We start from the raw sequence: 115,343 nt of genomic DNA on the forward strand, positions 1-115,343 counted from the left end.
TCGAACATGCCCTCGATGTCGACCTTCTCGGCCACCAGCAGCGTGTTGCGGCAGCCCCGCTGCCACAGGTCCGAGGAGTCGACGGCGCGCATCTCGTCGGCCGACTTGATGTAGTAGCCCGACCCGCCGAACTTGAACCGGTTGGGATCGTTGACGTTGGCCGCGGTCTGCACGCACAGCAGCACGTCGTGGGCCTCGGCCTGGCTCTGGTGCGTGTAGTGCGAGTCGTTGGTCACCACGGGCGGGATGTTGAGCCGCTTGGAGATCTCGGTGAGCCCCTCGCGGACCCGCCGCTCGATGTCCAGGCCGTGGTCCATGACCTCCAGGAAGTAGTTCTCCTTGCCGAAGATCTCCTGGTACCGCGCGGCGGCCTGCAGCGCCTCGTCGAACTGCTCCAGCCGCAGCCGGGTCTGCACCTCGCCCGACGGGCACCCGGTCGTGGCCATCAGCCCTTCGGCGTGCTCGGCGATGATCTCGGCGTCCATCCGCGGCCACTTCACGAAGTGGCCCTCGATCGACGCTCGGGAGTTGAGCCGGAACAGGTTGTGCAGGCCGGTCTTGTTGCGCGCCCAGATCGTCTTGTGCGTGTACCCGCCGGAGCCGGACACGTCGTCGTCCTTCTGGTCCGGCCGCCCCCACCGGATGCGCTGCTTGGTCAGCCGCGACTCGGGCGCGACATACGCCTCGACCCCCAGGATCGGCGTGACACCGGCCGCTTTCGCCTGCTTGTAGAAGTCGTACGCCCCGTGCATGTTGCCGTGGTCGGTGATCGCGACGGCGGGCATCCCGAGCCGCTTCGCCTCGGCGAACATCTCTTTCAGGCGTGCCGCTCCGTCAAGCATGGAGTACTCGGTGTGCACGTGGAGATGCACGAACGAGTCGGCCATGCTCAACCCCCTGGGGCTCGGTCTGACGGGTTCCGGCGGATCACACTAGTCACCTTTCGGCCCAGACGCACCGACCTTCACTGGCGTGTGGGGCGTCTCTCCCGTTTGGTTTTCGGGGGAGGCCGGGGGGAACCCGGCGGGCGCGCCCACCGACGTTCTTGGCCGGAGCCGCTCCCACCTGCGGCAATGCCGAATCGGCCGGGAATGATCGACAAAGTTGGCAAATGGGGAAAATCGGATCCCGAGAAAAGTGTCGTACCCGCCTGTTACACCAGAGTCATGGGATTGCGGACCGTACGCGGAGTGAGCGTCGAAGAGGCGCTCCGGATGGTTCTCACGCTGCCCGAGGTCGACCAGCGCCAGCACGGCAACCACATCGGCTTCCGGGTGTGGGACAAGGGGTTCGCCTACCTGTGCGCGGACGACTGGACGATGCTCGTCAAGGCGACCCGGGAGGAGCAGGCGGCGCTGGTGGAGGACGACCCGCGGGCCTACAAGAAGGCCCGCACGTCGGGCCGGATCGGCTGGCTGCAGGTGCGGCTGCGCAAGGCGCACGAGGACGAATTGTCGGACCTGATCACGGAGGCATGGCGGATGACGGCACCGAGATTGATCGTGGCGCGGGCCGACCTGCCACTCGGCTGACCCCAGTCCGACCCGATTGCATCATGCTTCCCGCGGGCGTGCTGCTTCAGGCGAGCTTCCCGCGGACGTGGTGGCTTCGTGCGGACCTGGTGGCTTCAGGCGAGCTTCGTGCGGAGGTGATGGCTTCGGGCAACGGAGACCTGGGCGGCTACGGCGGTGCGGATGAGGGCGCTGCGGTGGCGCACGTGACCGCCGGGGCCCTCGACCAGCAGGTGGGCGTGGACGAGCTGGTCGACGGCGGAGAGCACGTCGTCGATCTCCAGGCCGGCCGCGGCCGCCAGCTGTTCCACGCGCAGCGACCCGAGGGCGGCCGTTAGCCGGAGCACCTCCCAGGCGGCCGGCGGCATCCAGCGGGTGCGCTGGCGGGCCAGGTGCATGGCGACCTCGGTCGCCAGCTCCGGAGCCAGGCCGCGGTGGGCGGCGACGAGGGCCGGGATGCCGCCGCTGGCCTCGAGCTCGCCCGGGTCGAGGTCGGCGCCGGTGAGCGGGCCGAGGCGGAGGACGAGGTCGGCGTCGAGCGCGGCGAGGGGCCGTTCGGCGACGGCGGACGGGTAACGATAGGAGACCACCACGCGCAGGCCACGTTCGTGCAGCCAGCGCAGCTCGGCAACCGAGTAGGCGTCCAGGTGCTCGGCGTCGTCGATCGCGACGACCGCCCGGTCCCCGCCGCGCCGCCGGACCGCCCCGGCGATCGCGTCCAACTCGGCCGGCCGCAGGTGGCGCCGCTCGGCCATGGCAGCATCGAGCGTGCCATCGGCCGGCGCGCGCAACTGCTGCAAAACGCCCCGCAGCCACCCGAGCCGCAGCGCACCACCCGGACCGGGCCCGCGCCCCACGCCCACGCGGTCCGGGTTGAGCTCGCGCAGGCGGTTCAGCAGCGCGGACTTGCCCGCGCCCGCGGGCCCGACCACGTGGATCACGTCCGGCCCGCCGGACAGCGCCGCCAGCTCGCCGACCCGCCCCGCGAACGCCGCCCGCTCCGGCGCCGCCAACCCGCCACCCAGCCCACCACTCGACCCGCCCGCCGCGGGCAAGACGCTCAACCCACCACCCAGCCCACCACTCGACCCGCCCGCCGCGGGCAAGACGCTCAACCCACCACCCAGCCCACCACTCGACCCGCCCGCCGCGGGCAAGACGCTCAACCCACCACCCAGCCCACCACTCGACCCGCCCGCCGCGGGCAAGACGCTCAACCCACCGCTCGGCTCACCGTCTGACTCGCCCGCCGCGGGCAAGACGCTCCAACTGCCGCTCGGCTGACCCGCGGCAGGTGTTTCGCCCGCCGGGACGCCGGCCAAGCCGCCCGGCCCGGCCGGCGCCGAGACTCCGCCCGGCGGGATTCCCGCCACCGGCGTGACGCCCGGCCCACCTCCCGGCGGCGCAACATCCGCCCCACGGCCCGGCGGGACGACGGCCGGCTCGTCGCCCGGCCGGGCGAGGCCGAGCGCCCCAGCCGGGGGCGGCGGGGTCTTCACCACGGCGAGGTGGGAGCGGCGGTCGGCGCGGCGGCGATCGACGGTGGGCCGCGCGGACTCCGCCGTGGCGAGCAGCGCGTCGCGCAGGGCGGCCGTATCCGGGGACGGGGCGATGCCGAGGTCGTCGGCGAGGGCGCGGCGGCACTGGTCGTACCAGCGGAGGACCTCGTCGGTGCGGCCGGTCGCGGCGGCGGCGCGCATGGCCAGGCGGTAGCCGCGCTCGGCGTACGGTTCCAGGGACAGCGCCTCGCGGGCGTGGCGCTGGGCGCGGGGCGGGTCGGTGGGCAGGGCGTGCTCGGCCAGGTCGAGCCGGGCGGCGACCAGCACCGCCTTGACCTCGGCGCGGGCCGGTGCGGCCCAGTCGGCATACTCGTCCTCGGCGAACGGCAGGTCGCGGGCCAGCTCGACGATATACTCCCGCACGTCGATACGCCGCGGGTCGGCCTCGGCCTCGCGGGCGGCGGCGCGCAGGTCGGCCAGGTCGAGCCGGGCGCGGTCGGTGGCGAAGACATAGCCCCCGGCGCGGGTGACGATGAACGAGCCGGCGGTGGGCACCCCGGGCTCCAGCGTACGGCGCAGCACCGACACGTAGTGCTCAAGCGCCGCGGCGTGATTGCCCGGCAGGTCCTCGCCCCAGACCGCGTCGGCCAGGGCATCCTTGGACTGGACCCGATCGTGGCGGGCGGCGAGCACGCCGAGCACCTGGCGAGCCCGGCGCGGCAGGTCATCGCCGGTCACCCGGCGCCCGGCCGCCTCCCGACGATCAGCCACCTCCCGGCGCGCGACCAACTCCCCGCCGCCAGCCGACTCCCGCCGAGTCACCGACTCCCCACCGTCAGCCGACTCCCGCGGAGCGACCGACTCCCCACCGTCAGCCGACTCCCGGCGGGCGGCCGGGCCACGGTCCGCGGCCGTGGCGGTGGGGTCGATGATCTCGATCCGGCCGAGCACCCGAACGTCCACGACCGCCGCGATCGGCACCACCGTGGCGTTTCTGAGGCATGGTCCCGGTGCACTTCAGGTAGACCACAGCCGGACATCAGGGGCGGCTGCTTGGCTGCGCGGATGAAGACCCATGTCACGCCCGTGGTCCGGTTTACCTGGCGCATCCTGCTGGCCGCGGCGCTCGTGACCGCCATCGGCGCCGGGCTGGTCGCCACCATCCTGTCCGCGTTCCACTGACGCCGGCCCACTGACGCCGGCCACCGCAGCCGGCCACCGCTCCGCGGACAGATCACCACGGGCAGCCCACACGCGGCGGACTCCACCACCCCGGGCAGCCGAGCATTCCGCGGACACGGCAACCGCGGTCGAGCAACCGGCAAATACGAAATATCCGATATGTCGGGCGCGCCAGCGCCCGACATATCGGATCACGCCCCGCTGTAACTCAGCGCACACCGGCGGGAGCTGACAGGAAAACGACGTTGCGCGATGCGTGCGGTCGGGCTTATGTTCTTCTCAGTCAGAGAAATACTCGAACCGAGAAAAACTCTTTCTGAGAAGGACTCCGGCCGTGACCAATGAGGACGCCGACTTCCTCGCCAGCTACGACCCGCGGGCATATCCGCCGGTCGCCGTCACCGTCGACGTCGTCGCGTTCACCATCCGCGACGGTGTGCTGCACGTGCTGCTCGTGCGGCGGGCCTGTCCGCCCATGAAGGACATGTGGGCGCTGCCCGGCGGGTTCGTCGGCGAGTGGGAGGACCTGCCGACGGCGGCCGCGCGGGAGCTGGCCGAGGAGACCGGGGTGGCCACCGCGAACCGGCGCCTGCACCTGGAGCAGCTCGGGACCTACGGCGCGCCGGAGCGGGACCCGCGCATGCGGGTGTTCTCCGTGGCGTATCTCGCCTTCGCCCCGCACCTGCCCGACCCCGTGTCGGGCACGGACGCGCGGGAGGCGGCCTGGCTGCCGATGGACGACGTGCCGAAGGCGCTCGCCTTCGACCACGCCACCGTCCTCGCCGACGGGCTGGAGCGGGCCCGGTCCAAGCTGGAGTACTCCCCGCTCGCCACGAAGTTCGTCGGCGAGGAGTTCACGATCGCCGAGCTGCGCGCCGTCTACGAGACGGTCTGGGGCGAGCCGCTGCACGCCGGCAACTTCCACCGCAAGGTGCTGTCGGTGCCGGGGTTCGTGGAGAGCACCGGCGCCACGACCGAGCGCGGCGGGGCGCGGGGCGGCCCGCGGGCCAAGCTCTACCGCGCCGGCGACGCGCAGCTGCTCCACCCGGCCCTGCTCATGCCGAGCCGTGAGGAGACCGTGCGATGAACACGGGCACGGCCGGCCGCGCGGAGGCGGTCGCGGCGACCGTGTCACGCCGGGTCGGGCCGCGGCGGGTCGGGCCGCGGCGGAGCGAGGAACTCGCGCGCGCCGAGCCGCGCGGGGACCGTGCGGCGAGACGCGCTCCCGCCCGGCGGAGAGGGGGAGGCCGGGCGGTGAGCGTGCTGATGCGGAGCCGAGAGGAGGCGGCGCGGTGAACACCGACGAGGCGATCGCGCTGGTGCACAGTGCCACGGCCGAAGAGTTGTTCGGTGGCGGCGACGCGCACCGGCAGTACCGAATCCTCGCCAAACTGGTGCACCCGGACGCGGCGGGGCCCCGGGGCACGAAGGCGTTCGCGCGGCTGTCGGAGCTCTGGCGGCAGCACGGCACGATTCGCACGCCCCGGAGTGTGTACTCCACGGCCACCCTCGACCATCGCGGCGACCTCGCCAACCTCTACCGGGTGCCGGAGGGCCACCTCAAGCTCGTGCGCGACCCGGCGTGCAACGACCTCATGGCGCGGGAGGCCGCCGCGCTGCACCGCCTGGCGGAGCACGGCGACCCGCGCTACCTGCCCTACGTGCCCCGGCTCGTGGAGACGTTCCGCCACAAGTCCGGGGCATCGGGGAAGGCGCGGCGCGGCAACGTCGTCGCGACCTCGGCGAGCAACCTGCACAGCCTCGCCGAGGTCATGCAGCGCCGCGAGGGCGGCCTCGACCCGCGGGACGCGGCGTGGATGTGGCGCCGGCTGCTGGTCGCGCTGGGCCTGGCGCACCGGGCGGGCGTGATCCACGGCGCGGTCCTGCCCGATCACGTGCTCATCGAGCCCGACGAGCACGGCGTGGTGCTCGTCGACTGGTGCTACAGCGCGTCGGCGCCGGGCGAGCGCATCCCCGCGATCGTGCCCCGCTACCGCGACCACTACCCCGCCGAGGTCCTCGACCGCGGCACCCCCGGCCCGTACACCGACCTGGCCATGGCGGCCGGCCTCATGACCGACCTGATGGGCGAGCACGCACCGAAGGCGCTGCGTCGCTTCGCCGACGGATGCCGGCTCGCCTCGCCCCGGCAGCGCCCCGACGACGCCTGGCGTCTGCTCGAGGAGCTCGACGAGCTGCTGCACCGGCTGTACGGCCCCCGCAAGTTCCGTCCCTTCACGCTCTAGAGAGGAAGTTCCGAGATGGGCAGTGGATCCTGGTCCACCGACGTCTACGACGCCGCCGACCGTTACCGGCGCGCCACCGGCACCAGCGCCTTCGCCTACAGCGACTCGGGCGCCCGCACGGTGCACACGGCGCTCGACCCGAAGGGCATCACGGCCCGCGAGAGCCGCGACTCCGACGAGCACCCGGAGTCGGTGGCGATCGCCGTGCTCTTCGACGTGACGGGCTCGATGGGCTCCGTGCCGCGCGTGCTGCAGCAGAAGCTGCCGCAGTTGCTCGGCCTGTTGTTGCGCAAGGGGTACGTCACGGACCCGCAGATCCTCTTCGGCGCCATCGGCGACGCCACGTGCGACCGCGCGCCGCTGCAGATCGGCCAGTTCGAGTCCGACAACCGGCTCGACGAGGACCTCAGCCGCTTCGTGCTCGAGGGCGGCGGTGGCGGCCAGATGACCGAGTCCTACGAGCTGGCGATGTACTTCATGGCCCGCCACACCAGCATCGACTGCTTCGAGAAGCGGGGCCGGCGCGGCTACCTGTTCATCATCGGCGACGAGCAGGCCTACCAGCGGGTGAAGCCGCGCGAGGTGCAGGCGGTCATCGGCGACCGGCTCGGCGAGCCGATCGCGCTGCGCGCCATCGTCGACGAGGTGCGCCGAGCCTGGGACACCTACTACATCCTGCCGGCCGGCAGCTCCTACGCCGGCAACGCCGAGATCCTCGACTTCTGGCGCGACCTGCTCGGGCAGAATGTCATCGCGCTGGACGACCTCGACGCCGTGTGCGAGACCATCGCGCTCACCGTCGGCCTCGGCGAGGACAGCATCGACCTCGACGAGGGCCTCGCCGACCTGGACGACGTAGGCTCCGGCGCCGCCGGCACGGTGGGCAAGGCGCTGGCCCGCATCGGCGGCGGCCGCGCCCCGCTGGCCTCCGGCGCCACCCCGGCCGACCTGGCCGGCCCGGTCGACGTCGACCGGCTCTAGGCGCGGCGAACCGGCATGCACATCATCGTCGTCGACCTCGGGTTCGGCGACTGCGGTAAGGGCACCGTGGTCGACCACCTGTGCGCGACCCGTGAGGTACACACCGTCGTGCGGTTCAACGGCGGCGCCCAGGCGGCGCACACCGTCGTGCTCGCCGACGGGCGCAAGCACACGTTCGCCCAGTTCGGCGCCGGCACGCTGCGGCCGGGTGTGCGCACTCACCTGTCGCGGTTCATGGTGGTCGACCCGCTGGCCCTGGTGGCCGAGGCCGACCACCTGGCCGCCCTCGGCGTGACCGACGCCTGGCGGCGGCTCAGCGTCGACCGCGCCGCGCTCATCTCCACCCCCTACCACCGCGCCGCGAACCGGGCGAAGGAGCTCGCCCGGGGCGCGGACCGGCACGGCTCGTGCGGGATGGGCGTCGGCGAGACGATGGCCTACGCGCTGGCCCACCCGGCCGACGCCCCGCGGGCCGGCGACTGCGAACACCCGGCGGTCCTGCGCCGCAAGCTCGCCCTGCTGCGCGACCGGCTCGGCGTCGACGGCCCGCCGGTCGAGGCCTGCCTGCCCGCCTACGAGGGCTTCGCGGCCACGGCCCCGCTGGTCGACGGCTTCCGGGCCGACCAGGGTCCGTGCGTCTTCGAGGGTGCCCAGGGGGTACTCCTGGACGAGTGGCACGGCTTCCACCCGTACACCACCTGGAGCACGACCACGTTCGCCAACGCCGAGGCGCTGCTGGGCGGCGCACCGGCCTTCCGGCTCGGGGTGCTGCGCACCGTGACCACCCGCCACGGCGCCGGCCCCCTGCCGACCGAGGACCCGGCGCTCGGCATCACCGACCCCAACAACCCCGCCAACCCCTGGCAGGGCGCCTTCCGCGTCGGCCACTTCGACGCGGCCCTGCACCGCTACGCCTTGGCGGTCTGCGGCGGCGTCGACGGCCTGGCCCTGACCCACCTCGACCTGCCCGTCGACCGGATCAGCCGCGACTACCGGCACAACCCGCTGCGCGCGGGCGAGCCGGGCGACCTGGCCCGCCAGGCGGCGATGACCCGCGCGCTGGCCACGGCCGAGCCGGTCTACGCCCGGGTCACCGACTGGGTGCGCACCGTGGAGGACGAACTCGGCACCGAGGTGGTACTGGAAAGCCGGGGCCCGACATCGGAGGACAAGCACTCGGCCGGGCTCCTGAAATCCGACGTCAGCGGTACCACACCGCAACCACAGCCCGCCGTGTGAGGCTGTCGGTAGCAGCACCGGCCGACGGCGAAGGGAGCCGACGATGGGACAGCTGGCCCGCGACGCGCTCCGCGCCGTCACCCTCGCCGCGGCGGCCGGCCTCACCGCCGGCGCCGCCCTGGGCATCCTCGCCCCGTCGTTCGCCGAGGCCGGCCCGGCCACGACCGCCGCCCCCGCGCGGCCGGTGATCGTCACGAGCCTGGACCTCCTGGCGGGCGACCGCCTCGAGGTCACCCTGCGCTTCACCAACACGAGCCGGTCCGCCGAGCACGTCGACCCGGCCGGCATCGGCGTCGTCGCCGACGGCGCGGCGCTGGCCCACCGCCCGGACACCCGCGCGGCCACGATCGACCTGCGCCCAGGCTCGAGCGCCATGGAGACCGTCGCCTTCACCGCCCCCACCCCCACCGCGACCCTGACCCTCACCCTGCCCGGCGGCGACACCCTCCCCCTGGGCTAACCCCCAACCCGGCCACGCCGCCAACCCGCCGAGTCACGTCCGCCGGCGAGGTGTATAGATCGTGGCGATTGATGTCGGGCGACCGCGCGCGGTGGTTGATGTCAGGCGACCGGCGCGGGCTGGGCGTCGACAGCCGCCCGCGGGGCACGACCGGCCATCGGCGCCGACTCTGGGCGGCGCGGCGAGGCGGACGTTGCGGATGTCACACCCGCAGGGCGCATCACCCGATCGACGCGGCCCAGGGCGGACGAATCTCTCCGTGATCATGATGCACGCGGCGGCCGCACACCGGGTTTGCCATGATCCCGGAGACTTCAGGTACACGGGTGTACATCACCTCTCCGTGATCATGAAAAACCGTTGGTGTCAGTGCCAGTTGCGCATGATCACGGAGACTTCCAGTCGCTGCGACGTGCCGCGCGGCGCGCGGCGCGCGGCGTGCGGCGTGCGGCGTGCGGCGTGCGGCGTGCGGCGTGCGGCGTGCGGCGTGCGGCGTGCGGCGTGCGGCGTGCGGCGCGCGACGGCGGGACGCGATGCCAGCCCAGCGCGCTGAGACGCGCGGCCGGTCATCAGGGCCACCGGCGACCCCCGCCCGGCGCCGGCAGAGCGGAGCCGGGCGGCGGGTCCGAGCGGCCGCACGGTCCCGGTGGGCGGAGGCGGAGGCGGAGGCGGAGGCGGAGGCGGAGGCGGAGGCGGATCTAAGGACTGGGCGGGCGGCGCTGTGGTCAGGGATGGAGGGCCGATCGGACGGATTCCAGGTCTGGCATGCGCATCGGGGGCTGGCCGCGGCCGAAGCCGTGCCACAGCTCGGCCGGGGCGGTGGCGCGCAGCACGGCCTGCAGGTCGGTGTGCTGGGCGAACTTGGCGCGCATGGCGTCGCGCATGACGGTGTGCTTGGTCTCGTCCCAGCGGCGCAGGCGGGGCTCGTCGAGCAGGGCGATCTTGCGGTGTTTGCGGGCCGCGGCGCCGTCGCCCTGGGCCAGGTCGGCGCCGCTCTCCAGAGCGAAGCGCTCGGCGAGTGCCGGGTCGACGAGGGCGATCTTGGCGGCCTGGAAGGCGTGCTCCACGGTGCGGTAGGTGCGGTCGCCCAGGCGGAAGTCGGCCGGCCAGAAGTTGGACAGCATGCGCCGCCAGTGCCGGACGGCGGCCAGCGCGGCATAGGCACCGGGGTCGGCGACGTGCTCGTGGACGCCCTGGCCCGGCGGGGCGTCGGCGGAGCCGGAGTAGAAATACAGCCGGTCGTCGGTCATGCCCGGGAGGTTAGCGGTGGGGTACGACAGTTTTAGGCCGGCCGGGGGCGCTCCCGGCGCACGATCGGGCGGCGGCCCTTCAGGGTGGTGTGGCGCAGGGTGTCGATGACCTCGTCGACGGCGCTGTCGGGGACCTCGACCAGGGAGAAGCGGTCGGTGATCTCGATGGCGCCGATGTCGCGGCCGGTCAGGCTCGACTCCCCGGTGATGGCGCCGACCAGGTCCTGCGGGCGGATGCCGGCCGCCCGGCCCGCCCCGACGAACAGGCGGGTCATGCCGCCCGTCGCGGGCCGGCGGCCGCCGGCCTCGCGGCCGCGGCGCGGGACGTGGCCGTCAGTGTCGCGGACGCTGACCCGCCGGCCGGGGCGCTCGTCGTGGTCGCGCGGCTGGCGCAGGGTCACGTCGGGGATCTCCTCCTGGTCGCCCTCCCCCACGCCGGTCGCCTCGTGGGCCAGCTTGACCGCGGCCAGCGCGATCTCCATGATCTCGAACTCGTCGGCGAGCGACTCCACGACCACCCGGAAGCGCTCCAGGTCGATGTCGGCGATGAGGCTCTCCTGCAGCGAGGCCCGGGTCAGCTCCAGGCGGCGGGCCCGCAGGTCGGCCACCGAGGGGACCTTCTCCACGGCGATGCGCTGCTTGGTGACGCGCTCGATGGTCTTGAGCATGCGGTGCTCGCGCGGCTCGGCGAGCGTGATCGCGACGCCCTCGCGGCCGGCGCGGCCGACCCGGCCGATGCGGTGGACGTAGGACTCCGGGGCCGACGGCACGTCGTAGTTGACGACGTGGGTGAGGTGCTCGACGTCCAGGCCGCGGGCGGCGACGTCGGTGGCCACGAGCAGGTCGGCGGTGCCGTTGCGCAGGCGTGCCATCACCCGGTCGCGCTGCTCCTGGCCCATGCCGCCGTGGAGGGCCTCCGCGCGGTACCCCCGGCCGTTGAGCGTCTCGGTGAGCTGGTCGACCTCGTCGCGGGTGCGGCAGAACACGATCGCGGCGCCCGGCGCCTCGACGTCGAGGACGCGGCCCAGGGCGGCCGGCTTGTGGGCGCGGGGCACCACGTAGGCGACCTGGCGGACCAGCGGGGCCTCGCCGGCCGGGGTCGGCTCGCGGCCGATCTGGATGCGGACCGGGTCGTTGAGGTGGCTGCGGGCCAGGCCGTCGATGCGCGGCGGCATCGTGGCGGAGAAGAGCACCGTCTGACGATCTTCGGGGGTCTCGGCCAGGATCGCCTCGATGTCCTCGGCGAAGCCCATGTCGAGCATCTCGTCGGCCTCGTCGAGCACGACGACGTGCAGGTCGTGCAGGCGCAGCGTGCCGCGGCCGAGGTGGTCCAGGGCCCGGCCGGGGGTGGCGACCACCACGTCGACGCCGAGCTCGAGGGAGCGCAGCTGGCGGCCGATGGGCTGGCCGCCGTAGATGGGCAGGACGCGGACGCCCAGATCCCGGCCGTACCGATGGATGGCCTCGGAAACCTGCACCGCGAGCTCCCGCGTCGGCACCAGGACCAGCGCCGACGGGTTGTCGCCGCCGGGCGCGGGCATCCGCTGCAGCAGCGGCAGCGCGAAGGCGGCGGTCTTGCCGGTGCCGGTCGCCGCCTGGCCGAGCAGGTCGCGGCCGGCCAGCATCGGCGGGATGGCCTCGCGCTGGATCGGGGTCGGTTCCTCGTAACCGAGGCCGGTCAGTGCCTTGAGCAGCTCGTCGCGCAGCCCCAGGTCGGCGAAGCCGATAATGTCATCCTCTTCGATGCTCGCGGTCACTGGGAGCTCCTCACTTGCGCGTTTCTGGCCCCTCTAGCATCCCAAACCCGCGGTGGTGGCCTGTGACGGGTAGGGTTCGGCGATGGCGGAGGACTGGCAAACTCAGCGTGCGCGAATGGTCGCGCATCACGGCGCGGAGCTGGAGCGGCGCCGGGAGGCCGAGGCCGCGCAAGCAGCGGAGCTGATCGCCCGGTTTGTCGCCGCCGCCCGCGAGTCCGGACCGGCACCGGTGCCGTTGCGGGCCCGCTCCTACACCGGGCACACCTATCGTACGTCGCTTCGGGGGTGGTACCTCGACCCGGCCCGCACGCTCGCCGTCTCCGAGGCCGGGCAGTACTACTCGCTGCTCGTCCCCGCGTCGGCCCGGGCCTGGCTGACCGGCGCGGACCCGGTGCCGGCGCCGGCCCGGCTGATCATCGGCGAGGGCGCCCGCGACGGCGAGTCGATCCCGCTCGCGACCGTGCTGGAGCGGCTGCTCACGCGGTCCGGATGAACTCGGGCGGCACGGCATCGGTGAGCCATACCCCGTTGTCCGACCGGTAGAACGCGTGCCCGGCCCGGCCCATCTCCCCGGCGAGCACGGTGAGGATCACGATGGCGCCGCCCCGGCGGGCCCCGACCCGCCGCGCGGTGTCGGTGTCCGGCGACAGGTGCACGTGGTGGCGGCCACCCTTGTTGATCCCGGTGGCCTGGATCGAGGCGAGCACGGCCCGGCTCGTCCCGTGAAAGAGCAGCTCCGGCGGCTCCGCCTCGGCCAGGCCCAGCTCCACCGGCACCGAGTGGCCCTGATTGGCGCGGATCCGCTCCACCCCGTCGTCGCCGACGGCCACGGCGAACCGCTGCTTGTCGCTGCCGGCCACGACCGCGTCGAGGGTCTCGCGGCTCAGGCCCATCGCGGCGAGGAACTCCGGCACCGGCACCCAGCCGGCGCGGTCGAGGGTGAGCCCGACGCGCTCGGGGTCGTGGCGGAGCACCTTGGACATCCGCTTACTGATCTTGACTAACTGACTGTGTTCCATAGCGGCCTCGATTGTGCGCCCCGGAGGCCACCTGGCTCACCGCATTTTCCCGGGCCGTCCAGGAAGCAGCCCGTCCAGGATGACGCCGATCACCGTGGCGCGGGTCTCGTCCGAGGCCCACAGCGCCGCGTGCGAGGCGCCGACGAGCACCCCGAACACCTCGGCCGCGCCCACGTCGGCCCGCACCGCCCCCGCCGCCCGCGCCCGCAGCACCAGGGCGTCGACCGCCTCGTACAGCTCGTCGCGCACCTCGCCGACCGCGCCGGCCACGTCGATGCCGGCCCCGGCCAGGGCGTCGGCGAACGCGTTCTTGGCCGCGCTCTGCGCCACGACGTGCTCCAGGAACCCGAACAGGGCCCGGCCCGCGTCCTCGTCCCGCGCGGCGACGCGGGCGTGCCCGGCGAGGGCGCGCAGCCGCTCGACCAGCACCGCCTGCAGCAGTGCCTCCTTCGTCGGGAAGTGCCGGAACACGGTGCCGATGCCGACCCCGGCGCGCTTGGCGACCGCCTCGGTGGACGCGCCGACCCCCTCGGCGGCGAACACCGCCTCGGCGGCCTCCAGCACCCGGGCCCGGTTGCGCCGGGCGTCGGCGCGCAGCGGCTTGTTGACATCCGGAGTAAGCACTCCGCATGGTTCAATCGGAGTCACGAATCCGATTGTACGCATCGGAGGGATCATGTTGCTCACCGTCCTCCTCGCCTTCGTCGCCGGGTTCTTCGCCGGCAACGGGCTGCCCTACTCGGCCTGATGCAGGCCCGGACCTGGCGCGACCCGGACCCATGGCGCAAGCGCTCGCGAGCCGCTCAGGAGCGCCGCGCCTGATGCACCACGCGGTCCGGGCGCAGCACCACCGCCCGGCCGCGCAGCCAGCGGCGCAGCGCGCCGGTCGGGTCGAGCGCGGGCGTCACCCGGATCAGGCGGTGACCGCCGTCGCTCCACCGGGGCGGCGGCCCCGGGTGCAGCACCGCCCAGCCGTCGCCGAGCGCCTCGTCGAGCCGGGCCGGCCGCCCCTCCCAGACGATCGGGGGCTGGGGCGCCAGCGTGCCGGCCCGGCGGCCGCGGCCGACGCCGCGCAGCGGAGGGCTCGTCGAGCGCAGCGCCAGGCCCTTCAGCCCGGGCAGGCGCCAGATCGCGCCGAGGATCACCCGGCGCACCGCGGCCGCCCGGTCCTGCCCGCCGGTCATCGCCCAGCCCGCCACGATGGCGAGCCGGATCTGGGCGCGCACGTGCGGGGCGCGCTCGCGCTCGTAGGAGTCGAGGAGGTCGTCGGCACCGTCGGCGAGCTTCCAGGCCAGGTTGTAGGCGTCGCGCAGGCCGGCGCCGAGGCCCTGGCCGATGAAGGGCGGGGTCTGGTGCGCGGCGTCGCCCAGCAGGAAGACCCGGCCGGAGCGCCAGCGGTCGGCGATGTTCGCCCGGAAGGTGTACTCCGCCCGGCGCACGATCCGCACCCCGGTCCCCCGCAGCCACGGTGCGAGCAGCACGTCCAGGTCGGGATCGGGCTCGCCGTCGAAGAGGCGGAATTCCCAGCGGTACCGCCGCGGGCCCAGCTGCATGAAGGTCGCCGCGCGGCGCGGGTCGCACACCTGGTGCACGCCGCCCCAGGCGTCCAGGTCGGCGTCGCACACGCCGTCGACGACCAGCCAGCGCTCGGCGAAGCCCAGGTCCTCCAGGCGCGCGCCGATGAGCCCCCGCACGGTGCTGTTGGCCCCGTCGCAGCCGAGCACGGCCGAGGCCGGCACGGCGTGTTCGGTGCCGTTCTCCATCATGCGGTACCGGACGATGGACGACGAAACCGCGAAGACCTCGGCGCCGCCGACGAACTCGACCAGGGGGCCGAGCCGCGCCATCCGGGCCCGCAGCAGGCGCTCGAGGTCGGGCTGGTCGAACATGTTGGCCTGCGGGTAGCCGTGCGGCCCGGCCGCGGTGCCGCGGCGGAACTCGGCCATCACCCGGTGCCGGCCGTCGAGCAGCCGCAGGCCCAGCCCCGGCCGGCTCACCCGCAGGAACTCCTCGGCCACCCCGAGCTCCTGCAAGATGCGCACCGCCTCGTCGTCGAGGTGCACGGCCCGGGGCAACGGATACGGCTCGGCATACCGGTCGATCACCAGGCACGGCACGCCGCGCCGCGCGAGCAGGATCGCCGCGGCGACGCCGACCGGCCCGGCCCCGACCACCACGACGCGATCCACGGCCCCGAGGTTACGACAGATGACGAACCGGCCGCGCGAGACCTGCGACGCGGTGCCGGATGGTCCGCCGCCGCCCGGATGACACCCTGAGCCTCGTGGGAGATCCGGCAGCATGAAGGACGATCGCCTGCGTGCCGCGCGACGGTACGAGCACCGTGCACCGGCGACGCGGGCCGTGCACGCCGGGCAGTACCCCTCGGAACACAACGGCGCCCTGGTGGTGCCGATCTATCAGGCCGCCACGTTCGAGCGGCAGGTCGTGCTGGGCGACGGCTACGACTACTCCCGCATCGCCAATCCCACCCGGACCGCGCTCGAGGAGTGCGTCGCGGCGCTGGAGGGCGGGACGGCCGGGTTCGCGTTCGCCTCCGGGATGGCCGCGACGACCACGGCCGTGCTGGCGCTGTGCGCGACCGGCGGCCACGCGATCATCCCGGACAACGTCTACGGCGGCACGTGGGACCTGTTCAGCCGGATCACCGCCCGGTGGGGCCTGGACTACAGCGTCGTGGACATGACCGACCTCGACGCGGTCGCCGCGGCCCTGCGCCCGCAGACCGCGCTCGTGTGGGTGGAGACGCCGTCGAACCCCAGCCTGCGGGTCACCGACATCGCCGGGGTCGCCGCGCTCGCCCGCGCCAACGGCAGCCGGCTCGTGGTGGACAACACCTTCGCCTCCCCGGTGCTGCAGCAGCCGCTGGCGTTCGGGGCCGACGCCGTCATGCACTCCACGACGAAGTACCTGTCCGGGCACTCCGACGTGACCGGCGGCGTGCTGGTGACCGCGGACGCCGATGTCGCGGAGACGATCGGGTTCCACAGCGGCGCGCTGGGCACGATGGGGCAGCCGTTCGACAGCTGGCTGGTGCTGCGCGGGATCAAGACGCTGCCGATGCGGATGGCGCAGGTGTGCGGCTCGGCCCAGCGCATCGCCGAGTACCTGGCGGGACATTCCCGGGTGCGGCGGGTGCACTACCCCGGCCTGCCCGGCCATCCCGGGCACGACGTGGCGAAGACCCAGATGAGCGGCTTCGGCGGGGTGGTCTCCTTCGAGCTGGACGGCACGGCCGAGGAGGCCGCCGCGCTGTGCGCCCGGACCCGGCTGTTCACGCTGGCGGTGTCGCTCGGCAGCGTCGAGTCGCTGATCCAGAACCCGGCGAGGATGACGCACTGCACCACGGGCGGGACGCCGGTGGTCGTCCCCGACTCCCTCATCCGGCTCTCCGTGGGCCTGGAAAGCGTCGATGACCTGCTGGACGATCTGGAGCAGGCGCTGCGCGCCGGTTGACGGGAGTTTTACTGGACCGTTACGCGGCCCGCATATCGTCGGCCAATGACGGTCGAGCAGGTGCAGGAGATCGTGGACGCGCTGGCCGGCTCGTTGCGGCGCGCCGTCGCTATCGATGATCACGGATTGCGGCTCATTGCCGTCAGCGAGGACTTCGGCGACGCCGATCCGCCGCGGGTCTGGTCGCTGCTGCATCGCCGGACCAGGCCCGAGGACGTGCACTTCGAGCGGATCGTGGCCGCCGACGGCCCGCTGCGGCTTCCGGCCAACCCGGCGCTGGAGCTGGCGCCCCGGCTGGTCGTTCCGCTGCGCCACCTGGGCATGCCGGTCGGGTTCATGTGGCTCATCGAGCGCGACGCCCGCATCGGCGAGGCGGAGCTGGACGCGTGCTGCCGGGCGGCCGCGCGCATCGCCGAGCTGCTGCATCAGCGGCTCGTCGTCGCCGACCGCAACCGGGAGCTGGTCGCCCGGCTCCTGGACGAGGTCACCGGTCCCGACGCCGCGCGCGCCGCCGGCGCCGCGGAGGATCTGCGCCGCCGGGGGCTCATCGCGGACGACTCGGACGTCGGGGTCCTGCTGGTGCGGCCGCGGGCCGGTGAGGCCGAGGCGTTGAGCGACTGCTGGGCGCAGCTGTACCGGTTCGCCGGGCTGTTCCCGCCGCGGACCACGCTCGTGGACTGCTCCCCGCACCGGGCGCTGGTGCTGGTCAGCCGTCCCACGCTCAGCGCCGGCGTCCTGGCCGGCATGGCCGTCCAGCTCGGGCAGAGCGTCGGGCCGCGGTTCGCGGTCGGGGCGAGCGGCGTCGTGACCGGGCTGCGCGCCGCGCCGACGGCCTGGCGGCAGGCCTCCGTCGCCGCCGACGCGGCCGCCGCCGTCCCGCACTTCGAGGGGGTGGCCTGCTGGGAGCGGCTCGGTCCGTATGCGCTGCTGGGCCAGCTGCCGCGCGACGTGCTGACGGCGGCGATGCTGCCGGCCGGCCTCACCGCGCTGCTCGACGCGGGCACCGCCGAGCACCTCCTGACCACCGTCGAGACGTTCCTGGACTGCGGCGGTGACAAGCAGCGCGCGGCGGGGCTGCTCCACGTGCACCGGGCCACCCTGTACTACCGCCTCGAGCGGGTGGAGGCGCTCACCGGCCTGTCGCTGTCCGACGGCGCCGACCGGCTGCTCGTGCACCTGGCGATCAAGCTGCGCCGGATGCAGGGCGGCGGGCACACCGGGACGGGGACGGCCGCGCCGCTCGCCGCCTGAGCCGAGACTTCGACACCTGTCAAAGGCGCGCCGCGCACGCCTCGACGCCGTGCTGAAGACGCGCGGCGGGCGCTGCGCCAGGGTAAGGGGCGACGCGGGATCGCCCCCGCTCCGGCGCAGGACAGGAGCCGCCATGGCAACGACCGCCCGCTTCCGGCACATCGTCCTCGGGTGCGGCGCCATCGGAGCGGCCACCGCGTTCTGGCTCGCCGAGCGCTCGGGCGGCGACGTGCTGGTCCTGGAGCAGTACCAGATCGGGCACGAGCTGGGCGCCTCCGAGGACCATTCGCGCATCATCCGGTACGCGTACCACAGCACCGACTACACCTCGCTCGGCCGGGCCAGCTACGCCGCGTGGCACGAGGTCGAGCGGCGCACCGGCCGGCGCCTGATCGTGCCGACCGGAGGCCTCGACCTCGGCATCGGCGCCGACGGCGAGCGGCAGGTGGCAAGCTACGCGGCGGCGCTCGCGGCGGTCGGCATCAGCTCGACGGCGCTGGACGCGGCCGGCATCCGCGCCCGCTGGCCGCAGTGGCACATCGACGACGACGTCGTCGCGCTGTACCAGGCCGACTCCGGCATTCTCGATATCCGGCGGGCGAACGCGGCGCACGTGGCGCTGGCCCGCCAGGCGGGCGTCACCTTCGCCGACCGCACGCCGGTGCGGCGCCTGGTGTCCTTGCCGGACCGGGTCGAGGCCCACACCGACGCGGGGACGTTCGCGGCGGACTCGCTCGTGCTGGCCGCCGGCTCGTGGACCGGGCCGCTGGCGGAGAGCCTCGGCGTGCGGCTGCCGATCACGCTCACGCAGGAGCAGGTCACCTACTACGCGACGGCGAACCTGGACGAGTTCGGCCCGGAACGGTTCGGCATCTGGATCTGGCACGGCCCGGACCGGACCTACTACGGCTTCCCGGTCTACGGCGAGGCCGCGGTCAAGGCCGGGCGGGACGTCAGCGGCACGATCGTCACGCAGGAGACCCGCAGTTGGGACCCGGACCCGGCGCAGCGCGACGAGCTGACCGCGTTCCTCGCCGCGCACCTGCCCGCGGCGCTCGGCCCGGAGCTGGTCACGAAGACCTGCGTGTACGACCTGACACCGGACCGCAACTTCATCCTCGACCTGCTGCCCGGGCACCCGCGGATCGCCGTGTTCGTCGGCGCCGGGCACGCGGCGAAGTTCGCCGGCCTGGCCGGTTCGATCCTGGCGGACCTGGCCCGCGACGGCGGTACCGACCACCCCATCGCCCCGTTCGCCGCGGACCGGCCGGCCCTGACCGACCCGGCCCATCCGACCGACTTCCTGTTCACCGGCGCGGCGGCCGGGCACTGAGCCATGACGTTCTGGGAGTACCTGTCCTACCGGCGCGAGTACCTGGTCTACGAGACCGGCCAGCACGCCCTGCTGGTCTTCGCGTCGGTGCTGATGGCGGCCGTGCTGGGCGTGCTGATCGGCGCCGTCGTCTGGCGCAGCCGGCGCGCCTCGGCGATCGCGGTCGCCGTGACCAGCGGCCTGTTCACGGTGCCGTCGCTGGCTCTCATGACGCTGTTGCTGCCGCTGCTCGGCCTCGGCTGGGCCACGTCGCTGACCGCCCTGGTCATCTACTCGCTGCTGCCCATCGTGCGCAACACCGTCGCCGGGCTGCGGGCCGTCGACCCGGCCCTGATCGAGGCGGCCCGGGGCATGGGGCTCGGCGGCGTGCGGACCATGCTGCGTGTCGAGCTGCCGCTGGCCTGGCCGGTGATCCTGGCCGGCATCCGGGTCGCCACCCAGCTGGCGATGGGCATCGCGGCGATCGCCGCCTACGTGGCCGGGCCGGGGCTGGGCAACCGGATCTTCACGGGGCTGCAGCGCCTCGGCTCGGTCAACGCGCTCAACGACGCACTCGCCGGCACGCTCGGCGTGGTACTGCTCGCGCTGCTGTTCGACGCGGGCTTCGTGGTGCTGCGCCGGCTGACCACATCGAGGGGGATCCGTGCCTGATGCAACAGCGCCCGCCGGTACCACGGCGGGGGTGGACATCGCGCTCGAGGCGGTGACCAAGCGTTACCCCGGCCAGCCGGCCGCCGCCGTCGAGGACGTGACGCTGCACATCCGGGCCGGTGAGACGGTCTGCTTCCTCGGCCCGTCGGGCTGCGGCAAGACGACCACGATGAAGATGATCAACCGGTTGATCGAGCCGACGTCCGGGCGCATCACCCTGGACGGCACCGACGTGACCGCCATGGACCCGGACACGCTGCGCCGCGGCATCGGCTACGTGATCCAGCAGATCGGGCTCTTCCCGCACATGACCATCGCCGACAACATCGCGCTGGTGCCCCGGCTGCTCGGCTGGTCGCGCGGCCGGGTCCGGGCCCGGGTCGAGGAACTGCTCGAGCTGGTCGACCTCGACCCCGGCGTCTTCGCCCGCCGGTATCCCCGGCAGCTGTCCGGCGGACAGCAACAGCGCGTCGGCGTTGCCCGGGCGCTGGGCGCCGACCCGCCCGTCATGCTCATGGACGAGCCGTTCGGCGCGACCGACCCGATCACCCGCGACCGGCTGCAGCGGCAGTTCCGCACGCTGCAGCAGAGCCTCGGCAAGACCGTCGTGTTCGTCACCCACGACTTCGCCGAGGCGGTCCGCCTGGGCGACCGGATCGTGGTGCTCGCCGAGCGGTCCCGGGTCGTGCAGTACGACACCCCGGAGCGGATCCTCGCCGCGCCCGCCGACGACTACGTCGCCGGCTTCCGCGGGTCCGACGCGGCGCTGCAGCGCCTCGGACTGTCCACGGTGGACGATGCCACGCTGGAGCCGGACGACGCGGCGGCGCCGGACGACGCGCCCGAGGTCACCCCGTCGACGTCGCTGAAGGAGGCCCTCGACCGGCTGGTCGGTTCGCCGCGGCCGCACCTGCTGGTGCGCGACGAAGGGGGCGCCGTGCGCGGGCGGCTGACGTTCGACGCGATCCGTGCGGTGCTCGGCGCCGGGAGGCCCGATGAACACTGAGCGCGTCTCGTCCGCCCTGGCCGACGAGGCCCTGGCCGATCCGCTCATGGCCGACCCGACGCTGGCCCCCGCCGCGGCGCGGCGGCCCTCGATGTTCACGTCGGCCGTCCCGGAGTACCTGCGGCTGGCCGTCACGCCGATCGGCCTGGCCGTGGTCCTGCTGCTGCTGTGGTGGTGGGTCGGCGGCAGCGACCTCGACTCGATCGAGCGGCGCACGTTGAACGCGAGCTACGTCAGGACCGCGGTCGGCCAGCACCTGCTGCTCACGTTCACCGCCGCGCTGCTGGTCGTGCTCATCGCGATGCCGCTCGGGGTCGCACTCACCCGGCCCCGGGCGCGCCGGTTCACCCCGCTGGTGCTGGGGCTGGCCAACGCGGGCCAGGCCGTGCCGGCGATCGGCCTGCTGGTGCTGCTGACCATCCGCTTCGGGGTCGGGTTCCGCATCGCCATCATCGGGCTCGTCGCGTCCAGCGTCCTGCCGGTGCTGCGCAACACCATCGCCGGCGTCCAGCAGGTCGACCCGGCCCTGGTGGAGGCCGCCCGCGGCATGGGGCTGCGCCCCATGCAGGTGCTGTGGCGCGTCGAACTGCCGCTCGCCATCCCGGTGATGCTGGCCGGCCTGCGCACCGCGCTGGTCCTGTGCGTCGGCGTCGCGACCCTGGCGACGTTCGTCAACGCCGGCGGCCTCGGCGACATGATCATCAACGGCCTGAAGCTGCAACGCACCACCGTGCAGGTCACGGGTGGCCTGCTCACCTGCGCCATCGCCTTTTTCGTCGACTGGCTCGGCAACGTCGCCGAGCGAATTCTGCGCCCTCGCGGCCTGTGATCGAAGGGGGAACCCATGCGTCGCACCCCAGCCTCCGTATTGGCCGGCGTCCTGATCCTTGCCGCCGGCGCGACCTCAGCCTGCAGTCCACCCACCGACGACGTCGAGACCTCCAGCCAGTCCAGCATCTTCGCCGGGGCGACCTTCGTCGTGGGCTCCAAGGACTTCACCGAGTCGATCCTGCTCGGCCAGATCACCATGCAGATGCTGAAGGCCAACGGCGCCACGGTCGTCGACAAGACCAACATCAAGGGATCGGTGACGACGAGGGAGGCGCTCACCTCGTCGCAGATCGACCTGTACTGGGAGTACACGGGGACCGGCTGGATCAGCTACCTGAAGAACACCAAGCCGATTCCGGATCCGCAGCAGCAGTTCGACGCGGTCGCCAAGGACGACCTGGCGAAGAACCAGGTGGTCTGGTCCGACCGCGCGCCGCTGAACAACACCTACGCCATGGCGATCAGGAAGGACAAGGCCGGCAGCCTCGGCGTCAAGAGCCTGTCCGACGTCGCCCGGATCGCGAAGGAGAAGCCGGCGGAGGCGACCTTCTGCATCGAGAGCGAGTTCTCCACCCGCGACGACGGGATGCCCGGCATGCTCGCCGCCTACGGCATCGACGTACCCAAGGACAACATCAAGATGCTGGAGACCGGCGTCATCTACACGGAGACGGCGAAGGGCTCCACCTGCAACTTCGGTGAGGTCTTCGCCACCGACGGGCGGATCAGCCCGCTCAATCTGGTGGTGCTCGCCGACGACAAGAACTTCTTCCCGGTGTACAACGCCGCGCTGACCATGCGGCAGGAGACCTCGACGAAGTATCCGAAGATCGCCGAACTGCTGGCGCCGGTCGCGCAGAAGCTCACCACGGAGACCATGCAGAAGCTCAACGCCGAGGTCGACAACAAGGGCCTGGAGCCGGCGGACGTCGTCAAGCAGTGGCTGACCGACGAGAAGTTCCTGCAATGACGGCCGGTGGGTCGCTGGCGCCGACGCTGCCCGGCCACGCCTACACCGACCCGGCGGTCTTCGCCGCGGAGCAGGAGCGGATCTTCGCCCGGGAGTGGATGTACGTGGTGCGCGCCGACGAGCTGACCGGCCCCGGCCGGGCGGTCCGCCGGCAGGTCGGCCCCGACAACGTGATCGTGCTGCGCGACCGGGCGGGCACGATCCGGGCGTTCCTCAACGTGTGCCGGCACCGGGGCGCCCGGCTCTGCCTCACCGACAGCGCCGAGTTCGGCAACGCGATCCGCTGCCCCTACCACGCGTGGACCTACACGCTGGACGGCCGGCTGCTCACCGCGCCCAACTGGAGCGCCATGGCAAACCTGGACCGGGACCGCTACGGCCTGGTGCCGGTCGCCGTCGCCGAGTGGGCCGGGCTGGTCTGGGTCAACCTGGCCGAGGACCCCGAGCCGCTGGCCGCGCAGCTGGAACCGCAGCTGGGCTACCGCTTCGGCGGGCAGCCCGAGCGGATCGAGCGCTGGCGCCTGGGTGAGCTCGTCGTCGGCGCCCGCAAGACCTATGACGTGGCGGCGAACTGGAAGATCATCCAGGAGAACTTCCAGGAGTGCTACCACTGCGGCACGATCCACCCGGAGCTCATCCGGGCGATCCCCACGTTCGCCTCGTTCGACCGGCTCGGCGACGGCGAGTACCACACCGACGGCTACGGCTTCGCCGACGGGCTCGACGCGTTCTCGATCACCGGCCAGGCGCGCTTCCCGCTGCTGCCGGGGCTGGCGGCCGAGGACGAGCGCAAGTACTTCGGCATGGTGCTGCGCCCGAACTGTTTCGTCTCGCTGCTGCCCGACCACGCCATCGTGCACCGGTTCGAGCCGGTCTCCCCCGAGCGCACCGTCGTGGTGTGCGACTGGCTCTTCGACCGCGAGGTCGCCCAGGCGCCCGGGTTCGACCCGAGCGACACGGTGGAGATCTTCCACCGGATCAACGAGCAGGACTTCGCGGCGTCGCAGTGGTGCCAGCCGAACATGACGTCGCGGGCCTACCGCGCCGGCGGGGTGCTGGTGCCGCTGGAGGCGCAGATCATCGGCGGCTGGTACTACGACTGGTACCGCTCCCGGATGGGAGCGCTCTGATGGCCCGGCACACCGTGTGCCCGCTGGCGAAGCTGCCGCCCGGGGAGGTGGCGGTGCTGGACGGGCCGCAGCGGGTCGCGGTGTTCAACGTGGACGGCGAGCTGTACGCGGTCGAGGACCGGTGCACGCACCAGGACGCATGGCTCTCCGACGGCTTCGTCGAGGGCGTCGCGGTCGAGTGCCCGCTGCACGCGTCGCTGTTCGACCTGCGCACCGGCGAGCCCAGCGGCCCGCCGGCGGTCCGGCCGGTCCGCACGTTCCCGGTGCGCGTCGAGGACGGTGACGTGGTCGTGGACACATGAGCCCCCGCTCCGTGGTCGTCGTCGGCGCGTCGCTGGCCGGGCTGTCCACCGCCCGCGCGCTGCGGCAGCAGGGGTTCGACGGTCCGGTCACCATCATCGGCGCCGAGCCGTGGCGCCCCTACGACCGGCCGCCGCTGTCGAAGGCGTACCTCGCCGGCGCGGTGGACCGCGCCAGCCTGGACCTGTCCCCGCCGGAGGAGGAGCTGGAGCTGCGCTGGCGGCTCGGCGTGCCCGCGGTGGCGCTGGACCCGCCGGCCGGCGCCGTGCGCCTGGCCGACGGCAGCAAGGTCCGCGGCGACGCCGTGGTGATCGCGACGGGCGCCGCCGCGCGGAAGCTGCCCGGTGCGGCGCGGCTGCGCGGGGTCCACACCCTGCGCACGGTCGACGACGCGGAGGCGGTGCGGGCGCGGTTGCTGCCGGGCGTGCGCCTGGTGGTGGTCGGCGCCGGCTTCATCGGGGCGGAGGTGGCCTCGACGGCGGCGGCGCTCGGCGCCGAGGTGACCGTCGTGGAGCTGCAGCCGGTGCCGCTCGGCGGCGTCCTCGGCGTGCCGCTGGGCCGGGAGCTGGCCCGGCTGTACGCCGCGCACGGGGTGGCGTTGCTCACGGGCGTGGGCGTGGCCGAGGTCCGGCAGCGGGCCGGCCGGGTGGACGCGGTGGTGCTCACCGACTCGCGGGTCCTGCCGGCCGAGGTGGTCGTGGTGGGGATCGGCGCCCGTCCGGCGGTCGACTGGCTCGCCGGTTCCGGCCTGCGGATCGACGACGGGGTGCGCTGCGACGCCGCGATGCGCACGGTGCTGCCGAACGTCTTCGCCGTCGGCGACTGCGCCCGGCCGGAGCACGGGTGGACCGGCGAACCGACCCGCCTGGAGCACTGGACCGCGGCGATCGAGCAGCCCGTCGTGGCGGTCTCCGCCCTGCTGCGCGGCGATGCGGCCGGCACGCCCGAGGACGGCTACCGGGCCGTGCCGTACTTCTGGTCCGACCAGTTCGGCGTGCGCCTGCAGTTCGCCGGCCACCTGCGCGGCGGCGAACACGTCCGCGCCGTCTCCGCCGAGCCGCTCGTCGCCGTCTACGAGCGCCTCGGCGAGCCGGTCGCGGTGCTCGCCATCGACCATCCGCGGCTGTTCGGCCGCTGGCGCCGCCTGCTCGTGCCCTAGCCCCCAGTGAAGCGGTTCAGCTGCCGGTCGGCGAACCACCCTCCAGGGCGGGGCGCCACCTGGGCCGGCGGCGTGAAAGTGACGGCCCGGCGGGTAGAGCGCGTCCGGCACCACCCATGGACCCCAACCCAGGCAGGAGAAGCAGATGGCAATCGACAACCCGGCCGACCTGTTCCTCTACGAGCTGTCGGGCATGTACGACGCCGAGCGCAAGAGCAACCAACTGGTCGGTGAGATCTTGGGACAGGCGGAGCAGAGTCCGCTGGCCCAGATCCTGCGCGCCCAGCAGCAGCAGGGCCAGCAGAAGATCCAGAACATCGAGACGTGTTTCGCGATGATGGAGATGGAGCCGGACGACGTGCCGTGTATGGCGCTCGACGGCATGCGGGCGGAGTTTCAGGCCTTCACCGAGCAGCGCCCGTCGATGGAGGCGATGGAGATCTACACCGTCGACGCGGAGACGAAGCTGGCCCACTTCGGCATGGCCGCCTACCAGAGCCTCATCGACAAGGCCCTGCTCATGGGCGAGATGCAGTGCGCGCAGGTGCTGCGCACCAACCTGGTGCAGAAGCAGGAGAACGCGGGCACCTTCGAGCGCATCAGCCACGAGCTCGGCCAGCGGGTGGTGATGAGCGTCTGACCGGTCGGCCGCCGCGGCTTCACCGGCCGCGGCGGCCCACGACGACGCTGGTCTCGGTGTCCTCGTCGGTCACCGTCGCCGGGCGCAGGCCGGCCGCGCGCAGCAGCGCGTGCGCGGCCGGCAGCTGGTCCGGGCCGGCCTCGGTGAGCAGCGCCCCGCCCGGGGCCAGCCACCGCGGCGCCACCGCGGCCACGCGGCGCAGCACGTCGAGGCCGTCCGGCCCGCCGTCGAGGGCGGTGCGGCGCTCGTACACGCGGAACTCCTCGGGCAGGTAGGCGATCTCCGCGGTCGGGACGTACGGCACGTTGGCCAGCAGCACGTCGACGTGCCCGCGCAGGCCGGCCGGGAGCGGGTCGAACAGGTCGCCCTCGAACACCTCCGCGGTCACGGCGGCCAGGTTGCGCCGGGCACAGGCGACGGCGGCCGGGTCGATGTCGGCGGCGACCAGGCGCACCCGCGCGAAGCCCCGCACCGCGACCAGCCCGAGCGCGCCGGTGCCGCAGCACAGGTCGAGCACGGTGGCGCCGTCGTGCAGCAGCGCCCGGGCGGTCGCGGTCAGCAGCTCGGTGCGGTGGCGGGGCACGAAGACCCCGTCGGCGACCGCAAGGCGTACCCCCGCGAAATCGGCATAACCGAGCACGTGCTCCAGCGGCACGCCCGCGGTGCGGCGCACCAGCATGGCCTCCAGCGCCTGCTCGTCGCGGGCGGCGCCGATCAGGCGGTCCGCCTCCTCCTCAGCGAAGACGCAGCCGGCGGCACGCAGTCGCGCCACGATCGTGTCCTTCATTTGTCGAGGTACGCCAGGACGGCGAGGACGCGGCGGTTGTCGTCCTCGGACGGGGGCAGATCCAGCTTGGCGAAGATGTTGTTGATGTGCTTGCCGATCGCCTTCTCGGTGACGAAGAGCCGGGTCGCGATGGCCGCGTTGGAGCGGCCCTCCGCCATCAGGCCGAGGACCTCGCGCTCCCGCGGGGTGAGCGCCCGGGTCGGCGCGCCGGCGTTGCGGGCCAGGAGCTGCGACACCACCTCCGGGTCCATCGCCGTGCCGCCGGCCGCCACCCGGCGCACCGCGTCCACGAACTCCCCGACCCCGGCGACCCGGTCCTTGAGCAGGTAGCCGACGCCGCCGCGGCGGTCGGAGAGCAGCTCCCGCGCATACAGCTGCTCCACGTGCTGCGACAGCACCAGGATGGGCAGCCCGGGCGCGACGGCGCGGGCGGCGATGGCCGCGCGCAGTCCCTCGTCGGTGAATGTCGGCGGGAGTCGTACGTCCACGACGGCCACGTCGGGCCGGTGCTCGAGCAGCGCACCCTGCAGGTCGGTGCCGTTGTCGACGGCGGCGACGACCTCGAAGCCGTAGGCGCCGAGCAGCCGGATCAGCCCGTCGCGGAGTAGGGCGAGGTCTTCGGCGATGACAACGCGCACGGCAGCTCCATGGTCAGCACGGTCGGTCCCCCGGGCGGGCTGTCGACTCGGAGGCTGCCGTCGAAGGCGGCCAGGCGCCGCTCGACCCCGGCCAGCCCCGAGCCGGCCCGCGCGGCGGCGCCGCCCACGCCGTCGTCGCCGACGCCGAGGCAGAGGGCGTCGCCGAGGTACGACAACCTTACCCAGGCGGCCGTGGCGCCGCTGTGCTTGGCCACGTTGGCCAGGGCCTCGGCCACGGCGAAGTACGCCGCGGACTCGACCGGCGCCGCCGCCCGCCCCGGCAGCTCGCCTTCGACCTCCACCGGCAGCGGCATGGTCAGCGCGAGCGCCCGCAGCCCGCCGACCAGCCCGCGCTCGGCCAGCACCGGCGGGTGGATGCCGCGGACCAGGTGGCGCAGCTCGGCCAGCGCCAGCCCGCTGGCCTCCCGCGCCTCGGCGATCAGCGCCTGCGCCGCGGCCGGGTCGCGGATCACCATCTCCTCGGCCATGCCCAGGCTCATGCCGAGCGCCACGATCCGCGCCTGGGCCCCGTCGTGCAGGTCCCGCTCGATCCGCCGCAGCTCGGCCGCCTGGGCGTCGACCACCTGCGTGCGCGTCTCGGTGAGCCGCTCGACGCGGTTGCGCAATGCCGCGCCCCGGGCCGGCCCGAGCAGCGCGAGATCGAACCGCGCGAGCGCCCACAGCACCCACGGCCCGGCGTAGAGCGCCCCGGCGGTGATCAGCGCACCTTGCGGCGGCACGAGCAGGAAGTCGGCCGGGTCGTCGATCGGCCAGGTGACCCCGTAGCCGTACCAGTCGGCCCCCGCGGCGGCGACGACGGGCACGAGGATCAGCCCCTGCACGCCGTACCCCAGCGCCGCGAGCGTCAGCACGCCCAGCCCGAACCCGACGGGCGCCCCCGCCACCAGCCACAGCAGGTCACGCCAGGTCGCCGGGTCGCGCACCAGCCACAGCCACCGCTTGGGCGACCCGACGAACGCCCCTTTGGGCCGCACCCGATACGGGCTCGGGACGACGACCCCCGACCACTGCCCCGCCAGCCGCCGCCGCATCCCCGCATACCGCCGCACCAACAGCTGCACCAGCGGCGCGAACACCAGCCCCACCCCGAGCGCCGTCGACGCGAACGACACCACCGTCAGCACGACGAGCACGATGCCGACCGGCAGCGACACCAGCCCCACCAACGCCACCCGCCCGACGGTCACCAGCCCCCGGCGCACAAACGGCCAGACCCTCATGTCGCCATTCTGTCCGCCCGCACCCGCCGGGACAGTAGGTCTAGCCCCCCATATTTCCCTGGTGGACAGCGCGCTCCGGCCACTTACACAACAGTCGTAGGCATTCCTACATCTGTAGGCTAACGTAGGATCCGGCAGGCCGACCAACCGGAGCGACAGGAGCGTGTGCAGTGCCGGACTTCCGAGGCAAAGTCGTCGTGATCACCGGCGCCAGCGCCGGGATCGGCGCCGCGGCGGCGAGCCGCTTCGCCGAACTGGGCGCCACCGTGGCCGTGGTGGGCCGGTCACCGGAGAAGACGGCCGCGATCGCGGCCCGGGCCGGCGGCCGGCGGCATCTGGTGGACTACGGATCGCTCGACGACGTGCGCAGACTCGCCGCCGACCTGCTGGGCACCTACGAGCGGATCGACGTCCTGGCCAACAACGCGGGCGCCATGTTCGCCAGCCGCAAAGTCAGCGCCGACGGCCACGAGCTGACCTTCCAGGTCAACCATCTGGCGCCGTTCCTGCTGACCAACCTGCTGCTGGACCGGCTGGCCGCGGCCCCGGACGGGGCACGGATCATCAACACGGGCAGCGCGCAATATCGCAAGGCGCACCTCGACCTGGACGACCTGGACAGCACCCGGGGCCGCTACCGCACAATGCGGGTGTACGGCGCGTCCAAGCTGGCCACGATCCTGTTCACCCGGGAGCTCGCGCGCCGGACGCAAGGCACGGCGGTGACCACGTCGGCGTTCCACCCCGGAGCGGTCGCCACCGAGGTCGCCCGTGACAACGCCTGGCAATGGGCGCTCGTGAACAGTCCGCTGGGCAAGGCCGCCAAGGCCGCGCTGCTCACGCCCGAGCAGGGCGCCGAACCACTGCTGCGGCTCGCCACCATCGCGGATCCGCACTCGGCGAACGGCGTCTACTTCCACCGGCTCACCCGCGAGGACCCCAGGAACGAGCAGGCCACGGACCCGGACCTGGCCCAGCGGCTGTGGCAGCGCTCGGCCGACCTGACCTCGACGGCGGACTAGCGGGACCGTGGTCACGACCCGAAACACCAACCCCTCGACCGGCGACCGGCGCGTGCGGCGCACCCACGCCGCACTCCAGCGCGCGCTCATCCAGCTCGTCGAGGAACAGGACCTGTCCCAGCTCAGCGTCGCCGACGTCGCCGACCGGGCCGAAGTGAGCCGCTCGACCTTCTACGACCACTACCGCGACGTCCACGAACTGGCCGAAGCCGCCTGCACCGCCATGATCGACGACCTGGTCGAGTCCCTGACCGCCCTCGACCCCGACCCGACCCGGTCGCTGCGGGCGTTCTTCGCCAGCCTCGCCCAGCACGCCGGCCTCTACCGCAGCCTGCTGGGCCCGCACGGCAGCGCACGGGTCATCGACCACATCCGCCGCCGCACCACCACAGCCGTCCACCTCGCCACCTGCCCGGCCACGACCGACGCGGCGCCGCCTGACCTCCCGCTGGACGTGCCCGCCGCGTTCACCGCCGGCGCCCTCATCGGCGTAGCCGCCGACTGGCTGCAGCGCGGCTGCCCCGGCACACCCGACGAGATGGCCACCCAGACCTGGCCGCTCCTCACCGGCTTCACCCGGTAAAGCCGCCCCAGTCTGACGGCGCCGCCGGCGGCCCGCGCGTGCGCAAGGGAGCGCCGGCCTGACCGAGCACATCATCCGTTCCGGGGGCGGGCGCGCCGGCTGCGTGCACACGTTGCCGCCCGGCCCGATCACGGACCGAAGATGGGGCCCAGGATGCACACCACCACGATCACGAGCAGCGGGACCAAGGCGACCAGCGCGACGATCGCCCGCCGTCCCGATACCGGGCGCGGCGCGGGCCGCCGGGCTGCGGGCGGTAGGCCCGAGATGGGCTCCGGCGGCCTCTCGGCACCGGGACCGCCGGCCAGCTCGGCGAGCAGGACGCCGGCCGCCTCGGCGGTGCCGCCCCGCTCGGCCAGCAGCGTCACGACCTCGGGGTGGCCGTGCTGGATCAGCGCCACGAGCAGGTGCTCGGTGCCCACCTGCGCGGAGCCCGTCTCCCGCGCGATCACTGCGGCCGCCGTGAGCACCCGCTCGGTCGGCCCGGACAGCGAGGCCACGTCCTCGATCGGCGGGGCGGGCTCCGGCGGCGGTACCGGCGGCGCGGTCCACACCCGGACCACGTTGCCTCCGTCGTACAAGGCGAGCGCCGTGGCCAGGTCGACCGGCGTCACGTTGGCGCGTCCGGCCGCCCGGCCCAGCGCGGCGCTTTCCCGCACAACGGCGCGCGCGTCGACCGTCAGGCGTGTGTAGCTCAGGGCCGAGCCCGTCCCGCCAACGGCCCGCGGCTCCTCCGGCGGCCCTTCGGTGCCCAGCCCTCCGGCCAGCCGGGCGAGCAGCGCATCGACTGTTTCGGCCGTCGCACCCCGCGTGCCGAGCTCCGCCACGACGTCCGGCGGCCCGCTCCGGACGAGCGCGGCGAGCAGGTGCTCGGTGCCGATGTGCGGGGCCGCCTCGGCGACCGCGACACGCAATGACTGCGTCAGGACCGCTCGCGCCGCCTCATCGAACCGGTGCGGCGCCGTCGGCGCCAGGCGCCCGTCTTGGGCGCCTGCGGGTTCGGCCGGCTCAGGCGGCTCGGGCGACGTCCAGATACCGGCGGTGTTGCCGACCGGCCGGGCGGCCAGCGCGGCGGCGAGATCGGCCGGGGTCATCTCCGACCGGCCGGCGGCGATGGCGTAGTGCGGCACGAGCACCACCACCTGCCGCGCCTCGGCAGTGAACCGTTCGAACACGACGCACTTTCTACCCGACTGCGAACCGAACCGCGAGCCAGCGCCGTATCCTCGGCCCGCTCTGCGACACCGACGGTGGCCAACCACGGCGACTCGTTGCCGTGGTTGGCCACCGTCGGTGTTGATCAGATACGCGATCCGCTCGGCGGCGTTCAGCGGCCACGGCCGAGCAGCGTTGCCCGGAAGCAAGAAGATCACGTTCGCTGGTGTGGCATACGAGGCCAGCGCCTGATCGTGCTGGTTGATGTCAGCCGCCGGCGGCCGTCGCAGGCTGGGCGTTGGTGGCCGCCGGCGGCGCGGCGGGGCGGCGCGGCGGGGCGGCGCGGCGGGGCGGCGCGGCGGGGCGGCGGCGCGGCGCGGCGGGGCGGCGGCGCGGCGCGGCGGGGCGGCGGCGCGGCGGACCGGTGCGGATGTCGCGCCCGCCGGGCATAACCTCCGATGCGCGCGGCCGGGCCGGACGTATGTCTCCGTGATCATGATGCCCGCGATGTCCGCACACCGGGTTTGCCATGATCCCGGAACCTTTCGGTACACAGGGGTACATCACCACTCCGTGATCATGAAAGACCGTTGGTGTCGATGCCGGGTGGAGCATGATCACGGAGACTTCCAGCCGCTACGCCTGGCCAGCGCCGACCTTCGGCCGCGCCACGCCGCACGAGCCGGCCTGACCCGATCCGCCCGATCACCGTTGCCTGGCCGTTGCCGCGACGGCGGCGTGCGGCCGGTGAGCGCCCTCGCCGGGCCGCCGCAGGCGCTCGACTTCCGTGAATCCGGCTCGCATCAGTCGCTCGGCGAGCTCGTCCACGGGCCAGCGATAGGCGGTCACGACTTTGTGGTCGAAGGCGGCCACCTCGTCACCGTCGAACATGCCGAGCACCAGCGTTCCGGCCGGGACCATTGCTCGCCGGAACTCGGCGAGCACGCCGTCGAGCCGTTGCGGCGGTAGATGGATCAACGAGTACCAGGCCAGGATCCCGGCGATCGAGTGGTCGGCGACGTCGAGGTCTTCCATCGACCCGAGTTGGTAGCTGCCGCTCGGGTGGGCCGCCCGCGCATGGGCGATGAACTCGGGGACGATGTCGATTCCCGTCGCGTCGACGCCCAGCGAGCGGAGGTGACCGGTGATGTGGCCGGGCCCGCAGCCCAGATCGAGCACCGTGCCGGGCCGGCCCGCCAGATGCCGTCCGATGAAGGCCAGGTCGTCGGCGTGGACCTGCCGGCTCGAACCGAACAGCTCGATGTAGAGCTCCGCAACGGACGCGTATGCCTGCCGAACCCGCTCCCTGTCCACCGCGCGACTATATGACCCCCGGTCGCGCAGACCGCCTGTTTCGCCCGGGCTAGATCGGGAAGCGGCCGCGGCGCCAGTACCAGTGGCGGCCGGCCTTCAGGTGGTCGGCGATCGCGCGCTGGAGCACGGTGCGGCGCGGCAGCTGGTCGAGCGGTGTGGTCAGGGTGCGGAACGCGAACCGCAGCACCTCGACGTCGGCGTCCAGCCCTTCCGGCTCCTCGTAGGGCTCCAGCTCGAACCTCCGCTGAAACCGCACGATGTTGGAGTCCCCGGGCAGGTACTCCAGCAGCTGCGGGTCGAGCAGCCACGAGCCGCAGGCGAAGGCCGTGTAGTGCTCGTCGGGAAAGTGGCGCGGGAAGAACGCGCGGGCCTTGTCGAGCGACGCCTCGACCGCCTCCGGGGTCATCGGTCCCGACTCGGGGATGTGCAGGTCGATGGCGGTGCCGCCGCGCTGGTGCTGCAGCCGGCCCAGCTCGTAGAGGCCGCCGCGCGCGTGCAGCGTCAGCCAGCTCTGCATGACCGGCCAGCCCTCGCCGTGCATCCGCCGGTCGATCGCGAGGTTGCGGCCCAGATCCGCGAGGGTCGCCCACGACACGGCATCGGCGATGTCGTGGTCGCGGTGGTACTCCGTGACGACGTCGACGAGGGCGAGGTACGCATACACGTAGAGATGCCGCCAGGCGAGGCCCCGTTCGCGCGGCAGCTCCGGACCGGGCGACAGCCAGCCGTGGCCCCCGAGATCGGCGCGGAGCAGGGCGATCGAGCGGTCCAGCAGCCAGCGCAGCTCCGGAGTCCACAGTGGAGAGTCGGGGTCGGGCCAGCCCGCCATGATCTCGGCGGTGTCGTCCGGCCGCACCGCGAGCCGGTCGAGGATCGCGGGCGCGTCGGCCTTGGCGGGCAGCGGAGCCGACGGCCGGTCGCCGGCGAGCCGGTGCACGCGGTCGACGTCCTCGACGGGTACCCCCAGCCGGGCGGCGATGTCGTCCAGGTCCACGCGGACGACCTTACCGGCCGGTGTCGATCCGGGTGTACCCGTCGATCCCGTCGTGTCCACGCAGCGGTAGTTCCGGCTCTGGCCTACCGCGGCCGGCCCAGCAGACCGTCGAGGACGCTGTCGAGCGCGGCGGACGGTGGGGCGCCGTCGAAGTCGAACGTCACCACCGCGCAGCCGTCGCGGGTGACCCGCACCTCGCGGGTCTCCCCGACCACGTCCCGCAGCATCAGGACGTCTACCGTTGTCGGCCGGGACGAACAGTTCATGTACGGGATCTCGCCCTCGGCCGTCTTCGCCGCCGCCTCCACCGCCGTCGCGGTGTCGCGGGCGACGCCGCGGTCGGTGACCTGGCCGGTGCGGTCCCAGTCGCCGTCGGGGCCGCGCACGTACCGGCATGCGGTGACGACCGCGAGCGGCACCGGCAGATAGCGGTGGTCCTGCCCGTAGGTGTACATCCAGACGTCGGAGGCCGGATCCGGGCTGTACCTGCCGTCGGCCGGTCCGCTCGTGAGCCGCTGGACGCAGCCGGCCGCGGGCACGTCGGCCGGCCTGGCCACCGCGAGCTCCTGCGCCGTGAACCGGGCGTCGAACGCCTCCACCGCATCGCCGCCCTGATAGCGGGTGATCGCGCCGCGCCGGACGTACCCGCAGCTGCCGGCGAGTTCGACGGTCGCCTTCGCGCCGTCGCCGTACTCCAGGATGAGGTACCCGCCGCCGTCGCCGGCCAGGAAGCAGGGGTCGATGCCGGATTTGGCCGGGAGCCCATTCAGCACGGTGACCAGGCCGGCGACATCGCGGGTGAGGACGAGCCGCCGCGGCGGGCCGGGGCGCTGGACATGCAGCTCGGGCACCGGGTTGTAGCGGCACAAGACGGCACGGACCGCGCCGTGCGGCGCCAGGTCGCCGGGCGCGGTGGACGGCAGGTCCGATTTCGCGTACTCGAACCGCGGCGGCGTCGCCGGGCAGTCGCCGGCGACCGGCCGTTGCGGGCCGGCCGTCCCGTTGGTGTCCGGACGGCCGGCGGCGACCGCGACCACCCCGCCGAGCAGGACGAGGGCGACGCACGCCGCGGCCAGGACGCCGGCGCGCAGCCGCCGGCGCCGCACCCGGCGGCCGACCGCGGCCAGCCGGTCGGGCGGCGCCGCGAGCTCGGGCACCAGCGCCTCGAGGAGCCTGCCGATGTCGCGGCCGCCGTCAGGATGCGTCATGGTGCTCAACTCCTTCGCCGGTGAGCAGCGATCGCACGGCGGCGTCCGCGCGCAGCGCCTCCAGGCCCCGGAAGGCCAGCGTCTTCACGGTGCCGGCCGAGCAGCCCAGCAGCTCGGCCGTCTCGGCGACCGTGCGGTCCTCGACGTACCGCAGGACGACCACCGCCCGCTGCCGGCCGGTCAGGCGCGCCAGGGCGCGACGCAACCCGTCGCGGGCGGCCGACTCGGCGGCGAGGTCTTCGGCACCGGCCCGGTCAGGCGGCGCCGCGCTCGGCAGTTCCCCCCGCCACTGCCGCCGCCACCAGCTCATGTACGTGTTGTAGAGCACCCGCCGGACGTACCCCTCGGGATTGCCGCCCTTGGCGATCCTGTCCCAGTGCTGCCAGCTTCGGGCAAGCGCGGTCTGTAGCAGGTCCTCGGCCCGCCCGGCGTCGCCGGTCAGCAGCCACGCCGCCCGCAGCAGCACGTGGGAGCGCGCGGCCACGAACTCGGCGAAGCCTTCGGGTGGTTCGGGTGCTCGGGTCATCCGGGTCCTCCTGCCGGTACAACCGGATGGAAGCCCTCTGCGGTTGACAGCTCATGGTGGAGGAGCGGAGCGGCGGCCGAGGAGAGCGCGGGCGCTATTACCAGATCCCCCGCTTGGCGGAGGGTCCGAATCGAACGGAGTAGCAGGAAGCGCCCGCATGGCCTCGGCCGTCGCCGCTTACGCAGGGATCAGCTCGCTGAGCCGGCCCAGTGTATATGCCTCCGATCCGTCCGGCAGGTCCTCGGGTGCCTCGATGCCGATGAACGTGACCGGCTCGTCCGGCAGCCGGCCGTTCCACATCGTCACCTCGGCCCGTGTGCGCCACCGGTCGACGAGGTAGGACACGGTGAGGTAGCGCCGCTCCATCAGTGCTCGTACCCGGTCGGCGGTGTTGAACGTGTTTTCCTCCACCCGGTTGAACGACGGCATACCCCGCAGGTACAGGTGCAGCCACACGGCCTGCCAGCCATGCTCGCCCTTGGCGAACACCATCGGCAGCGCGACCCGGCCCTGGCCGCGCAGGTGCGAACGGGCCCGCACGGTCCGCGCGTCGAACGGGGCGCCGTGCTGGTCTCGGGTGCGGGTCTGGTAGCCGAACATCGCCTCGGCGACCTCATCGAACGACTCGCCCGCATAGATGTAGACCTGTGGAACCACGTAGCGCCCGCCGACCGTCAGCGGCACGTCGATGAACTCGGTCGCACCGTTCTCCGCCTCGGTGATGTCGCCGGAGTGCACCACGCCGTCGTGGTGGTAGTTCGTCCAGGACACCTGGCCCGCGCCGCGGAAGTCGTCGTCGAGCAGCAGTACCGACAGGTCGTAGTCGGTGCGACGACTGGTCTGCCGCCAGTACGTGAAGCAGCGCAGCAGCTCACCGGGGACCGATGCCCGCGAGCCCCTCGGCAGCACCGCGAACCCGCCCTCGGCCGCCTTGCCGGACAGCGGCAGTGCGACGTCGAGCACCTCCGGGTCGACCACCAGCGGCCGCTCCCACCGCGGCAGCCGGGCGGTGATTTCCGCGTCGAGCAGCGCCGACAACTCGGCCACCAGCCCGGCCGGCAGCGGTGGCCGCTCGTCCGGCCCGACCCACGCGCGCCGCGAGCGGTTCGCGTACATCCGGGCGGACGCGGGCGTCAGCCGGTTGCCGACATGCTCCCGCAGCGCGCAGAGCACCCGGCCCGACGCCGAGCCGAGCGCGCCCGTGACGGCTTCGACCACCGCGGTCCGCTCGGACGCCGGCGCCAGCCGCAGCAGCCGGTCCGCGGAGCGCAGGAGCAGACCCGGCGCGGCCGACAGCACGCCCGCGGCCGGACCGACGGCTCCGGCGCGGATCGCCTCCTCGGCGCGGCCGGCGAGGTTGCGCACCCGCCGCTCGCCACGCGCGACGGCGAACACCTCCCGCGCGTGCGGCCACCCGGTGTACTCGTGCGGGTGCAGCCGCTCGCCGAGCCGCTTCCACCGCTCCGCGTAGCGCACGACGTCACCGAGCTTGTCCGGGCTCGCTGCGACGACCTCGTTCAGCGCGGCCAGCAGTATCCGCCGCTCCCGGCGCGGGAAGGCACGAAATCGCGTGGGTGTCACCAGCGAGGCGTCCCCGCCGGAGACGTGGCAGGCAAGGCGCAGCACATCGGTCGTAGTGTCCACGGAGACCAGCGGCCGGCCGAGGACGAGCCGGACCCCGTTGAGCACGGCACGGTTCTCCCGCACCGGGATCTGCGCCGGCTGCGGGCCGTCCATGCAGGCGACCGCGAGCTCGCCGAGGATCGCGAGGTCCGCCTCGCCGTGCGGCGTCGAGCTCCCGGCCAGGGCCAGGTAGAGCCGCTCCGCCTCCACGCCGGCGGTGTCACCGAGCCGCAGCAGGGTCACCCGGTCGCCGGCCCCGGTGATCAGCGCGTCGTGCGCGGCCAGCAGCTCGGCGTAGGTGTGCTGATAGGTGCCGTAGCCCGGCAGGTCGAGCAGGTTCACCGCGCCCGAGACGACCGCGTCCCGCAGCTGCGCGTCGGTCGCCGTGCCGCCGCCGGCGAGCACGGCCGCCCGCAGCCGCTCCGTCCAGAACTCGACGGTGTCCGGCACGTCGTGCGGGAAGCCGATGAAATAGGCGTTGTGCTGAACATGGTCGCCGACCAGCTCGCGCACCGCGGACACGACCGTGGCGGCGAGATCCAGCGCCGGCCCGGGAGCCAGCGCGCCGACGTGCTCCAGCAGAGCCCGCGACGCCGAGAACCCGACATCGAGCAGCGCCGCATCCAGCTGCCGGGCCACGGGCGTGCCGTCGCCGGCCGCGCCGGTACTCGCCGGCACGCGCAGCGTCTTCTGGATGATCAGCTTCTCGAGCACCCGGTCCTCCGTTTCCGCCGGTTGTACCCATCGACACTTGCAGCAGCACAGTGGGTCGTCGGGGACTCGAACCCCGAACCCTTCGGTCCAGCTAGGAGAAGGAAGCGCCCCCATGTCCGCACAGGCGGGGGGCGGACGCGCTACTCAGCCGAATGCTCTGCCAGTTGAGCTAACGACCCACATGCGGATCATCCCACGGGCCGAATCGACGAGGCTATCGAGTTAGGCCTTCCACGCTGGTTGGTCCGCCGTCCGCAGATCCTGCCGGCCGGCCAACGCACGGTGCGCGAGCCCGTGTGCTCGGCGCGGCCCGGCGCTTGCCTGGACGCCGACCTGCGCATCACCGTACGGCCGGCCACTGCCCCTTGCTCTGGAAGTACTGCGCCGCCTCCGGCTCCTCGGTGAACTCCAGCAGCCCGCCGGTCTTCTCCTGCAGGATTTCCCGCACGGACGAGGGCGTGGCGAAGAAGAACTCGCGCCGCTCGTTGACGAAGTTCACCCGACGGTCGGCAAACGCCTTGTGCAGCTCGTGCTCCAGCGCGACGGCGTCGTCGGAGAAGTACAGCGCGTGCACGTCGTACGGGAACGGCACCGAGGCGTCGCCGAGCTCCCGGACCCGGTCGAGCGGCTCCAGCCGCCGCGTCATGCCGATCTTGACGATCCCCGGGCCGAACGCCCCGATGTTCGAGATGACGTACACGTAGCCGGCGCGGATGTTCGCGATGCGGTAGTCGTTGTCCGCGATGGCCCGGTCGATCTCGGCCAGCCGGTCCGCCAGCTCGGCCGCCTTGGCCTCGTCGCCCTTCGCCCGCATAGCGGCCATGACGCTCGCGTAGTGGGCCCGCTCCTTGTCCAGGCGCTCGCGCTCCGCGGCCAGTTCCTGCTCGGCCCGGCGCTGCTCGCGCAGCAGTTCGCGCTCCTCGCGGGCCCGCTCGCGCTCCTGCTGGACCTTGACCTGGAAGTCGGCGGTCAGCTCCAGCTCGCGAATCCGCAGCGCATGGTACTGCGGGTTGATCCGCATCTCCATGATGACGCCGAGCTTCTCGATCGCGGTGACGGCCGACTCCAAGCGCTTCTTCGCGGTCGTGATGTTGCCCGCACGCAGTGAGCGGACACAGTTGTCGGCCTCGGCGTTGTACGCCCGCAACATGAGCTTGGACAGGTCCGCGATCATCTTGCGGCCCTTGGCGAGCGAGCCGGAGAAGGTGAACATGTCCGCGGCCAGCACGGCGTGACCAGCCTTGATGATCCCGTCCATCTCGTCCTCGACGTCACGGAGCCGCTCCTTGTAGGCGGCGGCGTCCTCGAGGGGGTGGTGGTACCGGTAGATCCCCACGTCCTGCAGGACGCGACGGTCGTCGAGCTCGACGAGTTCGCCGTCCCGCGAGGTTTCCCGCGCCGCCAGCGCGGCTTCGAGTTCGGCGATGCGGGCCCGCAGCGCCTCTCGGTCGTCGTGGGGCGGGTCGGGCCGCCGCGGCGCGGGTTCCGGTCGTCGGTCTGCGGGTTCCGGGCCGGCCTCGGCCGGGTCGGGCAGCCACAGCGCCCACCCCGCCGGTGGCGGAGGCCACGCCGGGTCCGGCTTCCAGCCGGCGGGCGGCACCCAGCCGGACGGCGGCCGCGGCCATCCCGGCGGCGGGTTGAACCGCACGGTCACCGTCCCCGCACCCGCACGCCGACGCTGGAGTCGGCCGGCGCGAGGTCGAACGGCGACTTCGACAGCGCCGCCCCGAGATGCACGAGCGTGGCGTGCGGTACCACGTTGGCCAGGTCGAAGGTGGTGAAGGTGTCCCGGTCGGCGGCGACGATCACCAGGGGTACCACCTCGGGCAGCCCGGTCGCCGGCGCTATGGTCCGCGTGCTGACGGTGAGCGCGACCGACCGGATCTTCCCGGCCCGGTCGGCCTCGAAAACCTCATGGAGGGTGCGCACCGCCACCTGCCACACCGCGCCGGCGTACCGGTCCTTCTGCTGCTTCACCGGCAACGCGGTGTGCGTGATCTCGTCCGCGGCCTTGACGTACCGGTACTCCTTGACCACCGGGACGCGGCCCGGTGCCGGCACGACGGCTTCGAGCGTGAGCTCGCGGGTGCCGATGTCGAACCGGTGCTCGTAGCCGACGGGGAAGCCGTCCGGATAGACGGAGTTGGCCAACACCACCCCGACGTAGTCCTGGATGGCGGACTCGACATCGAACGACAGCTCGTTGATGAACTGCGCGATGCGCTGGTTGTGCGCCTCGGCCTCGGCCTCACGCTGCCGGCACTGCTCCCGGTACGACTCCTCGGCCGCACCCAGCCGGGCGACGCGGTCATGCTCGGCCTGACGCCGGCGTTCGAACTCCGCCGTGTGGGCGGCGTGCATCCGCCCGCAGTGCTCGTGCCAGGTCCGGTGGGTCGCCTCGTGCGCGGCCCGGGCCTGGGCGACAGCCTCCTCGTGCTTCCTGCGGCCCCCGCCGAACAGTCCCTTCGGCGCGACCGGCTCCTGGTACACCGGCTGCGGCGGATACACCAGCGGCGGCATGGGCGGCACCGGCGTGCCGAGCGGTCCCGGGTCGAACGGCGGATGCTCCACCGACGTGACCTTCAGGGACTCGAGGTCGACAAAGTCGTCGACATCCAGCGTCGACGCGAGCAGATTGTCGATGTCCTCGTACAGCTGCACCAGGTCGGCATTCATCGCGGCCGCCTCCGCCGTGCGCGCCTCGACGTGCATGCGCGCGGCGACCCGCTGCGCCTCGGCCCGCTCGGCGGCGCTGGCCCGCTCCGCCGCGGCGGCCGCCCGCTCGAAGCTCACCCGGGCCCGCTCCATCTCCCGCTGCGCGGCGGCCTGCGCGCGCATCGCCGCCGCCACCTGCTGCCGCCGGCGCCGTTCCGCCTGCTGCGCCTGGTGGTTGAGCTCCGCGAAGAAGCCACGTCGTGCCACTGCAACTCCCGGTGATCCGGTGCATCGTGGCGACATCTTCGCAGTCCGCGCCGCCTGCGGTAAGGCCAACCCGGAGCGTCAACCGGTTCGGACGACACCACGTCATCCGACGGAACGACGCATTCCGGAAGCCACCAGCGGCGGTGTCCGCGGGCCACAGCACGTCGGCGGCGCCGGGCTCGAGGAGGCTGCCGGCGCTGGAGAACTCGTTCTCGATGGCGGCCGCGTCCGCGTCCGGCACGATGCCGACCAAGCGGGCTAACCCCTGCCGCACCGCTGCGCCCACGCCACCGTCGGCGCCGCCGGCCAGGTCACGTTGGAGACGAAGGCGAGCCTCGGCAACGACGGCGCGCGAACGGTCCAGCATCGCGCCGAGGTCGTAGGCCCATCCGCGGGCGCCGGCCCAGGCGGCATCGGAACTCTCACCGAGCAACAGGTCGGGGAGCGTGGGCCGGTCGCCGAGGTCCGATATGACGAGCCGCATTCCGAGGACGGACCCGGCCCGATCAACGGTTTCGGCGATATCGGTCCCCCGCACGGCCGCGGTCAGCCCAGCGACGCCGTTGCCGTGCGCAGGTCCTGCAGGGCGGCCAGCGCATGGTGCGCGAGCCCTTGTGTGTCGTCACGATCGTCTTCGGACCACTGGGCGTAGCCCCGCTTGAAGGCAAGGACTCCCAGCTCGGCGGCGAGGTGCGCGGTCGGGTCGGGGACACCGCGGGCGAGGAGCGCGGCGGTCATGGCGGCGGCGAGACCGACGCTCTTGAGGGCGTCTCGCTCCTGAAGTTCGGTGCTGGCCGCTACGGCGGCTTTCAGGCGGGGGCCGAGTTCGCGGTTCGTCGGCCCCATGGCGCTGGACGCGCGTTCCAGACCGGCGGCGACCGCCTCGAGCGGGCTGGCGTCCGCGGGCGCCTCGGCGATCCCCTCGGCGAGCAACCGGCTCAGGGTCTCCTGGCCGGCGACCAGCAGCTCACGCTTGTCGGAGAAGTGCCGGAAGAAGGTGCTCTTGGTAACGCCGGCGCGCTCGGCGATCTGCGCCACCGTGGTGGCGTCGTACCCCTGCTCGGTAAACAGGTCGACGGCCGCGATGACGAGTCGCTGGGTCGTCTCCGGTTGCCATCGGGCCATGAACAACATCATAGGTGACGGGACAAGTGTACCGTCGGTGTGTATGGTGATGGGACAATGGTCTCGTCACTTGAGGAGCGCCTCATGCACGTTTTCGTCACCGGCGGTACCGGCACCATCGGCTCCGCCGTCGTTGCCGAACTGCTCGCCAACGGTCACACCGTTCTCGCGCTGGCCCGCTCGGACAGGTCCGCGCAGGCCCTCACCGAGGCCGGCGCCCAGGTGCTGCGCGGACAGCTGGCCGACCTCGACGTCCTGCGGGCCGGCGCCGCGCAGTCCGACGGCGTGATCAGCCTGGCGTTCGGCAGCGACTACAGCACCGGCGAGGCCGTCGCGAGGTCGATCGCCGAGGAGGGCGCCGCGCTCGCCGCGCTGGGCGAGGAACTGCTCGGCAGCGATCGTCCGATCGTCACGGTCTCGGGCACGCCCTGGGTGCCGGGCCGCCGCTCCACCGAGACCGACCCCGCGCCGACCGAGGGGCCGGTGGGCGGTCGCGGCCGTTCGGTCAACGCGCTGCTGGATCTGGCCGCGCGCGGCGTGCGCGGCACGGCCGTCCGCATGCCGCGCACGGTCCACAACGAGGGCAAGGGCGGATTCGCCGGCCTGTTGACGGATCAGGCGCGCCGCACCGGCGTGTCCGGCTACCCCGGCGACGGCACCCAGCGCTGGCCGGCCGTGCACGCGCTCGACGCGGCGGTCCTGTTCCGGCTGGCTCTCGAGTCGGCCCCCGCCGGGACGGCCTGGCACGCCGTGGCCGACGAGGGCGACGCGGTACGAGACATCGCGACCGTCATCGGCCGGCGGCTCGGCCTGCCGGTCGAGGCGGTACCGCAGGAGAACTTCGGCCCGTTCGGACCGATCTTCGCCATGGATCAGCCGGCCTCCAGCGCCCACACCCGCGAGGTCCTCGGGTGGCAGCCCACGCACCCCAGCCTCCTCGAGGACCTGGAGAACATCCAACCCGCCAAGGACGTCACAGGACGAGCATGAGCTTGCCGCCGGGCCGGCGGGACTGGCTGAGCTCGGCCGCCTCGTGGATCTGGTCGAGCGTGTAGGTGCGGGCGACCGGCACGACCAGGACGCCCTCGCCGGCCAGCCGGGCGAACTCGCCCATGTGGTCGTAGCGGATCTCGGTGGTGACCCGGGCGCCCAGCTCGGCCGCGGCGGCGAAGTCGGAGACGGTGAGCACGCGGTCGGGGTCGCCGGTCAGCCCGATCAGGGTCGGCAGTGCGCCGCCCGCCGGGCTGGCCTGGTCGGCGCGGTCGATCCGGCCGCCGGTCGGGGCCGCGTCCAGGGCGCGGTCGACGCGGCCTCCGGCCAGTGCGGTGACGCGCTCGGCCATGCCGTCGCCGTAGCCGGTGACCTGGGCGCCGATCGCTTCCAGGGCGGCGGCCCGGGTCGGCCCGGCGGTGGCGATCACCCGGACACCCCGGTGCAGCGCGAAGCGCACCGCCGCCTCGCCCACGGTGGAGCCCGCGCCGTGGACGAGCAGCAGCTCACCCGGCTGGACGCCGAGGTCGTCGAGCGCGCGCCACGCCGTCTCGGCCGCCATCGGCAGCGCGGCGGCCTGCTCGGCGGTGACGCCATCGGGAATGCGTGCCCAGGCCGCCATCAGCGCATACTCGGCGGCGCCGGCCGTCGGGCCGTCGAAGGTCGCCGGGCCGAACACACGGTCGCCGATCGCGACGCCGGTGACGCCCTCGCCGAGCGCGTCGACGGTGCCCGCGATCTCGAGGCCGAGCCCGCGCGGCAGCGGCGGCAGCCGGTCGGCGAAGAGGCCGTCGACGACCACCCAGTCGGCCGGGGTCAGGCCGCACGCCCGCACGGCGATCCGGATCTGGCCGGGTCGCGGCTCCGGCTTTCCGACGTCGCGGAGCACGATCACGTCCGGGGAGCCGAACCGGTCGAACTGAAGAGCCTTCATGGCGATCTCCCGCTTGATGACAGCATCTGTTGTCATTGACGGTACCACAACGACGACAGCCTCTGCTGTCATATCCTGGTGGGCATGCCGCGATGGGAGTCCGACGCACAGGGCCGGCTCGAGCGCGCGGCGCTCGACCTGTTCGAGGCGCAGGGGTTCGAGCGCACCTCGGTCGCGCAGATCGCGCGCACCGCCGGTCTGACCGAGCGCTCCTTCTACCGCTACTTCCCCGACAAGCGGGAAGTCCTCTTCGCCGGCAACGAGCTCGAGGCCCACCTCGTCGCCCAGGTCGAGGCGGCCGACCCGGGCCTCGCACCGATCGAGGCGCTGCTGACCGCGCTGGGGACCGCCGACGAGATCTTTCGCCCGCGCGAGTTCCTGCTGCGCCGCGTCAGGGTGATCGCCGCCAGCCCGGCCCTGGCCGAGCGCGATCTGATCAAGCTCGCCGACATCGCCGACGCGCTCGCGCGGGCGCTCGAGCGCCGCGGCGTCGAGCCCGGCAAGGCACGCTTCATCATCGACGTGGCGACCGCGATCTCCCGGCGCGCCACGTCCCGCTGGCTGGCCGAGCCGGACGCGACCCTCGCCGAGCTCGTCGCCCAGGCCGCCGCCGAGCTGCACGAGGCGGTCGCGCCGCTGGCCCCGACGGCCCGCTCATAAAGCTCTTTCAGGACAATGGCAAAAAGGAGGGCCCCCGAATCGTCGGGGGCCCTCCGGGTTCCGCGGAATCTGTCACGCCGGTTCGACGGGCAACCACAGCTCGCAGGTCGCGGTGCTGAAGTCATCCGCGCATTCCAGGACCGCGACGATCGAGGGACCTGGCCGCAGCCGCCACGGGTTGGACGGGAACCACGCGGTCGCGGTCGCGGCCCAGGTCTCCTGCAGCGCCTGCGGGTGGGGCCCGGCGGTGCGGAAGACCGCCCACGTGCCGGCCGGCACCGCGATGGCGTCGAGGTCGTCGTGGGCCGGCGTGTCCCGAGCCACAGCGACCCCGTGGAGGTAGGTCAGTTCGCTACCTTCGGTACCGTCGGGGTCGAGATCGTCGCAGACTTGCAGCAGGCCCGCGGGCTCGGTGTCGCTGAGGGTCTTCAGCCGGACATGCTCCTCCTGCGGCAATGCGGCGATGTGCCGCTGGATGTGGGGGTTGATGCCGTGGTGGATCAGCGGAACCCGGGCCGCGTGTCCGACGAGCCGGAACGCGGGCCGCTCGACAATGCGGGTGTCCATGGGCGTGCTCCCTTCGACGATCAGGCGGAACCTGACCTGTGGTTGCGTGCGAAGAGGGCCTCCGTCACGGCGTACCTCACCGGGGCCGGCGCCGTGGACCGCCCGGAAGGCACGTCCGAACGCCTCGGTTGAGCCATATCCGTGCCGGACGGCGATGCTCAGCAGATCGTCCGCGCCCCGGACGACCTCGGCAGCCGCGACGGTCATGCGGCGCCGCCGCACGTACTCCGACAGCGGCATGCCGGCCAACGACGAGAACATCCGGCGCAGGTGGTACTCGGTCGTGCCGAGCGCCCTGGCCAACCCGTGGACGTCCAGCTCCCCGGTGAGGCGCTCCTCGACAAGGTCGACGAGCCGGTTGAGTGCCGAGATCACGAGGCCCTCCTTTCACCGTCAACCCTGGCCGAACACACCCCGCCCCCGCCCGACCGCTGTGGCCCGATCCGATCGTGTGCCCGCCCATGCCTCCGACCCGTGAGAACAACGCCGATCGTCCGCTCCTTGGCGGCACGGCATAGCGACCGGAAGTCTCCGCGATCATGCCGCACTCTGCATCGGCACCAACGGTTTTTCGTGATCGTGGAGTGGTGATGTACCCCTGTGTACCGAAAGGCTCCGGGATCATGGCAAACCCGGTGTGCGGTCACCGCGAGCATCATGATCACGGAGACATCTGCCCGCCCCGACCGGGCAGATCGATGACCGCTGCGCAAGGGCGGGTTAGCATGGTCGGGTGGAGCGGTGACGGACGCAGCTGGGCGGGTGGTCGCCCGCACCGAAGAACTCGCCGCGAGGAAGGGCGGCCGGCGCGGCCGGTCGCGGCGAGCACCGATGCCAACGCCGCCTACGCGGCCGGGGTGCCGGCGATCGCGATCGGCGTGACCACCGACGCGGCTGAGCACACCGAACAGGAGTGGATCGAGCTGGCCCACCTGCCGACGGGCCTCACGGTCCTCGCGAACACGGTGTCCAATCTCGACGACGCGCAGTGGTGAACGGTACCGACGAGGGGCCGGTCAGTTCGGCTGCCAGCCGTCCGGGTCGGTGATCGCCCGGCCGTAGCCGGGGCGGTGCGACTGGTCGATGCCGTGCTCGGCCCAGGTGTACAGGTGCAGCGCGAGGCCGTCCGGGTCGTCGAAGACCAGCAGCCAGCCGATGGACGCCTCGATCACCGGCGAGTGCCGCACGCCGAGGCGGTCCAGGTGCGAGGCCCACGCCTCCAGGTCGTCGCGGGTGTGCACGGCGAAGCTGACCGGGTCGAAGCCGCGGCAGCCCTCGGCGGCGGCCGGGTTGACGCGAAACCCGACGGTGGTGGCGCCGAGGCCCGGTACGTCGCCGACGAAGCCGCGGACCACCCCGTCGGCGTCGCGGAACTCCACCGTCGGGCGCAGCCCGAACACCTGCCGGTACCAGCCCAGCGACCGGGCCAGATCGGTCACCGGGATCTTCACGTGATGCACCCCGGCCAGCTCACGGGTGGTCATGGCTACCTCCGCAGAATTTCGCTGCAGCATAACTGCTGCCAATACCTGTGTATGATGGCCGCCATGCCACCCCGCGTCAAGCGACCCGGCGAGGGACCCGACGAGCCCGCCGGCCGCCACTACCACGCGCCCCAGCGCGCCGAGGCCGCCGCCCGGACGAAGGCGCGCATCCGCGAAGCGGCGTCCGCGCTCTTCGTCGAGCGGGGCTACGTCGTCACCACCATCCGCGACATCGCCCACGCCGCGGGGGTCGGCGAGCGCACCGTCTACGCCGCCTTCCCCGGCAAGGCCGACCTCTTCCGGCACCTGCTCGACGTGGCCACCGTCGGCGACGAGCGGCCCGTCGCGGTGGCCGACCGGCCGGAGATCCGGGACGCCTTCGACGAGACCGACCCGCGCGCGGCGATCGGCCGCGCGATCGACTACACGGTGGCGCTGTTCGAGCGGGCCGGCGACCTCATCATGGTCACCGTGCAGGCCGCCGACGCCGACCCCGACATGCGCGCCGCCGCCGACGCCGGGTCGCGCGCCACCCGGCAGCTCTGGCTCACGCTGACGCAGACCCTGCACCGCGCGGGCGCGCTGCGGCCCGGCCTGAGCGCGCAGACGGCCGCGGACATCCTCTACGCCCTGGCCTCACCGCACACCCATCAGCTCTTGCGGCGGCACTGCCGGTGGAGCCCGCAGCGGTACCGCACGTGGCTGACCGGCGCCGCCACCCAGCAGCTGCTTCGGGAGAGTGCCGCTACCTAGTGGGATTGGGTAGCGCGACTCAGGTGCGCGGGGCGGTGCGGGCGAGAGAGTCCCCCTATGCCGAGCATCGATGGACTCGAGGCCGCGCGGCGGCGCGATGTGGTGTACCGCATCGTCACCCGGGGGATCGCCGTGGTGCTGGTGCCGGTGGCCTGGGTCGTGGCGCCGGGGCGGGCGCGGCACCTGGCGTGCCAGTGGGCGCTGGCGGCGCGGTTTCCCGCCGAGGACCTCGCGGGGCTGACGCCGGAAACCCGCGACGCGTTCGAGGGGGCGCGGGCCGAGGCGTTGTGGTGCGACGGTGAGCTGATCGGGCTCACTTCGGGGTACCGCGACCCGCTCGAACAGGCGCGCCTGTTCGCCGCCGCGGTGGCGCGGGACGGGTCGGTCGAGGCGGCGTGGCGGCGGGTGCTGCCGCCGCACGCGTCGCGGCACGTGGCGGGGACGGCGCTGGACGTGCGGCCGAGCGAAGGGGCGCGCTGGCTGGAGCGGCACGGCGGGCGCTATCGGCTGTACCGGCCCTACGACAACGAGTGGTGGCACTTCGAGTACCGGCCGGACGGGCCGCCGGTCCGGCTGCCGCATCCCGGCCTCGCGGGGGATCGACGGGTCTGCGCGGCCGGGGCCGATCGGCCATGATGTCCCGCATGGAGCAGGCACGGCGGATCGCCACCATCGTGGCCGGCGTGGGCGGGGCGGCGCTGCTCGTGGTCACGTCCACGCACTGGAGCCGGCCGGGCGTGTCGGTGTCGCTGTTCGACGTGCCGGAGCGGGTGCGCAGCCACGACCCGCTCGCCGCGGTCGCCATCGCGGTGCCGGTCGTCGCGATCGTCGCCGGGCTGGCGGGGCTGCGCCGGTGGCCGGTGGCGCTGCTCGCCGGCGGGGTGGCCGCCGTGCTGCAGCCGCTGGCCTTCCTCGTCGGCACGCCGTATCCGGCGTGGGTCGACGCGGTGAGCACCGGTGGGCGGCCGCTGCTGGTCGTCGGCGGCCTGACCGCGGCCCAGTCGCTGCTGCGGCAGGGCGCCGGCCGGTGGGGCGCGATCGTCGCGGGGCTGACGATCGGTGCGCCGCTGGTGACCTCGCTCCTGGAGAACCCGTGGTGGCGGCGGCCGGCGACCGCCGCGGTGCCGTGGTATCCGGCGGCCATCGCGCTGGGGCTCGCGGCGATGGTGCCGGCGGTGTGGCTGCTGCGCGGCGGCGACCCGGCCGCCCGGCCGGACACCGGACGCCGCTGGGAATGGTCGCGGCTGCGGCTCGTCCTGGCCGGCGGGCTGGCCCTGGCGATCGTCTTCTCGCTGTCGCTGCTGAGCGTCCAGCTGGTCTCCAGGCTGCTCGGCCTGCGCGAGGACACCCTGTTCCGGCACCAGATCGTCGCCGATGCGGTCGTCGGGGCCATCGGGATCGTCGTCGTGCTGTGCCTCGCCGCCATGACCGGGCCGTGGTCGGTGGGCGGCGTGCTGACGGCGGCGGCCGTGCAGGTAGGCATGGCGGCGCCGATGCTCCTGGTGGCGTACGGGATCCAGCTCACGTCGCCGGCCGTGGTCGCGGTGGTCGCCGGTCTGGTGGCGGGCGCCGTCCTCGCCGGGGGCCGCCGGCGGTTCCCGGTGGCGGCCGCGGTCGCCGGGGTGGTGGCGGTGGCGCTGTATCTCTTCCAAGCGGCGACGGGGGGCGACCCGGTCCTACCGGCTCGCCAGGGCTTCGTCCCGGGCCTCGTGATCGCGGTCCTCGTCGGCGCGGTGGTGGCCGCGGTCGTCGGCGCCTGCGCGTCGGCCCTGGCACCCGCCGGCGCCGTGCCGGCCGTCCTCGGCCCCCTCGCGGCCCTGGTGGCGGCCGGCGGGCAGCAGGTCATGGCGACCACCTACGGTTCCCGTAGCGCGCACTTCAACCTGACCACGTCGGCCGTGCTACTGCTCGCCGCGGCGGCCGCGGTCGGCGGGCTGGGCCTGGCGCAGCAGTGGGCGCACCGGCGGGCCGAGCGCCGGCACGCCGAGCAGATCCGCCAGGAGGCGGCCGAGGCCGAGCGCAACCGGCTGGCCCGCCCGATCCACGACGGCGTGCTGCAGGTGCTGGCCCTGATGCAGCGCCACGGCGGCGAGCTCGGCGGCGCCGGCCCCCGGCTGGCCGCCCTCGCCGGCGAGCAGGAGATCGCCCTGCGCAGCCTGCTCAGCGGCGGCGGCGACATCTCACCGCCGCCGGGGCGGCGCGCCGCGCAGCGGGACCTGCGGGCCGGGTTCTCCACCCTGGCCTCCGCCGCGGTCCAGGTGGCCGCGCCCGCCGAGCCGGTGCTGCTGGCCGACGCGGCGGCGGCGGAGCTGACCGCCGCGGTGCGGGCGGCGCTGGACAACGTCCGCCGCCACGCGGGCCCGGGCGCCCGGGCGTGGGTGCTGGTGGAGGACGAGGACGACGCGGTGCGGGTGACGGTCCGCGACGACGGGGTCGGCTTCGCCCCCGAGCGCCTCGCCGAGGCCGCCGACGCCGGCCGGCTGGGGGTGGCCCAGTCGATGCGCGGCCGCATCGCCGACCTGGGCGGGCGCACGGAGATCTTCAGCCGGCCGGGCCGGGGCACCGAGGTCGAGTTCTGGGTGCCCCGCGGCCAAAGCGCACCGCAACGACCGGGTCAGGCGTAGAGGCCCTGGCGGTAGTTGGACTCGTCGTAGTACGCCTCGAGCTCCTCAAGGGTCTCGGGCGTGTCCTGCACGCTCTTGACCAGCGTCGCGTGGGAAGGCAGCGCGTCGGGCGTCCAGGCCTCGGGCTTCCACAGCTTGGAGCGCATGAACGCCTTCTGGCAGTGGAAGAAGATCGTGTCGATGTCGACGACCAGGGCCAGGATCGGGCGGTGGCCCTCGACGACGAGCTCGTCGAACCACGGCGCGTCGGTCAGCAGCCGGGCGCGGCCGTTGATGCGCAGCGTCTCGCCCCGGCCGGGGATCAGGAAGACGAGCCCGACGTGCGGATTCTCGATGATGTTGTGGTACCCGTCGGCGCGGCGGTTGCCGGGCCGCTCCGGCAGCGCGATCGTGCGGTCGTCGATGACGTGGGTGAAGCCGGGCGGGTCTCCTTTGGGCGAGACGTCGCAGTTGCCCTCCGCGTCGGACGTGCCGACGAGGACGAAGGGCGACAGGCCCAGCCAGTCGCGGTCGGTCGGGCAGAGTCGGTCGCGTTCCTTGCTCACGGCCCGGGGCTTCGGCGACCCGAGCAGCTCCTCCAGCTCTCTTGCCGAGGTGATCTGCATGTACGCCAGAATAGACGCCGTAACAACCTGAAACAGAGCGGATATTGTACGGCCGGACGTGTGCCATTAGTTTCAGCTCATGACGGGACAACCCACCGACGCATATCGCGACGACCGCGCGCACGTCTTCCACTCCTGGTCGGCCCAGCGAACCCTCGATCCCGTCGTCGTCGACGGCGGCCTGGGCGCCACGTTCTGGGACGAGAGCGGCCGGCGGTACCTCGACTTCGCCTCCCAGCTGGTCAACCTCAACCTCGGCCACCAGCACCCCCGGGTCGTGGCCGCCATCCAGGAGCAGGCCGGGAAGCTCACCACGATCGCGCCGACCTTCGGCAACGCGGCCCGCGGCAAGGCCGCGCGGCTGATCGCCGAGGTCGCCCCGGGCGACCTGGAGCACGTGTTCTTCACCAACGGCGGCACGGAGGCCAACGAGCACGCGATCCGGATGGCCCGCGGCACCACCGGCCGGCACAAGATTCTGGCCGCCTACCGGTCGTACCACGGCGCCACGACCGGCTCGATCACGCTCACCGGCGATCCGCGCCGCTGGGCGAACGAGCCCGCGATGCCGGGCGTCGTGCGGTTCTTCGGGCCGTACCCGTACCGCTCCCCCTTCCACGCCGAGTCCCCCGAGCAGGAGACCGAGCGGGCGCTGGCCCACCTGGAGGAGGTGTTCACGCTGGAGGGCCCGCACACGATCGCGGCCGTCGTCCTGGAGTCGGTGGTGGGCACCAACGGCATCCTGGTTCCCCCGCCGGGCTACCTCGCCGGCGTGCGCGACCTGTGCGACCGCCACGGCGCGCTGCTCATCGCCGACGAGGTGATGAGCGGGTTCGGCCGCTGCGGCGAGTGGTTCGCGGTCGACCACTGGGGCGTGGTGCCCGACCTGATCACCTTCGCCAAGGGCGTCAATTCCGGTTATGTACCGCTGGGTGGCGTCATCCTCGGCCCGCGCGTCTACGAGACGTTCGCCGAGCGCCCGTTCCCCGGCGGCCTGACGTACTCGGGACATCCGCTCGCCTGCGCCGCCGCGGTCGCCACGATCGAGGTCATGCACGAGGAGGGGATCAACGAGCGGGTCCGCGACCTCGGCGAGCGGGTGGTCCGCCCGCGCCTGGAGAAGCTCCGCGACCGCCACCCGAGCGTCGGCGACGTGCGCGGCCTTGGCCTGTTCTGGGCGATCGAGCTGGTCCGCGACCGCGACACCAGGGAGATGCTGGTGCCGTACAACGCCGCCGGCCCGGCCGCGAAGCCGATGGCCGAGGTGATCGCCGGCTGCAAGGCCCGCGGCGTGTGGCCGTTCACCCACTTCAACCGCGTCCACGTGGTCCCGCCCCTGGTCATCACCGAGGACGAGCTCCTGCAGGGCATCGACGCCATCGACGACGCCCTGGACGCCGCCGACGCCTACGCCGCCTGACCCGGCGCCGGCGCCGGTGGACGAGCGGGCGGCCCGGCCCGCTCGTCCGCCGTCCCGGGACCCGGCCGCCTACGACACGGCCCTCGCCGCCATCGACGAAGTGCTAAGCTCGTCGCCGTCGATGCTCTGGCCGCCGCTCTCGCGATCCGCGACATCCTCTGATGCAGCCGGGCACGATCGCCCTCGTCCTGATCGCCTCCGTGGCGCACGCCGTCTGGAATACGGTGTCGAAATACAAACGCGGCGACACCGTCCTGTTCGTCTGGGCCTACACGTGCGCCTCGGCCGTCCTGTGCGTCCCGATCGGCGCCGCCGTCGCGACCTCCGAGGCGCAACCCCTGAACTGGCAGCTTGCGGTCGGCGCGGTCGTCTCGGCGGCGCTGCACCTGGCGTACTCCCTGACATTGCAGGCCGGATACGACCGCGCCGAACTCGGCGTGGTCTACCCGGTCGCCCGCGGAACCGGGCCGGTGCTGTCGATGCTCGTCGCCATCCTCATCCTTGGCGAGCGACCCAGCGGGCTGGCGATGCTCGGAGCCCTCACGGTCGTCGCCGGCGTCGTCGTGGTCACCGGCAACCCGTTCCGAAGCCGCCACCACCGCCCCATGCGCGGCCTGCTCTGGGGCGGCGTCACCGGTGCCGCTATCGCCGCCTACACCCTCTGGGACAGCTATTCGGTCACCGCCTTGCACCTGGCTCCCGTGACCTACTACGCCGGAACATTGCTCGTTCAGAGCCTGATCCTGACGCCAAGCGCGCTGCGCCGACGAGCTCGACTCCCGGCCACCGCCCGGGTCGATGCGGCCCCGGTCCTGACGATCGCAGTACTCTCGCCACTGGCCTACATCCTCGTTCTCACCGCCATACAAACCGCGCCCGTCGCGCTGGTCGCACCGCTGCGCGAGTCCTCCATCGTCATCGGATCACTCCTGGCATGGCGACTGTTCCAAGAAGACCAGCTCGCACGCCGCATCAGCGGCGCCGCCGTCGTCCTGGCCGGCATCGCAGCGATCAGTCTCTGACTTCCCGCACGTCAACGAAATCTCAGCCCGGCGACGGTGAGATCGTCACGTACCGGAGATCTCTCGCTTCCTATCGATCACCGCTGCGCCGGCAAACAATCGACCGCCCGACGACGGTTGTTGGTCACGTCCGCCGGCGCGGTGGATGAGCTTGGCGTGTCCGCCACAGACCGGCACACCCCCCTATGCGCCGCGTGCGGTCCGGTGGCGGCCGGCCCGAAGCCGCCGCGCTCACCCGCACCCCGGCGCCGGCCGGCACCGCCCGGGAACCGGCACCGCCGGCCGCCATGCCCGCCGGCGACCAAGCGGTGCCCGCCCCTGCCCGCCCCAACACGCAGGGGCGGGCGCGATCGCACCCGTCGTGCGCTACACGCCGCGCGGCACGGCGCCGCGACCGGAAGTCTCCGTGATCATGCACACCCGGGCATCGACACCAACGGTTTTTCATGATCGCGGAATGCTGATGTACCCCCGTGTACCGAAAGGCTCCGGGATCATGGCAAACCGCGGTGCGGCCACGGCGGACATCATGATCACGGAGACATACGTCCGCCCCGGCCGCGCACATCGCAGATTGCGCCCGCCTGGTGCGACATCCGCACCGCACCGCCCCGGGTCGGCGCTGACCGCTGGTGCCCCCACCGGTGGCCACCGACGCCCAGCCCGCGACGGCCGCCTGACCATCAACTAGACATGCCGCGCCATCAGGCTGATCAGGTCGTAGGTCACGTGTGACGCCGCGATCGTGGTCAGCTGCGCGTGGTCGTATGCCGGCGCCACCTCGACCACGTCGGCCCCGACGATGTTCGCGCCGTCGAGCCCCCGCAGCACGGCGAGCAGCTCCCGGCTGGTGAGACCGCCGGCCTCCGGGGTGCCGGTGCCCGGTGCGTGCGCCGGGTCGAGCACGTCGATGTCGATGGAGACGTACACCGGATGGCCGCCGACGCGCGCCCTGATCCGCTCGATCAGCTCGGGCAGCGCGCGGTGCTGGAAGTCCAGCGACGAGACGATGCCGAAGCCGAGCCGCTCGTCGTCCTCGAGGTCCCGCTTGCTGTAGAGCGGCCCGCGGATGCCCACGTGGGTGGTGTGCGCCGCGCGGAGCAGCCCCTCCTCCGTGGCCCGGCGGAACGGCGTGCCGTGCGTGTACGGCTCCCCGAAGTACGTGTCCCACGTGTCGAGGTGGGCGTCGAAGTGCAGCAGCGCCACCGGGCCGTAGTGCTTGTGCATCGCCCGCAGCAGCGGCAGCGCGATCGTGTGGTCGCCGCCCAGGGTGACCAGGCGCCGGCCGTCGCCGATCAGCCGGGTCGCGCCCTCCTCGACCTGCGCGAGTGCCTCGCCGATGTGGAACGGGTTGGCCGCGATGTCACCGGCGTCGACGACCTGCCGGGCGGCGAACGGCGAGACGTCGAGCGCCGGGTTATACGGCCGCAGGAGCCGGCTCGCCTCGCGGATCGCCGCCGGGCCGAATCGCGCGCCCGGCCGGTAGCTGACCCCCGTGTCGAACGGAACGCCGACGATCGCGACGTCGTAGGCGGAAACCTCCTCCAGCCGCGGCAGGCGCGCGAAGGTCGCGATGCCCGCCCAGCGCGGGACCACCGACGCGTCGACCGGGCCGAGCGGGATCTCCGGCTTGTCCGTCATATACGAATTCCTCCGGTGCCGTTGTCGAGGAGCGTGATGGACGGCATGCTCGCCATCGCCGACCGTATCGTGATCCTCTGACCGACCGAAGAGCGGAAAGGGCTCCCCACATGACCGCCGGCCGCAATCCGGAGATCCTCGAGATGATCGCGCGGTGAGCGACCCGCCCGTGGTCGCGGTGCTCGACCGGATCCTCAGTGCCGAGCGGGCCGCCGAGTTGATCCCGGGCGCCCGGATCGTCGCCGACCTCGGCAATCCCGGGGATGTCACGGCGATCGTCGCCGGGCCGGGCACCCGGCTGGCCGACGGGCTGATCGAGTCGATGACGGGCCTGCGGATCGTCGCGTCGACCTCCGCGGGCTACGACAACCTCCCCGTCGACCGGCTCGCCCGGCGCGGCGCGTGGGTCACCTCGGTGCCCGACTACTGCGTCGAGGAGGTCGCCGACCACGCGCTCGCGCTCGTCCTCGACCTCCTGCGCCAGGTCAGCCTCCACGACCGGGCGCTGCACTCCGGCGGCTGGCGGGTCGCGCCCGGCGCCTCGGGCACGCCGCGGCGGATCGCCGGTACCACGCTCGGCATCCTCGGCCTCGGCCGGACGGGCCGCGGGCTGGCCCGGCGCGCATCGGCGCTCGGCATGCGGGTGCTCGCCTGGGCGCCGCGGGTGCCGCCCGCCGAGCGGCCCGGCGGCGTCGAGCTGGTCGCCGACCTCGACACCCTGCTCGCCGCCGCCGACGTCGTCAGCGTCCACCTCGCCCTCACCGAGCGGACCCGCGGCCTGCTCGACCGGGAGCGGCTCGCCCGCCTCCGGCCCGGCGCGATGCTCGTCAACGTCGCTCGCGGCCCGATCGTGGACGGCGACGCGCTCGGTGAGGCGCTCGCGTCGGGCCGCCTAGCCGGCCTCGCCCTCGACGTCTACGACGTCGAGCCCCTGCCCGCCGACCACCCGCTGCGCGCCAGCCGCGCCGTGCTGACCCCGCACATCGCCTGGTGGTCGAGCGACGCCGTCCGCGAGGGCGGGGAGCGTGCGGCCGCCGCCGTCGCGGCGGTGCTGCGCGGCGAGACCCCCGCGGGGATCGTGGCGCGGCCGGCCGAACCACAAGGGAGACCATGACAGCGAACATCGAGACCGAGACCCAGACCCAGACCGAGATCGAGGCCCGCCGCGAACTGGCGGCGGTCTTCCGGCTGGTCGCGCACTTCGGCATGACCGACCTGATCTACACCCACATCTCGGCGCGCCTGCCCGGCACCGGGGACCGCTTCCTCATCAACCCCTACGGCCTGCTGTTCGAGGAGATCACGGCCTCGTCGCTGGTGGAGATCGGCGCCGACGGCCAGGCGGTCCGCGAAGGGTCGATGCGGGTGAATCCGGCCGGCTTCGTCATCCACTCCGCGATCCACCTGGCCCGGCACGACGCGAAGTGCGTGCTGCACACCCACACCAAGGCCGGTTGTGCGGTGGCCGCGCAGGCCGGCGGGCTGCTGCCGCTGAACCAGATGTCGATGGAGTTCTACAACCGCGTGGGGTACCACGACTACGAAGGCGTCGCGCTCGACCTCGACGAGCAGCAGCGCCTGGTCGCCGACATCGGCACCCACAACGCGCTGATCCTGCGCAACCACGGGCTGCTCACCGTCGGCGAGACGCCGGGGGCGGCCTTCCTGCGGATGTTCTATCTGGACCGCGCCTGCCAGATCCAGGTCGAGGCGCAGCACGGGTCGGGCGAGCTGGTCATCCCGAGCCCGGCGGTCGCGGAGCGCACGGCCCGGCAGCTCAACCTGGAGGACGTCGGCGACACGTTCGCCGACACCCAGGCCAACGACCTCGCCTGGGCGGCGATGCTGCGCCTGGTGGCGCGGGTGGCGCCCGACTACGCCGACTGAACCCCGCGCGGCGGGAGGCGTGGGGGCGGCCGGCGGCGGCCGCCCCCACGGCAGGTCAGGCGCCGCCGGCGGTCAGGGTGACCGTCTGCGGGGAGAACGAGGTGCCGTTGATGTCGACGCCGGCGGCCTTGGCGGCGTCAAGGGCCTTCTGCATGTACTCGTTGGTGTGGTCCAGGCCCTCGGGCTTCTTCTTGAGCACCGTGTCACCGGTCTGGTTCTTGGTGGTCAGGGAGATGTCGACGGTGCGCGACCAGTCACCCTCGCTGATCAGGCCGACGCCCAGCGGCGAGGGCCAGATGAGCTTGTTGACCTCGTTCATCTGCCACAGCTGGTGCGTCTTGCCGAGCTTGGAGCCCTTCGCCACGACCATGTCGCGGCACTCCTCCGGCTTGTCCCGGCAGTACGCCCAACCCTTGACGGTGGCGGTCAGGAACTTCACCGTCTGGTCCTGGTATGCCTTGTCCTTGAGCTTGTCGGTGTTGGCCCAGACGGCGTCCTGCAGCATCGAGGTGCCGACCGACTTCCAGTCGATGATGGAGAAGTCCTCGGGCTTGTAGAGCTGCCCGGTGGCCGGGTTGGTGGCCTCCAGCAGCTGCGCGTACTCGTTGTACGACATGGCCTGCGCGACGTCGATCTCCTTCTTCAGCAGCGCCTGCATGTCGAACTGCTGCTGGACCAGGGTGACGTCCTTGCCCGGGTCGAGCCCGGCCTTGGTCATGCCGGCGAAGAGCTCGAACTCGTTGCCGAAGCCCCAGTTGCCGACCTTCTTGCCCTTGAAGTCCTTGGGCTCCTTGATGCCGGAGTCGGCGAAGGCGACCTGGTAGGTGCCGGAGCGGGCGAAGATCTGCCCGACGTCGGTGATGCCGGCGCCCTGCTCGCGCGAGGCGAGGGCCTTGGGCACCCAGGCCACGGCGTAGTCGGCCTTGCCCTGCGCCAGGACGGTCTGCGGCACGATGTCCACGCCGCCTTCCAGCAGTTGTACGTCGAGGCCCTGCTCCTTGTAGAAGCCCTTGTCCACGGCGGCGATGTAGCCGGCGAACTGGGCCTGGTAGAACCACTGCAGCTGCAGCTTGACCACGGTGAGCCCGCCGCTGGTGGTGGTCGACGGGGAACCGGTGTTGTCGGCGGTACCGCAGCCGGCCAGGACGAGTCCTGCCGCCGCCACGGCGCCGATGAGGCGCACTCTTCTCATGGGGGATCCTCCGGGTTGCCGTTTAGGAACGGGTCTTCCAGGGTGTCGCGATCCGCTCCAGCAGGAGCGTGGTGAGGTAGAAGACGAGCCCGAGGACGCAGGCGCCGACCACGAATGCCCACGCGCGGGGGTATGCGGTGAACGCGGCGGCGGAGGTGATGCGCGACCCGAGCCCGTCCTGCAGCCCGCCGAAGTACTCCGCGACGACCGCAGCGATGACGGCCAGCGACGACGCCTGTCGCAGGCCGGTGAACACATACGGCAGCGCGCCCGGCAGCCGGACCAGGCGGGCGAAGGTCCACCCGCCGGCGGCGTAGCTGTCCATGAGCTCGCGGTGGGTCGGGTCGACCTCCCGCAGGCCGCGCAGCGTGTTGATGAAGACCGGGAAGAACACGATGATGCCGGCCACCAGCCGGCGCGGCACGCTGCTGGTGGTCTCGAACATGTTGTTGAGGATCGGGGCGAGGGCGATGATCGGCAGCGCGTTGAGCACGGCGGCGAAGGGCACCGAGATCTCGCTGAGCAGCCGCACCCGGCTGGTGGCCATGGCGACGAGCACGGCGACGACCGCGCCGCCGATCAGGCCGGCGAGCGCGTTGGCGCCGCTGGCCAGGGCCGCGTCGAACACGTTGCCGCGCTGCTCGACCAGCTCGGCCCAGATCGCCGACGGGGCGGGCAGGATGAACGGCGCGATCCGCCCGGCCTTGACGGTCAGTTCCCAGCCGGCGATCGCGAGGATGCCCACGAGCACGGGCGGCAGGACGGTCCGCAGGTATTTCATGCGCGCAGCGCCTTGCGCACGGCGGTGACGTGCTCGAAGTACTCCGCCGACTGCCGCACGGCCTCGTCCCGCCTGCCCAGGGCGATGTCGATGGTGGCGGTGATCCGGCCGGGCCGGGCCGACATGACGACGACCTTGTCGGACAGGAACACGGCCTCGGAGATGGAGTGGGTGACGAACACGGTGGAGGTCTTCGTCTTGGCGCAGATCTGCAGCAGTTCGCCCTGCAGCCGCTCCCGGGTCATCTCGTCCAGAGCGCCGAACGGCTCGTCCATGAGCAGCAGCGGCGGGTGTACCGCCAAGGCCCGGGCGATCGCGACGCGCTGCTGCATGCCGCCGGAGAGCTGGGCCGGGTAGTGGCCGCCGAACTCGGACAGCCCGACCAGCGCGAGCATCTCCTCGGCCCGGTCGCGCCGCTGCTGCCGCGGCACCTTGCGCAGTTCCAGCGGCAGCTCGACGTTGCGCCGCACGGTGCGCCACTCGAAGAGGCCGGCCTGCTGGAAGGCGATGCCGTACTCCTGCTCGCGGCGGGCCTGCCGGGCCGGTTTCCCGGCGACGGTGACGGCGCCGGCGGTGGGCGGGATGAGGTCGGCGATGAGCCGCAGCAGGGTGGACTTGCCGCAGCCGGAGGGCCCGATGAGGGACACGAACTGTCCGCTGCCGACGGTGAGGTCCACTTCGGACAGTGCGGTCACCTCGTCGGCGCGCCCTTGGTTGAACACCTTGCTGACGCCGTCGAGCGATACGGCGGTCATATGACGTTCACCTCGACTCGACGGCGATGGCGCATGAGGGGGAGCTCGAGCAGGGAGACGAAGGCGGCGACGACCAGGCCGAGCACGGCCGCGCCGAGCATCGCGGTGTAGACCTTGGCGGGGTCAGAGGTGGCCTCCTGGGAGTACGAGATGATCAGCCGCCCGATCCCGCCGCGGGTGCCGGTGGAGATCTCGCCGACCACGGCGCCGACGACCGCGGCCGCGCCGGCCAGGCGCAGGGCCGGGAACAGGAACGGCAGCGCGGCGGGCAGCCGCAGCTTGACGAACGTGCGCCACCAGCCGGCGGCGTAGCTGCGCATCAGCTCGACGCCGCTCGCCGACGGCGACTGCAGCCCGCGCAGGAGGCCCACGGCGACCGGGAAGAACGCGAGGTAGGCGGCGATCGTCGACACGGTCATCCAGTCCTGCCAGGGGTACGGGCCGAAGGACAGCGCGCCGCTCCAGCCGGCCACCAGCGGCGCCAGCGCGACCAGCGGCACGGTCTGGGACAGCACGACGTAGGGCAGCAGGCCGCGCTCCACGACCCGGAAGCGTTGCATGAGCGCGGCGAGCACGAAGCCGATGAGCACGCCGGCGGCGAAGCCGACCGCGGTGACGCCCAGGGTGAACAGGCACGCGTCGACGACCACCCGCCAGATCGGCCGCCCGCCGGCCAGTTCCGGGCGGAACAGGCGCTGTACCACGGTGTACAGGTGCGGCATCGACAGGTCGTCGGCGTGGGGCAGCACGGGCACCCCGAACAGGGTGGTGCCCTCGGGGCGCCCGACCGCCTTGTAGCCCTCCCAGAGGGCGACGAAGACGGCGAGGCCCGCGAGGGCACCGAAGAGTCGTTTCATGAAACGGCCGGGATGACGTGCTCGCCGTAGGCGGCGAGCGTGGACTCCTTCGCGTCGTGCTGCAGGTACAGGGCGAACTGGTCCACGCCGAGCTCCTTGAGCTCGGCGAGGCGCTCGAGGTGCCGCTCGATCGGGCCGAGGATGCAGAAGCGGTCCACCACCTCGTCGGGGACGAAATCGGTGTGGACGTTGCCGGCCCGGCCGTGCTCGGCGTAGTCGTAGCCCTTGCGGCCCTTGATGTAGTCGGTGAGGACGGTCGGCACCGCGCCGTCGGCGCCGTAGCGGGACACGATGTCGGCGACGTGGTTGCCGACCATGCCGCCGAACCAGCGGGTCTGCTCCCGCTGGTGCGCCAGGTCGTCGCCGACGTAGGCCGGGGCGGCGACGCAGAACTTGATCGCCGCCGGGTCCCGGCCCGCCTTCTCGGCCGCCGCCCGCACCGCCGTGATCATCCAGGCGGCGATGTCGGGGTCGGCCAGCTGCAGGATGTACCCGTCGCCGACCTCGCCGGTCAGCGCGAGCGCCTTGGGCCCGTAGGCGGCCACCCACACCTCGAGCCGGCTGTCGGCGGCCCAGGCGAACTTCAGGTCCCGGTCGCGCAGGTGCACCTCGCGGCCGTTGCCGAGCTCCCGGATCACCTGCACGCACTCGCGCAGCTCGGCGAGGGTGGTGGGGCGGGAGCCGAGCACCCGCACCGCCGAGTCGCCGCGCCCGATGCCGCAGATGGTGCGGTTGCCGTACATCTCGTTGAGGGTGGCGAACAGCGACGCGGTGACGGTCCAGTCGCGGGTGCCCGGGTTGGTCACCATCGGCCCGACGACGACCCGCTCGGTGTCGGCGAGGATCTTGCTGTAGATGACGAACGGCTCCTGCCACAGCACGTGCGAGTCGAACGTCCACACGTGGCTGAACCCGGCCGCCTCGGCCTGTTTGGCCAGCTCCACCACGCCCATCGCGGGCGGGTCGCACTGCAGCACCACGCCTACGTCCATGCCGTCACCGGACCTTCGGGAAGCCGAGGTCGACCTCGGAGGTGGCCGGGTCGGGCCAGCGCGAGGTGACGACCTTGCTGCGGGTGTAGAACTGGATGCCCTCGGGGCCGTACATGTGCAGGTCGCCGAAGAGCGAGGACTTCCAGCCGCCGAAGCTGTAGTAGGCGACCGGGACCGGCACCGGGACGTTGACGCCGACCATGCCGCAGACGACGTCGTACTGGAACTGCCGGGCGGCGCCGCCGTCGCGGGTGAAGATGGCGGTGCCGTTGCCGTACTGGTTGTCGTTGACCAGCTTGACGGCCTCGTCGTAGCTCTCGGCGCGGACCACGGACAGCACCGGGCCGAAGATCTCGTCGGTGTAGAGCGGCGAGTCGGTGCTGACCTTGTCCACCAGCGACGCGCCGAGGAAGAACCCGGGGCCGTCCGCGATCGGCGCCGACCGGCCGTCGACGACGACCTCGGCGGTGCCGGGCTCGGCGAGGTAGCCGGCCACCCGGTCGCGGTGCTCGCGGGTGATGAGCGGGCCCATCTCGGCCGCCGGGTCGGTGGCCGGGCCGACCGCGATCCGGCCGATCCGCTCGCCGATCGCGGCGACCAGCGGGTCGGCGATCGCGCCGACCGCGACCACGACGGCGACGGCCATGCACCGCTCCCCCGCCGAGCCGTAGCCGGCCGAGACGGCGGCGTCCGCGGCGGCGTCGACGTCGGCATCGGGGAGTACCACCATATGGTTCTTCGCACCGCCCAGCGCCTGGACCCGTTTGCCGGCCCGGGTGCCCTGCTCGTAGATGGACCTGGCGATCGGCGTGGATCCGACGAAGCTCAGCGCCTGCACGTCGGGATTCTCGATGAGCCGCTCGACGGCCTCCCGGTCGCCCTGCACGACGTTGAACGCGCCGTCGGGCAGCCCGGCCTGGCGCAGCAGGTCGGCGAGCAGCAGCGAGACGGACGGATCCTTCTCACTGGGTTTGAGTACGAACGTGTTGCCGCACACCAGCGCGTTGCAGAACATCCACATCGGCACCATGGCCGGGAAGTTGAACGGCGTGATGCCGGCGACGACGCCGAGCGGCTGGCGGATCGAGTAGACGTCGATGCCGGTCGAGGCCTGCTCGCTGTAGCCGCCCTTGAGCAGGTGCGGCGCGCCGGTGGCGAACTCGATGTTCTCCAGCCCGCGGGCCAGCTCGCCGCCGGCGTCGGCGACGGTCTTGCCGTGCTCGGAGCTCACCAGGGCGGCGATCTCCTTGCGGTTGGCGTCGACCAGCTCGCGGAAGCGGAACATCACTTCGGCCCGGCGGGACAGCGACGCCGCCCGCCAGGCCGGGAAGGCGGCGAGCGCGCTGGCGACGGCCGCGTCGGTCTCGGCGGCCGTCGCGGCGACGACGTACGCCTGCTGCTCGCCGGTGGCCGGGTCGTACACCGGCAGCCGGCGGCCGCTGGTGCCCGAGACGGCCTGCCCGTCGAGCCAATGTCTGATCTCACGCATGTGCTGTAACCCCTAAACCAGGTAGTCGGACAGGCCCCGGCGGAGGAACTGCCCGTGTCCCTTGCGGCCGTGGTAGGTGTCGCCGGAGACGATCACGGTCCCGCGGGAGAAGACCGTGTCGACCTTGCCGGCGATCTCGTAGCCTTCCCACGCCGAGTAGTCCATGTTCATGTGGTGCGTCTCGACGCTGATACGGGTGCGCGCCGAGGGGTCGTAGAGCACGATGTCGGCGTCCGAGCCGGGCGCGATGACGCCCTTGCGCGGGTACAGCCCGAACATCCGTGCCGGCGTGGTGGCGATCGTCTCCACCCAGCGGGCCAGGGACAGCTGGCCGTCGACCACGCCCTGGTAGAGCAGGTCGACGCGGTGCTCGACGCTGCCGATGCCGTTGGGGATCTTGGAGAAGTCGCCGATGCCCATCTCCTTCTGGTCCTTGAAGCAGAAGGGGCAGTGGTCGGTGGAGACCACGGACAGGTCGTTGCTGCGCAGGCCCCGCCACAGGTCGGCGCGGTGGCTCTCGTGCTTGCTGCGCAGCGGCGTCGAGCAGACCCACTTGGCGCCCTCGAAGCCGGGCGCGCCGAGCTGGTCCTCCAGCGTGAGGTACAGATACTGCGGGCAGGTCTCGGCGAACACGTTGCGGCCCAGGTCACGGGCGGCGGCGACCTGCTCGAGGGCCTTGCTGGCGGACAGGTGCACGATGTAGAGCGGGCAGTCGGCGGCCACGCTCGCCAGCCAGATCGCCCGGCTGGTCGCCTCCGCCTCGAGGGCCTCGGGGCGGGTGATGCCGTGGTGGATCGGGTCGGTCTCGCCGCGCTCGATCGCCTGCTTGACGAGCACGTCGATGGCCGGGCCGTTCTCCGCGTGCATCATGATGAGCGCGCCGTTGTCCCGGGCCTTCTGCATGGCGCGCAGGATCTGCCCGTCGTCGCTGTAGAAGACGCCGGGGTACGCCATGAAGAGCTTGAAGCTGGTGATGCCCTCCTCGTTGACGAGCTGGTCCATCGCCTTGAGGGCGTCGTCGTCGACGCCGCCGAGGATCTGGTGGAAGGCGTAGTCGATGTGGCACTCGCCCTGCGTCTTGGCGTGCCACGCGGCCAGGCCGTCCTGGACCACCTCGCCGTAGCGCTGGATGGCGAAGTCGATGATCGTGGTGGTGCCGCCGAACGCGGCCGCCCGCGTGCCGGTGTCGAACGTGTCGCTGGCCTTGGTGCCGCCGAACGGCATCTCCATGTGGGTGTGCGCGTCGACGCCGCCGGGGATGACGTACTTCCCGGTCGCGTCGATGACGTCGAAGTCGCCCTCGGTCGGCCCGTCGCCGGGCATGAAGATCGCGGAGATCTTCTCCCCGACGATCAGCACGTCGCCGGGGATCGCACCCTGCGGCCCGACGACCGTCCCGCCCTTGATCAACGTCGCACTCACGGCTGCACCAGCTCCCCGTAGGCGTCGGGGCGGCGGTCGCGGTAGAACTGCCAGCGGTCGCGGACCACGGCGAGCAGGTCCAGGTCCAGGTCGCGGACGATGAGCTCCGGGTTGTTGGCGTCGCCGACCTCGCCGACGAACTTGCCCTCCGGGTCGACGAAGTAGCTGGTGCCGTAGAAGTCGTTGTCGCCGAGCGGCTCGATGCCGGTGCGGTTGATCGCGCCGATGAAGTACTCGTTGGCCACGGCGCTGGCCGGCTGCTCCAGCTGCCACAGGTAGGCGGACAGGCCGCGGCTGGTCGCCGACGGGTTGAACACGATCTGCGCGCCGTTGAGCCCCAGCGCGCGCCAGCCCTCCGGGAAGTGCCGGTCGTAGCAGATGTAGACGCCGACCTTGCCCACGGCGGTGTCGAAGACGGGATAGCCGAGGTTGCCGGGGCGGAAGTAGAACTTCTCCCAGAAGCCCTTCACCTGCGGGATGTGGTTCTTGCGGTACTTGCCGAGGTACTTGCCGTCCGCGTCGACGACGGCGGCGGTGTTGTAGAGCACGCCGGGCTGCTCCTGCTCGTACATCGGCAGGATCATGACCATGCCCAGCTCGGCGGCGAGGGCCTGGAAGCGCTCGGTGGTCGGGCCGGGGATGGACTCGGCGTACTCGTAGTAGGCGGAGTCCTGCACCTGGCAGAAGTACGGGCCGTAGAACAGCTCCTGGAAGCAGATCACCCGGGCGCCCTGGGCGGCGGCCTGTCGGGCGTAGTCCTCGTGCGCCTTGATCATCGATTCCTTGTCGCCGGTCCAGTTGGTCTGGACTATGGCGGCCCGGATGACTGTCATGGCTACCCCTTTCTGGTCGCCCGACGTGGGCCGGTAGCGGGGAATTGTCCGGCGGAGGCGACCTTGTCTCGGGTCGGATGCCGTAGGACACTAACGACACAAATCTAGGCGGACAATGGTTCGACCGTTACAGAATGTTTCGGAGATGTAATTTGCTCGCGCTCATCGCCGGCGCGGTCGACGACCGCAGCGCCCGGGGGATCGCCGCTGCCGTCAGCCGCCTGGTGACCGCCGGGACGCTGGCGCCCGGCACCCGCCTGCCCACCGTCCGCGATGTCGCCCGCGAGCTGGGCATCAGCCCGACGACGGTGAGCGAGGCCTGGCGCAGCCTGGCCCGGGCCGGCGCGATCCAGACCCGCGGCCGCTCCGGCACGTTCGTGGCCGGCCCCTCCCTACCCCGCCAGCGGCTGCGCTACGCCCAGCTCGGCGGCAGGGTCGGCGAGCTGCGGGCCGGCCTGCTGCGCGACTACTCCACCGGCGTGCCCGACTACGACCTGCTGCCCAGCCTCACCGAGGCCCTCAAGCGCATCGGCGACGCCCGGCTGACCACCAGCTACCTCGACGGGGCGGTGCTGCCCAGCCTGGAGGACGCGCTGCGGGAGCGCTGGCCCTTCCCGCCCGAGCAGCTGACCGTCGTCGACGGCGCCCTGGACGCCCTGGACCGCATCACCGGCGTCGTGGTGCGCTTCGGCGACCACGTGCTGGTCGAGGACCCGGCGTTCCCGCCCGTGCTCGACCTGCTGGAGACCGTCGGCGCCACGGTGGTCGGGGTGCCCATCGACGAGCACGGCGTGCGCCCGGACGCGCTGTCCGCCGCGCTGGCCGGCGTCGAGCCGGTCGCCCTCTACCTGCAGCCGCGCGCCCACAACCCGACCGGCGCCAGCATGACCGCGGCCCGCGCCGACAAGCTGGCCCGGGTGCTGGCCAAGCACCCCGGCGTCACGGTCATCGAGGACGACCACGCGGGCGGCATCGCCACCGCCGCACCGGTCAGCCTGGGCCGGCGCCTGCCGGAGCGCACCGTCCACGTGCTGAGCTTCTCCAAGAGCCACGGCCCGGACCTGCGCCTGGCCGCGATCGGCGGCCCGGCGTCGGTGGTCACCGCGGTCACCGACCGCCGCCTGCTCGGGCCGGGCTGGTCGAGCCGCCTGCTGCAGGCCGTGCTGGTGGACCTGCTGACCGACCCGGCGACGGTCCGCCAGATCGCTTACGCCCGCGAGGAGTACGCCCGCCGCCGCACCGCCCTGCTCGACGCCCTCGACACCCGCGGCGTCACGGCCACCGGCGCGGACGGCATCAACATCTGGATGGCGGTGGCCAGCCAGCAGGTCGCGATGCTCACTCTGGCCGCGCACGGCATCGCGGTCGCCCCGGGCGCCCCGTTCGAGGTCAACCACCTCGACAGCGACCACGTCCGCATCACCGCCGGCCTGATCCGCGACGACGTCGAGGCCCTGGCCGACATCTTCGCCGAGGCGGCCGGCGCCCCCCTGCGCGGCAGCGGCCCCCGCACCGCCAGCCACCCCCGCGGCTGGCGCTAACTCACACTGCCCCTCCCGCGCAGCTCGCCCGCCCGCGACCACCACCCGCTGCGCGGCAGCGCCCCCGCACCCCCAGCCACCCCGCAGCTGGCGCTAACCCACACCGGCCCTCCCGCGCAGCTCGCCCACCCGCGACCACCACCCCGCTGCACGGCAGCGCCCCCGCACCCCCAGCCACCCCGCAGCTGGCGCTAACCCACACCGGCCCTCCCGCGCAGCTCGCCCGCCCGCGACCACCACCCCGCAGCGCGGCAGCGCCCCCGCACCCCCAGCCACCCCGCAGCTGGCGCTAACCCACACCGGCAGTCCTGCGCGGCAGGCTCGCCGGCGACCGCGATGCCCGGCCCGCGCCTCCATACCGCCGACGGCGACCGCGATCCGCGATCCCACCCGGCCGGCGCTGCGCGCCGCGGAGCACAGCACACCGACCAGAAGTCTCCGCGATCATGCCCCACCCGCCACCGACACCAACGGTTTTTCATGATCACGGAGCGCTGATGTACCCCCGTGTACCGAAAGTCTCCGGGATCATGGCAAACCCGTAGTGCGGCCGCGACGAGCATCATGATCACGGAGACATACGCCCGGCCCAACCACACAAATCGGACGTCCGCCTGACGGGTGATACATCTGAAATATCCGACCTGCCGCACCACCCCAGGGGACGGGGCCGGTGACCGCCGTGCCCGCAACGATGGCCATCGACGCCCAGCTGCGGTGGCCGCCGGCTGCCCGCCCGCACTGCGCGCGCTCCCCCGCCGCCCGCGCCGCCCCGCGCTCCCCACGCCGCCCCCGCTCCCGGCACCGCCCGCGCTCCCCACGCCGCCCCCGCTCCCGGCACCGCCCGCGCTCCCCACGCCGCCCGCGCCACCCGCTCCCCGCGCCACACGCGCTTCCCCGCGCCACCCGCTTCCCCACGCCACACGCGCCACCCGCTCCCCACGCCACACGCGCCACCCGCTCCCCACGCCACACGCGCCGCCCGCTCCCCACGCCACACGCGCCGCCCGCTCCCCGCGCCGCACGCGCTTCCCCGCGCCGCCCGCGCTGTGCGCGAAGCCTGCCCGCGCTGGCTGCTCGCTACGCCGCGCCGACGCGGGCAGACCGGTCCGTGCGCTGCACGCGCCGGTCCGGGCCGGCTGCGCACGATGCCGCGGGGCCCAGTCCGGCGATGCCACGCGGGCCGGGCGGGGCGTGGGTGGGTGCTGGGCGGCGGGGCAGGCGGCCGTGGGCGGTCCGCCGGGGCGGCAGGTGTCAGTCGTACTCCAGGCAGAAGGGGTGGCCGGCCGGGTCGCTGTAGACGCGGAAGCCGGGCTCCTTCGTCGAGAGCAGCTGGGCGCCCAGGCGTAGCACGTGGGACTCGGCGGCGTCGATGTCGTCGACCCAGATGTCCAGGTGCAGTTGCTGAGGGTAGCTCGGGTCGGGCCACTGCGGCGGGATGTGGTGGGGGGCCAGCTGGAAGCTGATCCGGCTCGCGCCGTCGCCGATGTCGATCCAGTCGGGGTCGACCTTCGTGATCGGCAGGTCGAGCAGCTCCGCGTAGAAGCGGGCCAGGGCATGCGGATCCGGGGTGTCCAGCACGACCGTCGAAAGTCTCGCAATCATCCTCTCATCGTGCCCTAGGGGTACGACAAAAAACCCTGCGCCTGGATGGCGGTGATGGCCACCGTGTTCACGATGTCTTTCACCGTCGCGCCGCGGGACAGGTCGTTGACCGGCTTGCGCAGGCCCTGCATGACCGGGCCGACGGCGACCGCGCCGGCCGAGCGCTGCACCGCCTTGTAGGTGTTGTTGCCGGTGTTGAGGTCGGGGAACACGAACACCGTCGCCTGGCCGGCGACGGGGCTGCCGGGCAGCTTGGTGGCGGCCACGGCCGGGTCGATGGCCGCGTCGTACTGGATGGGGCCCTCCACCGGCAGGTCCGGGCGGCGGGCGCGGACCAGCGCGGTGGCCTCGGCGACCTTCGTCACGTCGGCGCCGGTGCCGGACGTGCCCGTGGAGTAGGACAGCATGGCCACGCGGGGCGTGACGCCGAAGCGGGCGGCGGTGTCGGCCGAGGACAGCGCGATGTCGGCCAGCTGGGCGGCGTCGGGGTCGGGATTGACGGCGCAGTCGCCGTAGACGAGCGCCCGGTCGGGCAGGAGCATGAAGAAGACGCTGGAGGCGACGCTCAGGCCGGGCACGGTCTTGATGATCTCGAAGGCGGGGCGGATGGTCGCCGCCGTCGTGTGGGTGGCGCCGGAGACCATGCCGTCGGCGTGGCCCAGCTGCACCATCAGGGTGCCGAAGTACGACACGTCGCGCACCACGTCGCGGGCCAGGTCCAGGGTGATGCCCTTGTGGGCGCGCAGGCCCCGGTAGACCTCGGCGAACTCCTCGCGCAGCGGGCTGGTGACGGGGTCGACCAGCTCCGCGGCGCCGACGTCGACGCCCAGGTCGCGGGCCTTCGCCCGGATCGCGGCCGGGTCGCCGAGCAGGGTCAGGCCGGCCACGCCGCGGCGCAGCAGGATGTCGGCCGCGCGGAGGATGCGCTCCTCGGTGCCCTCCGGCAGCACCAGGTGCCGCTTGTCCGCCCGGGCGCGGTCGATCAGATCGTACTCGAACATCAGCGGCGTCACCCGCGAAGACGCGGTCAGCTCGAGCGTCGAGGCCAGCTCCGCGGTGTCCACCGACGCCTCGAACGCGCCGAGGGCGGCCTCCACCTTGCGCGGGTTGGCGGCGCTGAGCCGGTGCTCGACCCGGGTCGAGGCGGCGATCGTGTCGTAGCTGGCGGTCGGCACCGACAGCACCGCCAGGTTGGGCTTGAGCCGCTCGAACAGCGCCAGCGCCGCCGGGTCGGGGCCGATGCCCAGGGTCAGCACGATGCCGGCGATCGGCATCAGGCCGGAGGCGTGCGCGGCGCCGGCCGCGACCAGCAGGTCGGCCCGGTCGCCGGGGGTGATGAGCAGGCAGTCCGGGGTCAGGCGGGTCAGCAGGGCGGGCACCTGCGCCGCGCCGACGACATAGTCGAGCACGTCGCGGCCCAGCGCCGAGTCGGGGTCGCCGCCGGCCGTGACCACGCTGGCGCCCAGCTGGGCGGCGACCTCGGCGACGGTCGGCGCGCCGACGGTGGGCACCTCCGGGATCGTGTAGCACGGCACCGGGAGTTTTGGCGCCGGTACCACACCGGGGGTCTTGTTCAGGATCACGGCGGCGACCGTCGCGTCGAGGTCGGCCAGCGCGTGGTAGGCCTGCCGGGCCGCCGAGTCCAATGTGGACGCATCGAGGCCGGAGCCGTTGACCACCGAGACGATCGCGGCGCCGAACTCGTTGGCCAGCCGCGCGTTGAACGCCAGGTCGTCGTCGATGTCGGTGCCGATGACCACGACCGCGTCGTGCTGCTGGGCCAGCGGCCGGAACCGCTCGACGAGCAGCGAGACGAGCTCCTCGCCGCGGCCCTCCGCGTGCAGCTTGGACGCCTCGGCGAAGGTCACACCGTAGAGCCGGTCGTGCTTGATGTCGTACCGCGAACGCAGCAGCTCCAGCAGCACGTCCTCGGACGCCGGGGCCACCGGCCGGAACACGCCGATGCGGGGCACCTTGCGCGACAGCAGCTCGGCCAGGCCCAGGGCCACCGCCGACTTTCCGGAGTCGGGACCATGCTCGACGAGGTACACGATACGCGCCACGGCAGTAGTCTGCCTGGCATGATCCTCGTGCTCAACAGCGGCTCCTCTTCCGTGAAGTACCGCGTGGTCGACCTCACCGATCCGGATCACAACACGCGCGGCCTGATCGAGAAGATCGGCGAGCCGGGCGGCGTGGCCGACCACACGGCCGCCATCGGGCAGGTGCTGGCGGGCCTCGGCGGCGTGCCGATCGACGCGGTCGGGCACCGCATCGTGCACGGCGGGCCGCGCTTCACCCGGCCGACGCTGGTCGACGACACCGTGCTCGCGGCCCTGCACGAGCTCGTACCGCTGGCGCCACTGCACAACCCGGGCGGCATCATCGGCATCGAGGCCGCGCGGGCGGCGCTGCCGTCGGTGCCGCACGTGGCCGTGTTCGACACCGCGTTCCACGCGACCCTGCCGCCGGCCGCGTCCACCTACGCGATCGACCGGGACCTCGCCCGGCGGTACGACATCCGCCGTTTCGGCTTCCACGGCACCTCGTGCGCGTATGTCACCGGCCGCGCCGCCGCCCTGCTGGGCCGCGCGCCGGAAGCGCTCAACCTGATCGTGCTGCACCTGGGCAACGGGGCCAGCGCCACCGCCGTGCGGGGCGGGCGCAGCGTCGAGACGTCCATGGGCCTCACCCCGCTGGAGGGCCTGGTCATGGGTACCCGCTCGGGGGACCTCGACCCGGCCGTCGGCGGCTACCTGCACCGGGTCGCGGGCCTGGACTTCGCCGCCGTCGACGACACGCTGCAGCGCCACGCCGGGCTGCTCGGCCTGGCCGGCGTCAACGACATGCGCGCCCTGCTCGAGCGCCGCGCCGCCGGCGACCCGGACGCCACGCTCGCCTTCGAGGTGTACTGCCACCGCATCCGCAAGTACGTCGGCGCCTACCACGCCGTCCTGGGCCGCCTCGACGCGATCGTGTTCACCGCCGGCGTCGGCGAGCACTCGCCGGAGGTGCGCGCGGCCGCCCTGTCCGGCCTCGACGGCTGGGGGATCGCCGTCGACGAGGCCCGCAACGCGGCGAACGAGCAGGTCATCAGCCCGGACGGCGGCCGCGTGACGGTCTGCGTGGTGCCGACCGACGAGGAGCGCTCGATCGCCGAGCAGACCGCCGCGTTGCTGCGCGCCTAGCGCATGCCGGTCACGGGTCGACGGTGGGCTTGGTGGGGCAGCCGTGCTGCTTCTGCCAGGCGTTGAGCTCGGCGACCGGGGACTTCTCCTTGCCGGCCTTCCACGCGTCGAGGTACGACCACGGCCAGATCACCCCGCGGCGGGTCCACCAGTCGCCGGTCTTGGCGCACGCCGGGGACAGGCCGAAGTGGATGTGGCAGGCGCTCGCGTCGCCGGTGCGGCCCACCTTGGCGATCGGCTGGCCGGCGGTGACCGGGGTGCCGGGCTCGATGCCCTCGTCGACGGCGGAGAAGTGCGAGAGGTAGTACCGGGCGCCGTCGGCGCCGAGGATCGACACCGACAGGCCGCCGCGGGAGGAGCCCTCGTTGACCTTCGCGGTCCACGTGTCGACGCGGGTCACCTCGAGCACGGTGCCGTCGACCGGGGAGAGCGCGGTGAGGCCGCAGTTGGCGATGATGTCGCTGGCCGGGTAGTCGTGGTGGTCGTGGGAGTACGACCCCTTGTTGCCCTGCACCGGGAACACGTGCTTGGTCGCGCCGGGTGTGCCCGTCGCGCCGGAGGCGCCGAGCCCGGCGTTGGCGTTGGCGCCGCCGCCGGACGGGGAGGCGGCCGGCGAGTCGCCGACCTGGCGGCCCTGCGACTCCTGAGGGGCGGGCGCCGAACCGGGCGGCGCGGGTTCGTCGCCGCCGCCGCAGCCGGCCGCGCCGAGGGCGACGAGGACCGCGACCGCGGCGAGGCGTATACGCAGCACAGACATCGCCGCCACCCTACGCGCACGGATCGCGCCGCCCAAGCGGCACGGGGCCGGGCCGTCCGGTCGGGCCGCACATCCTGACCGATTGACGCCGCGGCACGGCCAAGGGTCAGGAGCGGGCGGCGTAGCCCAGATCGGCGGCGAGCCCGGGCCGCCGCCGGCCATCCGTTCGGTGACCCAGCGGCCGCGAACCGCGCCGGTCGCCCGGGGCCTGAAGGCGTGGTACTGTCGACCCGTTGCAGTATGACTACCAAATACTTTGCCAGCGCCTGGTGGGTATCTGACCCCCGGGCGCTCTTTGTTGTGCCGGCTCCACGCGCCGCGACCATTCCCGATCGGCGCCGGCCCGCACGACCCTTCACGTCTGGAGCATGCATGGCGGCCCGCCGCATTCGTCACACACCATCGTCCCAGTCCACGACGTTCGCCGACCTCGGCGTGCCCGCCGTGCTGACCCGGGCCCTCGCCACCGCGGGGATCACCGAGCCGTTGCCGATCCAGGCCGCGACGCTGCCGGACACGCTGGCCGGGCGCGACGTGCTCGGCCGGGGCCGGACCGGCTCGGGCAAGACCTACGCGTTCGTGCTGCCGGTGCTGGCCCGGCTGGCCGCGAGCGGTTCGCCGCGACGGCCCGGCCGGCCGCGGGCGCTGATCCTCGCGCCCACCCGCGAACTCGCCACCCAGATCCAGGCGGCGATGGCGCCGTTGGCGCAGGCGCTGTCGCTGCGGACGCTGGCCGTCTTCGGCGGCGTGGGGGCGGCCGCCCAGATCGAGCGCCTGCGGGCGGGGGTGGACGTCCTCATCGCCTGCCCGGGCCGGCTCGCCGACCACGTGCGGTCGGGCCACGCCCACCTCGACGCGGTGGAGATCACCGTGCTCGACGAGGCCGATCACATGGCCGATCTCGGGTTCCTGCCGGAGGTACGGCGGCTGCTCGACCTGACCCCGCGGGCCGGCCAGCGCCTGCTGTTCTCGGCGACGCTGGACGCCGGCGTCAACGTGCTGGTGCGGCAGTTCCTGACCGACCCGGTCACCCACAGCGTCGACTCGGCGCTGTCGCCGGTGGCGGCGATGGCGCACCACGTGCTGCACGTGCGCGACGACGAGCGGTTCGGTGTGCTGGCGAATCTCGCCGCCGCGCCGGGCCGCACGGTGGTGTTCACCCGGACCAAGCGCCGGGCGAAGACGCTGACCCGCCAGTTGGTCGCCGCCGGGGTCCCGGCCGTGGAACTGCACGGCGACCTGGCGCAGTCCGCGCGCAGCCGCAACCTGCTGGCCTTCTCCGACGGCACCGTGACGACGCTGGTGGCGACCGACATCGCGGCCCGCGGCATCCACGTCGACGACGTCCGGCTCGTCATCCACGCCGACCCGCCGGTGGAGTACAAGGCATACCTGCACCGATCCGGCCGCACGGCCCGGGCCGGCGCGCACGGCACGGTCGTGACGCTCATGACCGACAACCAGGTCGCCGAGGTGCGCGAACTGGCCCGGAAGGCGGGTATCTCCCCGGCCACCACGCGCCTCGGCCCCGGCGACCCGCGGCTGAGCCAGATCGTTCCCGGCGAGCGGTCGTTCACCGCGCCGCCGCCCGGCAGCCCGCCGCCGGCGGATGCGCCGGCGGATGCGCCGGCGCCGCGCCGCGCCGGCCGCGGCGGGAGATCGCGGGCGGGGGCGCGCGCCACCGTCACCCGGGTGGCGGCGCACTCGGCGGCCGGCGGCGGGGCCGGCGCCCCGGCTGCGCCGGACGGGCCCTCGGGCGCCGCGGCGTTCTCCGCGCGGGCGCGGGTGGGCGGCCGCCGCCGGGGACGCTGAAGCGGCCGGGCGCGCGGCCCGGTCAGGCGTTGAGATACGCGAGCACGGCCCGGACGCGCCGGTTGTCGTCGTCGGAGGGCGGCAGGTCCAGCTTGGTGAGGATGTTGTTGATGTGCTTGCTCACCGCCTTCTCGGTGATGCCGAGCTTGACGGCGATCGCGGAGTTGGAGCGGCCCTCGGCCATCTCGCCGAGTACCTCCCGCTCCCGGGCGGTGAGCACCGCCAGCGGCTCGCTGCGGGCCAGCAGCTGCGAGATCACTTCCGGATCCATGGCGGTGCCGCCGCCGGCGACGCGTTCGACGGCGTCGATGAACTCGCCGATGTTCGATACCCGGTCCTTGAGCAGGTAGCCGACGCCGCCGTGCGGGCTACCGAGCAGTTCCCGTGCGTAGAGCGGCTCCACATGCTGGGAGAGCATCAGGGTCGGCAGGCCCGGCATCCGGGTCCGGGCGGCGATCGCGGCCTGGAGTCCTTCGTCGGTGAAGGTCGGGGGCAGCCGGACGTCGATGACCGCGACGTCGGGCTTGTGCGCCAGCAGCGCCGGCAGCAGCGCCGGTCCGTTGTCGACCGCCACCACGACGTCGAAGTCGAACGCCTGCAGCAGCCGGGTCAGTCCGTCACGGAGGAGGGCATGGTCTTCGGCGATGACAACGCGCACGGCAGCTCCATCGTGATCACGGTCGGTCCCGAGGGCGGGCTGGACAGCGCCATGGTGCCGTCGAACGCGGCAAGGCGGCGCTCGATGCCGCGCAGGCCGGAGCCGGCCTCCGGATCGGCGCCGCCGGCGCCGTCGTCGGTGACCACGATGCTGAGGACGCCGTGCTCATGGCGCAGGGTCACCGATCCGCTGCGGGCGCGGCTGTGCCGGATCAGGTTGGTCAGCGTCTCGGCGACGGCGAAGTACGCCGCGGACTCGACGGGTGTGTCGGGCCGGCCCGGCAGGTCGACCTCGACCGCGATGTCCACGGGCAGGCTGAGCGCCAGCGCGCGGACGGCCCCGCCGAGCCCGCGCTCGGCGAGCACCGGCGGGTGGATGCCACGGACCAGGTGCCGCAGTTCGACCAGCGCCGCGCCGCTGGACTCGAGGGCCTCGGCGAGCAGCTTGCGGGCGCCGGTCGGGTTGCGGTCGAGGATCTCGTCGGCCAGGCCGATGACCATGCGCAGCGAGACCAGCCGGGCCTGGACGCCGTCGTGCAGGTCGCGTTCGATGCGGCGCAGCTCGGCCGCTTGAGCGTCCACCGTGTCGGCCCGCGTCACCGTCAGTTGCGTGACGCGCAGCCGGAGCTCGGCCGTCCTGGTCGGCGCGAGGAACAGCCGCGCGAAGTGCGCGTCGACGCGGCGCAGCCAGGGCGCCACCGACAGGCCGACGGTCAGGATGACCGCGCCCTGCGGCAGGCAGAGCAGAGCCACGCCGAGCGTGTCGACGGACCAGATCGCGCCGTAGCCGTACCAGCCGGTGCCGAGCCAGATCCACAGCGGCGTCAGCCCTATGCCGGCGAGCCCGTACAGCGGCACGAGCACACCGATGGCGCCCAGCCCGCATCCGACGACCGCACCCGGCGCGAGCCACGCGAGGTCGCGCCACGTGGCCGGGTCCGTCACCGTCCACCGGAACCGCTGCCAGCCACCGGCCACCGCCCGCTCCGGCGCCGGATGATACGGGCGGGTCACCAGCACGCCGGTCCGCGACGCGCGCCGGCGCTCCAGATCGGCGCGCATCCGGACGAGGCTCATCGTCCACGGCACCAGCGCCAGCCCCAGGAACGGCACGGGGGTGAGGATCAGCACGACGACGGAGATGACCAGCAACGGCAGGTTGGTGACCGCCAGGCCGATCGCCGTCAAGCCGGCCAGCGCCGAACGCACGCCCCGGCAGGCCCATCGGCCGGTCCGCGCGCCGGTTCCGGTCATGCCCACCGCCACATTGTGCCAGCGGATGACACGGCGCAACGGTGGTGCTAGCACCCCCACGGCGGAGGACCTGGCGCTCCTGACGAGGCGCGCACCGCACGGTGTGATGGAGCCATGACGATCACCACGACACCGCCGCGGGCGCCGGCGGGCAGTGACTTCGCCGTCCTGGCCCGCCGGATCAACCGCGAAGGGCTGATGGAGCGCCGGCCCGCCTACTACCTCGCCCGGTTGAGCACCGTCACGCTCATGCTGCTCGGCGGCTGGACCGCGTTCGTGCTCATCGGCTCGTCGTGGTGGCAGCTGGTAACGGCCGGTTTCCTCGCCGTCACGTTCGCCCAGGTGGCGCTCGTGGCCCATGATCTGGCCCATCGTCAGGTGTTCCGGACCCGGCGGCCCAGCGAGGTCGCCGGGCTGCTGGCCGGCAACCTCGGTATCGGCATGAGCTACGGCTGGTGGATGGACAAGCACACCCGCCACCACAACAACCCCAACCACGACGACCTCGACCCGGACGTCGCGCCCGAGGTGCTCGTGTGGGCGACGTCGTCGGCCGTGGGCCGGCGAGGGCTGGCGGCGTTCATCACCCGGCACCAGGCCGCGCTGTTCTTCCCGCTCCTCACACTGCTGGCCGTCGACCTGAAGGTCTCCAGCGTCAAGGCACTGCGCAACGGCGTCACCAAACACCGCGGCCTGGAGAGCGCGCTGCTCGTCCTGCACGCCGCCGGCTATCTGGCGGCGCTGCTGCTCGTGCTGTCGCCACTGCAGGCCGTCGCCTTCCTGCTCGTGCACCAGGCGGTGTTCGGCGTCTACCTCGGCATGACGTTCGCGCCCAACCACAAGGGCATGCCGCACCCGACCGGCGACGAGGACTTCCTCCGCAAGCAGGTGCTCACGTCCCGCAACGTCCACGGCGGCTGGTTCACCGACGCGGCGCTCGGCGGCCTGAACTACCAGATCGAGCACCACCTGTTCCCCGGCATGCCGACGCCCAACCTGCGCCGGGCGCAGCCCATCGTGCAGGCGTACTGCGAGGAGATCGGCGTGGCCTACGAACAGACGAGCCTGCTCACCTCGTACCGCCAGGCGCTGCAATACCTGCACGAGGTGGGCGCTCCGGCCCGCGCGGCGCACGCGGCCCGCTGACGTGCCGCCGCCGCCGCGCGGATCGGGTCAGGCGCGGCGGCGGCGGACCTTGCCGGTCGGCGGCTCGTCGGACAGGGCGTCGACCACGCTGCAGACGTTGTCGAGGGGATCGTGCTCGTCGAGGCTGACCGCGACGCAGCGCAGCATGGCGCGGAAGCGGGCCCGGTCCTCCTCGGGCAGGGCGCCGAGGACCAGGTCCTCGACGTGGCGGAGCTTGCGCTGCAGGTCGCACAGGGTCGCCCGGCCGGCGTCGGTGGCGACGATGCGGCGGGCGCGGCGGTCGGCGGGGTCGGGCTGGCGCTCGATCACGCCGGCCTTCTCCAGGTCGTCGAGCAGGTAGGTCATGACGGTGCGGTCGATGCCGAGCTTGTTGGCCAGGGCCAGCTGCGTGTAGGTGGCGCCGTCGACGGCGGAGGTCAGGACCTGGTAGCCACGGGGGCCGCCGGGCACGCCGGCGATGACCGACTGGGCGCCCTTCGCGTAGCCGCGCAGCAGCACGCCAAGCGCCCAGCCCAGGTCGGACTGGAGGTCGGAGTGCGTCTGAGCCGGGCTCTCCGGCGCCTGGGTCATGTCGTAATGATACGCATGTCACTCACTCTTGTCATGAGATGTTCTGCATTGCAGACTTTCTGTGTTGCCGTTGAACACCGTGGAGGTACCACAGATGCATCTCTTCCGACTCGACGCGAGCATCCGGGTCGAGGGCTCGGTGAGCCGCGCGCTCGCCGACACCGCTGAGCAGGCCTGGCGCGCCGAGCACCACGACGCCGTCGTGACCCGCCGCGACCTCGGCCTCGATCCGCTGCCGGCGGACCTGTGGGCGCCGGCCGTGCGGGCCTCGATGGACCCGTCGGCGCCACCGGCGCCGGAGGCGACCGCCCTGATGGAACAGCTCTCCGCGGAGCTGATCGACGCCGACGCCTACATTTTCGCGGTACCGCTCTACAACTGGGGCCTGCCGGCCCAGATCAAGATCTGGCTCGACATGATCCTGCTCAACCCGCGCTTCAAGACCGGCGGCGACCTGCCGATCGCCGGGCGCCCGGCGGTGCTGGCGCTCAGCCGCGGCGGCGGCTACGGCCCGGGCGCGCCGAAGGAGGGCTGGGACCACGCCGGCCCGTATCTGCGCCGCATGCTCGGCGAGGTCCTCGGCCTCGACGTGCACGTCGCGGAGGCGGAGCTGACCCTGGCCGACCTCAACCCGGCGATGGCGCCGCTGCGGGGCCTGGCCGCGGACCTGCTCAAGTCCGGTCACGAGAACGCGGCCGCGCACGGCCGCCGGGTGGCGGAGCTACTCCGCACCGCCTGACCGCTTTTGTCCGAATCTGGACACCCGGGCGGCCGAGAGTGGACGAGATCGGCAGTGAGCGCGGTCTCCGGTCGTTGGTTGAACGACCACGAACCGTAAAGGGCCCGCGGTGCGGCGCTTTCTCTCCGTGATCATGCCGAGGAGCGTCCCGAATGGCGGGATCTCCATGATCGTGGAGCGATGATGTACCAGGAGCGGCACTATCACTCCGCGATCACGCGCATCCCAGCCAGTGGACGTCTCCGGTGCATGATCGCGGAAGCAAAATGCCGCACCGGCCGCAGGGGTCACCAGCGCCGCGCGCGGCGGGGCGGGGCCGCTGGGGGTCGCGCCGCTGTGGATCGGCGGAGTTGAGCCGGCCGCTGGATCTGGCGGCGTGGGAGGGCGCAAGCCGGGGGCGAAGGCGGCCGGGCACCGGCTTCGGGGCCCCGTAACCCCGCCAGCAGTGCCACGCGGGTCGAGCGCAACCGCGCCGTCGCGGCCCGGGGTGGCGCACCTGGGGGGGGGGCGACGAAGCCGCGGTGCACATCGCCACGATCAACGAATGGCTGTGCCTGACTGCGATACAGGCCATAGGGGGCGCCAGGGGGACGCGGTAGGCGGGTTAGCCGAGCGGGGGCAGGTTGTTGGTCAGCTCGATCGCCGTGTGGATGAGCGACTGCAGCCGCGCCGTCAAGGCGAGCAGCAACTGGTGGGCGGCCGGGCCGGCGTGCACGGCCGCCTCGCGTAATGTCTCCAGGTCACCCTGGACCTGGCTGAGCTGGCCGGTCAGGTCGCCGGCCCCCCGCTCCAGGGCCTCGGCCATGTCGGCCAGGCTCACGCCGTTGGCCTCGAGCACCTTGATCGCGGCGATCCGGTCGACGCACGAGGCGTCATAGAGCCGGAAGTTGCCGGCCGTGCGTTGCGCCGACTCGATCAGGCCAAGCCCGGTGTAGAAGTCGACGGTGCGGGTCGACACGCCGGAGAGATTGGCGAGCTCCCCGATCCGCAGCAATCTTGACACGATCCAACCCTACAGTGCCGCGTGCTAGTTCGCCCGACATGATCTCAAGAGTCAGCGCCGCACCCTGGGCGAGGCCGGGCCGGCGCCGTCGACACCGTACTAGACGAACCTGAGACTCGCCCGGCACAGCCACGTGCGCGGCGGTGCCGCTGTCGGCTTCCTGACCGCTACCAGCGCAACCACCCCGACCGGCCGGAACATGTCGGCCGGTCGGAGCGCGTCCACCGACCGATGCGACACATCGGACACATCCGGCGATAGATATCGGCCTGACCGGGCCAGGGCGTCGATCGCCCGACACGGTACCGTTAAGCACTACAGGGGTGGACAAGCCGTAGGCTACGGACGCGGGAGGCGGGGCATGCGAGAGCTCGTCGTGGTAGGTGTGCGAGCGCAGACCTGGCAGAGCCGTCCCGTGGTCCTGCTCAAGGACCCATCCACGGGCCGGCATCTGCAGCTGCCCGTGGAGGGCGGCCCGCGCAGCATGGACGAGCCGATCAGCGCCGAGCTGTTCCAGCGCGCGCTGACCGCGCTGCGGGCGCCGCTGCGCGCGATCGAGGTGGTCGCCGCGCAAGGGCCGTTCCAGCTGGTGCTCGGCGAGGGCCTGCGGGTGCCGGCGGCACCGCTGGAGGCGATCGCGCTGGCCCGGCACTGGGGCGTGCCGATCGTGACGACCGAGGAGCTGCTCGCCAACGCCTCCATCGCCGCGCCCGAGGGGCCGACCCAGCCGCTCGACCTGACCGCGCACATGGAGAAGCTGCCCACGGGCCGCGCGACCCTGCTGATCCGCAAGGGCGCCGAGGCCGGCGCCGAGTTCCAGCTCGACGGCGACGTCGTGCGCTGCGGCCGCGACTCGGCCAACCAGATCGTGCTCGACGACAACACCGTGTCGCGCAAACACGTCGAGTTCCACCGCAACACCGGCGGGTTCGGCTACTCGATGCTCGACCTGGGCAGCCTCAACGGCACCTACGTCAACGGCGAGCGGGTCAAGAGCGCCACCCTCAACGACGGCGACGAGGTCCAGGTCGGCAAGTTCACGCTGCTGTACCAGCTGCGCTAGTCACCAGTTCGACGGCTCGTAGTCCTTCAGGAAGCAGCCGTAGAGGTCCTCGCCGCGCTCGCCGCGCACGATCGGGTCGTAGACCCGCGCGGCGCCGTCGGCGAGGTCGAGGGGGGCGTGGAAGCCCTCCTCGTGCAGCCGCATCTTCGTCGGGTGCGGCCGCTCGTCGGTGATCCAGCCGGTGTCGACCGCGGTCATCAGGATGCCGTCGGAGAGCATCTCCTCCGCGCTGGTGCGGGTGAGCATGTTCAGCGCGGCCTTGGCCATGTTCGTGTGCGGATGGCCCGGTCCCTTGTACCGCCGGCTGAACTGCCCCTCCATCGCCGAGACGTTCACCACATACTTGCGCCGCGCCGGCGCCGCCGCCAGCGCCGGACGCAGCCGGCTGACCAGAATGAACGGCGCCGTCACATTGCACAGCTGCACCTCGAGCAGCTCCAGCGGGTCGACCTCCTCCACGGTCTGCACCCAGCTGTTGCTGTCGGCGAGGTCCGGCACGAGCCCGCCCGCGTCGATCGCGGTCAGCGCGGCGATCTTCGCCGGCGTCGTGTTGCGGCTGGTCAGCGCGAGCGCGGTGAGCGCGTCCGGCGGGATCAGGGTCGGCGCGACGTCAACGCCGAGCCCGGCCTCCAGGGTCAGCTCCGCGTGCGGGTCGGCCTTGTGGAACGTCACCACCTCCGGCATCGCGCCCTCCAGCACCAGCGGGGCGGACTCGGCCGCGACCAGGTGCGAATACGAACCGGGGGCGCGCTTCACCGTCTGCGCCGCGTTGTTGATGAGGATGTCGAGCGGCCCCCGCGCGGCCACGTCGTCGGCGAGCGCCGCCACCTGCGCCGGGTCGCGCAGGTCGATGCCGACGATCCGCAGCCGGTGCAGCCAGTCGCCGCTGTCCGGCATCGCCGCGAAACGCCGCACCGCGTCGTTGGGGAACCGCGTGGTGATCGTGGTGTGCGCACCGTCACGCAGCAGGCGCAGCGCGATGTACATCCCGATCTTGGCGCGGCCGCCGGTCAGCAGCGCCCGCCGCCCGGTCAGGTCGGTGCGCTGGTCGCGCCGCTCCCGGTTGAGCTTCGCGCACGCCGGGCACAGCTGGTGGTAGAACGCGTCGACGTCGACATAGCGGCTCTTGCACGTGTAGCACGACCGGGCCCGCAGCAGCCGTCCCGCGCTCGCCCCGGCCGTCGGCGACACCAGCGCGATGCCCTGCGTCTCGTCGTCGATGCGGCCGGGCGCCCCGGTCGCGGTCGCCGCCGTCACCTGCCGGTCGGCCTCGGTGATGGCCGCGCGCCGCTCGCTGCGCCGCTGGCGCTTCACCGTCTTGTACAGGTGCGAGGTGGCCCGGCGCACCAGCTGCACGTCGGGATGGTCGGGCGGCAGCGTCTGCAGCTCGTCGAAGACCGACAAACAGGTCGCCAGCCGCTCGGGGTCGATGCCGGGGCCGTGGTCGCGGTCGGCGTCGTGATCGTGGTCGGGGTCGTGCGGGGTCACGCAGGAACTGTACGCAACTCAGGCGGCCGCACACCAAGCAGTAACGGGCCCGGACGGCGTCGTTGCCATCCGGGCCCGTTACTCGCTCGCGGCGCCCACCGTCCCCCGTTGCACTACTGCTTCGGTGGGGGTCGCGGTCGTTCTCGTGACCTCTGCAGTAAACACGGCTACCTCCGACAAATCCGGCATTTCCGGGCAAGTTGGTGCGCGCGGCGGGCGGGTTCAGCCATTCGTGGAGACATCCCCTTCGCCGCTGGTGGAGCGCGCCGCCCGGGCCACCGGGCGCAGCCACGGCACCGCCAGCAGGATGACCACCGGCGGCAGCACGAAGCCGGCCCGGGTCGAGGCCACCGCATCGAGGATCGCGCCGTCGAGCGCGGCCCCGGCGGCGGCGCCGACCGAGAACGCCGTCGCCACCCAGGCGAACGCCTCCGCGGCCGTGCCCGTGGGCGCGATCCGGTCCACCGTCAGGAACGTGGCGGCGAGCAACGGCGGCAGGCACAGGCCGCAGAGGATGGCGAGCGGCACCATGAGTACCGCCGAAGCGGGCGTCAGCAGCAGCGGGACATAGCCCGCGCCGAGCAGCGCGGCCAGCACCGGCAGCAGCGTGCCGCCGACCCGGAGCCTGGTGTTGACGAGGCCACCGATCAGGGCGCCGCACGCCTGCGCGGCCAGCAGCCAGCTCGCCCACTCACGGTGGCCGACCGTCTCCGCGTAGTCCAGCAGCGCCACCGGCAGGCTGCCCACGCCCGCGCCGACCAGGACCACCGCGGTCAGCAGCAGCCGCAGCCGGCCCGAGCGCAGCGCACCGGCCCAGTGCCGCTCCCCCGGCATGCCGCGCCAGCGCCGCACCGCGGGCGTGGAGACGAACCACAGCGTGCCGAGCAGTTGCAGGACGGCGGTGGTGTACACCCCGGCGACCCCGCCGCCGACCGTCACCGCCGCGCCGGCCACCAGCGGGCCGAGGATGAAGATGAGCTCCTGCACGGCGATGTCGAGGGTGTACGCGGTGGGCACGTCCGCCTCGTCCAGCAGGTCGCGCCAGAGCACCCGCAAACCGGCCTCGAACGGGGGCGCGCCGAGCCCGGCGAGCAGCACCGCGAGGGCGGCGGCCCAGAGCGGTACCCCTTGGGCAAGCAGAACGAACCCGGCGGTCGACACGGCGGCGCCGCCGAGCATTACCGGCGGCTGCCGGAAGCGGTCGGCGATCCGCGCCAGGACGGGCCCGCCGACGGCCAGGCCGGCCGTGTACACACCCACGAGCAGCCCGGCGGCGCCGATCGACAGGGTCTCCCGGGCATACAGCAGCAGGGCCACCGGCGCGGCCCCGAGCGGCAGCCGCCCGAGGGTGCTGGCGGCAAGCACCCGGGCGACCTGCGCGGCGCGCAGCACAGCGGTGACCGACATGAAGGTGATCATGCCATCGGCCCGGCCCATGTTCCGACCGGGCGGACACCGGGCATCACTGTGATGTCCGATCCGTTCTTTGGGAGGTGTACCCGCTGTGTCGTCCACGTCAGCCCAGGCCATGAGCCGCTGCCCGGTCTGCGGCGCTCGCGTCTACGTCAACGCCGGCTCCCCGACGCCGGCTCACCAGCCCGACAACGCCGCCGCCTCGGGCTCCGCCCAGTGCCCCGGCACCGGCCAGCCCAGCCGCTGACTCCCGCCTGCCGCCGACACCCACAGGGGGTGCTCCGGCAGGCGTCGCCTTCCGCATCCTAGGAAACTAGGCAAGAACCAGGGGGCCGCCGCAGAGCGATCACCGCGAGGCCCGGCGAGGCGGCGCTTTGCGGCGCACCGGGGCGACCGGATGTCTCCGTGATCATGCATGTGCCGCGGACGCACCGCGGGTTCGCCATGATCGTGGAGACATTTGGTACACAGGTGTACAAGTTTCTTCCGTGATCATGAAAAACCGATGGTGTCGGTGGCCAGTACGGCATGATCACGGAGACTTCCGGTCGAAGCGCGGCGCCGGGGTGACACCCGCCCGGCGAAACGACCGCCCAGCGCCCGACCCGCCCGGCGCGTTCGGCGCCCGACCCGCCCAGCGCCCGACCCGCCCGGCGCGTTCGGCGCCCGACCCGCCCAGCGCCCGGCGCGCTCGGCGTCACGGCCGGCCTGCGCCACCGTCGCTCGAGCAGCCGCCGCGAGCCGCGATCGCGCTCGATGAGGGCGGCGGTCTCGGCGCCGCCCGGCAGGGACCGCCCGAGGGGCCTGGCCGGGCCCGGACCGCCGGGATCCGAAGCAGCACCCATCGCTGGAGGCGCCCCCGGCCGAGTCCGGGGCGCCGGCGATCATGGCCCGGTCCAGGTCGCGCCCAGGCCGGCCCGGGGCAAGCGGCCGTAGGCCCGGGTTTGTCGCCCGGAGTGTGGGGGCCGGGTTGCCGCCCGGAGGGGCCGGGTTGCCGCGTGGAGCGGGGCCGGGTTGCCGCCCGGGGTGGGGCCAGGGGGCGCGTTGGGTGGGGGCGGGTGAAACGCGTGGATCACCCGTTTCGTGGCGGGATCGCGGGGCGCGGCGACCGCACGATCGTTGGCATGTTGCGCCTCGATCCCGACAGCGTCCTGGTCACCACCGCCGCCGAGCTGCAGACCCGTCACCTCGAACGGGATTCCGACGACCCCGCCCGCTGCGCCGCCTGTGGGGCGCCGCTCCCCTGCCCCGTGGAGGCCGCCGCCGCCCTCGTCTGCCGGGCCGGTGGGCTCTGGCTGGAGGGCGACACCGTCGTGGAGGCGCTGGAGCCGCCCACGCAGCTCATCGCGATCCTCCCGGCCGAAGTCTGAACAAGCCGAAGTCTGAACAAGCCGAAGTCTGAACAAGCCGAAGTCTGAACAAGCCGAAGTCCGAACAAGCCGAATTCTGAACCGCGAGAACATCAGATGAACGCGTCGGTGACGCCGTAGTGGCCGAGGGCGCGGCGCAGCAGCTGGGCGGCGTAGTAGGCGCGCGACTTCACCGTGCCCAGTGGTACGCCCAGCTCGCCGGCCACCTCGGCGTGCGTGCGGTCGCGGAAGTGCACGCGGATGAGCACCTCGCGGTGCACCGGCGAGAGGTCGCGCAGCGCGCCGACGAGGATGACCCGGTCGAGGGCGGCGTCCAGCAGGCCCTCGCCCGGTGTCCAGATGGCCGGGGCGCTGTCCTCGTCCACCTCGTCCACCTCCGTCGGGCGGGCGGCGTGCCGGCGTACCCAGTCGATGGCCAGGTTGCGGGCGACCCGGGTCAGCCAGGCCTGCGGCGAGCGGGCCGCGGCCACCGTCGCCAGGTGCCGCCAGGCGCGCAGCAGGGTCTCCTGCACGATGTCCTCGACGCGGTGCGGGTCGCCGGGGAGGAGCCGGCCGATGTACTGCCGCAGCGCCGGCGAGCTCTCCGGCACCAGCACCCGCTCGAACCACTCCACCAGCTCGCGGCTCGGCTCCATCGGGACCCGCTAGCGGACCGCGTCGGAGGTGGGGACGTCGTATGCGGTCAGGCGCAACAGGTCCTCGGTGGACGGGCTCTCCAGGTCCGCCACCCGCTGGGCCTGATGCTCGGTCATCCACTGGAAGACCTGCCGGGCCGCGCGGCCGTTGCCGAAGCCGTGGCCGTGGTTTATCGAGGCGAAGAACGCGTAGAGGGCCGCGCGGGCGTCCTCGGCGAGCTGGTACTCGTGGTGCCGGCACTGCGACTCGACGATCTCGGTGAGCTCGTCGGCGCCGTAGTCCTCGAACGTCAGCGTGCGCGAGAAGCGGGAGGCCAGGCCCGGGTTGGAGGCGATGAACCGGCTCATCTCCTTCGGGTAGCCGGCCACGATGACGACGACGTCGTCGCGGTGGTCCTCCATCAGCTTGACCAGCGTGGCGATCGCCTCCTGGCCGAAGTCCTGGGTGTGGCCGGGCGGCACGAGGGAATACGCCTCGTCGATGAACAGGACCCCGCCCAGCGCCCGCTTGAAGACGGCGGTGGTGCGCGGGCCGGTGTGGCCGACGTACTCGCCGACCATCGCGGTGCGGTCCGCCTCGATCAGGTGGCCGCGCTCCAGCATGCCGAGCGCGGCGAGCAGGCGGCCGTAGAGGCGGGCCACGGTGGTCTTGCCGGTGCCGGGATTGCCGGCGAAGACGAGGTGGCGGCTCAGCGGCGGGGCGGCGAGGCCGGCGTCCTGGCGGCGGCGCACCGTCTGCATCAGCTTGATCTGCGCCTGCACGTCCTGCTTGACCCGGTTGAGCCCGACCAGCGCGTTGAGCTCGGCGAGCAGGTCCGGCAGGTCCGCCTGCTCGGCGGTGCGCTCGGCCGGCGCGGCGACCACGGCCGCGCTCGTGGCGCCGCCGGCGGTGGCGGTGCCCAGCGCCGGGACCGCCGTGCTGAGCGCGTCGGGCGGCAGCAACGAGGTCTGCACGCCGGTCAGGGCGATCTCGGTGAACACCGCCTTGGCCTGCTCGTCGACGTCGGCGTCGACCTCGGTGTCTCGGATGCGGCACCGGGTGAGCTTCGGCGCCGCCTGTGCCGCGACGTGTACCGCGGGAAACTGACTGGCGGTGAAGACGCAGTCCTCGAAGGTGCCGGCGCCCCCTTCGGCCACGAAGAGGCCGTTCTTCGCGCCGGCCGTGCATGAGGTACCGCGCACCTCCGGCGCCGCGCCGGTCCACACCACGATCCCCGATCCGCCGGCGTCGTTGACCGCACAGCGCTCGACCGTGCCCCGGCTGTCCTGTTCGAAGACGATGCCGGCGGTACCGGTGCGTTCGATCCGGATCCCGGTCAGCGCCACCGACGAGCCCACGCCCACCTGCACGCCGGCCCGCTCGCTGCCGCCGATCACGCAGCCGGTGAGCGTGACCGCCTTGTCCGAACCGGTGACGAGGCCGTTGCGGTTGGCGTCGAAGACCGCGTCGGCCACCGAGACGGCGGCATGCTCCTCGACGCTGAGCGCGGCCAGGCCGCAGCCCTGCACCCGGCCGCCGGTCATCTCGACGGTACCGTCGCCGATGACGTGCAGGCCGTGCTCGGCCGACGGGCCGAACCAGGCGCCCGCCACCGTCAGCCGCCCGGAGCCGCCGACGTGGACCGCGCTGTAGGCCGAGTCGCCGATCGCGGTGCCGTCGAGCGTGACCGTGCCTCGCTCGGTGACGAAGACCCCGTTGCCGCCGCAGTTTCGCACGGTACCCCCGGTGACCGTGACAACCGCGTCGCCCCGGCACGCCACCCCCGTCGCGCCGGCCCGGTCGACGTCGCAGTTGGTCATCACCAGCCGTCCGCGCTCGGTGGCGACCGCGCCGGCCGCCTCGGCGTCGGTGAGCCGGCACCCGGTCAGCTCGACCTGCGCGACGCCGGAGACCAGGACGCCGTCGGCGCTGCTGCGGGCGAAGGCGCTCTCCCGGGCGGTCACCGAGGCGGACTCCTCGACCAGCACGCCGTGGCGCCCGGGCGCGGCGATCGCGCCCCGGGCCAGCTCGACCGTGGCGTTGCCGCGGGCCCGCACCCCCGAGCCGGACACCGAGCCGATCCAGACGTCGTCGAGGGTGACGCGGGCCGCGCCGCCGGCCACCACGCCGATCCCGTCGATGCCGGTGACCGTGCAGTTGGTCAGGTGCACGGCGCTGTCACCCATGGCGTAGAGCCCGGCGAAGCGCGCCCCGGCGAAGCGGCACTCCCGCAGCGTCGCCCGGGCGGTCGCGGAGACCTCCACCCGGCCGTCGCGGAACTCGCAGCCGGCGAACTCGGCCGTACCCTCCAGGATGATCAGCACCGGCTCGCCCGGGTCGTCGCCGGTGAGGACCAGGCCGGCCATCTCGACCGCGGACATGACCCGCACCGGCGCGCGGCCGCCCAGCCGGACCGTCCCCTCGCCCTGCTCCGCGATGATGTGCACGGCCCGGTCGATGACCAGGTCCTCGTCGTAGACGCCGGGCGCGACCAGCACGGTGCCGCCCGGCCCCGCGGCCCGGATGCCGGCATCGATGCTCTGCGCGGCACCCGATTCTCCCGGCGCCACGCGGATCGAGCCCGATGTCACGCCGGTGCGTCGCCCCAGCAGCATTCCCCACGCCTCCAGACAATCGACACATCCATATGAACTATGTGGACGTGCCTCCGGATGGGAGCCGAACTGCACTGGGCCGCCGGGGAAACCTCCGGCGAACACCGGGCGCGGGTGGCACTATGCGTCAAACCGTTGCCAGAGCGGCGATCAGCGCGGCCAGCATCGTGTCCCGGTCCGCCGGTTTGCCGGCCGCGAGCACCTGGGCCACGGCCAGGTCGTTGCCCTTGGCTTGCAGCTGCTTCGCGACCAGGTCCGCGTACAGGGGCCGCAGCTGCTCGTCGGTCAGCGCCGCGAGCTTGGCGCCGGCCGCCCCGCCGGCGTGGCCGGGCCCGCCCTGGCTCGACGGCGCCGGCACCGGCGCGGGCGTGGTCGCGGGCACGACGGCGTCGTAGTGGTCGCCGGTGCGCTGCGTCGCGATCAGCGGCGCGTCCTCCCGCCCGATGACCTGGGCCCGGACGTTCGTCTGGTGTACCTCGACGCGGACGTCGAGCGCGGCGGCGAGCAGCGGCAGGAAGAACTCGCCGACCGAATGGCTGTAGTGGTGCTGCCAGTTCTGCACCGCCCGGATCAGCTCGTCGAACTCGGCCGGGCTGAACGGGCGGGCGGGATCGCGGTGGTGCTCGACGAGCAGGTCACGCAGGGTGTCGTCGCCGAGGTCCTCGATCCGGATCGGCCGGCCGTGCTGGTTGAGGTAGGCGAGCATGTTCCCCATCGACAGCGCGTTGTCGGCCAGGTTCATCGCGGTGGAGCCGGGCAGCCGCGGCTTGAGCCGCACCTCGTGCGTGGCGATCGCCCGGGCGGCCGGATCACTGATGCCGCGCTCCCGGACCAGGTCGGCGGTGCGCTGCTCGATGTACTGGGCCCGCAGGAGTGTTACGGGAACGAACTGGCCGTCGGTGACCGTGTCGACGCCCGCCGCGCGCAGCTCGCGGAGCAGCCGCGGCCGGTCCATCCGGTTCACGGACCACCGGGTCGCCTCGACGGTGGTGTTGCGGAACTGCGTGACCGCCTCGATCGGCAGCGCGGCCGGGCCCGCCTGGCGCAGGTGCCGCTCCGCCAGCGCCCGCAGGGCCTCCGCCGCCTGCGCCAGCTCGGAGCCGGCCACCTTCCCGCCCTGGGTCAGGCGCGTCACCTGGGCCCGGACCCGCGCGGGGCCGCCGAGCCAGGCGTGCAGCTCGGCGGAGCCGATTCCGGCCGCGGCGAGCCGCTGCCCGACCCGCGCGGGGTTGGCGGCGACGAAGCTGTAGAGCTGGCACCGCCCGTCGCCCGGTACCCGCAGACGCTGCGGCTTGGTCGTCACCGCCGGCGGCTGCTGCTTCGAGGCCTCGGGAGGCGTGTGCTGCTTCGAGGAATCAGGGACGGCCGGGGGCTTGGACGGCGCCGCCGGGGGCTTCGGGGACTTGGGGGGCGCCGCCGGAGGCTTGGGGGGCGCCACCACCGCCTCGGGCAGCGGGTCCGGGGCGGCCGGCACGCCGAGGTAGTTGTCGCGGAAATCGTCGAGCCGCCGGTAGTGCACCTGCTCCAGGTCCCACCAGGCGTTGCCGGCCCGCTCCCAGGCCTCGATCAGCCCGGGCAGCTTCGCCTCCTGCGCCGCCCGCTCCGCGCTGCCCTCGGCGAAGCTGTGCGCCTGGTACCGGGCGGTGTCCAGCGCCTCGGCCGCCTTCATGAAGTTCTCCGCGGCCGTCGCCAGCTGCTCCTCGTTGCCGACGAGCTTGTCGAAGGCCTCGACCCGGTCCTTGACGTCCTGGCCGACGCCTTCGGCCTGCTTCGGGATGCCCAGCGCGACCTGGCCGTCGTGCAGGCCCATGCGCAGCGAGACGGTCACCCGGTCGGCGGCGAGCCCGGTGCTCGCGACGGTCTTCGTGAAGCCGACCGGCCTGGGCAGGGTGATGGTCACCTCGAGCCGGCTGCGGTAGTCGACCAGGGCCGAGCGGCTCTCCGGCTTGACGTTGCCCAGGGCGCCGGTCGAGAGGCTGCCGCTCTCGTTGGCCGTCTGCGCGTCGCCCGCGGACACGCCCGGGCCGCCGCTCTCCAGCGCCTGGTACGGGTCGTCGGCGAAGCCCCGGCCGATCACCGGCACGCGGGGCGCGCGCAGGCCCTGGACGATGGCGTTGGTGCCGGCGTTGTACCCGGAGGTGGCCTGCGGGGCGTGCTCCCGGAAGACCTTGGTGCTGACGCCGCCGAGGGAGGCGCTCTCGGGGACCAGCTTCAGGTTGATCTTCGCCTGCTGGCCGAGCAGGGTAGCGCTGGTCACCGACGGCAGGTCGAATCCGGCCGGAGTCAGCATTTTCGGTACCGCCGGCAGCAGCAGCTCCGGCGTGAGGCCCTGGTGGATCTGGTGCGCGCCCGCGTAGCCCTGCTTGGCGAGCCGCTCGCTGGCGTCGGCCAGCAGCCCCTCGACCGTGGCCTGCAGCCGGGCGAGCTGGGTCAGGTCCTCGGCGGTGAAGCGCGGCGGCAGCGGCAGGCCGTTGAGCGTCCGCCAGCCCGGCCCCATCTCCTTCGGCGGGGCGATCTGGTACTTGCTCGGCTCGGTGCCCGGCGCGGTCCGCGGCGGCCGCAGGTCGTCGGCCCACCGGTCCTGCTCGACGAACCGGTCGACGCTCAGCAGCGGGTCGCCGATCCGCTTGCCCTGGTCGAAGACGACCAGCGAGAACCGGGCCTGGAACCGGATCCGGCCCTTGACGCCGCGGCCGGAGCTGAGCTGGGTGTCGATCGTCGTCTGGCCGGTGCTCTGGATGTTCGCGTCCTGCTTGGCGCGGCCGACCGAGTCGCCGAGGCCGAGGGCCAGGTTCTCGCCGTTGTGGTTGGTCACGCCGGTGCCGATGACGCCGGCGGTCGTCGTGTGCCCGGAGGTGCGCTGCACCGTCTTGCCGGCGTCGCGGACGCTGGTCGTCTTGATGTCGAGGTCGTCGTTGTCGGCGAGGAAGCCGCGGAACTCCGGCTTGCCGATCGGCTCGGCGACGAGGCGCACGTCGCGGGAGCGCTGGGTGAACTTGCCGGGCCGCACGTGCAGCACCGACACGCCGCCGTCGACCATCGACGGCCAGTGGTGCGCGATGCCCTCCGGGGTGAAGAGGTACAGCAGGCGCCGCCGGTTGAGCATCGGGTCGTCCAGGCCGGCGCCGGACAGCGACTCGGAGATCCTGACGAGCGCCTGCTCGTCGTTGTTCCGCACGGCGTCGTCCAGCGCCTTGAGCATCGGCACGGTCAGCGTCGGGGTCGAGTTGAAGGTGTAGAGGCCCAGGCCCGTCCCGTGCCCGGGCGGCAGGCCCAGCTCGGTCGCCGCGGCGGGCATCCAGGGCCGGCCGATGGCGCCGGTGTCGCCCTTGAGCGCGGACAGCAGTCCGAGCTGCTCGACGACCTTCGCGTCCAGGCGGAGGTACACCGCGTTGGTGATCGTGCCGTCGCGCTGGATCGACTTCACGTGGTGCAGCCAATCCCCGCTGCGCATCGCCTGCGGGATGACCGCGTACTTCGCGGGCTCGGTGGTCACCTCGGCGGCGACCGACACCTTCAGGTCGAATTTCACCAGGTACGACCGGGTCGTGCCCTTGCGGTTGTTGGCGTTGCGCTCGATCGCGCCGGAGACGCTCGCGTTCTTGCGGGTCGTCTTCGCCTTCAGCAGTTGCTCGTAGCCGGCGTTGAGGACGCCGCCCCCGCCGCTGGTGCTGTCCTGGCTGCCGGGCTTGCGCAGGTTCGTCGAGAAGTTGCCGCGCAGTGCCAGCTGGTGCTCGGTCAGCCTGGAGCCGTCCACCTCCACCCCGCCGACCGACGCGTTCTCCGTCGTGATGTTGCCGTACGCCGGGATGACCTCGGGGTTGGTCAGCGACGCGGAGACCGCGACGTCGACGGCGGCGCCGTTCTCCTCGGAGGTGATCCGGTCGACGTGCCACTGGTCGTTGAGCATCGCCTTGAGCGAGCCGACCTGGTCGGCCTCGGAGAAGCGGCCGATCAGCGAGGCCCAGGCGGGCATGCCCTCCAGCAGCGCGTCGGTGCCGCGCATGTCCTCCAGCTTGGTACGGGAGGCCCGCTCGGCGTACTGCTGCGCGTCGTGCAACGTCTCCATCGCGAGTTCGAGGATGTGTTTGCTGCCCGGCATGCCCTCGACCGACAGCCAGTCGCGCACCGCGGACTTCTCGTCCTCGTCCACCCACTGGCGCAGGGCGGCGAGCTGGACCTTGGTGGCCCGGTTGACGCCCATCGGGTCGGGGCGGGTGAAGAGCTGGGTGGGCCGCTCGAGCGGCTTGGACAGGACCGACGCGTTGTCGAACAGCACCTTCACCGGGCGCTGCTGGACCAGGCGGTAGCGGGTGAAGTCGCCGCGGTTCACGCCCGTGACGTTCTGGGCCTGCCACGCGCCCGCGCCGCCCCGGCTCGCGCGCGGCGCACGGTGGCGTACCACCCGGCCGAACTTGACCCGCGACTTCGGGTCGTAGCCGGTGCGCTTGGTGTACGAGTAGACCCGGACCTCGATCTCCAGGTCGGTGCCGAACGCCTGGGAGTCCGGGGTGCCGCCGTTGAGCCGCATCTCCTGGCCGGACAGCTGAGCGCCGCTCTGCCGGCCGCGCCGCCCGCGCAGCTCGATCGCGCCCGAGGGCACCAGCGCGGCCGCGACGTTCTTGTCGCCGACGCGGAACACGCCGCCGCCCTCGAACACCACGGCGCCGCGCACCTGGCCCGCGGCCACCAGCTTCTGCTGGACGGCGTCGTTGCGGGCGTTGCGCACCGCGACGCCCTGCTCGGTGCCCAGGTGCTTGAAGCCGCCCTTGTAGCGGCCGGTCACGTGCACGATGATGTGCCGCGTCCCGATCTTCTTCGTGCGGGTCAGGTCGGCGATCAGGCCGTGCTTGAGCAGGCTCGGGCCGCCCTGGCGCAGGGCCGCCGGGGAGATGACCCGGTCCAGTTCGGCCTGGTTGCGCTGGCGCTCCAGCGCGGCCCGGCTGGTGCCCATCCGCTTCACGTTCTTGTCGCCGAACTTGGGCAGGAACCCGCCCTCGATGCGGCGTACCAGATCGGTCACGTCGTCGTGCAGGCCCTTGAACGCGCTGAGCCCGGTCACGAGCGACCGGCCGCCGGTCTCCGCGTAGGGCGGCACGAACCGCTCCGGCGACGGCACGATCGTCGAGTTGCCGGTCGCCAGCTCGATGGCCTTCTTCGCGGGCATCCGGCCGAGCACGAGGAGGTCGATCGTCATCGGCGCGACCGCGCCGCCGGCGGACAGCGGGCCGCGGCTGCCGGGCACCTCGCGCAGCGCGGGCGTGAAGGTCACCCGGAAGTGCGCCTCCACCGCGACGTTCTCGATGTCCTTGAACTCGCTGCCGATGCGGGAGGTGCTGCTCGTCGCCGACGAGGCGGTCTGTGTCCGATGCAGGCCCAGGGTGAGCCGGGCCTGCACGTAGCCGCCCGCGAAGCCGTACCGGATCGGGACCACGTTGATCGCCCCGCCGACCCGGCTGACCTGCGACTGCTTCGCGCCGGTGGTCAGGCCGGGCTGCCAGCGGAACGAGGACTTCTTGATGTCGAGCAGCACCGAGAGGTCGGGCACGCTCGCCGACATCTCCACCGACAGCGCGTGCGCGCCGTGCGTGCTGTTGATCACCGGCGGGTGCACGGCGTGGTCCAGCGCGGGCATGAGGTTGGCCAGGAAGGTCGCCTCGGTGAGCAGGTCGCGGGCCTCGGTGGCGCCCATCGTGCCCGGCTCGACCGCCTTGGTCGGCGCGAGCCGGGCCAGGATCTGCTCGGCCACCTCGTTCCAGGTCGCCTCCGGCATTTCCTTGTCGCCGAGGTTCAGCCCGGCCTTGAGGATGCGCACCGGGGTCAGGTTCTCCACCAGCAGCGAGGTGTGCTCGGCCGCATCGATGTCGACCTTGCCCAGCGTGCCCGGCTTGGCGGTGGCGATGTCGTTGACGGAGCGGAACACGACCGAGTTGTCGACCGTCTTGGTGACGGTACCGTCGCCGCCCAGCGGAGCCCGCGCGTCGGAGACGGTGATCCTGAAGGTGGCCGGGGTCTTCACCAGGTTCGAGGCCGAGCCGCTGCGGACGTTGTGCGAGTCGGTGAGCCGGGCGCTCGTCTCGTGCGTCTCCAACGGCCGCGGCAGCGCGATCTCGCCGCCGCCACCACCGCCGGGGCCGACGCGCTGCGGTATCACGACGGAGAAGCCGAGCGTGCCGGTACTGCCCGAGGTCGCCGCCTGCTTCGAGCCGGCCGCGTGGTCGGCGCGCGTGTCGAACTTCGCGTTGTCCAGCTTCTGGTCGATGACCTCCGCGTCGCCCGGCTCCCACCGCGGCTCGACCGTCACCCGGTGCCAGCCGCCGACGTGGTCCTCCACGTCGAAGCTGCGCCCGCCGGTGGCGAAGAACGACTGCGTGTCGTCACGCAGCGCCTGCGCGATGCCGGCCGTCTTGACCTTGCTGCCGGGCAGGTGCGGACGGTAGGCACTCCAGGTCTTGGCGACCTTCTCCCGCACCGCCAGGTCCACGTTCTGCTCGACCTCGGTCACCAGCTTGTCGAGATTGCCGATGGAGTCGACCTCGTACAGCAGGTCGCGCCGGTCCTTATACGCCCCGGGCAGCTTGCTGGGGGCCGGCTTCGGCGCCTCCTTGGGGGTCGCCGCCTCGGGCTTGACCTCCCCCGCCGGCGGCTTCACGACCGGCTGCTCCGGCACGGTCGAGAGCTTGGTCATCTTGATCGTCTCGGGCTTCGCCTCGGGCTTGGTCGCGGTGGTGGTCACCCGCGGCGGCACGTCGACGCCGCTGTTCCAGAACTCCTCGGCGATGTGGCCGGGATCGGCCGCCGGCATCGGGCGCGGCGCCACCGAGCCGGAGAAGTGCGGGGCCAGCACCTCCGCGATCTGCTCGAGCGCCCGCGGCGTGAGCACGAAGGGCCCGTCGTGGTCGTGGATGTCCATCAGGTCGTTCTGGACGTGCTCGTCCGGCCCGTGCAGCACGGCGCCGGGCGGCCGCCGCCCGTCGAGGACGCCGAGGTGGTGGACGACCTCGTGGGCGTACGACGACGCCGGCGCCCCCGCCGCCCACGTACGCTGGTCCATCGCGACCTGGCCCGCGGTCACGTTGATGTGGGCGTGCGCCAGCGCCGGGTCGTCGACCCACTCGACCACGACCCGCATCGGCACGCCGGTGCCGGGCACTTGGTACCCGTGCGCGTTGACGTACTGGTTGACGCCCTGCTCGGTCCGGGTCCGCACATCGGCCAGCGCCTGCTCCCCGGCCCCGGCGTCGTTCAGGTGGACCTTGAGGGTGAACAGGTATTCCTGATCGGTCGCGGTGAGCTGGTAGCGCACGCCGACCCGCTCCCCGCCGGCCGGCGGCCGGGTGATCCGCGGCGCCGTGTCCGGCCCGGTGGAGGAGAACCGGAGCGCGCCGTCGAACGCCGTCCACCGCTCGGCGTCCACCTCGATCACCCGCGACGGAACCACCGCGGTCTCGCTCCCGGCCGGCTTCGCCTCCGGCGGCTGCGGCTTGACCACCACATCGGCCTTGACCTCGGCTTTGACCTCAGCCTTGACCTCGGCTTCGGCTTTGACCTCGGCCTTGGCTTCGGCTTTGACCTCGCCGCCGACCGGCTTCGCCTCGGGCGGCTGCTGCTTCACCGCCGCATTCGGCTTGACCTCGGCCTTGACCTCGGGCTTTACCGCGGCGTTGACCTCGGTCTTCGCCTCTGCGCCGACCGGCTTGGCCTGGGGCGGTTGCGGCGTGGCGGTCACCGTGGGCTGGGCCTCGGCGGGCGGGGCGGCCGGGTGCACGAGGGCGTCGTAGTGGTCGCCGCTGCGCTGGGCGTGGATCAGCGGCGCGCCCTCGCGGCCGACGGTGACCGGGGCGGTCATGGCCTGGTGCACCCGCACGCGAGCGTCGAGCGCGGAGGCGAGCAGCGGCAGGAACAGCTCGCCGGCGGCGTAGGCGTAGCGGTGCTCCCAGTGCCGCACCGCGTCGATCAGGCTGGCGTACTCCTCGGCGGTGAACGGCCGCGCGGGGTCGAGCTGGCTCTGCACGTGCATGTCGCGCAGCCCGGCATCGGTAAGCGCCTCGATCTCGACCGGCCGGCCCCGCCTGACCAGGTAGTCGAGCATCCCCTGCATCGACAGTGATCCATTTCCGAGGTTGACCGCGTCCGAGTTGTCCAGCGGTTGCTGGAGCGGCACGACGCGCTCGGCCTCGGCCCGGGCCTCCGGCTCGGGGAAGTGGTCCGCGACCAGCTCTGCGGTCCGCTCCTGGATGTACCGGTCGCGCAGGAGCTGGACGGGCAGCAACTGCCCGTCCTGGACCGTCTGCAGGCCGGCGGCGCGCAGCGCCTTGACGAGCCCGGACCGCGACATTCCGGCCGCGGTGCCACGGTACATACCGATGTTGTTGTTGCGGTACTGCACGACCGCCTGCACGGGCACGCCGTCCCGGCCTACCTGGCGCAGGTGCCGCTCCACCAGGGTCCGCAGGTGCTCGGCCGCCGAGCCGAGCAGGGTCGTGCGCGGAACCAGCCCGCGCTTGTCCCGCAGCCCCACCTCCCGCAGGATGGCGACCTGCTCGCGGACCTCGGCGGCGTTGTCGAGCCAGGCATGCAGCTCCGGAGCGCCGATGTGTGCCTCGGCCAGGCGTTGCCCGATCAGGCCCGGGTCGCTGGCGATCATGCTGTAGAGCTGGCACCGCCCGTCGCCGGGCACCTGCAGCCGCCGCGGCGGAACCGCCTGCACCGCGGTCTCTCCCCCGGCGCTCTTCGCCGTCTCGCCCTTCGGCGCCTCCACCTTCGGCGGCTCAAGCTTCGGCGGCTCAAGCTTCGGCGCGTCCTGCTGCTTCGACACCTCCGTCTTCGGCGGCTCGAGCTTCGGCGCGTCCTGCTGCTTGGGCGCCTCCACCTTCGGCGCCTCCGGCTGCTTCGGCGGCTCCTGCTTCGGGGCTTCCTGCTTCGGGGGCTCCTGCTTGGGTGGCTCGTGCTTCGGGGGCTCCTGCTTCGGAGGTTCCTGTTTGGGCGCCTCCTGCTTGGGGGCCTCCGGCAGCTTGGGGGCCTCCGGCTGCTTCGGCGCCGGCGGCGGGGCCGGGGGCTCCAGCGCGTCCTTGCCCTGCTGCTGGACCAGCTGCGACAGCCTCGCCGAGTCGGCGTCCTTCGCCACGCCGAGGTAGTTGTCCCGGAACGTCTCCAGCGCCCGGTGGTGCTGCTGCTCCAGGTCCCACCAGGTCTTCCCGGCCTGCTCCCACGACTCGATCAGCTTCGGCAGCTTCGCCTCCGCGGCCGCCCGCTCGGGGCTGTCCGGGGCCTTGCTGTGCGCCTCGTACCGCGCCGCGTCCAGGTTGTCGGCGGCCGTGATGAACGCGTCCGCCGCCTTGGCCACCGCGGCCTCGTGCTTTTCCAGCGCATCGAAGGCGGTGACCCGGTCCGGCAGGTTCGCCAGGCCCTCGGCGCTCTTCGGGATGTGCAGCGCGTCCCGCGCGTCGTGCAGGCCCATGCGCAGCGAGACGGTCAGCCGGTTGGCCGACGCCCCGACGCTGGTGACCGTCTTGGTGGGGCCGAGGGACCGCGGCAGTTCGATGGTCACCTCGATCCGGCTGAGGTAGTCCACCAGGGCCGAGCGGCTCTCCGGCTTCACGTTGCCCAGCGAGCCCGTGGAGAGGCTGCCGCTCTCGGTCGCCGTCTGCGCGTCGCCGACGGACACGCCCGGGCCGCCCGTCTCCAGGGCCTGGTAGGGGTCGTCGGCGAAGCCGCGGCCGATCACCGGGACGCGCGGCGTGCGCAGCGACTGGACGACCGCGTTGGTACCCGCGTTGTAGCCGGCGCTCGTCTGCGGGGCGTGCTCGCGGTAGACCTTGGTGCTGACGCCGCCGAGCGAGGCGCCCTCGGGGACCAGCTTCAGGTTGATCTTCGCCTGCTGGCCGAACAGGGTCGCGCTGGTCACCGACGGCAGGTCGAAGCCTTCGGGGGTCAGCATCTTGGGTACCGCCGGCAACAACAACTCCGGCGTGAGACTCTGGTGGATCTGGTGCGCGCCCGCGTAGCCGGGAGTCTTGAGCCGCTTCGCGGCGCTGTTCAGCAGCCCCTCCACGGTCGTCTGCAGGTGGGCGAGCTGGGTCAGGTCCTCGGCGGTGAAGCGCGGCGGCAGCGGCAGGCCGTTGAGCGTCTTCCAGCCCGGCCCCGGCTCCGCCGGTGCGGTGATCTGATACGTGCGCGGCGGCGCCGGGGCCTCGGCCGTCCGCGGCGGGCGCAGGTCGTCGGCCCACCGGTCCTGCTCGACGAAGTCCCGCACGGTCAGCATCGGGTCGCCGACCTGCTTGCCCTTGTCGAACACGACGAGGGAGAACTCGGCCTCGAAGCGCATCCGCCCCTTGACGCCGCGGCCGGAGCTGAGCTGGGTGTCGACCGTCGTGTGGCCGGTGCTCTGGATGTTGGCGCTCTGCGAGGAGCGGCCGACGCCGTCGCCGAGGCCCATGGCCAGGTTCTCGCCGCCGTGGTTCGTGACGCCGGTGCCGGCGACGCTGGCGGTCGCGGTGCTGCCCGACGTGCGCTGCACCGTCTTGCCGGCGTCGCGGACGCTGGTCGTCTTGATGTCGAGGTCGTCGTTGTTGGCGACGAAGCCCCGGAACTCGGGCTTGCCGATCGGCGTGGCGATCAGGCGTACATCCCGGGAATGCTGCGTGACCTTGCCCGGCTTCATGTGCAGCACGGACACGCCACCGTCCACCATGGACGACCAGTGCTGGGCGACGCCGTCGGGCGTGAACAGGTACATCAGGCGCTGACGGTTGAGCATGGGATCGTCCAGGCCGTCGCCCGACAGCGAATCGGAGATCTTGACGAGCGCCTTGTCGTCCAGGGCCGCGGCGGCCTTGCTCAGCGCGTCGGTCATCGGCCCGGTCAGCGCCGGCGTCTCGGTGAAGGTGTAGAGGCCCAGGCCCGGACCGTGCCCGGGGGCCAGCCGCAGCTGCATCTTCGGGTCCGGCAGCCAGGGGCGCCCGGACGCGCCGGTGTCGCCCTTGAGCTTCGGCAGCAGGCCGAGTTGTTCGACGACCTTCGCGTCCAGGCGGAGGTACACCGCGTTGGTGATCGTGCCATCGCGCTGGATCGACTTGAAGTGGTGCAGCCAGTCGCCGGTGCGCATGGCCTGCGGGATGATCGCGTACTTCGCCGGCTCGGTGGTGATCTCCGCGGCGACCGACACCTTCAGGTCGAACTTGACCAGGTACGACAGGGTGACGCCCTTGCGGTTGTTGGCGTTGCGCTCGATCGCGCCGGAGACGCTCGCGTTCTTGCGGGTCGTCTTGGCCTTCAGCAGCTGCTCGTAGCCGAGGTTGATCACCCCGCCACCGCCGCTGGTGCTCTCCTGGGTGCCGGGCTTGCGCAGGTTGGTGGAGAAGTTGGCGCGGGCCACGATCTGATGCTCGGTGATGCGCGTGCCGTCCACCTCGACCGCGCCGACCGACGCCTTCTCGGTGGTGATCTTGCCGTACGCCGGAATGATCTCGGGCTTGGTCAGCTTGGCGGAGACCGCGATGTCGAGCGCGGCGCCGTTCTCCTCGGAGGTGATCCGGTCCACCTGCCACTGGTCGTTCAGCATCGATTTGAGCGAGCCGACCTGGTTGGTCTCGGAGAACCGGTCGATCAGCTTGGCCCAGGCCGGCATGCCCTCCAGCAACGCGTCCGTGCCGCGCACGTCGCCGAGCTTGGTGCGCGAGGCGCGGCTGGTGTACTGCTGCGCGTCGTGCACGGCGTCCTGGGCGAGCTTGAGCACGAAGTCGCTGCCCGGCATGCCCTCGACCGACAGCCAGTCCTTGACCGGGGTCTTCCCGCCGTCGTCCACCCACTCCCGGATGCTGCCGAGCTGGACCTTGGTGGCCCGGCTGACGCCCATCGGGTCGGGCCGCCGGACGAGCGCCGGGGGGTGCTCGATCGCCGACGCGAGGACCGAGGCGTTGTCGTACAGCACCCGCACCGGCCGCTGCTGGACCAGGCGGTAGCGGGTGAACTGCCGCCCGCCGACATCCGGCGCCTGCTGGGTCTCCCACCCGTTCGCGCCGCCCTTCTCCGCGCGGGGCGGGCGGTGCTCCACGACCTGGCCGAGCAGCACCGGCGCGTGCGGGTCGTAGCCGGCGTGCATGGTGTACGAGTAGATGTGGACCTCGATCTCGAGGTGCGTGCCGAAGGCCTGCGAGTCCACGGTGCCGCCGTTGAGCCGCACCTCCTGGCCGGACAGCTGCGCGCCGCTCTGCCGGCCGACCCGCCCGCGCAGCTCGATCGCGCCCGACGGCACGAGCGCGGTCGAGATGTTGTCGTTGCCCATGCGGAACACGCCGCCGCCCTCGAACGCCAGGGTGCCGCGCACCTGGCCGCTGGCCTGGATCTTCTGCTGCACGGCGTCGGCGCGCGCGTTGCGCACCGCCACGCGCTCCTCCGTCCCGAGGTGCTTGAACCCGCCCGTGTAGCGGCCGGTGACGTGCACGATGATGTGCCGCGTCCCGATCTTCTTGGTACGGCTGAGCTCGGCGATCAGGCCCTGCTTCAGCAGGGTCGGGTTGCCCTGGCGCAGGGCGGCCGGGGAGATGACCCGGTCCAGCTCGGACTGGTTCTGCTGGCGCTCCAGCGCGGAACGGCTGGTGAGCATCCGCTTCACGTTCTCGTCGCCGAACTTGGGCAGGAAGCCGCCCTCGAAGCGCCGCACCATCTCGGTCACGTCCTGGTGCAGCTGCCGGAAGGCGCTCAGCCCGGTGACCAGCGACCGGCCGCCGGTGGCCGCGTACGGCGGCACGTGCCACACCGTCGGCGACGGCACGATCGAGTCGATGTCCTTGGCCAGCTGCATCGCCTTGTTCAAGGGCAGCCGGCCGAGCACGACCAGGTCGATGGTCATCGCGTTGACCGCGCCGCTGGACAGCGGGGCCCGGGTGCCCGGCACCTCGCGCAGGGCGGGCGTGAGGGTCACCCGGAAGTGCGCCTCCACCACGACGTTCTTGATGTCCTTGAACTCGCTGCCGATCCGCGAGGTGCTGCTGCCCGACATCGAGGCGTTCTGCGCCCGCTGGAAGCCCAGGGTGAGCCGGGCCTGCACGTAGCCGGCCCCGAAGCCGTAGCGGATCGGCACCACGGACACCGCGCCGCCGACCCGGCTGACCTGCGACGACTTCGAGCCGACGGTCATGCCGGGCTGCCAGCGGAACGACGACTTGCCGACGTCGAGCAGCATCGACAGCTCCGGCATGGCCGCCGACAGCTCCAGCGACAGCGCGTGCGCGCCGTGCGTGCTGCTGATCGTCGGCGGGTGGAAGGCGCCGTCCAGCGCTGGTATGAGCTGCGCGAGGAACGAGGACTCGGAGAGGAAGTCGCGGGCCTCGCCGGCGCCCATCGTGCCCGGCGCGACCGTCTTGGTGGGCGTCAGCCGCACCAGGATCTCCTCGGACACGTCGTGCCAGGTCGAGGCGGGCTTGACGCCGTCGCCGAGGTTCAGCCCGGCGGTAAGGATGCGCACCGGCGTGAGGTTCTCCACCAGCAGCGCGGCGTGCCTGGCCGTGTCGATCGGGATCTTTTCCATCGCGCTCGGCTTGGCATTGGCGATGTCGTCGACCGAGCGGAACACCACGCTGTTGTCGCCGACCGTCCGATCGATCGCCTTCGGTACGCCGAGCACGGCCGCCCGCGCGTCGGACACCGTGATCCGGAAGGCGACCGGGGACTTCACCAGGTGCGAGCCCGAGCCGCTGCGCACGTTGTGCGAGTCGGTGAGCCGCGAGCTCATCTCGTGGCTCTGCAGCGGCCGCGACAGGTTCAGCTCGCCGCCGAAGCCGCCGCCGGGCCCGACGCGCTGCGGCAGGACGACGTTGCCCGCGATCGCGCCGGTACCGCCGGTGGTGGCCGACTGCTTCGAGCCGCTCACGTGGTCGGCGCGGGTGTCGAACTTCGCCTTGTCCTCGCTCTGGTCGATGACCTTCGCCTGGTCCGTCTCCCACCGCGGCTCGATCGTCACCCGGTGCCAGCCCCCGACGTGGTCCTCCACGTCGAAGCTGCGCCCGCCGGTGGCGAAGAACGACTGCATGTCGTCGCGCAGCGCCTGGGTGATGTCCCCGGTCTTGACCCTGCTCCCCGGCATGTGCGGGCGGTAGGCACTCCAGGTGGCCGCGACCTTGTCCCGCACGGCCCGGTCCACGCCCGTCTCGACGTCGGTGACCAGCTTGTTCAGGTCGTCGATCGAGTCGACCTCGTAGAGCAGCTCCGGCCGCTCGCCGTAGGCCCCCTGCAGGTTGGCGGCGACCGGCTTCGGCGCCTCCTTCGGAACCTCGGGCTCGGGCTTGACCTCGTCGGCGGGCGCCTTGACGACCGGCTCCGGCTTGACCTCCTGGACCGGAACCTCGGGCTTCACCCCTTCGGCGGGCACCTTGACGACCGGCTCCGGCTTCACCTCCTGAACCGGAACCTCGGGCTTCACCGGCTCCGGCTTCACTTCCTGGACCGGGGCCTCGGGCTTCACCGTCTCCGGCGACACCTGCTGAACCGGCTCCGGCTTGACCAGCTCGGGCTTGACCAGCTCCGCCGGAACCTCCACCTTCACCGGCTCCGCCGGAACCTTCACGGCCGGGTCCGGCTTCGCCAGGTCCGCCGGCGGCTTCGGGAGCGGCGGCGGCTGCTGCACCGTCGAGAAGGTGGTCATCGGGATCGTCTCGGGCTTGGCCTCGGTGGTGGTCACCCGCGGCGGCACGTCGACGCCGGCGTTCCAGAAGTCCTCGGCCATGTGGCCGGGGTCGGCCACCGGGATCGGGCGCGGCGTCACCGAGCCGGCGAAGTGCGGCGACAGCACGGAGGCGATCTGGTCGAGCGCCTTCGGCGTGAGCACGTACGGCCCGTCGTGGTCGTGGATGTCCATCAGGTCGTTGTCGGCGCGCTCGACCGGACCCTTGAGCAGCGCCCCGGGCGGCGGCTGGCCGTCGAGGACGCCGAGGTGGTGGACGACCTCGTGGGCGTACGACGACGCGGGCGCCCCGGCGGCCCAGGTGCGCTGGTCCATGCGGGCGCCTTCGCCGGGCACGGTGACGCGGGCGTGGGCCTGCGCCGGGTCGTCGACGAACTTGACCACGACGCGCATCGGCCGGTCGGTGCCGGGCAGCCGGTAGCCGGGGGCGTTGATGTACTGCGCGACGCCCTGCTCCACCTTGGCCTGCACGTCGGTCAGGCCGCGCGCCCCGGCCCCGGCGTCGGTCAGGTGGACGTTGAGCGTGAACAGGTACTCCTGCTCGGTCACGCTGAGCTGGTAACGCACGCCGACCCGCTCGCCGCCGACCGGCGGCCGGGTGACCTTCGGCGCCGTGTCCGGGCCGGTGCGCTCGAAGCGGAACGCGTCCTGCATCGGCGTCCACCGCTCGGCGTTCACCTCGATGACCCGCGGCGCGCTGGTCGGCGGCTTGCCGGCGCCGAGCAGGTCCCGCGGCGGCAGCACGGCGGTCTCGCCGTCGGCCGGCTTCACCTGCGGCGGCAGCTGCGCGGTCTGCGACCCGGCCGTGGGCGGCGCGGTGTCCGCCCCGGCCTTGACCGACGCGGTATCCGTGCCCGCCTTGGCCGGAGCCGGCAGATCCTTCGGCGCGCTCGGCAGATCCTTCGGCGTCGAAGGCAGGTCCTTCAGCGTGGAGGGCAGGTCCTTCGGCGTGGAGGGCAGGTCCTTGGGCGTGCCCGGGAGATCCTTCGGCGTGGCCGGCAGGTCCTTGGGCGTGCTCGGCAGGTCCTTGGGCGTGCTCGGCAGGTCCTTGGGCGTGCTCGGCAGGTCCTTCGCGGTGGCCGGCAGGTCCTTCGGCGCGCTGGGCAGGTCCCGCGGCACGTCCGGGAATGCCGGGACGTCGGTGCGCGCGACGCCCTCGCCCGGGCCGTGGTCCGGGATCGGGCTGCTCTCGCCGTCGCGCAGCCGGCCGAGCCGGTCCGACAGGCTCGAGTGCTCCGAGATGTTGCGATCGCGCAGGCCCTGCGACAGCCCGCCGAGCCCCTCGTCGAGGCGCGAGTTGAGCGGGCGCAGGTGGTCCGGGGCGGAGAGCGCGGCCGTGATGTGCCCGGCGGACTGCACCCGGTGCTCCGCGACGCTCGCGCCGTAGCCGTCGAGCACGCGGTCGATGGCGGCCTGGTCGTCGCCGGCCCGGCCGAGGGCGTCCTGCCAGGCGCGGTGCTCGTCCGCGGGCAACTTGCCCGGCCCGTCGCGCAGCTCGGCCAGGCGGGCGTCGCGGTCCAGCCCGGCGATGCGCTCCTCGTAGCGCTGCAGCAGGCCGGCGCTCTCGGTCTCGGTGCCGGCCCGCTGGAAGTCGGCGTCCCACTGCGCCCGCTCGGCCTCGTCCATGCCGAGCCTGATCCGCGTGTCGCCGCGCAGCTCCCGCAGCCGGTCGACGAGCGCGGCGTCAGCGGGATCATGCGACGGTACCGCCGGCAGATCCGGCAACGCCTCCGCGTCGTGCCCGCCTCCGCCGGGCCGCTCGACGGAGCCGAGGTCGGCGCCGTGCTCCCCCGGCCCGCCGTTGCGCAACGCGTCGAACCGCGCCTGCAGGTCCTTGGCCGCGTCGTCCCCGGCACCGTGGACGCTCGGACCGCCGTCGCGCAACGCATCCAGCCGCGCCTGCAGGTCCCCGAAACCGTCGTCACCGCCACCATGGACGCTCGGACCGCCGTCGCGCAACGCATCCAGCCGCGCCTGCAGGTCCCCGAAACCGTCGTCACCGCCGCCGTGGCCGCCGGGACCGCCGTCGCGCAGCGCGTCGAACCGCGCCTGCAGGTCCTCGACGTCGCCGTCGCCGCCACCGCCGTGGCCGCCGGGTGCGTCCGGGTCGTGGCCGCCGGGCGGTGCGTGCTCGCCGAGCGGCGCGTCGACCGCCTTGAGGTCGAGCATCTTCTGCACCGCGAGGTGGCCGGCCAGCGTGGTCTCGTAGGCGTTGAGCAGCGCGTGCACCTGGGCCTTGTCGCCGGCCGCCGCGGCCCGCTCGATGCCGACGGCGTGCTCCAGCCAGCCCACCTTGTCCAGGCCCAGCTGAGCGGCCCGCTCGTGGCCCGCGTCGATGTGCGCGCGGAACTCGTCCAGCCGGCCGTCGACGATGTGCAGGTCGATCTTTTCGTGCAGGTCGAGCAGGCGCTGCGCGGCGTCGCCGTGGCGGCCCTCGTCGATCGCGGTGCGCACGTCCCCGGTGATCTGCTTGAGCTGGTCGGCGGGCAGGCCGGCCTGCTTGGCGTCGCCGCGCAGCTGGTCGAGGCGCAGGTCGAGCTCCTTGCCGCCGGGCGGGGCCGACGGCTCGGTCTTCGGCGCGTCGGGAAGGTTGGGCAGCCCGTCGTCGCCGCCGCGCAGGGAGTCCAGGCGGGCCTGCAGGCCCGCCTCCCCGTCGGCGTGCAGCGACTTCGGCTCCGGCGGGGCCGGCACCTGCTCGGCCTTGGCGATGGTCAGCTGATGCTCGAGGTGGTCGAGGCGCTGCTGGGCGATCGTGCGGGCCGTCGCATCGGCCGGAGACAGCGACGGTACCGACGGGAGGTCCAGCAGGTCCGGGTCGTGCCCGGCGGGCGCGTGCACCGAGCCGGCGCCGTCGACGTCGTCGAGGTGGAACCCGTGCTCGGCGCGCCCCAGGTCGGTCGCCGGGGCGCCGTCGCGCAGCGCCACCAGCCGGGCCTCGAGGTCCGACACGCCGTCGCCGACCTCGTGGGCCGGGACCGACGGCAGCTGCGCCAGCAGGGCCGGGTCGTGCTCGACCGGCCCGGCGCGCAGCGCGTCGAGGCGCAGCTGCAGCTGGTGGCCGGCCAGGTCGACGTCGTCGCCGGCGCGCAGCTTGTCGAGCCGGGCCTGCAGCGCCTGGAACCCGTCGTCCACCGGCTCGGCCTTGGGCGGGACGAGGTCGGCGTGCAGGTCGGGCGTCGGCGCCGACTCGGCCGCACCGCCCGGGCGCGGCTGCGGGACACCACCTTCGACGTGAAAGTCCTTGGTGGTGATCGTGATGCCGTCCGCGGTACGGCGGACCAGCGACTCGGCGACCCGCAGGTCCTTCTGCGCGCGGGCGTAGGCCAGCGCGTCGCCGGACGCGCCGGCCAGGACGTCCTGGGCGCGCTTGAGCTGGTCGAGCGCCTGCATATGGGCGAAGTGGCCGGGCGATGCGGTGCCGGCCTGGTCCAGCCGCCCGGACTGGTGCGGCAGGCCCGACAGCGACGGGTCGCGGTTGACCGCGGTGACCGCCGAGTGCGCGGTGGTGACGTCCAGGCTCTTGGCGGCCGGGTCGGGGCCGGCGAGCAGATCCATGGCCCGGTCGACCGAGTACGCGTGCGGCCCGGCCCCGCCGCCGAAGCCGGGCAGCGCGCCCGTGTCCAGCTTCGGCGCGTTGCCGGCCTGCACGGTCGACATGGCATTGGCGTCGACGTGCGGCATCGAGCCCGGCTTCATCCCCGGCAACGCACCCATGTCCAGCTTCGGCGCCGCACCGGCCTGCACACTCGGCATCGCATTCGCATCGACGTGCGGCATCGAGCCCGGCTTCATCCCCGGCAACGCACCCATGTCCAGCTTCGGCACCGCACCGGCCTGCACACTCGGCATCGCATTCGCATCGACATGCGGCATCGAGCCCGGCTTCATCCCGGGCAGCGTGTTGAGCTCGATGTGCGGGATCTGCGGCATCGCGCCGAGGTTCCCCGCGGCGTGGCCGCCGGTGAATGCCTTCTCCGGCGCGCCGAGGTTGAACGAGACGCGGGTGTCGGAGACACGCACGGCGTGGACGTCGCCGGCCTGCAGGCTGCGCAGCTCGGCGTTGCCGAAGCTGTGCAGCGACTCGACGCCGTTGGTGAGCTTCGAGAGGCTGGCGCCGAGGTCGCCGAAGTTCGAGGTGTGCGTCGCGGGCGCGCTCAGGCCGCCCATCGACGGCAGGTTCACGTGGCTGATGGCGCCGCTCACGCCGCCGACGTCGAGCCGGCCCAGCTGGCTGATGTCGACGGTCGACGGGAAGCCGTGCGTACCCGGAATGGCGATCTTGCCGATGGTGTCCAGCCGGGCGGCGTCCATGCTCGGGAGGTGCACGTTCGGGCTGGTGAACTGGGCGAGGTTCTTGAACCCGGCCAGGTCGCCGGCCGGGTTGGTGCCGGCCAGGTCGAAGGAGCGGGGCATGGGATTCAAGCCGGCGAGGTCCATGGCCTTCGCCGAGTAGGAGATGTCCGAGGCGACGATGGGCCGCTCGAGGACATCGGGCAGCTTGAACCCGGAGGGGCTGTAGTTGAAGCCGCCGTTGGTGGGGCGCGGGGCGTCGCCCGGCTTGATGATGTTGACGTGGGCGAGCCCGTCGACGAGGCGCGCGCCGCCGCCGATGAGGCTGGGCAGCCCGCCGTACTTGGCCATGCCCAGGCCGCGGCCGAGGATGCCGGCCTGGAACGCCACGCCGAGGCCCTTGTCGATCTCGTGCGCGGCCAGCGGCGTGAAGATCCGCAGCCACTTCCAGCCGCCGAACTCCTTGGAGACGAACCCGCCGACCTTGCCCGCGCCGGTGCCGATGATCCGCGCGAAGTCCACGGCCAGGCCCGGGACCGCCTTCAGCCCGGCGCCGACCAGGCCGGGCAGCGCGCCGAGGTTCTTGGGTACCGTGACGAGGGCGAAGCCCTTCAGCGCCACGAACCCGCGCGCGGCCAGGCCGTCGAGGGAGCTGATCGCCTTGGGGATCGCCAGGGCGCCGACCTTGAAGGTGTTGGCGATCGTGGCCCCGATGTCGCCGATGCCCCGCATCGTCGTGCTGAGGCTCAGCGTCGAGACCGCGTGCCAGAACTCACCGACGCCCTTGGCGATGCCCGAGGCGCTGACGCCGGCGAACTTCGTGATGTTCTTCCAGGCGGCGGCCGCCAGCTTCGTCAGGTCGGTGAGCGTGATCAGCGGGCGGGTGCTCGGCCCGAGCACCCCGAGCAGGCCCAGGACCAGGCCGAGCACGTTGGTCTTGCCGGTGGCGAAGTCGACGATCGCCTTGACCGCCAGCGCCGCGTTGAGACCGAACGCGATGAGGCCGAGCGGGCCGCCGACGAAGATCGCGACGATGGAGATGATCAGCGTGATCCAGCCGAAGATCTCCCAGAAGATGTCGCACGCCGACTTCGGCGTGGTCGGCGACGTGATGTGGGAGGCCGCGTTGTGGATGGCCGTCTGCGCGGTCGACGCGGCGGACTTGAGGTCGCTGCCGGCCGCCTCCGCGTCGGCCTTCAGCGAGTTGAGCCGGGCCTCGTCGCCGGCCGCGCCGGCCGCCTGACTGAGCGCCTGGTCGGCCTTGGCCTGGGCGTTGCGCAGCGCGGTCACGTAGGCGCGCACCGCCGGGCCGGCCGCGGTGAACGCCTCCTTGACGCCGGCCACGAAGCCGCGCATCTCCTTGCTCACCTGGTCGCGCAGCCAGTCGGCGGTCTTGCCGATGAAGGCGCCGTTGCCGCTCTGGGCGACCACCTGGCCGAGGCCGGAGTCCGCGGTCTCGGCGTTGCGGGCCATGGCGTCCATGTAGTCGGCGACGCCGAGCAACGCATCCGGGTCGCCGGGGGTGGGATCCCCCGAAAGCTTCAGTGGCGACCAGTCACCGGGGCGTCCCAACAGTGCCTCCCCAAACGCGTGGGCGTCACCGGAGCCTGTGCCGCCCTCACTCTGTCCGACGCGGGGGATCCACCCACCGGTTCAGATCTGAACCGTGGCCGGGGGCGCGTGCGTCGGACTGTATGAAGGAGACCGGGAGGAGTGTGACCGATGGCCGATCTAGTGCTCGACTACGCGCTGCTGCACCAGCTCGCGGTCAGCATGCGCGACCTGAAGAGCAAGATCAAGACGGACGTGGACGCCGGCTCGCGCCGGGCGATCGTCAACTCCGGTGGCGGCACGGTCGACTCCGGCCAGGTCGGCAACAGCACCGTCTACGCGGCCCTGAGCGGATTCTTCTACGCCTGCAACGGCCCGTTCCAGGACTCGATGGACCTGCTGGACAAGCTGGCCGACAACTTCGACTCGATCGCCAAGGCGTTCTTCGACGTCGACGCCGACTTCGCCGGCAAGGTGGACACCGCCCGGCTGCAGGCGAACATCGCCCAGTGGCAGGCCGACCAGGCGGCGTACAACCACTACCTTGGCATCAAGGACAAGTCCGTCACGTTCCAGTACTACGACGAGCACGGCCAGCTGCAGACCGGGTCCATCCCGCTGTGGAGCGGCCCCCCGCCGGCCGACCCGGGGGCGATCCCGACCTCGATCGACGGCACGGCGACCGTCGGCAGCAACCACACGACGGTCACCACGGACGACAAGGGCAACATCCTCACCGAGACCACGACGGTGAACTCCGGCGACGGGCTGACCTATACCGAGACGACGAGCTACACGTACCACGACACGAACGGCGACGGTAAGCCCGACTACGTGGACTACTCGTCGACGATCACGCACTCGGACGGTTCGTCGGAGACGATCACCAAGAACACCAACACCGACGGGTCGTACGTCGTCAAGTCCACCACCGACGACGGCACCACGACCAGCACGGTCACGCCGACCTCGGACGGCGGCTCGCACGACGTCACCGTCGACAAGGACGGCGACACCACCACGACCGACATCGTGGTGACCGGCGCGGACACCGGCACCAAGACGGTCGTCGGCCCGAAGGGCACCGACGTCTACAGCGGCAACCCGAAGACCGGCCAGTGGACGCTCACCTCGCACGAGGACCCGCCGCCGGACTACTCCGACTACGCGCCCGTCATGTACTAACCCCCCTCACTCCTGGAGCTCGGATGGCCAACATCACCGTCGACTACGAGAAGGTGAACGGCGTCTCGGCGAACCTCAACTCCGTGGTCGCCAGCACCCTGCCCCGCCTCACGTCACTGCAGACCGCCGTGACGACCCTGCTGACCAGCGACGGCGGCCTGTGGCTGCAGACGTCCAGCCCGACGCTGAGCTCGCAGTACCAGGAATTCAACAGCTCGGTGAGCGCGGCGGTGCAGAACATCACCAGCTTCGCCCAGCAGTTCCAGAACATCGTCGCGCAGCTGCGGGCGATGGACGAGGCGATCACCTCGTCGAGCTCCGGCTGACCCGGCCCACCACACGAGCGGAGAATCCCGATGGCCGAAGTAAATGTCGATTACGCCCAGGTCAACTCGGTGGCGGCCCGCCTCACGTCCGAGGGCAGCGAGATCGCGAGCGAGCTGGGCACGCTGCAGACCAACGTCACCGACCTGCTGACCAGCCAGGGCGGCCTGTGGCTGCAGCAGTCCAGCCCGGTGATGAGCTCGCAGTACGTCGAGTTCAACACCTCGCTTTCCAAAGCCATCAACGAGCTGTCGACCTTCGCGCAGAGCTTCAACCTGATCGTGAAGAACCTGACCGACATGGACGACCAGCTCTCCAAGCCGTCGACCTGACGGACCGATCCCACCACGGCGCCCCCGACCACCGGCCGGGGGCGCCGTCGTCGCTGCGGGGCCGGGCCGGACGTATGTCTCCGTGATCATGCCGCACGCGGTGGCCGCGCACCGGGTTCGCCATGATCCCGGAGACTTGTGGTACACGGGTGTACATCAGCACTCCGTGATCATGAAAAACCGTTGGTGTCGGGGCCAGTTGCGCATGATCGCGGAGACTTCCGGTCGCCGCGCCGCGCTCGCACCGCGCCGCGCTCGCACCGCACCGCGCTCGCACCGCACCGCACCGCGCCGCGCTCGCACCGCACCGCGCCACATGGCGTGCAGCACCCGGCGTGTGGCGCGTGATCGCCGATCGGGGCCCGCGGCGCGCAGGGCCGCGCTTCGCGCGAACCCGTCAGCGCAGGGCCGTGTGCGGGATCGCCACCGAGGTCAGGCCCCCGGTTGTCGGGTCGGGGATGTGGCCGCGGCCCGGGCGGCTGCCGGAGCGCAGCAGTCCCGGCGGCACCCGCATGCCGAGCAGGTCGCCCTCGATGGAGCTCTGCGGGGCCAGCAGCACGCCCTGCCGGGAGCGCTTCGCCTCGGCGATCCAGCCGCCGAGGGCCTGGGTCAAGGTCTCGGCCGTCCCGGCGTAGGCCAGGCCGATGCCCCGGTCCCGGCCGGTGGCCACCACCTGGCGCAGCACCGGGTCGATCGGGTTGGCGAAGCCGAACAGGTCGACGTCGTCGGCCACGATCACCAGCGGAGCGCTGGCCCGCTCGATCGCGGCGGTCAGCTGTGCCGGGTCCGGGGTCGAGCCGTCGATCACCTGGACGTTGGTGTGCATCGCCAGCCGGCGCAGCGGCGACTCGCGCGGGGTCAGCACGACCAGCTTGGTGTCCGCGGCCAGCAGCGAGACCGCCAGCGTGGCCAGGGTGTTGCTGCGCCCGGAGCCGGGCGGGCCGGCGACCAGGAAGGTGCTCTGCTGGCCGGCGAAGTCCACGATCACCGGGGCGGCCGCGTCGCCGCCGAGGCCGAGCAGGGCGTGCAGCGGCCGCCGCTCCTCCTGTGGTACCTGGCCGAAAGCGTCGGCGAAGGTGACCGACCCGGGCAGGCCGGCCACCGGGAACGGGCGGCGGGCGGCGGGCACCGCGCCGTCGCGGACGGTCGCCTTCGTCGCGATCCGGCGCAGCGCCTCGACCTGTGCGGGGCCGGACGGGTCCGGGTCGAGCAGGGCCACCTGCAGCTCGGCCCGGTCCACCGAGCTCCAGCCCCGGCCGGGCGGCACCACCTCGGGCACCCGGCGCGGGCTGACGCCGACCGACGTGTAGTCGGTGCGGTCGGTCATCCGCAGCAGGACGCGGTTGTCGTTGAGGCCGGCGGCGCGGCCGGAGAGCAGGCCGCGCTCGGAGGTCATGATCAGGTGCAGGCCGGCCGCCGGGCCCTCGCGGAGCAGGCCGAGGATCTGCTCGTAGAGCTTGCCGCCGTCGTGCTCGGTGAGGATCGGGGCGAGGGAGTCCCAGCCGTCGACCATCATGATGAGGTGGGCCGGGCGCTCGGCGGCGGGCAGCGCGACCCGCAGCTCGTCGAGTCCGGCGCAGGAGTACCGGCTGAGCAGCTCGTGGCGGCGCGACGCCTCGGTGCGCAGCCGGCCGATGAGCCGCTCGAGCCGCTCCATGTCGGCGCGCGGCACCACGGCCCCGCAGTGCGGCAGCTCGCTGAGCACCGCCATCGCGCCGCCGGCCGCGTCGACCGCGTAAATGTGCACGTCGGCGCAGGACAGCGTGCGGGCCAGCGAGCCGGCCAGCGTGCGCAGCAGCTGGGAGCGGCCGGAGCGGGACGAGCCGAGCACGTAGAGGTGGCCGAGGCTGGCCAGGTCGAGCAGGCGCACGGCCTGGGTCTGCTGCTCGGGCAGGTCGGCCCGCGCCCACGGCACCGGCCGCAGGCCCCGCCCGGTGTTCGCCGGCATCGCGAGGTCGTCGAGCAGCACGATCGGGGTGAGCGCGGGCAGCCAGGGGCTCGGCTGCGGCTCGCACCCCAGCTCCCGGGCGGCCTCGTCGATCGCGTCGACGAGCACGTCGAGGTCGGTGGCGGCGAGCTCGTCGGTGTCGTCGGTCTCGATCGCCTCGATCGGCGGCGGCAGCGCCCGGCCCAGCCGCGACCAGGGCAGCTCTATCGCGGACACCGGGGCCACCGGCCGGGTGCCCTCGTCGCCGTCGTCGTTGCCCTGGTGCACGGCCCCGACGTACGCCGTCTGGAACGGCAGCGTCGAGCGGTGCGCCAGCCGGGCCAGCGCGCGGCCGGGCGTGGACACCGGGATCACCGCCGCGTCCGGCACGTCGATGACGTCGCTGCTCTCCATCGGGTCGGTCACCCGCAGCGCGATGCGCAGGCTCGTGTTCGCCCGGATGTCGCTGGTCACCACGCCGCCGGGGCGCTGGGTGGCGAGGATCAGGTGGATGCCGAGCGACCGGCCCCGCTGCGCGATGCTGACCAGGCCCGGGATGAAGTCGGGCACCTCGCGGGCCAGCGTGGCGAACTCGTCGATGACCAGCACCAGCCGCGGCACGGCCGGCAGCTCCGGGTCGCGCTGGCGCATCACCCGGTAGCGCACCAGGTCCTTGGCCGCGACCCGGGCCAGGATCTCCTCGCGCCGGCGCAGCTCCGCGCTGAGCGACTCGAGCGCGCGGGTGACCAGCGCGCTGTCGAGGTCGGTGACCATGCCGAGGGTGTGCGGCAGCCGCACGCAGCTGTGGAAGGCGCTGCCGCCCTTGTAGTCCACGAGCACGAAGGTGAGCTCGTCCGGCCGGTTCGCCGCGGCCAGCGACACCACCAGGGTCTGCAGCAGTTCCGACTTGCCGGCGCCGGTGGTACCGGCGATCAGGCTGTGCGGGCCGTCCCGGACCAGGTCGAGCGCGACGGGGCCGTCGAAGCCGGCGCCGATCACGAACGCGGTCGAGGCGGGCTGCGCGATCCAGCGGGCGACCAGGGCGGCCGGGTCGGGCGGGTCGGCGTCGAGCAGCGGCAGCAGCCGGACGCTGTCGGGCAGCCCGGCGGTCTCGTCCGGGGTGACGTCGCGCAGCGGGGCCATCGCCCGGGCGATCCGGTCGCACCACTCGGGCGTGACGGCGTCGGGGCGCACGCCGGCCGCCTCCGGCACCGCGGTCTGCCGGACGGTCAGCCCGTCCACGTCCGCGCGGACCACCGCCGTGCACTCCTCGGGCAGCAGCCGCTCCTCGGCGTCGAGGCAGATCGCGAAGACCCGCACGTGCGGGCCCTCGGTGAGCACCTGGACCATGCCGGGCACGTCGCGCAGCCGGCGGGCGCCGTCGACCACGAGCAGCACGTCGGGCTCGACGAACATGGCCTGGCCGAGCTGCGAGCCACGGGCCTTGGTGCGCGCGGTGATCAGCGCGACCAGCTCGGCGACGCGGTTCGCCACGGTCTCCGGGTCGTTGCCGATCAGCGTGTACGGCCGCGCCCCTCCGTCGGCGGGCGGCCGGGTGTGCGGCAGCCAGCGGATCCACTCCCAGCGCTCCTGCCCGGCGACCTCGGTGAGCACGTGGACGCGCAGGTCCCGCGGGCTGTGCAGGGCGGCCGCCTGGGCGATCAGCCAGCGCGCCACCGCGTAGCGGGTCTCCTGCTCGCCGGCCAGCCCGATCACGCCGCGGTCGACCAGGTCGAGGGTCAGCGGCGCGTCGGCGACGGTCCAGCGGATCTGGCGCTCGCCCTCGGGCTGGGCCGGGTCCTCGAGCTCGATGAGCGACGGCTGGTCGATCGTCCCGACCCGCAGGACGAGGTGGTCGGGATCGCGCCGGCGCCGCTCCCACAGCCGCCGGCCCGGGCCGACCGTGGTCAGGAAGACGGTCGCCGGGTCGGGCGAGGCCTCGCACCGGGCGAGCCGCTCGCCATCCATCGAGGCGGCCACCTCGGCGATCATCGTCGCCCGCCGCTGCTGGTACTCGGCCAGGTCGGCGCGGTACTTCTTGCGCCCGCTGCGCCGGTCCGTGATCCAGTTGGAGATCGCCAGGATCGGGCTGAACACCATGATGATCAGGTAGAACAGCGAGTGGAAGAAGAGCACGAACGCCAGGCCCATCACCATCGGCGAGAGCGTCACCAGGATCGGGATCGGGCGGCGGGTCGGCTTGAGCGGCGGCTGCGGCAGCCGCCGGCGGGAGAACAGCAGCGGTGGCACGATCCGCGGCGGCCGGTTGAAGTCCAGCATCGGCACGTCGACGGCCGGGGTGACCGCCGCGTCGGGCTCGTCGCGGGCCACCAGCCGCAGCAGGCTGCCGCCGACGGCCAGGTCTACGCCGGGCGGCCAGCGGCGCGCGTCGTCGCGGCGGTCCTCGTCGGCCACGGCCACGTCGGCGTCGTCGGGCGGCCGGGCCACGGCCAGCCGGAGCCGCCCGTCGCGGCCGGCGGTCACCCACGCCTGGCCCTGCTCGTCGATGGTCAGCCGGGCGCCGTGCGACGGCATGCCGGGGCCGCCCGGGTCGATCGCGGCGCCCGGGGCCGAGCCGATGTCGTGGGTGCCGAGGCCGACCGGCCAGATCCGGCCCGCGGCCGGGCCGCCGACCGCGTGCACCTCGAGCCAGTGCCGGCGGGCGTCGCCGGGCAGTGCGCGCACGGGGGTCTGCGGGACCGGCGAGCCGACGCCGACGCGAACGCCGGCGAAGAGGCCCGCCTCCCGGATCGTCCGGGTCGTGTCGAGGGGCGCGCCGTCGAGATACCACACCCCGGCGTCCTCGCCGAGCGTGGACACCTTGTCGCCGAGCGCGCCGACCGGCGTGTCGACCGCGACGTCGGCCGCCACGTCGCGGCCGGACTCCGCGGACACCAGGGTCAGCAGGGTACGCATCAGTTGTCTCCGGGCCGGGCGGTCGGGCTGTCGGTGGCGGCGGTGCCGTCCGCGGCGCCGGAGCGGGCCATCGACCGGTTCTGGCCGGGGTCCTGCTCGATGAGGTCGTCGCTGACGAACGCCGACGGCTCGCCGGGTGCCAGCGGCTCCGGCGTGGTCGAGCGGGGCCGGCCGATCAGCGCCGCGGCGCCCACCGGCGCGGCCGGGCGGGCCGGCGGCGCGGGCCGGGCACCCTGGCCGCCGCCGCCCCGCGCCCGGCCCAGCAGCGGCCCGCGCGCCCCGGGCGGCCGGACGGGCGCGACCGGCGGCGGCGCGGACGGGTCGATGCCGCCCGGCGGTGCGAGCGGGGGCTCGGGCCCGCCGGGAGCCGGCGGCGGCACGGATCCAGCGGGAACCGGCGGCTCGGATCCGGGGGGAAGCGGCGGCGATCCGGCGGGCGGGTGAGACGGCGGGCGCGGACCTTCGTCGGCCCAGTCGGGGAGCGCGTTCGCGTCGGAGCGGGCGCCGACCGGCTCCGCGACCCGACCCTCGCGGGCGCGCGCCGGCCGCCGGCGCTCGGGGGCCCGGGCCTTGGCGGCGCGCGGGCGCTCGCCGGTCAGCTCCGCGACGCGGCGGTCGTGGGCCAGCTCGATGCCGGAGCGCAGCGG

At 73.0% G+C, this 115,343-nt stretch carries 88 protein-coding genes and 1 tRNA gene (2 of these 89 only partly in view); 41 read left to right on the top strand and 48 right to left on the bottom strand.

Features of this window, described 5'->3' with window-relative positions:
* On the bottom strand, positions 1 to 887 hold the start of the coding sequence (dnaE, locus tag ACQPXD_RS38915; protein ID WP_432827085.1) for a DNA polymerase III subunit alpha. 2,650 nt of this gene lie to the left of the window's left edge; the window shows 887 of its 3,537 coding nt (coding positions 1-887); its start codon is at positions 885 to 887; its stop codon lies off the left edge, out of view.
* A 303-nt stretch (positions 888 to 1,190) separates the two neighbouring features.
* On the opposite strand from dnaE, the gene ACQPXD_RS38920 reads away from it, so the two are divergent.
* On the top strand, positions 1,191 to 1,532 hold the full coding sequence (locus tag ACQPXD_RS38920) for an MmcQ/YjbR family DNA-binding protein (protein WP_432827087.1): 342 nt from the start codon (positions 1,191 to 1,193) through the stop codon (positions 1,530 to 1,532).
* A gap of 95 nt (positions 1,533 to 1,627) precedes the next feature.
* Here the strand turns inward: ACQPXD_RS38920 and ACQPXD_RS38925 are convergent, their stop codons facing one another.
* Positions 1,628 to 3,994: a BTAD domain-containing putative transcriptional regulator gene (locus ACQPXD_RS38925; RefSeq protein ID WP_432827089.1), complete on the bottom strand. Its 2,367-nt coding sequence runs from the start codon at positions 3,992 to 3,994 to the stop codon at positions 1,628 to 1,630.
* A gap of 532 nt (positions 3,995 to 4,526) precedes the next feature.
* Between ACQPXD_RS38925 and ACQPXD_RS38930 the strand changes: the two genes are divergently transcribed.
* From ACQPXD_RS38930 to ACQPXD_RS38950, 5 genes are all read left to right on the top strand, one after another.
* Positions 4,527 to 5,279, top strand: a complete 753-nt coding sequence (locus tag ACQPXD_RS38930) for an NUDIX hydrolase (RefSeq protein WP_432827091.1) — start codon at positions 4,527 to 4,529, stop codon at positions 5,277 to 5,279.
* 205 nt (positions 5,280 to 5,484) lie between these two features.
* Entirely contained in the window at positions 5,485 to 6,438 is a 954-nt protein-coding gene (locus ACQPXD_RS38935) for a serine/threonine protein kinase (RefSeq protein ID WP_432827093.1), read from the top strand.
* A gap of 15 nt (positions 6,439 to 6,453) precedes the next feature.
* Positions 6,454 to 7,419: a hypothetical protein gene (locus tag ACQPXD_RS38940; RefSeq protein ID WP_432827095.1), complete on the top strand. Its 966-nt coding sequence runs from the start codon at positions 6,454 to 6,456 to the stop codon at positions 7,417 to 7,419.
* A gap of 15 nt (positions 7,420 to 7,434) precedes the next feature.
* Complete coding sequence (locus ACQPXD_RS38945) at positions 7,435 to 8,658, top strand: adenylosuccinate synthetase (RefSeq protein ID WP_432827097.1); 1,224 nt, start codon at positions 7,435 to 7,437, stop codon at positions 8,656 to 8,658.
* A 43-nt stretch (positions 8,659 to 8,701) separates the two neighbouring features.
* A complete protein-coding gene (locus ACQPXD_RS38950) occupies positions 8,702 to 9,118 on the top strand; it encodes a hypothetical protein (RefSeq protein ID WP_432827099.1) in 417 nt (138 codons plus the stop codon).
* A gap of 366 nt (positions 9,119 to 9,484) precedes the next feature.
* Here the strand turns inward: ACQPXD_RS38950 and ACQPXD_RS38955 are convergent, their stop codons facing one another.
* The 3 genes from ACQPXD_RS38955 to ACQPXD_RS38965 form a co-directional block, all read right to left on the bottom strand.
* Entirely contained in the window at positions 9,485 to 9,688 is a 204-nt protein-coding gene (locus tag ACQPXD_RS38955) for a hypothetical protein (RefSeq protein WP_432827101.1), read from the bottom strand.
* A gap of 155 nt (positions 9,689 to 9,843) precedes the next feature.
* Positions 9,844 to 10,368 (bottom strand): NADAR family protein, encoded by a 525-nt coding sequence (locus tag ACQPXD_RS38960; protein WP_432827103.1) that lies wholly within the window; start codon positions 10,366 to 10,368, stop codon positions 9,844 to 9,846.
* A gap of 32 nt (positions 10,369 to 10,400) precedes the next feature.
* Positions 10,401 to 12,125 carry a DEAD/DEAH box helicase gene (locus ACQPXD_RS38965; RefSeq protein ID WP_432827105.1) on the bottom strand — a complete coding sequence of 575 codons (1,725 nt, stop codon included), beginning with the start codon at positions 12,123 to 12,125 and terminating at the stop codon, positions 10,401 to 10,403.
* Positions 12,126 to 12,240: 115 nt separating this feature from the next.
* Here ACQPXD_RS38965 and ACQPXD_RS38970 point away from each other — a divergent pair, with 115 nt between their 5' ends.
* Positions 12,241 to 12,618 (top strand): hypothetical protein, encoded by a 378-nt coding sequence (locus ACQPXD_RS38970; protein ID WP_432827107.1) that lies wholly within the window; start codon positions 12,241 to 12,243, stop codon positions 12,616 to 12,618.
* Here the strand turns inward: ACQPXD_RS38970 and ACQPXD_RS38975 are convergent.
* From ACQPXD_RS38975 to ACQPXD_RS38985, 3 genes are all read right to left on the bottom strand, one after another.
* A complete protein-coding gene (locus tag ACQPXD_RS38975; RefSeq protein ID WP_432827109.1) occupies positions 12,602 to 13,108 on the bottom strand; it encodes an RNA 2'-phosphotransferase in 507 nt (168 codons plus the stop codon). The genes ACQPXD_RS38970 and ACQPXD_RS38975 overlap by 17 nt on opposite strands.
* Before the next feature lie 72 nt (positions 13,109 to 13,180).
* Complete coding sequence (locus ACQPXD_RS38980) at positions 13,181 to 13,792, bottom strand: TetR/AcrR family transcriptional regulator (protein WP_432827111.1); 612 nt, start codon at positions 13,790 to 13,792, stop codon at positions 13,181 to 13,183.
* Between the two features lie 155 nt (positions 13,793 to 13,947).
* On the bottom strand, positions 13,948 to 15,333 hold the full coding sequence (locus ACQPXD_RS38985) for a bifunctional 3-(3-hydroxy-phenyl)propionate/3-hydroxycinnamic acid hydroxylase (RefSeq protein WP_432827113.1): 1,386 nt from the start codon (positions 15,331 to 15,333) through the stop codon (positions 13,948 to 13,950).
* A 112-nt stretch (positions 15,334 to 15,445) separates the two neighbouring features.
* Here ACQPXD_RS38985 and ACQPXD_RS38990 point away from each other — a divergent pair, with 112 nt between their 5' ends.
* From ACQPXD_RS38990 to ACQPXD_RS39040, 11 genes are all read left to right on the top strand, one after another.
* The gene (locus ACQPXD_RS38990; protein WP_432827115.1) at positions 15,446 to 16,621 is read left to right on the top strand and encodes a cystathionine gamma-synthase; all 1,176 of its coding nucleotides are present in this window, start codon (positions 15,446 to 15,448) and stop codon (positions 16,619 to 16,621) included.
* Between the two features lie 45 nt (positions 16,622 to 16,666).
* Positions 16,667 to 17,872, top strand: coding sequence for a PucR family transcriptional regulator (locus tag ACQPXD_RS38995; RefSeq protein WP_432827117.1), 1,206 nt, complete (start codon positions 16,667 to 16,669; stop codon positions 17,870 to 17,872).
* Positions 17,873 to 18,005: 133 nt separating this feature from the next.
* Positions 18,006 to 19,205: an N-methyl-L-tryptophan oxidase gene (gene solA / locus ACQPXD_RS39000; protein WP_432827119.1), complete on the top strand. Its 1,200-nt coding sequence runs from the start codon at positions 18,006 to 18,008 to the stop codon at positions 19,203 to 19,205.
* Positions 19,206 to 19,208: 3 nt separating this feature from the next.
* The gene (locus tag ACQPXD_RS39005; protein ID WP_432827121.1) at positions 19,209 to 19,856 is read left to right on the top strand and encodes an ABC transporter permease; all 648 of its coding nucleotides are present in this window, start codon (positions 19,209 to 19,211) and stop codon (positions 19,854 to 19,856) included.
* Between the two features lie 31 nt (positions 19,857 to 19,887).
* Positions 19,888 to 20,862, top strand: coding sequence for an ABC transporter ATP-binding protein (locus ACQPXD_RS39010; RefSeq protein ID WP_432844120.1), 975 nt, complete (start codon positions 19,888 to 19,890; stop codon positions 20,860 to 20,862).
* Positions 20,852 to 21,691 (top strand): ABC transporter permease, encoded by an 840-nt coding sequence (locus ACQPXD_RS39015; protein ID WP_432827124.1) that lies wholly within the window; start codon positions 20,852 to 20,854, stop codon positions 21,689 to 21,691. Before ACQPXD_RS39010 ends, ACQPXD_RS39015 begins: the two co-directional genes overlap by 11 nt.
* A 15-nt stretch (positions 21,692 to 21,706) precedes the next feature.
* A complete protein-coding gene (locus tag ACQPXD_RS39020) occupies positions 21,707 to 22,663 on the top strand; it encodes a glycine betaine ABC transporter substrate-binding protein (protein ID WP_432827126.1) in 957 nt (318 codons plus the stop codon).
* Positions 22,660 to 23,793 carry an aromatic ring-hydroxylating oxygenase subunit alpha gene (locus ACQPXD_RS39025; RefSeq protein WP_432827128.1) on the top strand — a complete coding sequence of 378 codons (1,134 nt, stop codon included), beginning with the start codon at positions 22,660 to 22,662 and terminating at the stop codon, positions 23,791 to 23,793. The genes ACQPXD_RS39020 and ACQPXD_RS39025 overlap by 4 nt, the downstream gene beginning before the upstream one ends.
* Positions 23,793 to 24,095 (top strand): bifunctional 3-phenylpropionate/cinnamic acid dioxygenase ferredoxin subunit, encoded by a 303-nt coding sequence (locus ACQPXD_RS39030; protein WP_432827130.1) that lies wholly within the window; start codon positions 23,793 to 23,795, stop codon positions 24,093 to 24,095. Before ACQPXD_RS39025 ends, ACQPXD_RS39030 begins: the two co-directional genes overlap by 1 nt.
* The gene (locus ACQPXD_RS39035) at positions 24,092 to 25,252 is read left to right on the top strand and encodes an NAD(P)/FAD-dependent oxidoreductase (protein ID WP_432827132.1); all 1,161 of its coding nucleotides are present in this window, start codon (positions 24,092 to 24,094) and stop codon (positions 25,250 to 25,252) included. Before ACQPXD_RS39030 ends, ACQPXD_RS39035 begins: the two co-directional genes overlap by 4 nt.
* Positions 25,253 to 25,397: 145 nt before the next feature.
* Positions 25,398 to 25,892 (top strand): ferritin-like domain-containing protein, encoded by a 495-nt coding sequence (locus ACQPXD_RS39040; RefSeq protein WP_432827134.1) that lies wholly within the window; start codon positions 25,398 to 25,400, stop codon positions 25,890 to 25,892.
* Positions 25,893 to 25,911: 19 nt separating this feature from the next.
* On the opposite strand, the gene ACQPXD_RS39045 is transcribed toward ACQPXD_RS39040, so the two are convergent.
* Genes ACQPXD_RS39045 through ACQPXD_RS39055 form a run of 3 tightly spaced genes read right to left on the bottom strand, consistent with a single transcriptional unit; the run spans position 25,912 to position 28,558 of the window.
* The gene (locus ACQPXD_RS39045; protein WP_432827136.1) at positions 25,912 to 26,664 is read right to left on the bottom strand and encodes a putative protein N(5)-glutamine methyltransferase; all 753 of its coding nucleotides are present in this window, start codon (positions 26,662 to 26,664) and stop codon (positions 25,912 to 25,914) included.
* Positions 26,665 to 26,675: 11 nt separating this feature from the next.
* Positions 26,676 to 27,317, bottom strand: coding sequence for a LuxR C-terminal-related transcriptional regulator (locus ACQPXD_RS39050; protein WP_432827138.1), 642 nt, complete (start codon positions 27,315 to 27,317; stop codon positions 26,676 to 26,678).
* Complete coding sequence (locus ACQPXD_RS39055; RefSeq protein ID WP_432827140.1) at positions 27,269 to 28,558, bottom strand: sensor histidine kinase; 1,290 nt, start codon at positions 28,556 to 28,558, stop codon at positions 27,269 to 27,271. Before ACQPXD_RS39055 ends, ACQPXD_RS39050 begins: the two co-directional genes overlap by 49 nt.
* 170 nt (positions 28,559 to 28,728) lie before the next feature.
* On the opposite strand from ACQPXD_RS39055, the gene ACQPXD_RS39060 reads away from it, so the two are divergent.
* Together ACQPXD_RS39060 and ACQPXD_RS39065 are read left to right on the top strand one after the other, a co-directional pair.
* Positions 28,729 to 29,580, top strand: a complete 852-nt coding sequence (locus ACQPXD_RS39060; RefSeq protein WP_432827142.1) for an SDR family NAD(P)-dependent oxidoreductase — start codon at positions 28,729 to 28,731, stop codon at positions 29,578 to 29,580.
* 7 nt (positions 29,581 to 29,587) lie between these two features.
* Positions 29,588 to 30,163, top strand: coding sequence for a TetR/AcrR family transcriptional regulator (locus ACQPXD_RS39065; RefSeq protein WP_432827144.1), 576 nt, complete (start codon positions 29,588 to 29,590; stop codon positions 30,161 to 30,163).
* A 128-nt stretch (positions 30,164 to 30,291) separates the two neighbouring features.
* Here the strand turns inward: ACQPXD_RS39065 and ACQPXD_RS39070 are convergent, their stop codons facing one another.
* The 10 genes from ACQPXD_RS39070 to ACQPXD_RS39115 all read right to left on the bottom strand — a co-directional run bounded on the left by ACQPXD_RS39070 (position 30,292) and on the right by ACQPXD_RS39115 (position 41,744).
* On the bottom strand, positions 30,292 to 31,338 hold the full coding sequence (locus ACQPXD_RS39070) for a Clp protease N-terminal domain-containing protein (protein WP_432827146.1): 1,047 nt from the start codon (positions 31,336 to 31,338) through the stop codon (positions 30,292 to 30,294).
* Between the two features lie 685 nt (positions 31,339 to 32,023).
* Positions 32,024 to 32,632 (bottom strand): class I SAM-dependent methyltransferase, encoded by a 609-nt coding sequence (locus ACQPXD_RS39075; protein ID WP_432827148.1) that lies wholly within the window; start codon positions 32,630 to 32,632, stop codon positions 32,024 to 32,026.
* Between the two features lie 49 nt (positions 32,633 to 32,681).
* Positions 32,682 to 33,626 carry an acyltransferase domain-containing protein gene (locus ACQPXD_RS39080; protein WP_432827150.1) on the bottom strand — a complete coding sequence of 315 codons (945 nt, stop codon included), beginning with the start codon at positions 33,624 to 33,626 and terminating at the stop codon, positions 32,682 to 32,684.
* A gap of 83 nt (positions 33,627 to 33,709) precedes the next feature.
* Positions 33,710 to 34,834 carry a hypothetical protein gene (locus ACQPXD_RS39085; RefSeq protein WP_432827152.1) on the bottom strand — a complete coding sequence of 375 codons (1,125 nt, stop codon included), beginning with the start codon at positions 34,832 to 34,834 and terminating at the stop codon, positions 33,710 to 33,712.
* Positions 34,821 to 35,360: a SigE family RNA polymerase sigma factor gene (locus ACQPXD_RS39090; RefSeq protein ID WP_432827154.1), complete on the bottom strand. Its 540-nt coding sequence runs from the start codon at positions 35,358 to 35,360 to the stop codon at positions 34,821 to 34,823. The genes ACQPXD_RS39085 and ACQPXD_RS39090 overlap by 14 nt, the downstream gene beginning before the upstream one ends.
* A gap of 177 nt (positions 35,361 to 35,537) precedes the next feature.
* On the bottom strand, positions 35,538 to 37,697 hold the full coding sequence (locus tag ACQPXD_RS39095) for a hypothetical protein (RefSeq protein WP_432827156.1): 2,160 nt from the start codon (positions 37,695 to 37,697) through the stop codon (positions 35,538 to 35,540).
* A 51-nt stretch (positions 37,698 to 37,748) separates the two neighbouring features.
* Positions 37,749 to 37,876 (bottom strand) — tRNA-OTHER (locus tag ACQPXD_RS39100).
* Between the two features lie 161 nt (positions 37,877 to 38,037).
* The gene (locus ACQPXD_RS39105) at positions 38,038 to 39,351 is read right to left on the bottom strand and encodes a DUF4041 domain-containing protein (RefSeq protein WP_432827158.1); all 1,314 of its coding nucleotides are present in this window, start codon (positions 39,349 to 39,351) and stop codon (positions 38,038 to 38,040) included.
* Positions 39,348 to 40,619, bottom strand: a complete 1,272-nt coding sequence (locus ACQPXD_RS39110; RefSeq protein ID WP_432827160.1) for a hypothetical protein — start codon at positions 40,617 to 40,619, stop codon at positions 39,348 to 39,350. Before ACQPXD_RS39110 ends, ACQPXD_RS39105 begins: the two co-directional genes overlap by 4 nt.
* A 546-nt stretch (positions 40,620 to 41,165) precedes the next feature.
* Complete coding sequence (locus tag ACQPXD_RS39115; protein WP_432827162.1) at positions 41,166 to 41,744, bottom strand: TetR/AcrR family transcriptional regulator; 579 nt, start codon at positions 41,742 to 41,744, stop codon at positions 41,166 to 41,168.
* Between the two features lie 84 nt (positions 41,745 to 41,828).
* Between ACQPXD_RS39115 and ACQPXD_RS39120 the strand changes: the two genes are divergently transcribed.
* A complete protein-coding gene (locus tag ACQPXD_RS39120; RefSeq protein WP_432827164.1) occupies positions 41,829 to 42,734 on the top strand; it encodes an SDR family oxidoreductase in 906 nt (301 codons plus the stop codon).
* On the opposite strand, the gene ACQPXD_RS39125 is transcribed toward ACQPXD_RS39120, so the two are convergent.
* Positions 42,718 to 43,668, bottom strand: a complete 951-nt coding sequence (locus tag ACQPXD_RS39125; RefSeq protein ID WP_432827166.1) for an NADP-dependent oxidoreductase — start codon at positions 43,666 to 43,668, stop codon at positions 42,718 to 42,720. The two genes, ACQPXD_RS39120 and ACQPXD_RS39125, sit on opposite strands and share 17 nt — an antisense overlap.
* An 84-nt stretch (positions 43,669 to 43,752) precedes the next feature.
* Here ACQPXD_RS39125 and ACQPXD_RS39130 point away from each other — a divergent pair, with 84 nt between their 5' ends.
* A complete protein-coding gene (locus tag ACQPXD_RS39130) occupies positions 43,753 to 44,328 on the top strand; it encodes a TetR/AcrR family transcriptional regulator (protein WP_432827168.1) in 576 nt (191 codons plus the stop codon).
* Between the two features lie 72 nt (positions 44,329 to 44,400).
* On the opposite strand, the gene ACQPXD_RS39135 is transcribed toward ACQPXD_RS39130, so the two are convergent.
* The gene (locus tag ACQPXD_RS39135; protein ID WP_432827170.1) at positions 44,401 to 45,270 is read right to left on the bottom strand and encodes an AraC family transcriptional regulator; all 870 of its coding nucleotides are present in this window, start codon (positions 45,268 to 45,270) and stop codon (positions 44,401 to 44,403) included.
* Positions 45,271 to 45,620: 350 nt separating this feature from the next.
* Here ACQPXD_RS39135 and ACQPXD_RS39140 point away from each other — a divergent pair, with 350 nt between their 5' ends.
* Positions 45,621 to 45,890: a hypothetical protein gene (locus ACQPXD_RS39140; protein ID WP_432827172.1), complete on the top strand. Its 270-nt coding sequence runs from the start codon at positions 45,621 to 45,623 to the stop codon at positions 45,888 to 45,890.
* A 21-nt stretch (positions 45,891 to 45,911) separates the two neighbouring features.
* On the opposite strand, the gene ACQPXD_RS39145 is transcribed toward ACQPXD_RS39140, so the two are convergent.
* Positions 45,912 to 46,379: a VOC family protein gene (locus ACQPXD_RS39145; protein ID WP_432827174.1), complete on the bottom strand. Its 468-nt coding sequence runs from the start codon at positions 46,377 to 46,379 to the stop codon at positions 45,912 to 45,914.
* A 63-nt stretch (positions 46,380 to 46,442) separates the two neighbouring features.
* Here ACQPXD_RS39145 and ACQPXD_RS39150 point away from each other — a divergent pair, with 63 nt between their 5' ends.
* The 3 genes from ACQPXD_RS39150 to ACQPXD_RS39160 are packed head-to-tail and all read left to right on the top strand — an operon-like array spanning position 46,443 to position 49,756.
* Positions 46,443 to 47,132, top strand: a complete 690-nt coding sequence (locus tag ACQPXD_RS39150) for a TetR/AcrR family transcriptional regulator (RefSeq protein ID WP_432827176.1) — start codon at positions 46,443 to 46,445, stop codon at positions 47,130 to 47,132.
* Positions 47,133 to 47,189: 57 nt separating this feature from the next.
* Positions 47,190 to 47,768 (top strand): D-alanyl-D-alanine carboxypeptidase family protein, encoded by a 579-nt coding sequence (locus ACQPXD_RS39155; protein WP_432827178.1) that lies wholly within the window; start codon positions 47,190 to 47,192, stop codon positions 47,766 to 47,768.
* 8 nt (positions 47,769 to 47,776) lie between these two features.
* Positions 47,777 to 49,756 carry a sensor histidine kinase gene (locus ACQPXD_RS39160; RefSeq protein WP_432827180.1) on the top strand — a complete coding sequence of 660 codons (1,980 nt, stop codon included), beginning with the start codon at positions 47,777 to 47,779 and terminating at the stop codon, positions 49,754 to 49,756.
* Here ACQPXD_RS39160 and ACQPXD_RS39165 read toward each other — a convergent pair.
* The gene (locus ACQPXD_RS39165; RefSeq protein ID WP_432827182.1) at positions 49,747 to 50,361 is read right to left on the bottom strand and encodes a pyridoxamine 5'-phosphate oxidase family protein; all 615 of its coding nucleotides are present in this window, start codon (positions 50,359 to 50,361) and stop codon (positions 49,747 to 49,749) included. The genes ACQPXD_RS39160 and ACQPXD_RS39165 overlap by 10 nt on opposite strands.
* A 79-nt stretch (positions 50,362 to 50,440) precedes the next feature.
* Between ACQPXD_RS39165 and ACQPXD_RS39170 the strand changes: the two genes are divergently transcribed.
* Positions 50,441 to 51,781: an aspartate aminotransferase family protein gene (locus tag ACQPXD_RS39170; RefSeq protein WP_432827184.1), complete on the top strand. Its 1,341-nt coding sequence runs from the start codon at positions 50,441 to 50,443 to the stop codon at positions 51,779 to 51,781.
* 161 nt (positions 51,782 to 51,942) lie between these two features.
* A complete protein-coding gene (locus ACQPXD_RS39175) occupies positions 51,943 to 52,803 on the top strand; it encodes an EamA family transporter (protein ID WP_432827186.1) in 861 nt (286 codons plus the stop codon).
* A gap of 687 nt (positions 52,804 to 53,490) precedes the next feature.
* Here ACQPXD_RS39175 and speB read toward each other — a convergent pair.
* Positions 53,491 to 54,444 (bottom strand): agmatinase, encoded by a 954-nt coding sequence (gene speB, locus ACQPXD_RS39180; protein ID WP_432827188.1) that lies wholly within the window; start codon positions 54,442 to 54,444, stop codon positions 53,491 to 53,493.
* A gap of 154 nt (positions 54,445 to 54,598) precedes the next feature.
* Here speB and ACQPXD_RS39185 point away from each other — a divergent pair, with 154 nt between their 5' ends.
* Positions 54,599 to 55,558, top strand: a complete 960-nt coding sequence (locus tag ACQPXD_RS39185) for a C-terminal binding protein (RefSeq protein WP_432827190.1) — start codon at positions 54,599 to 54,601, stop codon at positions 55,556 to 55,558.
* On the top strand, positions 55,555 to 56,331 hold the full coding sequence (locus ACQPXD_RS39190) for a class II aldolase/adducin family protein (protein ID WP_432827192.1): 777 nt from the start codon (positions 55,555 to 55,557) through the stop codon (positions 56,329 to 56,331). Before ACQPXD_RS39185 ends, ACQPXD_RS39190 begins: the two co-directional genes overlap by 4 nt.
* 55 nt (positions 56,332 to 56,386) lie before the next feature.
* Here ACQPXD_RS39190 and ACQPXD_RS39195 read toward each other — a convergent pair whose 3' ends face one another.
* The 8 genes from ACQPXD_RS39195 to ACQPXD_RS39230 are packed head-to-tail and all read right to left on the bottom strand — an operon-like array spanning position 56,387 to position 64,652.
* On the bottom strand, positions 56,387 to 57,523 hold the full coding sequence (locus ACQPXD_RS39195) for an ABC transporter substrate-binding protein (protein WP_432827194.1): 1,137 nt from the start codon (positions 57,521 to 57,523) through the stop codon (positions 56,387 to 56,389).
* 22 nt (positions 57,524 to 57,545) lie between these two features.
* Positions 57,546 to 58,304, bottom strand: coding sequence for an ABC transporter permease (locus ACQPXD_RS39200; RefSeq protein ID WP_432827196.1), 759 nt, complete (start codon positions 58,302 to 58,304; stop codon positions 57,546 to 57,548).
* Entirely contained in the window at positions 58,301 to 59,059 is a 759-nt protein-coding gene (locus ACQPXD_RS39205; protein WP_432827198.1) for an ABC transporter ATP-binding protein, read from the bottom strand. Before ACQPXD_RS39205 ends, ACQPXD_RS39200 begins: the two co-directional genes overlap by 4 nt.
* Positions 59,056 to 59,916, bottom strand: a complete 861-nt coding sequence (locus ACQPXD_RS39210; protein ID WP_432827200.1) for an ABC transporter permease — start codon at positions 59,914 to 59,916, stop codon at positions 59,056 to 59,058. Before ACQPXD_RS39210 ends, ACQPXD_RS39205 begins: the two co-directional genes overlap by 4 nt.
* Positions 59,913 to 60,908, bottom strand: coding sequence for a TIGR03842 family LLM class F420-dependent oxidoreductase (locus tag ACQPXD_RS39215; protein WP_432827202.1), 996 nt, complete (start codon positions 60,906 to 60,908; stop codon positions 59,913 to 59,915). The genes ACQPXD_RS39210 and ACQPXD_RS39215 overlap by 4 nt, the downstream gene beginning before the upstream one ends.
* A 4-nt stretch (positions 60,909 to 60,912) precedes the next feature.
* A complete protein-coding gene (locus ACQPXD_RS39220; RefSeq protein ID WP_432827204.1) occupies positions 60,913 to 62,397 on the bottom strand; it encodes a CoA-acylating methylmalonate-semialdehyde dehydrogenase in 1,485 nt (494 codons plus the stop codon).
* 12 nt (positions 62,398 to 62,409) lie between these two features.
* Entirely contained in the window at positions 62,410 to 63,819 is a 1,410-nt protein-coding gene (gene hydA, locus ACQPXD_RS39225) for a dihydropyrimidinase (RefSeq protein ID WP_432827206.1), read from the bottom strand.
* Entirely contained in the window at positions 63,816 to 64,652 is an 837-nt protein-coding gene (locus ACQPXD_RS39230) for a nitrilase-related carbon-nitrogen hydrolase (RefSeq protein WP_432827208.1), read from the bottom strand. The genes hydA and ACQPXD_RS39230 overlap by 4 nt, the downstream gene beginning before the upstream one ends.
* A gap of 152 nt (positions 64,653 to 64,804) precedes the next feature.
* Between ACQPXD_RS39230 and ACQPXD_RS39235 the strand changes: the two genes are divergently transcribed.
* On the top strand, positions 64,805 to 66,193 hold the full coding sequence (locus tag ACQPXD_RS39235) for a PLP-dependent aminotransferase family protein (RefSeq protein ID WP_432827210.1): 1,389 nt from the start codon (positions 64,805 to 64,807) through the stop codon (positions 66,191 to 66,193).
* 1,254 nt (positions 66,194 to 67,447) lie between these two features.
* Here ACQPXD_RS39235 and ACQPXD_RS39240 read toward each other — a convergent pair.
* A complete protein-coding gene (locus ACQPXD_RS39240) occupies positions 67,448 to 67,798 on the bottom strand; it encodes a VOC family protein (RefSeq protein WP_432827212.1) in 351 nt (116 codons plus the stop codon).
* Between the two features lie 14 nt (positions 67,799 to 67,812).
* Positions 67,813 to 69,861, bottom strand: coding sequence for a phosphate acetyltransferase (pta, locus tag ACQPXD_RS39245; protein ID WP_432827214.1), 2,049 nt, complete (start codon positions 69,859 to 69,861; stop codon positions 67,813 to 67,815).
* A gap of 18 nt (positions 69,862 to 69,879) precedes the next feature.
* Between pta and ACQPXD_RS39250 the strand changes: the two genes are divergently transcribed.
* Positions 69,880 to 70,986: an acetate/propionate family kinase gene (locus ACQPXD_RS39250; protein ID WP_432827216.1), complete on the top strand. Its 1,107-nt coding sequence runs from the start codon at positions 69,880 to 69,882 to the stop codon at positions 70,984 to 70,986.
* Between the two features lie 10 nt (positions 70,987 to 70,996).
* On the opposite strand, the gene ACQPXD_RS39255 is transcribed toward ACQPXD_RS39250, so the two are convergent.
* Positions 70,997 to 71,743 carry a M23 family metallopeptidase gene (locus ACQPXD_RS39255; protein WP_432827218.1) on the bottom strand — a complete coding sequence of 249 codons (747 nt, stop codon included), beginning with the start codon at positions 71,741 to 71,743 and terminating at the stop codon, positions 70,997 to 70,999.
* 372 nt (positions 71,744 to 72,115) lie between these two features.
* Here ACQPXD_RS39255 and ACQPXD_RS39260 point away from each other — a divergent pair, with 372 nt between their 5' ends.
* Positions 72,116 to 73,555 (top strand): DEAD/DEAH box helicase, encoded by a 1,440-nt coding sequence (locus tag ACQPXD_RS39260; RefSeq protein WP_432827220.1) that lies wholly within the window; start codon positions 72,116 to 72,118, stop codon positions 73,553 to 73,555.
* 22 nt (positions 73,556 to 73,577) lie between these two features.
* On the opposite strand, the gene ACQPXD_RS39265 is transcribed toward ACQPXD_RS39260, so the two are convergent.
* Together ACQPXD_RS39265 and ACQPXD_RS39270 are read right to left on the bottom strand one after the other, a co-directional pair.
* Positions 73,578 to 74,213 (bottom strand): LuxR C-terminal-related transcriptional regulator, encoded by a 636-nt coding sequence (locus tag ACQPXD_RS39265; protein WP_432827222.1) that lies wholly within the window; start codon positions 74,211 to 74,213, stop codon positions 73,578 to 73,580.
* On the bottom strand, positions 74,165 to 75,466 hold the full coding sequence (locus tag ACQPXD_RS39270; protein ID WP_432844122.1) for a sensor histidine kinase: 1,302 nt from the start codon (positions 75,464 to 75,466) through the stop codon (positions 74,165 to 74,167). Before ACQPXD_RS39270 ends, ACQPXD_RS39265 begins: the two co-directional genes overlap by 49 nt.
* 114 nt (positions 75,467 to 75,580) lie before the next feature.
* Between ACQPXD_RS39270 and ACQPXD_RS39275 the strand changes: the two genes are divergently transcribed.
* Complete coding sequence (locus ACQPXD_RS39275; protein WP_432827224.1) at positions 75,581 to 76,612, top strand: fatty acid desaturase family protein; 1,032 nt, start codon at positions 75,581 to 75,583, stop codon at positions 76,610 to 76,612.
* Positions 76,613 to 76,639: 27 nt separating this feature from the next.
* Here the strand turns inward: ACQPXD_RS39275 and ACQPXD_RS39280 are convergent, their stop codons facing one another.
* Entirely contained in the window at positions 76,640 to 77,182 is a 543-nt protein-coding gene (locus ACQPXD_RS39280; protein ID WP_432827226.1) for a MarR family winged helix-turn-helix transcriptional regulator, read from the bottom strand.
* Between the two features lie 94 nt (positions 77,183 to 77,276).
* On the opposite strand from ACQPXD_RS39280, the gene ACQPXD_RS39285 reads away from it, so the two are divergent.
* A complete protein-coding gene (locus tag ACQPXD_RS39285; protein WP_432827228.1) occupies positions 77,277 to 77,921 on the top strand; it encodes an FMN-dependent NADH-azoreductase in 645 nt (214 codons plus the stop codon).
* A 604-nt stretch (positions 77,922 to 78,525) separates the two neighbouring features.
* Here the strand turns inward: ACQPXD_RS39285 and ACQPXD_RS39290 are convergent.
* The gene (locus tag ACQPXD_RS39290; RefSeq protein ID WP_432827230.1) at positions 78,526 to 78,924 is read right to left on the bottom strand and encodes a MerR family transcriptional regulator; all 399 of its coding nucleotides are present in this window, start codon (positions 78,922 to 78,924) and stop codon (positions 78,526 to 78,528) included.
* Positions 78,925 to 79,285: 361 nt separating this feature from the next.
* Between ACQPXD_RS39290 and ACQPXD_RS39295 the strand changes: the two genes are divergently transcribed.
* Positions 79,286 to 79,987, top strand: coding sequence for a bifunctional nuclease domain-containing protein (locus ACQPXD_RS39295; RefSeq protein WP_432827232.1), 702 nt, complete (start codon positions 79,286 to 79,288; stop codon positions 79,985 to 79,987).
* Here the strand turns inward: ACQPXD_RS39295 and ACQPXD_RS39300 are convergent, their stop codons facing one another.
* Positions 79,988 to 81,475 (bottom strand): SDR family NAD(P)-dependent oxidoreductase, encoded by a 1,488-nt coding sequence (locus ACQPXD_RS39300; protein ID WP_432827234.1) that lies wholly within the window; start codon positions 81,473 to 81,475, stop codon positions 79,988 to 79,990. It abuts the gene before it with no gap.
* A gap of 222 nt (positions 81,476 to 81,697) precedes the next feature.
* Positions 81,698 to 82,882 carry an MFS transporter gene (locus tag ACQPXD_RS39305; protein WP_432827236.1) on the bottom strand — a complete coding sequence of 395 codons (1,185 nt, stop codon included), beginning with the start codon at positions 82,880 to 82,882 and terminating at the stop codon, positions 81,698 to 81,700.
* Between the two features lie 97 nt (positions 82,883 to 82,979).
* Between ACQPXD_RS39305 and ACQPXD_RS39310 the strand changes: the two genes are divergently transcribed.
* Entirely contained in the window at positions 82,980 to 83,135 is a 156-nt protein-coding gene (locus ACQPXD_RS39310; RefSeq protein ID WP_432827238.1) for a hypothetical protein, read from the top strand.
* Between the two features lie 877 nt (positions 83,136 to 84,012).
* Positions 84,013 to 84,258, top strand: a complete 246-nt coding sequence (locus ACQPXD_RS39315) for a hypothetical protein (protein ID WP_432827240.1) — start codon at positions 84,013 to 84,015, stop codon at positions 84,256 to 84,258.
* 92 nt (positions 84,259 to 84,350) lie between these two features.
* Here the strand turns inward: ACQPXD_RS39315 and ACQPXD_RS39320 are convergent, their stop codons facing one another.
* From ACQPXD_RS39320 to ACQPXD_RS39330, 3 genes are all read right to left on the bottom strand, one after another.
* Positions 84,351 to 84,893 carry a sigma-70 family RNA polymerase sigma factor gene (locus tag ACQPXD_RS39320; protein ID WP_432827242.1) on the bottom strand — a complete coding sequence of 181 codons (543 nt, stop codon included), beginning with the start codon at positions 84,891 to 84,893 and terminating at the stop codon, positions 84,351 to 84,353.
* 9 nt (positions 84,894 to 84,902) lie between these two features.
* Positions 84,903 to 87,488 (bottom strand): right-handed parallel beta-helix repeat-containing protein, encoded by a 2,586-nt coding sequence (locus tag ACQPXD_RS39325; protein ID WP_432827244.1) that lies wholly within the window; start codon positions 87,486 to 87,488, stop codon positions 84,903 to 84,905.
* 127 nt (positions 87,489 to 87,615) lie between these two features.
* A complete protein-coding gene (locus tag ACQPXD_RS39330) occupies positions 87,616 to 108,033 on the bottom strand; it encodes a hypothetical protein (RefSeq protein ID WP_432827246.1) in 20,418 nt (6,805 codons plus the stop codon).
* Positions 108,034 to 108,183: 150 nt separating this feature from the next.
* On the opposite strand from ACQPXD_RS39330, the gene ACQPXD_RS39335 reads away from it, so the two are divergent.
* The 3 genes from ACQPXD_RS39335 to ACQPXD_RS39345 are packed head-to-tail and all read left to right on the top strand — an operon-like array spanning position 108,184 to position 109,853.
* Positions 108,184 to 109,197, top strand: a complete 1,014-nt coding sequence (locus tag ACQPXD_RS39335; RefSeq protein WP_432827248.1) for a hypothetical protein — start codon at positions 108,184 to 108,186, stop codon at positions 109,195 to 109,197.
* 23 nt (positions 109,198 to 109,220) lie between these two features.
* Positions 109,221 to 109,523 (top strand): hypothetical protein, encoded by a 303-nt coding sequence (locus ACQPXD_RS39340; RefSeq protein ID WP_432827250.1) that lies wholly within the window; start codon positions 109,221 to 109,223, stop codon positions 109,521 to 109,523.
* A gap of 30 nt (positions 109,524 to 109,553) precedes the next feature.
* Complete coding sequence (locus ACQPXD_RS39345; protein ID WP_432827252.1) at positions 109,554 to 109,853, top strand: WXG100 family type VII secretion target; 300 nt, start codon at positions 109,554 to 109,556, stop codon at positions 109,851 to 109,853.
* Positions 109,854 to 110,250: 397 nt separating this feature from the next.
* Here ACQPXD_RS39345 and ACQPXD_RS39350 read toward each other — a convergent pair whose 3' ends face one another.
* Both ACQPXD_RS39350 and ACQPXD_RS39355 read right to left on the bottom strand, forming a co-directional pair.
* Positions 110,251 to 114,696 carry an FtsK/SpoIIIE domain-containing protein gene (locus ACQPXD_RS39350; RefSeq protein WP_432827254.1) on the bottom strand — a complete coding sequence of 1,482 codons (4,446 nt, stop codon included), beginning with the start codon at positions 114,694 to 114,696 and terminating at the stop codon, positions 110,251 to 110,253.
* Positions 114,696 to 115,343, bottom strand: the 3' portion of a protein-coding gene (locus tag ACQPXD_RS39355; protein ID WP_432827256.1) for a hypothetical protein. Its footprint extends 1,113 nt past the window's final position; 648 of the gene's 1,761 nt are visible here — the last part of the coding sequence; the start codon falls outside the window, past its right edge — the gene reads right to left on this strand; it ends in the stop codon at positions 114,696 to 114,698. The genes ACQPXD_RS39350 and ACQPXD_RS39355 overlap by 1 nt, the downstream gene beginning before the upstream one ends.

The sequence above is a fragment of the Dactylosporangium sp. CA-092794 genome (assembly GCF_050948465.1).
Taxonomy (GTDB): domain Bacteria; phylum Actinomycetota; class Actinomycetes; order Mycobacteriales; family Micromonosporaceae; genus Dactylosporangium.

Coding starts and splice junctions, on each gene's coding strand:
- ACQPXD_RS38940 (WP_432827095.1), top strand. CDS start 6,454: ATGGGCAGTGGATCCTGGTCCACCGACGTCTACGACGCCGCCGACCGT.
- ACQPXD_RS38945 (WP_432827097.1), top strand. CDS start 7,435: ATGCACATCATCGTCGTCGACCTCGGGTTCGGCGACTGCGGTAAGGGC.
- ACQPXD_RS38950 (WP_432827099.1), top strand. CDS start 8,702: ATGGGACAGCTGGCCCGCGACGCGCTCCGCGCCGTCACCCTCGCCGCG.
- ACQPXD_RS38955 (WP_432827101.1), bottom strand. CDS start 9,688: ATGACCGGCCGCGCGTCTCAGCGCGCTGGGCTGGCATCGCGTCCCGCC.
- ACQPXD_RS38960 (WP_432827103.1), bottom strand. CDS start 10,368: ATGACCGACGACCGGCTGTATTTCTACTCCGGCTCCGCCGACGCCCCG.
- ACQPXD_RS38970 (WP_432827107.1), top strand. CDS start 12,241: ATGGTCGCGCATCACGGCGCGGAGCTGGAGCGGCGCCGGGAGGCCGAG.
- ACQPXD_RS38975 (WP_432827109.1), bottom strand. CDS start 13,108: ATGTCCAAGGTGCTCCGCCACGACCCCGAGCGCGTCGGGCTCACCCTC.
- ACQPXD_RS38990 (WP_432827115.1), top strand. CDS start 15,446: ATGAAGGACGATCGCCTGCGTGCCGCGCGACGGTACGAGCACCGTGCA.
- ACQPXD_RS38995 (WP_432827117.1), top strand. CDS start 16,667: ATGACGGTCGAGCAGGTGCAGGAGATCGTGGACGCGCTGGCCGGCTCG.
- solA (WP_432827119.1), top strand. CDS start 18,006: ATGGCAACGACCGCCCGCTTCCGGCACATCGTCCTCGGGTGCGGCGCC.
- ACQPXD_RS39005 (WP_432827121.1), top strand. CDS start 19,209: ATGACGTTCTGGGAGTACCTGTCCTACCGGCGCGAGTACCTGGTCTAC.
- ACQPXD_RS39015 (WP_432827124.1), top strand. CDS start 20,852: ATGAACACTGAGCGCGTCTCGTCCGCCCTGGCCGACGAGGCCCTGGCC.
- ACQPXD_RS39020 (WP_432827126.1), top strand. CDS start 21,707: ATGCGTCGCACCCCAGCCTCCGTATTGGCCGGCGTCCTGATCCTTGCC.
- ACQPXD_RS39025 (WP_432827128.1), top strand. CDS start 22,660: ATGACGGCCGGTGGGTCGCTGGCGCCGACGCTGCCCGGCCACGCCTAC.
- ACQPXD_RS39030 (WP_432827130.1), top strand. CDS start 23,793: ATGGCCCGGCACACCGTGTGCCCGCTGGCGAAGCTGCCGCCCGGGGAG.
- ACQPXD_RS39035 (WP_432827132.1), top strand. CDS start 24,092: ATGAGCCCCCGCTCCGTGGTCGTCGTCGGCGCGTCGCTGGCCGGGCTG.
- ACQPXD_RS39040 (WP_432827134.1), top strand. CDS start 25,398: ATGGCAATCGACAACCCGGCCGACCTGTTCCTCTACGAGCTGTCGGGC.
- ACQPXD_RS39055 (WP_432827140.1), bottom strand. CDS start 28,558: ATGAGGGTCTGGCCGTTTGTGCGCCGGGGGCTGGTGACCGTCGGGCGG.
- ACQPXD_RS39085 (WP_432827152.1), bottom strand. CDS start 34,834: ATGACGCATCCTGACGGCGGCCGCGACATCGGCAGGCTCCTCGAGGCG.
- ACQPXD_RS39090 (WP_432827154.1), bottom strand. CDS start 35,360: ATGACCCGAGCACCCGAACCACCCGAAGGCTTCGCCGAGTTCGTGGCC.
- ACQPXD_RS39115 (WP_432827162.1), bottom strand. CDS start 41,744: ATGGCCCGATGGCAACCGGAGACGACCCAGCGACTCGTCATCGCGGCC.
- ACQPXD_RS39120 (WP_432827164.1), top strand. CDS start 41,829: ATGCACGTTTTCGTCACCGGCGGTACCGGCACCATCGGCTCCGCCGTC.
- ACQPXD_RS39125 (WP_432827166.1), bottom strand. CDS start 43,668: ATGAAGGCTCTTCAGTTCGACCGGTTCGGCTCCCCGGACGTGATCGTG.
- ACQPXD_RS39130 (WP_432827168.1), top strand. CDS start 43,753: ATGCCGCGATGGGAGTCCGACGCACAGGGCCGGCTCGAGCGCGCGGCG.
- ACQPXD_RS39140 (WP_432827172.1), top strand. CDS start 45,621: ATGGTCGGGTGGAGCGGTGACGGACGCAGCTGGGCGGGTGGTCGCCCG.
- ACQPXD_RS39145 (WP_432827174.1), bottom strand. CDS start 46,379: ATGACCACCCGTGAGCTGGCCGGGGTGCATCACGTGAAGATCCCGGTG.
- ACQPXD_RS39150 (WP_432827176.1), top strand. CDS start 46,443: ATGCCACCCCGCGTCAAGCGACCCGGCGAGGGACCCGACGAGCCCGCC.
- ACQPXD_RS39155 (WP_432827178.1), top strand. CDS start 47,190: ATGCCGAGCATCGATGGACTCGAGGCCGCGCGGCGGCGCGATGTGGTG.
- ACQPXD_RS39160 (WP_432827180.1), top strand. CDS start 47,777: ATGGAGCAGGCACGGCGGATCGCCACCATCGTGGCCGGCGTGGGCGGG.
- ACQPXD_RS39165 (WP_432827182.1), bottom strand. CDS start 50,361: ATGCAGATCACCTCGGCAAGAGAGCTGGAGGAGCTGCTCGGGTCGCCG.
- ACQPXD_RS39170 (WP_432827184.1), top strand. CDS start 50,441: ATGACGGGACAACCCACCGACGCATATCGCGACGACCGCGCGCACGTC.
- ACQPXD_RS39175 (WP_432827186.1), top strand. CDS start 51,943: ATGCAGCCGGGCACGATCGCCCTCGTCCTGATCGCCTCCGTGGCGCAC.
- speB (WP_432827188.1), bottom strand. CDS start 54,444: ATGACGGACAAGCCGGAGATCCCGCTCGGCCCGGTCGACGCGTCGGTG.
- ACQPXD_RS39190 (WP_432827192.1), top strand. CDS start 55,555: ATGACAGCGAACATCGAGACCGAGACCCAGACCCAGACCGAGATCGAG.
- ACQPXD_RS39195 (WP_432827194.1), bottom strand. CDS start 57,523: ATGAGAAGAGTGCGCCTCATCGGCGCCGTGGCGGCGGCAGGACTCGTC.
- ACQPXD_RS39200 (WP_432827196.1), bottom strand. CDS start 58,304: ATGAAATACCTGCGGACCGTCCTGCCGCCCGTGCTCGTGGGCATCCTC.
- ACQPXD_RS39205 (WP_432827198.1), bottom strand. CDS start 59,059: ATGACCGCCGTATCGCTCGACGGCGTCAGCAAGGTGTTCAACCAAGGG.
- ACQPXD_RS39210 (WP_432827200.1), bottom strand. CDS start 59,916: ATGAAACGACTCTTCGGTGCCCTCGCGGGCCTCGCCGTCTTCGTCGCC.
- ACQPXD_RS39215 (WP_432827202.1), bottom strand. CDS start 60,908: ATGGACGTAGGCGTGGTGCTGCAGTGCGACCCGCCCGCGATGGGCGTG.
- ACQPXD_RS39220 (WP_432827204.1), bottom strand. CDS start 62,397: ATGCGTGAGATCAGACATTGGCTCGACGGGCAGGCCGTCTCGGGCACC.
- ACQPXD_RS39230 (WP_432827208.1), bottom strand. CDS start 64,652: ATGACAGTCATCCGGGCCGCCATAGTCCAGACCAACTGGACCGGCGAC.
- ACQPXD_RS39240 (WP_432827212.1), bottom strand. CDS start 67,798: ATGATTGCGAGACTTTCGACGGTCGTGCTGGACACCCCGGATCCGCAT.
- ACQPXD_RS39250 (WP_432827216.1), top strand. CDS start 69,880: ATGATCCTCGTGCTCAACAGCGGCTCCTCTTCCGTGAAGTACCGCGTG.
- ACQPXD_RS39255 (WP_432827218.1), bottom strand. CDS start 71,743: ATGTCTGTGCTGCGTATACGCCTCGCCGCGGTCGCGGTCCTCGTCGCC.
- ACQPXD_RS39260 (WP_432827220.1), top strand. CDS start 72,116: ATGGCGGCCCGCCGCATTCGTCACACACCATCGTCCCAGTCCACGACG.
- ACQPXD_RS39270 (WP_432844122.1), bottom strand. CDS start 75,466: ATGACCGGAACCGGCGCGCGGACCGGCCGATGGGCCTGCCGGGGCGTG.
- ACQPXD_RS39275 (WP_432827224.1), top strand. CDS start 75,581: ATGACGATCACCACGACACCGCCGCGGGCGCCGGCGGGCAGTGACTTC.
- ACQPXD_RS39280 (WP_432827226.1), bottom strand. CDS start 77,182: ATGACCCAGGCGCCGGAGAGCCCGGCTCAGACGCACTCCGACCTCCAG.
- ACQPXD_RS39285 (WP_432827228.1), top strand. CDS start 77,277: ATGCATCTCTTCCGACTCGACGCGAGCATCCGGGTCGAGGGCTCGGTG.
- ACQPXD_RS39295 (WP_432827232.1), top strand. CDS start 79,286: ATGCGAGAGCTCGTCGTGGTAGGTGTGCGAGCGCAGACCTGGCAGAGC.
- ACQPXD_RS39305 (WP_432827236.1), bottom strand. CDS start 82,882: ATGTCGGTCACCGCTGTGCTGCGCGCCGCGCAGGTCGCCCGGGTGCTT.
- ACQPXD_RS39315 (WP_432827240.1), top strand. CDS start 84,013: ATGTTGCGCCTCGATCCCGACAGCGTCCTGGTCACCACCGCCGCCGAG.
- ACQPXD_RS39320 (WP_432827242.1), bottom strand. CDS start 84,893: ATGGAGCCGAGCCGCGAGCTGGTGGAGTGGTTCGAGCGGGTGCTGGTG.
- ACQPXD_RS39325 (WP_432827244.1), bottom strand. CDS start 87,488: ATGCTGCTGGGGCGACGCACCGGCGTGACATCGGGCTCGATCCGCGTG.
- ACQPXD_RS39335 (WP_432827248.1), top strand. CDS start 108,184: ATGGCCGATCTAGTGCTCGACTACGCGCTGCTGCACCAGCTCGCGGTC.
- ACQPXD_RS39340 (WP_432827250.1), top strand. CDS start 109,221: ATGGCCAACATCACCGTCGACTACGAGAAGGTGAACGGCGTCTCGGCG.
- ACQPXD_RS39345 (WP_432827252.1), top strand. CDS start 109,554: ATGGCCGAAGTAAATGTCGATTACGCCCAGGTCAACTCGGTGGCGGCC.
- ACQPXD_RS39350 (WP_432827254.1), bottom strand. CDS start 114,696: ATGCGTACCCTGCTGACCCTGGTGTCCGCGGAGTCCGGCCGCGACGTG.